This window comes from Mesorhizobium sp. Primo-A (assembly GCF_003997175.1).
GTDB lineage: Bacteria > Pseudomonadota > Alphaproteobacteria > Rhizobiales > Rhizobiaceae > Mesorhizobium > Mesorhizobium ciceri.
In genome coordinates, this window is the sequence record NZ_RZTG01000004.1 from 391739 (window position 1) to 498068 (window position 106330).

Genomic DNA, 106330 nt, shown 5'->3' on the forward strand with positions numbered 1-106330 from the left:
CGTCGCTGCCACGCATGGCCTCGCGCTGAGCCTCGAGCAAGGCGAGGGCCGGCGCATCTAACCCGGCACCCACGAAGGCCATCATCGCGTGGGCGTCGTTGAAGGCATAAAGACCCGCTCCCGCCTTGCCCCAGTTGGCGGCGAGTGCCGCCCAGCGGTCGCCGACATCGACGCCGCCGAGGTGGAGCCGCCACAGGATTGCCGAGGCATCGACCATGTTGAGCGCCATCGTCGATTGCACGCTGTAGATAGGGCCGTCATAGAGGGCCAGCACCGCGTCGGTCTCGCCGAGATCATAGTGGAACAGCGCCAGGTGCCACCAATTGTGGACCTGCAGGAAGCTCTCCCGTGTCCACGCTTCCGGATTGGCGCGCATCCAGGCAATGCCATCCCTTTGCCGGCTTTGCATCTCCATGACATGGGCGACGGCGTGCTGCGCCCAGCCGTCGCGCGGCTCGATGTCGACTGCCTCGCGGCCAAGCTGCTCGGCCCTGACATAGTCACCCATTTCCTCCAGCCCGAAAGCCTGCATGCCGAGCATGGCGTGGTAGCCGGGCATGCCGCTTTGCCACGAAGGCAGGGCACGAGCGATGCGGTCGCGCAGCATGCGGGCATTGCCGGTGAAGAAATCGATCTGGTGGCCGACCTGCAGCGCCAGCCCGTCGCGCGGGGTCTCGATGGTGATGTCCTCGAGAACGCGGCTGGCCTCATGCCAGCGCCCGCTGGCGAGATGGCCAAGGGCCGAGACATGCGCCCGCTCGCGCGTGGTCGCGGCAAGCGGCAGTGCGGCCTCGTGGCAAGCCTTGGCCACGGCCGTCGCCTCCCGCTCGGTGGCGAGGCCGAACAGATATCCCTTGAAGACATGGGCCATGACGAAGCCGGGATCTTCCGCGATGGCGCGGTCGACGGAAGCTACGGGATCGCCGATGAAGCACTGCAGTTCACGCACTGCCTGGCTGTAAGGCGTGAATCCCGCCTCCGTCGCGCCCGAAAGTGCCAGGCCGAATGCGTCCCTGATTGCCATGCGATGTCCTTTATCGACCCGTGACAGGCCCTTGATCCTTCGGCCCAAAGCGATCCTAAAGCATAGGCCACGGACACGCCAACCGTGCGCTACGCCAGACCTTTCAGTAGTCTTTGCAGTTTAGCAACCATGCGGGGCAGATTAGGCTTTGTAAAATTGAATGAATTGTGTCTTCATTGCGGCGGCTGGCGGGGGCTGGAAATCGCGAATCGAGAGGGGACGCGATGCGGCATGTGAAGAACTCGCTTCCGAACAGTCGTTCGGCGGATGCGCAGGTGACAATTGCTTCGCAACGGCGAAAGCCGCATCCGTTACATCCGTGGCTTATTAGCATCCTCTCAACTACAGCTTTTGCGTTGCTGCCCAACTCCGCCGCGTTTGCCGCATGCGTGCTGGCTCCATCCGCCGGAAACACCGTCTACACCTGTGACAGCGGCGACTCAGCCGGCAGCCTCACCGATCTCGACGGCGACAACACGCTGAATTTTCCCGCCGGCGGCACCGGGCAGATATCAGGCAATGTGACCTTTGGCGTCGGCACGGACCGGCATCGACATGCAGTCAGGCACCATAACCGGCACCGTCGATCAGGGTGGCGGCACGGATTTCTTCAAAATTGGCGCGGGCACCGTCACCGGCAATGTCCAGCAGGGCGCCGGCATCGACGACTTCAACATGAGCGGCGGCCAGATCGGCTCGCTCAACCAGGGCGACGGCCTCGACACCTTCACCATGACCGGCGGACGCATCGTCGATTTCTTCGACGATGGCGACCACGCCGTGATGACCGGTGGCCGCATCGGCCGGGTCAACATGAAGCTCGATCAGAACTATTTCAACATGTCAGGCGGCACCATCGACCGCAACCTCGTCACTGGCTTCGACAAGGACACGATCATCCTGTCGGGCGGCACCATCGGCGGCAACATCAGCGTCAGCGGCGGCAATGACAGCGTCACGGTCACCGGCGGCACGGTCGGTGGCGATATACTGATGAGCTTTGGCGCCGACAATTTCGTCTGGAACGGTGGCGGCATCATCTATGGTTCCGTCGATCTCGGCGGCGATAACGACACCGCCAGGCTCAGCAACCTCACCAACGCCAATCTCGGTGCCACGGATGCCATATCAGGTGGTGCCGGCACCGATGCGCTGACCCTGGACAACGTCAAACTGGATGGCGTCAGCCGGCTCCAGAACTGGGAAAGCATCGACGCCACCAATGACACCCAGCTGACGATGGACAGCAATCTGGTGCTCGGCGACAGCGGCACCGGCACGGGTTCGCTCAGTGTCGATGCCGCAAGCACGCTCTACGGCGGCGGCTTCAATGCGGCGATCCAGGCGTTTACGGCAGGCCAGCTGGCGCAGGTCACCAATGCCGGGCGCATCGACCTGACCAATGGCAGCACCGGCGCCACCGACAGCCTGACGATTTCGGGCAATTATGTCGGCCTGGGTGGCCTGCTGCTTATCCAGACCGAGCTCGGTGACGATTCCTCCGCATCCGACAAGTTGGTCCTGTCGAGCGGAACGGCTTCCGGTTCGACCGGCATCTCCGTGGTCAATCTCGGCGGCGCGGGGGCTGCGACCACGCAGGACGGCATCATGGTCATCCAGGCAATCAACGGCGCCACCTCGGGCGCCACGACATTCGCGCTCGACGCCCCGGTCGCCGCCGGGGCCTTTGAATATTATCTGTTCAAGGGCGGCGTCAGCGCCGGCAGCGAGGAGAACTGGTACCTGCGCTCGACGCTGAACACGCCGGCCCCGCCGGCCGCAGCCCCGCCGGCGCTGGAGCCTGCTCCGCCGCCGGCACCTGAGCCGCCGGCGGCCGAACCGCCGCCGCCGCCGCCCATCGACCCTGCGCCGCCGCCTCCGCCGGAATCCACCCCCGGCGATCCCGATCCGGTTGATCCGGCGCCGCCGGTCGTGCCGACCGATCCGCCGCCCGCGACACCACCGGCACCACCACCGGCACCAGTGGCGGATCCGCCCCCGCCACCGCCGGTGGTGCCAACTGAGGTGCCCGACCTGCCGACACCGGCGGCGGGCGAGGAAATCCTGCTCTATCGCATCGAGGTTCCGGTCTATTCGGCCTTGCCGCCGGTCGCCGAACATCTGGCGATGACGACGCTCGGCACATTCCACGAACGGCGCGGCGAGCAGAGCCTGTTGTCGAACACCGAGCTGTCGCCGGTCTGGGGCCGCATCTTCGGTCAGGACAGCAAGATGGCCTATTCAGGAACGGTATCGCCGTCCTTTGACGGCACCCTGTTCGGCCTCCAGGCGGGCTTCGATCTGTTCGGCCGCGAAACCGCGTCGGGCCAGACCGATCGCGCCGGCCTGTTCGTCGCCTATGCCAGCATGAATGGCGACGTGCGCGGCCAGGCGCTGGGCAGGGACAATCTGTCCGTCGGCAGCATGGATATCAACGGCACCAGTATCGGCGGCTACTGGACCCGGATCGGTCAGGGTGGCTGGTACCTGGACGGCGTCCTCATGGCCACCTTCTTCGGCGGCAACGCAACATCGTCGCGCGACATTGGCATCGACGTCGGCGGGACCGGCGTCACCGCTTCGCTGGAAGGCGGCTATCCCATCGCGCTGGCGCAAGGCTGGACGCTTGAACCGCAGGCGCAACTGGTCTGGCAGCAATTGTCGCTCGACGATGCGTCGGACCGCTTTGCTTCGGTTTCCTTCGATACGGACGGCAGCGTGACCGGCCGGCTCGGCGCACGGCTGCAAGGCGAAACAGCGATCAATGGCATGGCGCTGCAGCCGTATCTCAAGGCCAACATCTGGCACGATTTCGGCGGCACCAGCCATGTCAATTTCGACACCACCGACATCTCGACCGAGGGCAGATCGACCTCGTTCGAGTTCGGCGGCGGCGTGATTGCCAAGGTGACGGACAAGGTCAGCATCTTCGCCACCGGCGACTACACCACCAATCTCGGTGGCGACAAGCGTCGGATCCTCGAAGGCAATCTGGGCTTCAGCGTCAAATGGTAAGGCCGGTCAAAAAGACAGCTTAATTGCTGGAACGCATCGCCACCGTGGCGATGCCGGCGCCGACCAGCAGCGTACCGCCGGTGCGGTTGAAGATGCGGATCGCCTTGGGATTGCGCACCACGTTGCGTGCGCGTGCCGCGATCAGCGCATAGCCGAAGGCATTGGCGAAGGCGAGCGCCAGGAAGGTCGTCTCGAAGATCAGCATCTGCGTCCAGAAATCGGCGTGCCGGTCGAGGAACTGCGGCAGGAAGGCAACGAAGAACGTGATGCTTTTCGGGTTGAGCGCGGTGACCAGCCAGGCGTGCGCCATCATCTTGGCCGAGGAGACCGCGTCGGTGCGCGGTTCGGCCTTCAACGCGCCGCCGGCGCGAAACAGTTTCACGCCAAGATAGATCAGATAACCGGCGCCGATCAGCTTCAGGATGGTGAAGACGGTCGCCGAGGCCGCCAGCAGCGCGCCGATACCCAGCATCGACAACGTCATCGCAGTGAAATCCCCCAACGCCACGCCGACGGCCATCGGCAGAGCGGTACGCCAGCCCTGGCCCAGCGCATAGGACACGACCAGCAGGATGGTCGGACCTGGAATGATGAGAAGGATCGTCGATGCGGCAGCGAAGGCGGCCCAGTTTTCGAAGGACATGCTCGTCTCCTTTGAGCTTAAAGAAGAGGATAAATCCTTAGGCCCGGGAGAATGTAAAGAGGCGATTTCCCTAACTGCGCCAGCGGCAGATCGGTGTCAGTTCGCGCCGCTCAGCGTGCTCACTATATCGGCCAGGCTGACATTGGCACCGAGAACGGTTGCCGCCGCGACAATGGCAGCGGCAAAAAGCTTGATGTCGGTTTTTAAGGTCTTGCACATGGAGGCCCCTCGCTGATGGTTCGAGGAGTAGGAGACGCCGGCGCCGGGAATATGACTCGACCGAGGTCTTTTTGTGCAGCAGCCTTCGTTCAAGTTCAGGCAAGAAGGTCGAACATCGCCAAGGCCATGCGCAAATGCAGGCTGTGCAAGGTCTTCACGCTTTATCAACCATGAATGAGGAAAATGCCTGCTATCCGGCCGGACCGTGCTTCCCGCCGACAGCGTAGGGTCTGGGTATATGCGTGAGTTGCCGCAAGGTCTGACGCCGCCGCGAAATGGCGACGCAATCGAAACCGATCATCATCTTTCCCGCCGCGCCATCCTGTCCGGGGCAGGGGCGCTTGCGCTGCTGAGCGCCGCCGGTTGCTCGACCTCGGGCGGCGGCCTGCCGGCGCTCGAGCTCGACGACGTCACCACGGGTTCCGTGCGGCCGATCCGGCCAAGCATCAGCGTCGACAAGAACGTCACCAGTCCCGGGGTCATGTATGCCGGGCTGACCGACGGCGGCTTCAACGTTCCGGAAGTGCCATATCTGAAGGTCAAGCCGGAATTCCGCCGCCAGATCGTCGTCGACACGACAGGCGAGGCGCCCGGCACCATCGTCGTCCATCTCAAGGAGCGCATGCTCTATTTGGTCCAGCCGGGCGGCGATGCCATCCGTTATGGCGTCGGCATCGGCAAGGACGGTTTCCGCTGGTCCGGCCGCGCCAACATCCAGTACGGCAGGGAATGGCCGACCTGGACGCCGCCGCCGGAGATGATCGCCCGCAAGCCTGAACTGGTGAAATGGCAGGCCGGACAGCCCGGCGGCCTCACCAATCCGCTCGGCGCGCGTGCCCTCTACATCTACCAGGACGGCAAGGACACCGGCTATCGCATCCACGGTTCGCCCGAATGGTGGAGCATCGGGCAAGCGATGTCGTCGGGCTGCGTGCGCCTGATCAACCAGGACATCATCGACCTCTACAGCCGCGTCTCCAAGAAAAATCCGGTCGTCGTCGTCTGACGCTTATGCGGCGTGTTGGCGCCGCTCGAAACTCCCGTTGCGCGATGCGACAAGACAGGCCAAGGTGCCTTGAAAACCATCGCGCCGGGAGAAATCAAGCATGGCTGGAACGTTTGTCATCGCGCAGGGCGGCGGCCCAACCGCCGTCATCAACCAGACGGTTGTCGGGGCGACGCTGGAGATCCGCAAGCGGCATCCCGGTGCCAAGGTGCTGGGCTCGATCCATGGCGTGCGCGGCATCCGTGACGGCAATTATGTCGACCTTTCCGCCATTCCGGAAGACCGCCTGCGGCTGATTGCCGGCACGCCGAGCGCCGCCCTCGGCTCGACGCGCGACAAGCCCGACGCCGCCTATTGCGATGTCATCCTCAACGGCCTGAAGAAGGCCGGCGCCGACGCCTTCATCTATATCGGCGGCAACGACACGTCGGGTACCCAGCAGATCCTGACCGACGCCGCCGGCGGCTCAATTGCCTTTGTTCATGCGCCAAAAACCATCGACAATGATCTCGAGGAAAACGACCACACGCCGGGCTTTATTTCGGCGGCCGAGTTCGTCGCCGGCGCCTTCCTGTCCGTCGATCTCGATTTTCGCGCGCTGCCCGGCATCTATGTCGGCATCGTCATGGGCCGGCATGCGGGCTTCCTGACCGCGGCTGCCGCTGCCTGGCAGCTCGACCCCGACAGCGGCCCTCATCTCGTCTACGTGCCCGAGCGGCCGTTCTCGGCCGCTGGCTTCATCGACGACGTGCGTGCCACGCTCGATCGCCACAAGCGCTGCATCGTCGCCGTTTCGGAAGGCGTCAGCACCGCCGACGGCAAGGCATTGGTCGAAAGCCTGGTGCCGCCGGACAAGCTTGAGCGCGACGCGCATGGCAACGTCAAGCTGTCGGGCAGCGACCTGCCGGCCGCACTCGAGCGCGCGTTGGCGGAAGGCCTGCCCGGCAAGCGTGCCCGCGTCGACGCGCTCGGCTACATGCCGCGCGGCTATATCGGCGCCATCAGCGCGGTCGACGCGCAGGAGGCTTTCGATGCCGGCGCTTTCGCGGTCACCGTCGCCGAACAGGGCGGCGGCTCGGTGGCGCTGCAATATGACGGCACCAGAACGGTGCTGAAGAAAGTGCCGCTCAAGAACGTCGCCGGCAAGACCCGCCACATGCCTGACGATTTCATGAAGCCCGACGTCAATCAGCTGTCGGATGCCGGCATGGCCTATCTCAAGCGGCTGGTGCCGGAAAAGTACAAGGTCGGGAAGCCCTTCGTCTGATGCCGGGCTCACACCTGATGCCCGGCTCACTTCGTATGCCGGACTCACACTTGATGCCGAGCTGGTTCAGCAGGAGCGTGGTCGACGGCAAGACGACGATGCTGACCGAGCCCTTCGTGCATGCCTATGTTCGGGCCAATATCTGGCATCTGCGCGGTCGCGATGCCGACCTGCTCGTCGACACCGGTATGGGCATCTGTCCGCTGGCGCCGCAGATCGAGACGCCGCAGGGCAAGCCGTTGCTGGTCGTTGCCACCCACATCCATCTCGACCACGTCGGCTCGCTGCATGAATTCCCGTTGCGGGCCGGGCCAAGAATGAGCGCGGCTCGGTTCGAGACCATGGATGAGGCCGCGACTTACGCCTACATGTTCCACGACCTCGAGGGTGCCGTCTCGAAACTGCCGGCGTCCGGATGGAAGTCGGCCGACTACAGGATCCCGCCCGCGCCGTTGACGCGAACCCTGGACGAGGGCGATGTCGTCGATCTTGGCGACCGGCAATTTCGCGTGCTGCATTTGCCGGGCCATTCACCGGATTCGATCGCGCTGTTCGACGAGGCCGACGGACTGTTCTTCAGCGGCGATGCCATCTACGACGCCATGCTGATAGACGACCTGCCGGATTCCGACCGGGCCGCCTATATCAGTACGATGCGGCGCCTGCTCGACCTGCCGATCCGTATCGGTCATGGAGGACACGGACCGAGCTTCGACGGCAAGCGCATGCGCGAGATTGCTACGGCCTATCTCGGACGAATCGCCGGTGGCTGAGGCTCCAGCGAGGCAGCAAGGCGCGACCCGACGACTTTGTGACCCTGCCGCCGTGCGGATATTAAATCTTCGTAAGGTCGCCCGAAAACCCTAAATCGGGCCAATCCGCGCCCTAGATGCAAGGCCGTCGATCCGGTTGGCTGCCATGTAGGCGAGACGGGCAATTGCAACCTCGACACGCCGATGACCGATTTCCCGCATGGGAGGCCACGGCGCTGGATCAACTCTCGCCCGGACAAACGACCATGTCAGATATCCTTCGTAGGCATCGCGTCGCGGCCTTGCTGGGCGCTGCGCTGATCATATCCCCCTTCGTCATGTCTTTCGCCCAAAGCGCGGGCAACACCGTTCCGACGACCCAGACACCTGTTGCCGGCATCACTGCGCCCAATGGCTCGTTCGCACCCATCGTTGCCGCCGACAAGCCGGCGGTGGTGACGGTCACCACGGTCATGAAGGCACAGCCTGAAACGATGAGCGATGCCTCTCCTTTCGACGGCGGCTCGCCTTTCGACGACTATTTCCGCCAGTTCTTCGGTGACCAGGGCATGCCGACGCCCAAGACGCCGCCGCAACAGCAACCGCAGCGCGCCGAGGCGCTGGGTTCCGGCTTCATCGTCGCCTCCGACGGCACCATCGTCACCAACAATCACGTCATCGATGGGGCCTCTTCGATCAAGGTGACGCTCGACGACGGCACCGAACTTCCGGCCAAGCTCATCGGCCGCGATGCCAAGAACGATCTCGCCGTGCTGAAGATCAAGTCGGACAAACCCCTGCCGACCGTCAAATGGGGCGATTCCGACAAGCTTATGCCAGGCGACCAGGTGCTGGCCTTCGGCAACCCGTTCGGCATCGGCACCACCGTCACGGCAGGTATCGTCTCGGCGCGCGGCCGTGACCTGCATAGCGGGCCGTTCGACGATTTCATCCAGATCGACGCGCCGATCAACCACGGCAATTCCGGCGGCCCGCTGGTGGATGTCGCGGGCAATGTCGTCGGCATCAACACGGCGATCTATTCGCCCAATGGCGGCAGCGTCGGCGTCGGCTTTGCCATTCCGTCGGACCAGGCCCAGAAGGTGGTGGCCAAGCTGATGAAGGGCGGCTCCATCCAGTACGGCTATCTCGGCGTTCAGATCCAGGAGGTGACACCGGATGTCGCGAGCGCCATCGGGCTCGACCATCCCGGCGGCGCGCTGGTTTCAGAGGTCAATGACGGCTCGCCGGCGGCCAAGGCCGGCATCGAGACGGGCGACGTCATCACCAGCTTTGCCGGGCAGGACGTGAAGGACCCCAAGGACCTGTCGCGGGCGGTCGCCGATGTCGCGCCGGGCGCCATGGAAACGGTCGACGTCTGGCGCAAAGGCAAGCCGATGCGGATTTCCGTCGATGTCGGCCAGAACAGCGCCGATGCGAAGACCGCGTCGCTGGATGACGGGTCCGACACGCCCAGCGCCGGGCGCGCTCCGGCGATAGGGCTCGGCTTGATGGATATAACGCCCGACATTCGCCAGCAGATGAACCTAGCCGGCAAGCAGCACGGCGCGGTGGTTGCCAGCGTCAATCCCGACAAAGCCGCCGCCGCTTCCGGAATACAGGCCGGCGACATCATCGTTGCCGTCAATCAGGTGCCGGTTAAGAACGCCAGGCAGGTAACCCAGGCAATCGCGCAAGCCGGCAAGTCTGGCCGCAAGTCGGTGCTGTTGCTGGTCGAGCGTGGCGACGCTCAGATCTACATCGCGGTGCCTTTTGCCAATGGCTGAGTAATGGCCTTGACGTGAACGGGACCGGCAGGGTTCGTCGGCGACGATCCCCTCCGGCCTCCGGCCGTCAAGATTTTGGTTGCCCGCCACGACATCTTCGAGAACATTGCATCAGGCTGATGTCGGCCCGATGCAGGAGATTGCCGCGATGGTCACCCGAGGTTTCTCTTCAGGACGGCGCCCGCCAACCGATGACGATGCCCGCATCCCGCCCGGCCAATATCTGGAACAGGGTTTTCCGGTGCTGTCGGCCGGTCCGACGCCGCGCGTGCGCACCGAGGATTGGTTTTTCACGCTGAAACATGGGCCACGGCCGATCAAGAAATGGAACTGGGCCGAGTTCAACGCGCTGCCGCTGACCAAGATGACGCGCGATATCCATTGCGTGACCGCATGGACCAAGTTCGACACGCCGTGGCAGGGCGTGCTGGTCGACGATATCCTTGCCGACGCGGGTGTGGAGCCGCCGACCGGCTTCACGCTGGCGCACGCGTTCGACGGTTACACCACCAATGTGCCGGTCAAGGATCTCACCGCCGGCAAGGCCATGGTCGCGCTGCTCTACGAAGGCAAGCCGATCACGCCGGATCATGGCGGCCCGGCAAGGCTGCTGGTGCCGCATCTCTATTTCTGGAAGTCGGCCAAATGGCTGAACGGCCTGCAATTCACCTCGCGCGACGAGCCCGGTTTCTGGGAATTGCGCGGCTACCATATCTATGGCGACCCATGGCGCGAGCAACGCTACACGAACGATCCATGAGCGATACGGCGGCAGTGCAGTCGCCCTGGCAAACAGCCGGCATCGTCCGCATCGAAAAGCGCACGCCGCGTGTCACCAGCTTCTTTTTTCAGCCGTCTCGGCCCTTCGCCTATCGCGCCGGGCAGCATGTCGACGTCAGGCTGACGGCGCCGGACGGCTATCAGGCGCGCCGCTCCTATTCCATCGCCTCCGCGCCCGAAACGAATGGCGCAATCGAACTGGCGATCGAAAAACTCGACGATGGCGAGGTTTCGCCCTTCTTCCACGAGGTCGCGGCAATTGGCGACGAAATCGAACTGCGCGGGCCGCTTGGCGGGCATTTCGTCTGGCCGAAGGATGAGAGTGGGCCGCTTGTGATGGTCGGCGGCGGTTCGGGCGTCGTGCCCTTGATGTCGATGATCCGCCACCGCGCCGCACGGAATTCAGCGGTGCCCGTCGTCCTGGTCTTTTCGGTCCGGGTCTGGGACGAAGTGATCTTTCGTGACGAGCTGATCGCCCTCGACGAGCGTCAGGACGGCTTCGAGCTGGTGCTGACACTGACCCGCGAAGCCGCACGCCGCCCGGCCGACTATGCGCGGCGGGTGGACGTCGCGATGATGGCGCAAGCCATGGCGCGGCTGCCCGAGCCGCCCGGTCTCGCCTTCGTCTGCGGCTCCAATGCCTTCGTTTCCGCGGCAGCCCAGGCGCTGATCGATGCCGGCGTTGCAGCCGAAATCATCCGCACCGAACGCTACGGAGTTTGAGCGGACGCCGCCTTGCGAGAAAGGTTCGTCGGATTCGCCTTCAGCCGATCGGCAAGAAACCCGCCGACAGCAACTGGAAAGGCAAGGCGCCATAGGCGGCCACCGTGGCCGCGTCGTTCCACTCGCGAAACTGTCGCGATGGTCGCGCCTCGAGCGTCAAGGCAACTCGCGCGCCGTCGAGCGTCACCTTGCCGCGAAAATGCAGCACGCGTTCCCTGCCGGATCGGCTGATAGCCACGGCACGCAGGCGAGCGATATGCTCGCCACCGTCATTGATCTCCATTTCGATGCGGCGCCGGACCGGCGGAACGCCGATCCTGACGGTGATGTCGAGCATCATGTCGCCGGTCGTTTGCGGACAGGCGATGGCCTGCGAAAACACCAGAGGCTCCGATGCGGCTTGCGGCTTGCCCGCGGCCGGTCTCCCGCGCCAGGGTTTGGCGGGCGGCTCCTGCTGCAACCGGCCCTTCTTCCGCTTCAGGCGCAACTGCTTGGCAAGGCCGCGCGACAGCCAGACCAGGCCGCCGAAATCCGTGCGCGGCTTGGCTTGCAGAACCGACGACCAACGCGACAGGCCAGCCCGGTCGGCCATCTCGAAGATTCTGGCCATTGTCCGTTCCGGCACCGGAATGCCGATCTCGAACGCCAGATAGGATAACGCCACCGCCGCTGGAACCGCCAGGCCGCGTCTTCCGACGATGTCGAGGAACATCCCCCAATCGACGTCTTCGGCATGGATGGCGACCGCGCAGTCGACAAGCCAGTCGCTGTGGGTGTGGGCGTCGAGGCCGCCATGGGCGATGGCCAGTGCCATGCGATCGGCCGGCGATGGCACGAAGACCGCGACGCCGCTGAATTGTGCCGGGACCGCCCGTTGCCAGATCGCCAGGTCGTCTTCCGCGCTCGTCTGCGACCCATCATAGCCGAGCTGGTGCAGGTCGATGTCGCCGAAACGGCCCTTGAAGAAGTTCATCGACCGCAGCGACGCCAACCGGGTTCGCAGATATTGCGCGCTGACGCCCGAGGCGATCTGCCAGTCGCGGTCGCGCAAGATGTCGAAGACGGCAGCCATGTCGCGCGGGCGCACCAGTATGTCGATGTCATGCGCCACCCGACCACGCTGCGCCGACGCGTTCAAGGCAATGCGGCTGGCGCCCTTGATCAGCATGATGTCGGCGCCGCCGTCGGCCATCGCCTTCAGCGTCGGCTCGGCCTCGCGCATCGCCATGCGCGACTTCGTCCACAGCATCTTCTGCAGGCCGACGAGGCGCGGGTGCGCGGTATGCCCGGCCAGTTTTCTGCCGAACCTGTCGGAGATGGCGGCGAGCAGACGATGTTCTCGAAACGAGACGAGGTCGATGTCGTTCTCGTCGAGCCAGCGCGCGGCGCAGGCAGCGGCTGCGTCCTCATCGGAGAGCAGCGCCGCCTTCAGCAACAGGTCCAACTGGCCGGTGGGCCACGACCAGCCATAGTCCGGGAAGCGGCGGCTGATGCGGCGAACAGGCCTGGCGTTCAACTGGAGCCCGCCTTGTTCTGGGCCCGCCGCTGCATGGCGAGCCTTGCGACCTGGATATAGCCCCGGTCGCGTGCCGGATCGCGGCCGTAGGAAAGGCTGCCCGGACGGATGCGGCGCAATGCAAGCACGTCGTCGAGCATGGCAAGTACAAAGCCTGCCTCACGAACCCGGGCGATCCAGTCGATCATCTCGCCGCGACCGCCTGGTGGGTCGATGATGGGACCGACGCTCTGCACCACCTCCTGGCGGATCATCATCGTCGTGCGCGACCAGCCCGCTCCACTGGCCGCATCGGGCAAATCGGGGCTGTCGCCGCGAAACGTCCGCCAGTGCGTAAAGACGCCCGCTGTCCCGGGATGACGGCCGAGATAGGCCAGTTGCTGTTCGATCTTGTCCGGCAGCCACAAATCGTCGGCATCGAGCGTCGCGATGAGCGGCGTCGAGAGTGCCGCAATGCCACGGGTCGTTGCGCTGCCGGGTCCGGCATTGTCCTGTCGCAGCACCGTCACCGGCAGGTTCATCGCATCGATCACCGCGGCCGTATCGTCGGTCGAACCGTCATCGACCACGACGATGGCCTCCGCTTTTGCCGTCTGGGCCAGAACGGAGTTCAGGGCAGCGCCTATGGTGGCGGCCGCGTTGAAAGCCGGAATGACGACGCCGTAGCCTGCCATCAAAGGAACCGCCACTGCGCGAGATCCTTGAAGTCGAAGATCCCCTCCACCCGGCGCAAGCTGGGATCGGCCTTGCGACGCTTCATCGACTTGTGAATGGCGCGCATGAACTCGCGAAAGGGCACATCGGCTTCCTTGGTCATGTTGCCGGGATGACGCCTGTAATAGAGAGCCACCGTATCGGGCATAACGTATTTTGCCTGGCTCTCAAAGATACGCAACAGATAGTCGGTGTCCTCGGCCTGTTTGAAATCCTCGTCGAAACCACCGGTGCGCTCGATGAGGTCTCGCGCGAAGATCCCGGCGGACAGGTGGATCCCTCGCACGGTGATGGAGTGGCTGTCGGCGGCCGGTTCCAGTGTCTCGCCATCTATCTTGTCGACCAGCGTCATGCGCGAATAGGTCAGCTCGAGGCCAGGATCCTCTTCGAAGCAGGCGAGATCCGCCTTGAAGCGGCCTATCGGGGAGATGTCGTCCGAATCGAGAAACGACACCAGACGCGTCTGCGGCAGCAACTGCTTCAGCCCGGCATTGCGCGCCTTGGTGACCCCGCCATTGATCTGCTGGAAAAGACGAATGCATGGGGCCTCGTCGATCAACGACCGTACGACGGCTGCCGAGCCATCGGTCGACCCGTCGTCGATGACGATGATGTCGAGATCGATGTCTTCGCGCTGCCTGAGCAACGAGCGCAGCGCCAGGCCAACGAATTGTTCGCGATTGTAGACCGGCATGATGACGCTCAGCCTCATCGGCGTCTCCAGCAGCGTTGCGGGCTTGGCTGATCCGAGCCGATTGTCTCGAGCATCATGGCATCCGCCAATCGGCGGGACTCTTCAATTCGAAGATGCCCTGGACCTCTCGCCGTGACGGATCGGCCTTGCGCCGCCGCATCGACTTGTGGATTGCACGCAAGTGGTTGCGGACCCTGCCGCTATGTTCCTTGGTGACATTTCCGGCGTGGCGTCGGTAGTAGATCGCGACGGTGTTCGGCAATTCGTAGCGCGGACCGGTTTCGAAGACTCGCAACAGATAATCCGTGTCCTCGGACTGCTCAAAGTCCTCGTCGAAATGGCCGATGCGATCGACAAGCGTTCGACTGAAGAGAGCGGTGCTCAGCGAAATTCCGCGAAGCGTCATGGTACAGCAGTCCGCCTCCGGCTCGAGCTTCTCGTCGTCGATCCGGTCGACCAGCGTCATCAGCGAATAGGTTAGCTCAAGCCCGGAGGTAGCCTCGAAGCGGGCGAGATCGGCCTTGAACCGTCCGGCCAGCGAGATGTCGTCAGAATCCAGGAATGACACGAACTCCGCATCCGGCGGCAGTTGCCGCAGCCCGGCGTTGCGCGCCCTGGCCACGCCCATGTTCGATTGCTGGAAGAGTCGGATGCAGGGGTTTTCGCCCATCATCGAGCGTACGGCCTCAGCAGAGCCGTCGGTCGAACCGTCGTCGATGACGATGATGTCGAGATCGGCGGCGTCCCGCTGCCGCACCAGCGAGCGCAATGCCGAAACGACATAGCGTTCACGGTTATAGACGGGCATTATCACGCTCAGTTTCACGAAGCGCCCCGCACAAGAAAGTCCGCAATCGTGCCGGCTATCTCCTGTGGCTGCGTCCCCAGCGACAGACGATAGCATGGCAGCAGGCGGGTCAGGTCGCTGAAGAAGCGAAAGCCGCTCTCCCGCTCGCCCGGCATCTGCGCTATGCCGGACGGCGCCAAGGCAATCATGGCATCCCTCCGCGACACCGGCACGATCGAACTTGCCCCGCCTCCGCCGATATGTGGCACCAGCAGCGCAACGATGTCCAGGGTTTCAGGCACCGGCCGGGGCGCGATGTCATGAATGTGAAAAGCATATTTGCCTTGCCAGTTGAGCGGGCTATGAGCTGGCAGCCGGTGATCCAGCCCAAGTCGCGCGAATCCCTGGGGATCCTGCTTGAGTGTTGAAAACAACGGGCGGGCAGTCACGCCGTTGGAGAGGTCGACCAGCACATAATCGTCGCCGACGCTGTCCAGCCCGTGGAGGAGGCCGGCGGCGACGGTCCCGGATTTCCCGGCGCCGCCCGCGCCGGCCAGCAGTACGCCCCTGCCTTTGGTGCCGAGCGTCCCCGCATGGGCCAGCCGCATGCCACGTGCCGCATATTCCCAATGGAGGAAGGGGCGCAGCGGCGCTCCCGGCTCCCACGGTGGAAAGGCATCGGCCGAGGCCATCAATTGCACGCCAACGCGACGTTGCGGATCATAGAACTGCCAGAAATCCAGGTCGTGGAAATGGTTGCCGCGCAATCCGGCTTCCGCCAGCCTGGTGGCGAAGCCATGCTGCGTGAAGGGTCCTTGGCCCCATCTGGCCGGTGCCGCGATGCCGTCAATGCCGGGATGTGCGACGAAGATGCGGCAGATGTCGGCAGGCGCTCGGTTGTCCGCAGCCGTGACAAAGCCATGAGCGAAGGCATCCGCCAACGCGCCGGCACTCACATGAGCGGTCAACTCCAGATGCGGCAAACCCACCTTGCAGGTCAGTGGATAATGCGCGGCGCTGCTCTGCGCTTGCGCCAGGACATGACGTGCGTAGTCAGTCAGGTTTTCGAGAGTGACGTTCGGCATGGTCTGCCTGTTCCGGAGCCGTCCGGCAACGAGAGCCTGGCGCGCCTCAGTTGGCCTGCTTCACTGCGGGCCAGCCGAGGGGCTCCTCGACCTCGTGGATGGGATCGACGACAATGAGGTCGGCAAGGTCGTCATGGATGTCGACCTTGAGGGGCTCGCCGGCAGCGGCGAGCTGAGCCAGCAATTCGCTGGGAACCGGTCTTGCCACGCCATCGGTTGCGGCCGCCAGCAAACCGAATTCGAGCAATTGTGAAACAAAGCCGTCAATCGCGGCGGCATCGAGGGCGCCAATCCCGGTCGCGGCGCCGACCAGTTCGGAGGCAGGCACGCCGGACGACAGTGCATCCCAAAGCCTGCTGCCTGAATCAGAGAAGCCGAAATATTTACCGGTGGTCAGGTCGAGAACGACGGCTTCGCCATCGAAGGATTCAAAGACGATATCCTTGCTGGCAATGGCATATACGCCGGATTGTCGCATGTTTGCTCCCCGCCGAAGCAGGCCGCGGAGATGATCTTCGGGCCCTACGGTCAACCCCACCGTTGCAGGCGTCTAACCATTTGCAGGGTTTTTGGCAAGATGGCGTAGGCCCGGCCGAGCGCAGCTGCAGGCCGCGCGGGCATGGACAGCCTCTGACCGTGCCTGCCGGTCACGCCTCGATTTCAAGCGCCGAAAGCGGCTTCGAGCAACAGGCGAGGATAAAGCCGTCTTCGATTTCGTGATCGAGGATGCCGCCATTGTGGCTCATCTCGACGTCGCCCGCGACCTTCCTCACCTTGCAGGTGCCGCACAGGCCGAACTCGCAGGCGGCGGGAATCCGCACCCCCGAGGCGCGTGCCGTCTGCAGCACGGTCTGGCCGGCGACGCATTCGGCATCGACATCGGAATGCGAGAACCGGATCGGTGTCACGGCCTCCACGGTGGCAGCGGCGCCGTCTTCCGCCGGCGGCGAGAACGGCGCCGGGATCTCCTCCACGGCAGGCGCGGCAAAGCTTTCCTGATGGTATTTCGCCATGTCGAAGCCGGCTGCGTCCAGCATGCCGCGCACGGCGCGCATGAAAGGATCGGGGCCGCAGCAGAAAATCTCGCGCTCGCGGAAATCGGGCGCCAGCAATGGCAGCCGGATCGCGTCGATGCGGCCCATATGGCCGAACCAGCCCTCGCGGCTCGACCGCTCCTCGATCATGAAGCCGAGCGACAGCCCAGGCATGCGGCTGCCGAGCAGTTCGAGCTCCTTGCGGAAAATGATCTCTTCCGGGCGGCGCGCGCAGTTGACGAAGCCGACATCGGTCCATGGCGCGCAGTCGTTCAGCCAGCGCAGCATCGACATCATCGGCGTCACGCCGGAACCGGCCGAAATGAACAGGTATTTGGCGGCCGGGTGGCTGTGCAGCGAGAAGTCGCCGGTCGGCCCATAGGCCTTGACGTGCGAACCGGGCGTCAGATGGTCGAACATCCAGCGCGTACCGGTGCTGCCCGCCTGCGCCTTGACCGTCACCGCGATCGAGAACGGCCGCGACGGCGAGGACGACAGCGTGTAGGTGCGCATCAGCGGCCCGTCCGATGTCGGCAGTTCCAGAGTCACGAACTGCCCCGGTTTGTAGCGGAACCAGGTCTGGTTGTCGGAGCGGAAGGTGAAGGTCTTCACGTCAGGCGCTTCGTCGCTGACGCCGATCACTTCCAGCACCTGCAGCCTGTCGTTCCAGGGCGTCATCTGGTCGAGATGGCGATAGAGGCCAAGGTCCGTCATCGCATTCATCCTCTTGTCCCCTGGGCTAGGCGACGCTGCGCAGGGCCGGCCGGCCGCCTTCGGCAAGGCGCGGCCCGATGAACGACGCGTACCACTCGACGAACTGGATCACGCCGCCCTCATGCAGCTCCGAATAGGGGCCTGGTTCATAGGCCGGCGACAGGATGCCGAAGGCGTTTTCCTCGACGATGCGGCGGTCCTGGTCGTTGGTCTCGGTCCAGACATGGGTGAGCTCAGCGAGGTCGTAGTCGACGCCTTCGACCGCATCCTTGTGGACGAGCCATTTCGTTGTCACTGCGGTTTCCGTGGCACTGATCGGCAGCACGCGGAAGGTAACGGCGTGGTCGCCGAGGATATGGTTCCAGGTCGTCGGATAGTGATAGAGCAGCAAGGAGCCGATGCGGTCGGTTGAAACGCTGTCGGACAGGTTCTTCTGGACCGCCCGTTTTCCCGTCATGGTGTAGCTGACGGCATCGCGCAGCAGCGGCGCGCGGGTGGCGCGGTACTGCCCTGCCGGATCGATGCGGAATTTGCTCGGCAAGCCTGATGCCTCGCATCTGGCCCAGTGTGCGACCATTTCAGGGTCGCTGTCGGCGCCATGGACGCCGGTTATGGTTGGAGCCTCGGGGAAGGTCTTGCACAACTCGGGATGATTGGCGGCGCAGTGGTAGCACTCGCGGTTGTTTTCCCAGACCAGCTTCCAGTTGCCCTTCTCGACGATCGTGCTCTCGAAGGCGATCTTTGCTTCACGCAGCCGGTGCGGCAAAAGATAGGGTTCGATCATCGCCCGCATCGGCGCGAAATCTGCCGGTTCCTTGGCCAGGCAGATGAAGATGTAGCCGCCGACGCTCTCGCAGGCGACCGGCTTCAGGCCGAAATCACTCTTGTCGAAACCGTCGGCCATCTGGCGGGCAAACAGCAGGCGGCCGTCCAGCTCGTAGGTCCACTGATGATACGGGCAGACGAGCTTTGCCGCGGTACCCTTCTCCGTGTTGCACACGCGGCTGCCGCGATGGCGGCAGGAATTGTGGAAGGCGTTGATCTTGCCGTGCTGGTCGCGGACAAGGACGACCGGATAATCGCCGACCTGCACGGTGATGTAGCTGCCCGGCTTCGGCAGTTCGCAATCATGGCCGATGAACAGCCAGTCGCGATACCAGATCAGCTCCATGTCGAGCTTGAAGTAGTCCGGATCGGTGTAGAAGGGCTGCTCCAGCGAAAAGCCTTGCCGGCGCCCCTTCAGGAGCCTCAGCATGTCGTTGCGGATATCCATGTCCTGTCCTCGTTCCTAAGGACTGAACTGGTGGTGACGGAGGAAGGATTGAAGCGCAGGCCGGCTGTGTGCCGGACATGCGCTATCCACCTCTTGACCGCCCACCGCGATCAGTCGAGTCTAAAAATCTCGGGCTGGTTTCCGGGCTCTGGAGTTGTCCTTGCGGACCATCGCGACACCTTCCCAGGCGGTTGCCCAGTGGTCTCCCGTTGCGACTTGAACTCCACCACCGTTGCGGGGGCAGCGCCGGATTCTGACCGGCTTCCCAATTCTCCGCCTCGTCGTCACGAAGCGGCACCTGAGATGGTATGATCTAACCACGATCGCGGGCGCGCCGTCGGCATGAAAACGACATCGTATCCATGCGGCGCGACACGGCATGCGAAACGCTACTGCAGCTCGTCGCGGGCCGAGATCCCACCTCCCGGGCGGCCATTTGCCGGCTGCGATCTTCCCGAATCCGACCCTTCGCGGGGGGTCAAAAAAGGTTAATGGTTTCGAAAAATGACTATTAGTTCGCCCTAAAATCGAACCGAACGGTTCGTTTCTGTTGACGGTGCGTGCAGGACGGTGTGAACGCTGGGCCTCTGAAACAGTCAGTGATCCATCAGGTGGCTACACCTAACACACTGATATGAAGAAGAAAAATGCATCCCTAGATTCCGTTGGCACAATTTCAAGGTGTGGATTCATGGTCCACACGGAACAACTTCGTGATTGGAAAAGACGACCTTGCCCTCCCACATCGGGGCTGTCCGAACGACGCGATTTCATTTCCAAGACACGCCGCTAGACGGACGGAAAAAAGACGATACTGGAGTACCAAAAATGAAAAAGATCATTCTCACTGCCGCAGCCCTTCTGGCCATTTCCGGCAGCGCCTTCGCTGGTAGCGACCACTACGGTTCCAACGCCGCGGCAGCCACTGCTGTCGACAGCTCGTACACCGCTTCGACCAAGAAGTCGGAACCGGCTGCTCAGGCGCCTGCCCAGGGTGCTGACCGCAACCTCTTCGGCAACAACTAACAGCCGATTCCCAGTTTCCCGGTCGACGGCGGGCTCGCCCGCCGCCCTGGCGAAATTCAGACATTCAGGAGTATTCAAGATGAACAAGATCCTCATTGCTGCCGCCGCCGTTCTGGCCATCACCGGCAGCGCTTTCGCGGGCAGCGACAACTACGGTTCGAACGGCCCCAACCAGCCTGCCGCCGCTGTGGACCAGTCGTACACGGCTTCCACCAAAACCTCGGAACCGGCTGCCCAGACGCCCGCTCAGGGCAGCGACCGTAACCTCTTCGGTCGCTAACAACCAATTTCGCAACCGACGGCAGCTGTGTCTGCCGTCCTGGCGAAATCCAGAATTCAGGAGACTAAAATGAACAAGATCCTTATTGCTGCCGCCGCCGTTCTGGCCATCACCGGCAGTGCCTTCGCCGGCAGCGACAATTTTGGCTCCAATGGTGCCAATCAGCCTGCCGCCACGACTTCGGTCGACAGCACGCGCACCTCTTCGGTACGCAACACCGGTTCGCCGGTCTACAAGCTGCTGAACTCGTCGGGTGACACCACCCAGAAGTCTGCTCCGCAAGGTGCCGACCGCAACCTCTTCGGCAACAACTAACAACCGAAGTCGATCTCCAAGTCAAAGAGCGGCGGGCCCGGCCCGCCGCTCTTTTTTGTGCCTGACACGGTAATTGCGGTTAAGCCGCCTTTGCTTCCACTTCATGCAACGCGAAAGAACGTCCATCCGCGTCGAAGATATGCAGGTCCTCGCCATTGGCGCTCAGCCGCAATGTCGAGCCGCGCTTGACCTCGACATTGCCGGGCAGCTTGGTCACCAGCGGCAGATCGGCGCGGCCGATGTCGACATAGACAAGCTGCACCTCGCCGAGTTGCTCGACATAGTCGACCGTCCCCTCGAACAGATAGTCCGCGCCGCTGGCGATGATCAGGTCCTCCGGCCGCACGCCAAAGCTCACCGCAGCGCCCTTTGCCGAAGCCGGCGTCGCAATCGGCACGGTCGCCTTGCGTCCGCCGACATGGCTGACGACGGTCGGGTTTCCGGTCTTTTCGATGGTCGCCGGCAGGATGTTCATGGCCGGCGAGCCGATGAACTGGGCAACGAACAGATTGCCGGGCTTCTTGTAGAGGTCCATCGGCGTGCCGACCTGCTCGATATGGCCGTCCTTGAGCACCACGATGCGGTCGGCCAGCGTCATCGCCTCGACCTGGTCGTGGGTAACGTAGATCATGGTCGTGTTGGGCATCGATTCCTTGAGCTTGGCGATCTCGATGCGGGTGGCGACGCGCAGCGCGGCGTCGAGGTTCGAAAGCGGCTCGTCGAACAGGAACACCTTCGGATTGCGCACGATGGCGCGGCCGATGGCGACGCGCTGGCGCTGGCCACCCGACATCGCCTTGGGCAGGCGGTCGAGATATTTGGTCAGCTGCAGGATCTCGGCGGCCTGGCGCACGCGGCGGTCGATCTCGGCCTTGTTCTCTTTGCCGATCTTCATCGAGAACGCCATGTTGTCGTAGACGGTCATGTGCGGGTACAGCGCGTAGGACTGGAACACCATGGCGATGCCCCGCTTCGACGGCGGCACGTCGTTCACCACTTCGCCGGCTATTCTGAGTTCGCCGGAGGTGATTTCCTCGAGCCCGGCGATCGACCTCAGCAATGTCGACTTGCCGCAGCCCGACGGGCCGACGAAGACGATGAACTCGCCCGACCTAATATCGAGGTCGATGCCGTGGAGAATGTTCAGATTGCCGTAGGACTTCTTCACTTGTCTTAGCGTGACATCGGCCATTGGTTTCCTCCAGTGATTGGAAATTCAGTCGAGACGCCCGAACCAGGCGCCGTAGCCGCCAAGCTCGATGGAACCGCTGCTCGCCTGCCCCGAAAATCCGTGCCCGGGCAGAGGTTGCAGCGATCGGCCGCCAAGGTCAACCTTGGCCCGCCCGGCTCCCAGATTGAAGACGCAGACGATCTGCTCGTTGCCTGCGCGGCGCGTGAAGGCCACGGTATCTCCCTCACTTTCGATGAAGGTGATGTCGCCCTTGGCCAGCGCCGGATGGGCACGCCGGAAGCTGAGAAAGCGCCGGTAGTGCTCGAGCAGCGAAGCCTCGTCGCCCTGCTGGACATTGACCGCTTGCGCCAAATGCTTGGCCGGCACCGGCAGCCAGGGTTTTGCCTGGGAGAAGCCGCCATTCTTGGCGCCGCCGTCCCACACCATCGGTGTGCGGCAGCCGTCGCGGCCCTTGAATTCAGGCCAGAAGCGGATGCCGTAGGGATCCTGCAAATCCTCGAACCGAAGGTCGGCCTCGCCGAGCCCAAGTTCCTCACCCTGATAGATGCAGACCGAACCGCGCAAGGACATCAGCAGCGCCGAGATGACCTTGAGGTAGGCGGTCGGGTCGGGCTCATTGGCGGCCCAGCGCGAGGCCGGGCGCATTACATCGTGGTTGGAGAAGGCCCAGCACGACCAGCCATCGCTGGCGACCTTGCCGAAGGATTCCAGCACCGAGCGGACCTTGCCCGCGCTGATCTTTTCCGGCGCCAGGAAATCGAAGGAGTAGCACATGTGCACGCGCTTGCCGCCGGCGGTGTAGGCGGCCACCACTTCAAGCCCACGCTGCGAATCGCCGACCTCGCCGACCGCTGCGGTTGCCGGATATTCATCGAGCAGGGCACGGAACCGTTCGAGGAAGCCGAGATTCTCGGGCCGGCTCTTGTCGTAGAGATGGTCCTGGTAGTTGTAGGGGTTGACCGCCGGCGCGGTCTGGTCGTTGCGCTCTTCCGGCGGCAGCGGCGGGTTGTTTTCCAAGCCCTGGCTGTGGAAGTAGAAATTGATGGTGTCGAGCCGGAAACCATCGACGCCGCGCTCCAGCCAGAAGCGGGTGACGTCGAGCAACGCGTCCTGAACCTCGTGGTTGTGGAAGTTGAGGTCGGGCTGCTCGGCCAGAAAATTGTGCATGTAATATTGCTGGCGGCTGGTGTCCCATTGCCAGGCCGAGCCGCCGAAGATCGACAGCCAGTTGTTGGGCGGCGTGCCGTCCGGCCTGGCGTCTGCCCAGACGTACCAGTCGGCTTTCGGGTTGCTGCGGCTCGACCGGCTTTCCTTGAACCACGGGTGGTTGTCGGCGGTGTGCGACAGCACCTCGTCGATCATCACCTTCAAGCCCAACCTGTGTGCCTCGGCGGTCAGCGCGTCGAAGTCGGCCAACGTGCCGAACATCGGATCGACGTCGCAGTAATCCGACACGTCATAGCCGAAATCCTTCATCGGCGACTTGAAGAATGGCGAAATCCAGATGGCGTCCGCACCGAGTGCCGCGATGTAGGGTAGCCGCCCGATGATGCCCTTAAGGTCACCGATGCCGTCGCCGTTCGAGTCCTGGTAGCTGCGCGGATAAATCTGGTAGATCACCGCGCCCCGCCACCAGTCGCGATCGATGGCGAGGTCAGGCTTCGAGCTGGCCTTCAAAGCGGATTGCATCGTCTCAGCCTCCTTTCACCGAGCCGGCAAGCAGCCCGCGGACAAAATAGCGCTGCAGCGAGAAGAACACGATCAGCGGCACGATGATGGTCACGAAAGCCGATGTCGTCAGAATCTCCCAGTCGCCGCCGCGTGAGCCCAACAGCGCGTTGAGCTTGGCGGTCAGCACGATCTGGTCTGCCTCTGTGCCGAGGAAAACCATCGCCACCAGCAGATCGTTCCATACCCACAGGAACTGGAAGATGGCAAACGAAGCCAGCACCGGAAACGACAGCGGCAAGACGATCTTGACGAAGATCTCGAAATCGCTGGCGCCGTCGATGCGCGCCGATTCCATGATTTCGCGCGGCAGGCCGGCAATGTAGCTGCGCAGCAGGTAGATGGCGAAGGGCAGGCCGAAGCCGGTATGCGCCAGCCAGATGCCGAGATAGGTCTTCGACGGCATGCCGAAGAAAGCGCCGACGCCGTTGTAGAGTTTCAACAGCGGGATCAGCGACATCTGCAATGGCACCACCAGCAAGCCGATGATGACCGCGATCAGCAGCGCCCGGCCGGGAAACCGCATCCAGGCCAGCGCATAGGCGGCAAAGGCGGCGATCAGGATCGGGATGACGGTCGCCGGAATGGTGACGGTCAGGGAATTCATGAAAGACCGTCCGATGCCTTCGGAAAACAGCACGGTTTTGTAATTATCGGTGGTGAATTTCGGCGGCGCCGACGAAGCATAATAGACGCGCTGGCCGCGATCGCCTTCGAACGCTTTCGGGGACTGCATGACGAAGCTGCCGTCGGCATTGAGCTGCAAGGTCACGCCGTCGCCGAGATCGGCTGTGGTGCCGGCGGGATACTGCGTCGGTGCCGCCGATTTGATTCCGAAGGCGCTGATGTCGCGCTTGGTGCCGTCGCCGAAGATATTGCCCTCGAGCACGAACTTGCCGTCCTTCTCGACTTGCGCCGAGGCGGGCGGCAGCCGGCCGGCTTCCGTCTGTGTGGAACTGGCGAACGAGTTCCACCAGCCCGAGGCGATGATCTGGTTCTTGTCGCGCAGCGACGAAACCAGGATGCCAAGGGTCGGTATGGTCCAGATCGCGACGAAGATGAGCACGGCGATGTGGACGCCGAAGCGGCTGGCGAAGGAATTTCCGGTCGCGACGGCCATCTCAATGTCCTCCCGTCTCTTTGTTCGCCTGTCGGATGTTCCAGACCATGATCGGAATGACCGCAATCATGATGATGATGGCGATGGTGGCGCCGCGGCCGAAATCGCCGCCGCCGCGGAACATCCAGTCGAACATCAGATTGGCCAGCACCTGGCTGTTCCACTGGCCGTTGGTCATGGTCAGCACGATGTCGAATACTTTGAGCACCAGAATGGTGATCGTGGTCCAGACCACGGCGATGGTGCCCCAGATCTGCGGCACCATGATCTTCCAGAAGATCTGGAACGGATTGGCGCCGTCGATGACGGCGGCTTCCAGCGTTTCCTCGGGGATGCCGCGCAGGGCGGAAGACAGGATGACCATGGCAAAGCCGGTCTGGATCCAGATCAGGATGATCATCAGGAAGAAATTGTTCCAGAACGGCAGCGATATCCAGACCTGCGGCTGGCCGCCGAAATGCTGGATGATGGCGTTGAGGATGCCGATCTGCGTCTGGCCCTCGCCCCGATACTCGTAGATGAATTTCCAGATCACGCTGGCGCCGACGAAGGAGATCGCCAGCGGCAGGAAGATCAGGCTCTTGGCGATCGTGCCCCACCAGATCTTGTCCGTAAGCACGGCGATGATCAGCCCGAGGAAGGTGCAGGCGGCCGGCACCACCGCCAGCCAGATGATGTTGTTGAGGATCGAGTTGCGGAACTCGCGGTCGCCGAACGCCCATTCATAGTTCGCCAGGCCGACGAAACTGATGCCGCCGCGATCGAGGAACGACAGCCGCAGCGTCTCGACCACCGGATAGATCAGGTAAATGGTGAGGATGATCATCGCCGGGCCGACGAACAGCCATGGGCGGACCAACCCTTGCCGGCGTAGATTGTCGATGGCCGCGGCACCGGCGACGCCGCGTGACGGGAATATCAGGTCGACCAGTTTGTTGGCGCCCCAGAAATAGGCGACGCAACCGCCGACGCCGACGATGATGACGAATATGGCCGAGAAAATCTGAGCCGCCATGGGTCCCTCTCCCCCTGCGCATGACCCGACAAGGAATGACCTTGGTGACGGGGACCAGGCGCCGATTCAGTTGTTTGGAGCGCGTCATCGGCGGCTTGCGCACATTGCCGATCGCGCTTCATGTCAATGCGCTCATGACGAAAGGCTGCGGCACGGGCCGCCGTCGGATCCGGGCCGGTACGGTCCGAATCCAGTGCGAGAATGGTTGGTCGTCTACGTGCCAGCCGTCTACTTGATGGCGTCCCAGCTCTTCTGGATGTCGGTGGCGACGTCCTGTGCCGACTTGCCGCCGACCAGGTCGATCATGCCGGTCCAGAAGGCGCCGGCGCCGATCTTGCCCGGCATCAGGTCGGAACCGTCGAAGCGGAAAGTCGAGGCATTGGCGAGGATTTCGCCCTGTTTCTTCAGCGCGTCGCTGGCATAGGCATCCTTGTTGACCGACTTGAGCGGCGTCACGAAGCCGCCCTCGGCCATCCAGATCTCGTGGGCGAGCGGCATCTTCAGGAATTCGATGAACGCGCGCGCACTCTTGCTGTCCTTGGTGATCATCGCCAGCGTACCGGCGCCGAGCACGGGCGTGCCCAGTTCAGGCTTGGCGGCATAGGGCGGGAAGTAGAAGAAGTCCGCGTCCTGGCCGACCTTGGTGCCTTCCGGGAAGAAGGTCGGAATGAACGATGCCTGGTGGTGCAGGTAGCATTTCGGCGGCACCGAAAAGAGGCCCTTCGGGCTGTCGCGGAAGTCGGTCGCCGCAACCGCCTTGGCGCCGCCGTCGACCATCTTGTCGTCGGTCGCGATCTTGCCGAAAATGTCGATGGCGTTGACCACCGCCGGATCGTTGAACGGGATCTCGTTCTTCACCCATTTGTCGTAGACCTCCGGAGGCTGGGTGCGCAGCATCAGGTCTTCGACCCAGTCGGTTGCCGGCCAGCCGGTGGCACCGCCGGAGCCGAGGCCGATGCACCACGGCTTGCCGCCATCGGCGATGATCTTCTTTTCGAGATCGGCGAGTTCTTCCTGGGTCTTCGGCACCTTGTAGCCGGCTTCCTCGAAATTGTCCGGCGAGTACCAGACCAGCGACTTCACGTCGGCCTTGTAAGGGAAGGCGAAGAAGCCCGGCTTGCCGTCCTTGTCCTTGAAGGTGCCGAGATCGACCCATGACTGGCCGGCGCCGTAATTGTCCTTGACCCATTTGGCGGTGTCGTCACCGAGCGGCGTCAAAAGGCCCTTCGACGCCAGGTCCTGGATGAGGCCCGGCTGCGGCAGCACGGCGATGTTCGGCGGGCTGCCGGCCTGCGTGTCGATGACGATCTGCTGCTCGTAATTCTCCGAGGAGGAGTATTTGATCTCGACGCCGGTGGCTTCCGAGAAATAGTCGAGGACGCCGCGCACCAGGCCTTCGTCCTCGCCGCGCCACGGTCCGAAGATCGACAGCGTTTCACCCTTGAGGTCGACTTTCTTGAGCTCTTCGTAGTTCGCCCAGTTGAAGCGCTTGTCTTCGCCGGGCTTGAACTTCAGTTCGGCCTGCGCGGGCGCGTTCAGGGCGAACGTGGCAAACGCAGCACCCAGCAAAAGCATTTTCTTCATCGGTATTCCTCCCAGTGGGTCTCACACACCGGACGGAACCTCCATTCCGCCCGCCGACGCCGCAGGACTGTGACTCAGTCGGAAAGGAACCGCAACCTTTCGAAGAGTCTTCCAAAGCGCTTTGGCTTTTTCGATCACGCCATTGAATCGCGGGGAAGTCAAGAGGCTGGCGAATCAATCGATTTAGGTTCGCGCATTTTCGCCCTAAAAGTGCGTCGCAGCATGCTATTATGGCAGTGCAGCAGCAATTTTTGTTTCAAACATGCCCAAACCGCGTCTATGGTTGGGCTTCGTATGGCTCGGCCCCGGTGGCACTTGGGTCGATTCAATTTAAAAGCGCTTTGAGGGAATGGAGACTTTCGTGAACCTCAAGCAGCTCGCCCACATGCTGGCACTTTCGCAAACCACGGTAAGCCGCGCGCTGAACGGCTATCCCGAGGTCAACGAGGAGACGCGCAGGCGTGTCATGGATGCCGCCAAGCGCCATGGCTATCGGCCCAACCCGAGCGCGCGCCGGCTGGCGACCGGCAAGACCGGCATGATCGGCTATGTCCTGCCGACCGGTGCGTCCGTCGACATCGATCCGCATTTCGTCGAGTTCCTGTCCGGCCTTGGCGACTATGCCCGCTCGCACGAGCTCGACCTTGTGCTGTCGCCGGCCGACGCCGACGACCAGGAGACGACCTACCGGCGCATCGTCGCCAACCGGCAGGTCGACGCTGTTTATATCTCCTCTCCAAGGCCCGCTGACCGGCGCGTGGCGCTGGTCAACACGCTCGGCATTCCCTTCATCGTCCATGGCCGCAGTGAGGGCTTCGATTTCGACTACGCCTTCACCGACATCGACAATGAGGGCGCCTTCCACGAAGCGGCCAGGCTGCTGATCCAGCTCGGTCATCGGCGGCTGGCGCTGATCAACGGTGACGGCCGCGAGACCTTCGCCATCCATCGCGAACGCGGCGTGCGCCGGGCACTCGCCGCGAGCGGACTGACATTGATCGAACGCCATGTCTGCTCGGTCGATATGACCGAGGAGAACGGCTACCGCGCCACCAGGCGTTTGCTGGAAGGGGACGACGCGCCGACGGCGATCGCCTGCTCCAGCCTGATCATGGCGCTGGGCGTCGTGCGTGCGGTGCGCGACCTCGGCTTGAGCATCCCGGGCGACGTCTCGCTGATCGCCCATGACGATGTCTTCCCCTGGCTGAGGCCGGAGAATTTCTCGGTGCCGCTGTCGACGACGCGTTCATCGATCCGTCTCGCCGGCGCCCGTGTCGCCGAGCGGCTGGCGGCACGGATTTCAGGACTGGAGGAGGGCGCGCGAGGCGAGGTCTGGCCGGTCGACCTGGTGGTGAGAGGGTCAGTCGCCGGTGCGCCGGCGTAGCTGGAGATCAAAGCCATGTGCTCTGCGGGATCGAGTTGAGACGCGACACTCACGCCGCATCAATCTCGCCCGACGCCGGCAGTAGCGAGACCACCGCAAGGGGGCCGGATTCCGACATCTCACGCCGCGGATTTGAGGTGGTCGATGAAGGCGCGCAGCTTCGGCAGGACTTGGCGCTTGCCGGGATGATACAGGAAGACGCCCGGCGTCGTGGCGGCGATGCCGTCCAGCATCGGTTCCAGTTTACCTTCGGCTATCGGAGCTTCAGCGATTGGTCGAGGCGTCTGCGCCAGCCCGACGCCCCGCATCGCGGCCCCGAGCAATGTCGGATAATCGTGCGCTATCAGCGGGCCTGAGAGCATCGCCTCGATCGTCTCGTTGCCGTCGACGAAAGCCCAGGGCGCTATGGCGCCATTCGAACGGCGCAAGCGCAGGCAGGCGTGGTTGCGCAGATCGTCGACGCGTTCGGGGCGGCCGTGGCGTTTGAGATAGTCAGGGCTGCCGACGACCACGAACGAAAACGATGGGGTTAGCCGCACCGCGACCATGTCGACCGCAATGAACTGGCCGAGACGGATGCCGGCATCGAACCCGCCGGCCGCGAGATCGACCATCTCGTCGCTCGCGGCGATCTCCAGCTCGATCTCGGGGTAAGCCCGGCAGAACGACGCGATCATCGGCTCCAGGATCAACGGCACGACAGCGCGGGGCACGGACAGGCGCAGCAGACCGGTCGGCCGTTGGCCGATGTCACGCACGGCCTCGCCGGCCGCGACGAGTTCTTCGAAAGCAGGGCCGGCACGATCGAGGAACCGCTGGCCAGGCTCGGTCAAGCCGACGCTCCGTGTCGTGCGGACGAACAGCGCCGCACCCATGCGTGCCTCCAGCGCGCGCACCGCCTGGCTCACGGCGGACGGTGTCACGCCGAGTTGCGCTGCGGCGCGGCGGAAGTTGCGGTGCCTGGCGACAGCCAGGAACGCCTCGATGCCCTCCAGCGCACCATGTCGGACTGTGTAGTTCTGCTTCATAGGTTGTTGTTATTACGCCGGGTAGTCGAATTATGGAAGTGGGCCTAGGTATGAGCTGAACCTAGGAGACATCATGCGATGACCGATGAACTTGAAGGGGTACGCGACCATTATCGCGCGACGGGCCTGACCGAGCGGCTGAAGACGGTGTTGGCTGCCCTCGGCCCGGAGGACCAGCTCCTCACGCCCCAACAATTGGGCGTTCTCGACCAGTTTCACACCCGTGGGCTAGCTGCCACCGCCGAGCTTGCCCAATTGGCGGGGATCGCTGCCGACATGTCGATACTGGACGTCGGCTCGGGCGTCGGTGGGCCGGCGCGCTTTCTGGCTGCGACCTATGGCTGCCGGGTTACTGGCGTGGATCTCAGCGAGCCTTTCGTGGATGCCGCGCGCTATCTGACCGAGCGCACGGGACAGAGCGGGCAGCTGTCGTTCCAGACCGCCAGCGCATTGGAGCTCCCATTCGACGATGGCCGTTTCGACGCGGTGCTGTTGCAGCACGTGGCGATGAACATCTCTGACCGGACGCTGCTCTACAGCGAGATTCGGCGCGTGCTGAAGCCAGGCGGCAGGTTTGCCACATACGACGTCGTGCTGTCTGGAGGCGAGCCGCACTATCCGCTTCCCTGGGCGAGAACGCCGGCGACGAGCTTTCTCCTAACAGCCGGTGCGACGCGCGAGGCGATCGAACCGGCCAGCTTCCGCATGCTGGCATGGCAAGACGACACCGACGCCGCCAAGGCGTGGTTCGCACAGTTGCGCGCGTCGGGGCCGCCGCCTTCGCCCAATCTCGGCGTGGTGATGGGACCGGACTTCGCTGAGCTTGCGGCCAACCTCGGACGAAATCTTATGCAAGGTCGGCTCGGTATCCTGACCGCAGTGTTCGAGGCCGCATGAACCAATTGTCGAGAGGAGGCCAGATGTCCACCGAAGTCCTATTCCAAATCCATCTTGTTCTGGGCTATGTCGCGTGGCTGCTTTGCTTCGCTACATACGGTTTGCCGTGGCTCAGGTCGATGGACCGGGTCGCGGCGCAGCGCGCTGTTGCCGCTCTGCACAGCTTCCGCTTCTTCGGGCTGGTCTTCCTCGTTCCGGGTGTCGTCAGCCCCGATTTGCCTGCCGGCTTTGCCGTGTTTGCTGCCTACGGCGACCTTGCAACAGGAGTGCTGGCCATGCTGGCGCTGCTCACGGTGAGGATACCTCAGCTCTTCTGGGCGCTCGTCGTCGCCTTCAATCTGGTCGGGACGGTCGACCTCATCGTGGACTATTACCACGCCATCCAGGTCGGCCTCCCCCAGCGTGCGGGCGAACTGGGCGCCACCTACGCGATCCCGATCATCTACGTGCCGCTGCTGATGATCACGCACATCGTCGCGTTCTATTTTCTGGTGCGTCCTCCGCAAGCCGCGGCTTGGACTGTCGCAGACTAGTCCTTTGCCGCCGCCGCCTTGATGTCCAGCAGGCCGTAGCCGAAATCATTGTCGCGTCCCTTGGGGCCGAGATCCCTGGCCGTTGCCGCGAGCGCCTTTTCGATGTCGTCGGCCGAGCGATCGGGCGCGGCATGGATGAGATTGGCGATGGCGCCGCTCACGATCGCCGCGGCAAACGAGGTGCCTGTGACCACATCCGAGCCGGCGCCGCTCGGCGCCACCATCTCGACGCCGGGTGCCGAGATGAAGACATAGGCGCCGCGATTGGCCTGCGGCATCAGCCCGTCCTTGGCATCGGTGGCGGTCACCGCGACGACACCATCGAAGGCGGCCGGATAGCCATAGGGCGCCTTCGGCCCGTTGTTACCGGCTGCGGCGACCAGCACCATGCCGAGCGCGCGGGCATTGCGGCAGGCGACGCCGAGCAAATCGTTCTTCGGCCCGACAAAGCTCATATTGATGATGCGCACGTCCTGTTCCGCCGCCCAGTCGAGCGCCGACAGGATGACGTCCATGGTCGACTTGCCGTCCTCGAAGGCGCGGGCGTGATAGATTTTTGCGCCCGGTGCCATGCCTTCCAGCGCGCCGACGCCGGCGATCAGCCCGTCGATCGACGTGCCGTGATCGCGCTTTTCGATTGGCACGTCGGGCATGGCGTCGAACTGCCCGGCAATGACGCCCGAGAGCGCCGGGTTGGTGTCGTCGATGCCGGTGTCGATCACCGCGATGCGGACGTTTTCTCCGTTGGCCTGCTTGGAATCGAGTGCAATGCGGTCGAACGCATAGTTGACGATGCCGGCGGCCTGCTGCAGCGAATAGACGTGATTGGGCTCGCGCCGCTGGGTGCGGCCGTCGGCGGCCAGTTGCGCCAGCACGACGCCGACGGGCCGGCCGTCGGGAATGCCGAAGCGCACCAGTGTGGTGCCAAGCAGCCGCGACTGGCGCTGCGAGCGCACCTGCAGGCCGAAGGAGGCGGCGATCTGCTGGACAGCGCCGGCATCGCCGTCGACGGTCACCAGCACCTCGTCGGGCACGAAATCGCCAACCACCGCGCGCCGCGGCTGAACGGCAATGAGATCGGTCGGCGAGACGATCGGGCCACCGGGCGGGGGGCCGGCTTGAGTGTCGGCCGGCGGCGTCGCCGGTTCGGGCCGTGGCGTCGGCACAGGGGTCGGGGGCGCCGCCGGGTTGGGAAACAGGTCGACGATCAGTGCCGGCAGGAACACCGCGCCGGATTGCGCCGCATCCGATCCGCCCTCTGTGTCGCTGCCATCCTTGGCGCAGTCGGCGCCTGCCGCATTGGTCCCGTCGCGGCAGTCGATTTTCGTCTGGTCGGGATTGGGATCGTTGGTCTGCGCCGACGCGGGCACGGCGACGATTGTCATCGCCGCCGCAAGCATTGCCGCAAATCGAATGACCGCCTCAGCCGCCATCAACCGGTTTCCTTCCCTCGATCACAGTCTCCGTGAAAGCCTGGGCGGCAACAAGGCCGATTTGCCTGGTGTAGTCGGCTGCGTTGGCAGCCGGGATGCCAAGCCGGAACACGCCGTCGGCGGTCGGTCCGCCGACGATCTTCAGCCCGTTGCTGCCGAGGAAGGCGGAAATGTCCGACATCTTCGCATCCGGCTTGAACTTGACCAGGGCGTACGGCATTTTCGCCAGATCGTCTTGCGCGCCGGCAATCTCGAAATCATTGCCCTTTCCGCCGGGTTCGACAAACGACTGCACCATGACCAGCGCCAGCAGAACCGCGGCTGCCGCCCAGGCGACGCCGACCGGCACCGCCATAAAGCGGCCCCAGGCCTGCGCCAGCCAGGACGATCCTGCCGGCTTGCGCGCAGGCCCGGCCTCGGCGTCGAGTGCCTTGGCAAAGCGGCTGAGCGCATCGGCCGGCGGCCGGATTGCTTCGTTGGCGGCCGTGGCGCCGGAGAATTCGGCTTCAGCTTCGCCAAGGGCGGCAAGTGCGGCCGGATCGCTGGCCAGCCATTCCTCGACCGCTTCCAGGTCGGAACCTTCCAGCGAGCCGTTCAGGTAGAACGGCAGCAGCGTTTCCATTTCGTCGCGGCGCGACATCTTTTCAGCGGCGCTCATGGCCACCCCCTGTCGTAACCGGCGGCCTTGAGAGCCTCGCCGAGTTTCTTGCGGGCGTAGAACATCCGGGTCTTGACGGTGGCGACCGGAATGTCGAGCACCTCGCTGATCTCGCTCACCGACTGCCCGTGATAATAGGCAAGATCGATGACGACGCGATGCTCTTCCGGCAAGGCGTCGACGAAGCGCCGCAGGGCGGCCGCCTTGTCTTCCTTCATGGTGACGACTTCCGGCGTGTCGGCGCCGTCGGGCACCGCGGCGGCGGCCTCGTCGTCGATCCAGTCTTCCTTCTTCTTGCGCAGAAAGGACAGCGCCTTGAAACGGGCAATGCCGAGCAGCCATGTCGAGACTTCGGAACGCCCTTCGAAGCCGGGCGCCTGGCGCCACAACTCGAGGAAGACTTCGTTGGCGATATCGTCGGCCATCATTTCCGATCCCGTCTGGCGCGCCACGAAGCGGTAGACCCGCGCGTGGTGACGCATGAACAGGAGCCGCACGGCGGCTCGGTCGCCCTTCGCGACCCGGTCGACAAGCGCGCGATCGGTCTCCGTCGCTGCCGTCATGGCCGGTCGAGCCGCCTGGCTCCTGTCTGCTCTGTCGCTGATCGGCCCAAAAAGGTTCATCCTCCGCCAAGGAATTTTGCGGAGGCTAACCGAAGAGCGCGGAGGTTGCCAGAGGTGCGCCTCTTCCTTCTCCCACAAGGGCAGAAGGGAAGAGCTTCGCGGACCGCTTCTCACTCCAAGAAAGACTTCGCCTTCATCGTCGCGGGCACGGGAACGCCCAGTCGGCTCAGCACCGTCGGCGCCAGCTGCAGCTGGTCGAGTAGTGTGTCCGCATCCGGCCCTTTGCCTTGTCCAAAATAATACAGCGCGAAATCCTGCATCTCGTCGTCATGGCCGCCGTGATGGCCACGATCGGTCTGGCCGTGATCGGCGGTGACGATCACCTCATAGCCGGCTTCGATCCAGCGTGGCAGGAAGGCGGCCAGCATGCCGTCCATCGCATAGACGGCATGGTCCATCTCGTGGCAGTCGTGGCCGAAGCGGTGTCCCATCGAATCCAGCGTGCAGGTGTGCAGGATGCCGTAGTCGATGCCATGGCGTTTCGTCAGCATGGTCAGCGTCGCGAACAGGTCGACATCGCTCGGCGTCATCTGGTTGCGGAGATTGTAACCGGTCATGGTGTGGAAGCGGCCATGCGTGATCGGCCCGCCTGGCTCGTCGAATTCCATGCCCTCCACCAGGTCGAACGGGTAGGCGCGGAAGAATTCCGACCAGTAGGAATGGGTCACCGCCCCCGTCTTGCCGCCTGCCTTGCTGACCTCGGAGAAGATATCGGGCTGCTCGACGCGGAAACGGTTCTCATTGGAGAGAATCCCGTGCACCTGCGGCGAAACCCCGGTGTGGATCGAGGCATAGCAGCAGGCCGAGGTCGACGGCAGCACCGAGCGCATCTTCCAGACCTGCGCCTCGCCCGATTGCACCCAGCCTTCGAGATTGCCCATCAGCCGGCGCCAGTTCCGGTAAGGCACGCCATCGAGGATGATCAGCAGAAGCTTGGATTTGAGCGCCACGGGCTGCTCCATGCGGTTGGCGGTTGAAACGGGAACGCCGTGTGCCGTCCCGGGCACACGGCGTTCTGATAGATGAAATCGGACGATCAGGGTCCGCTCAAGCGTTGAGCCAGCACTCGGCAAGCGCGTAGCCGTCCATCATTTCGCCGATAGGGCTCTTGGCATAGCCGCCGATCTTGTTGGTGGCGGCCGCGTCGATGAACTGGTTGAAGAAGGGCACGATCAGCCCGCCTTCGTCACGCATCATCACTGCCATATCGTGGTAGATCGCCTGGCGCTTGGCCTGGTCGAGCTCGCCGCGCGCGGTAAACAGCATCTTGTCGAATTCCGGCCGCTTGAAGCGCGTGTCGTTCCAGTCGGCGGTCGAGACATAGCCGGTGGAATACATCTGGTCCTGCGTGGCGCGTCCGCCCCAGTAGGAGAGCGAGAAAGGCTGCTTGTTCCAGACCTCCGACCAGTAGCCGTCGCCGGGTTCGCGCTTGATCTCGATCTTGATGCCGGCTTTGGCGCAGGACTGCTGATAGAGCTGTGCGGCATCGACGGCGCCCGGGAAGGCGACGTCCGAGGTGCGCAGCACGATCGAGCCGCTGTGGCCTGATTTCTTGTAGGCTGCCGCCGCCTTGTCCGGATCGAACTTGCGCTGTTCGATATCGGCGGAAAACAGCGGATAGGCCTCGTTGATCGGGAAGTCGTTACCCACCGAGCCATAGCCGCGCAGGATCTTTTCCAGCATCTCGTCGCGGTCCATGGCTAGCTTCAGCGCCATGCGCAGATCGTTGCTGTCGAAAGGTGCGGTGTCGCAGAACATGTTGAACGGATAGTAGCCCTTGCCCGAGACGTTCTCGATGGAAACGCCCGCGATGCGCTTGACCAGATCGACGACCTTGGGTTCGACGCGGTTGATCATGTGCACCTGGCCGCCTTGCAAGGCTGCAAGCCGTGCGGTCGCATCATTGATGACGATGATCTCGACCTGGTCGGCATGGCCGGCCTTGTCGCCAAGCCAGTAATTGGCGAAACGCTCGCCGCCATGGCGCACGCCTGGCTGGTTGACGCTAACCTTGTAGGGTCCGGCGCTGATGCCGGCATTCGGATCGTCCTTGCCGCCATTCGGCTGGATGACGAGATGGTAGTCGGCCATCAGATAGGGGAAGTCGGCATCGGCGTCGCCGAGCGTGACGATGACTTCCTTGCCGCTCGCCTTGACGCCCTTGATGTTCTTGAGGATGCCGAGTGCTCCGGACTTGGACTTCTCGTCCGCATGGCGCTCGATGGTGGCGGCAACGTCCTCCGCGCCGACCGTCTTGCCATTGTGGAACTCGATGCCATCGCGGATCTTGATCGTCCATGTCTTGGCGTCGGCTGAGGCGCCAATCTCTTCGGCAATCAGGTTGACCAGCTTGTTGTCCGGTGTGAGGCGCACAAGATACTCGCCCCAAAGCTTGCCAAAGCTGAAGGTTACCTGGCTGAGATTCAGCGCCGGATCGAGGCTGTTGGTGGATTCCCCGCCCTGCAGGCCAGCCTTGATGATACCGCCCTTCACCGCCGTCTGGGCAAATGCCTTGCCGGCCAGCGCCGGCATCATGGCCGCCGATACGCCGAGCGCGGCGGCGCGCCCAAGAAAGGCACGGCGCGATATCCGGCCGTGACCGGCGAGTTCGGCGAGATAATCGAGTTCAGTTTTCATGTCCTACCCCTGTTTAAAAGTCGTGCGAGCGGCGCTCGTCCCGAAGGACGTGTGGCGCTCTAGTGTTGCATCCGGATGACGGTCGCTGACGCCCCTATGTGGCAGCTTGGTCTGACACAATTTCCAGGGGAAGCGCCTGCCTTTTTCTTCCGGCAGTATTGGTTCCCAGTTTTCCCGGAATTGCTTTAGTTCCCCGCGCTGGCCATGCGCCGTCCCTTGATTGCCTTTTCCAGCCAGCCGATTTCCATCTCTGGAACCGAGGAGAGCAGCAGGTCGGTGTAGGCGTCGAAGGGCGGGCTCAGCACCTTGCCCTTGGGGCCGTAACGCACCACCTCGCCGCGATACATAACCGCGATTGAATCGGCGATCGACTTCACCGTGGCAAGGTCATGCGTGATGAACAGATAGGCGACGTTCTCTTCCTTCTGCAGCTCCAGCAGCAGCTCGAGGATGCCGTGTGCCACCAGCGGATCGAGCGCCGAGGTCACCTCGTCGCAGATGATCAGCTTCGGCTTGGCGGCAAGCGACCGGGCGATGCAGACACGCTGTTTCTGGCCGCCGGAAAGCTCGGCCGGGTAGCGGTCGGAAAATCCCTTGCCCATCTCGATCTTGTCGAGCAGTTCGGCAACGCGTCTGTCGCGCTCACGGCCGCGCATGCCGAAATAAAACTCCAGCGGCCGGCCGATGATGGTGCCGACGGTCTGACGCGGGTTCATCGCCACATCGGCCATCTGGTAGATCATCTGCAACTGGCGCAGATCCTCCTTCGGCCGGTCGGCCAGCCTGTTGGCCAGCGCGCGTCCGTCGAAGGTGACGGTACCCTGTTCGGGTGGCAAAAGTCCCGTGATGGCGCGCGCCAGCGTCGACTTGCCGGAGCCGGACTCGCCGACCACGGCCAGCGTCTGGCCCGGATAGATGTCGACGGATACGTCCTTCAGCACCTTGATATGGCTGCGGCCATAGGCGGCGGTGACGTTCTTCACCGACAGGAACGGCGACGTGCCGGGCTTCTGCTCCTGGTGTTCGATCTCATGCACCGAGACCAGCGCGTTGGTGTATTCCTGGCGCGGCTCCTTGATGATCTGCCTTGTGCCGCCCCATTCGACCAGCCTTCCATGGCGCAGCACCATGATCTCGTCGGAGACCTGGGCGACGACGGCAAGGTCGTGCGTGATGTAGAGCGCAGCGACATGGGTGTCGCGGATGGCGTCCTTGATCGCCGCCAGCACGTCGATCTGCGTCGTCACGTCGAGCGCCGTGGTCGGCTCGTCGAAGACGATCAGGTCCGGCTCGGAGCACAGGGCCATCGCCGTCATCACACGCTGCAACTGGCCGCCCGAAACCTGGTGCGGAAAACGCTCGCCGATGGTTTCAGGGTTCGGCAGGCTGAGCTTCTTGAACAGCGCAACCGCGCGCTTCTCGGCCTCGGCGCGTGTCGCGGTGCCGTGCAGCAGGGTGGCTTCCACCACCTGGTCCATCAGTCTGTGCGCCGGGTTGAAGGCCGCTGCCGCCGACTGCGCGACATAGCAGACCTCGCGGCCGCGTAATTTGCGGAAGCCGTCCTTGCCGCCCTTGAGGATGTCGCGGCCGTTCAGGATCACCTCGCCGCCTGTGATGCGCACGCCGCCGCGGCCGTAGCCCATAGACGACAGGCCGATAGTCGACTTGCCGGCGCCGGATTCGCCGATCAGGCCGAGCACCTTGCCCTTCTCGAGCGTCAGTGAGACATCGTGCACCAGCACGATGTCCTTCGGCGGTTCGCCGGGCGGGAAGACGGTAGCCTCGATGCGCAGATTGCGGATGTCGAGCAGCAGGCCTGACTTCGGTTGCCCGAGCTTCGCTTTGGTGTCGGCCATCACCCGCGTCCTCCCTTGAGGCTTGTCGTCCGGTTGAGCACCCAGTCGGCAACCAGGTTGACGGAAATCGCCAGCAGCGCGATCGCCCCCGCTGGGATGAGTGCGGCCGCGATGCCGAACACGATGCCGTCTTTGTTTTCCTTGACCATGCCGCCCCAGTCGGCGTCCGGTGGCTGCACGCCAAGGCCGAGGAACGACAGCGTCGACAGGAACAGCACCGCGTAGATGAAGCGCAGACCGAGTTCGGAAACCAGCGGCGACAATGCGTTGGGGAGGATCTCGCGGAAGATGATCCAGCCGCTGCCTTCACCGCGCAGTTTCGCCGCTTCGACATAGTCCATGACGTTGATGTCGACGGCGACCGCGCGCGACAGGCGATAGACGCGGGTCGAATCCAGAATGCCCATCACCAGGATCAGCGTCACCAGATTGGTCGGCAGCACCGACAGCACGACGAGACCCATGATCAGTGTCGGGATCGACATCAAGAGATCGACGAGGCGCGACAGCAGCGTGTCGAACCAGCCGCCGAAGACGGCCGCCGAGAAGCCGAGAATGGCGCCGAGCGAGAACGACAGCGCGGTGGCCAGCACCGCGATGAACAAAGTGATGCGGGCGCCGTAGATCATGCGCGAAAGCAGGTCTCGGCCGAGATTGTCGGTGCCCAGCAAATGGGCAGCCGACATCGGTTCCCAGACGTCGCCGACGATTTCGCCATTGCCGTGCGGCGCGATCCAGGGGGCGAAGACCGCCGCAAGCACGAACAATGCCGTCAGCACGATGCCGATCAGCGCGGGGATGGGGATGCGTTTGATATCGAGCATATCCGCCCCCTATTTCGGATGTCTGAGACGCGGATTGGCGACGATCGCCGCTATGTCCGCAATGATGTTCAGGCTGATATAGACGGCGGCGAAGATCAGGCCGACCGCCTGCACCACCGGCACGTCTCGCTTGGTGACGTGGTCGACCAGATACTGTCCCATGCCCGGATAGACGAAGATCACCTCGACCACGACGACGCCGACGATCAAGTAGGCGAGGTTGAGCATGACGACATTGATGATCGGCGCGATGGCATTGGGGAAGGCGTGCTTGCGGATGACGTTGAAGGCCGACAGGCCCTTCAGTTCCGCCGTCTCGACATAGGCCGACTGCATGACATTGAGGATCGCCGCGCGTGTCATGCGCATCATGTGGGCGAGCACGACCAGCGTCAGCGCCGTCGCCGGCAAGGCGATCGCCTGCATCCGTTCGCCAAAAGGCATGCCGTCATAGACGGTCGAAATGCCGGGGAATATCTGCCATTTCACGGCGAAGAAATAGACCAGCACATAGCCGATGAAGAATTCGGGAAACGAGGTCGAGGCCAGCGCCAGCCCGGAGATCAGCTTGTCGACCCAGCCATTGCGGTAGCGCACCGCGATCAGGCCGAGGATGATCGCCAGCGGCACGGCGACGATCGCCGCCCAGAAGGCGAGGAACAGCGTGTTCCACAGCCGTCCCTTGATCGACGTGGCGATGTCCTGCCCGCTCGACATGGCCGTGCCGAGATCGCCGGTCAGCACGCCGCCCAGCCAATGAAAATACCTGAGATAGGCTGGCTGGTTGAGTCCGAGCTGCTCGCGCAGATTGGCAAGCGACTCCGGCGTCGCCGACTGTCCGAGAATGGCTTGCGCGACGTCGCCGGGCAGGATCTGGGTGCCGGCGAAGATCAGGACCGAAACGGCCAACAAGAGCAGAATGCCCAGCGCAACGCGCTGGGCCACCAGTTTCAAGATGGGTGAGGACATATCCGCAAGGCCAAGCTCAGGCTTCGAGCCAGCACTTCGCCAGCGCGTAGCCGTTCATCAGCTCCTGATGCGGATCGTCGACCCAGCCGCCGACCTTGGCGCCGGTAGCGTCGATGAACTGGTTGAACATCGGCAGGATCAGGCCGCCCTCGTCTCGTACCAGGACAGCCATGTCATGATACATCTGCTTGCGCTTGGTCTCGTCGAGCTCGGCGCGCGCCGCCAGCACCATCTTGTCGAAGTCAGGACGCTTGAAACGCGTGTCGTTCCAGTCGGCGGTCGACAGATAAGCGGTGGAGTACATCTGGTCCTGGGTCGAGCGGCCGCCCCAGTAGGACGCGCAGAAGGGCTGCTTGTTCCAGACCTCGTTCCAATAGCCGTCGCCGGGCTCACGCTTCAGCTCGATCTGAATGCCGGCCTTGGCCGCGCTCTGCTGGAACAACTGCGATGCATCGACGGCGCCCGGGAAAGCGACGTCCGAGGTCCGCAGCAGGACGGCGCCGTCGTGGCCGGACTTCTTGAAGTGGAACTTGGCCTTGTCGGGATCGTACTTGCGCTGCTCGATCTCGGTAAACAGCGGATAGGACGCATTGATCGGGAAGTCGTTGCCGAGCGAACCGTAGCCGCGCAGGATCTTGTCCAGCATTTCCTCGCGGTCGATGGCCAGCTTCAGTGCCATGCGCAAATCGGCGTTGTCGAACGGCGCCGTGTTGCAATGCATGATGAACACGTAGTGGCCAGGACCCGCGTGGTTGCGGATGGTGACGCCCGGCAGGCGCTTGATCAGGTCGACGATCTTCGGCTCGACGCGGTTGATCACGTTGACCTGGCCGCCCTGCAGGGCGGCCGTGCGCGCTGTCGCATCGTTGATGACGATGATCTCGATCTGGTCGGCATGGCCCATCTTGTCGCCCTGCCAGTAATTGGCGAAACGCTCGCCGCCATGGCGCACACCGGGCTCATTGGTCGTGACCTTGTAAGGACCGGCCGAGATGCCTGCGTCAGCCTTGTCCTTGCCGCCATTTGGTTGGACGATCAGGTGATAGTCGCTGAGCAAATAGGGCAGATCGGCATTGGCCTCCTTCAGCGTCAGCACGACTTCCTTGCCGCTGGCCTTGATGGTCTCGATACCTTTCATGTAGCCGAGCGCGCCGGATTTCGACTTCTCGTCGGAATGGCGCTCAAGTGTGGCGGCCACGTCCTCGGCGGTCACTGTCTTGCCGTTGTGGAATTCGACGCCGTCGCGGATCTTCAGCGTCCACACCTTGGCGTCGTCCGACGAGCCGATCTCCTCGGCGATGCGGTTCTCGAGCTTGCCTTCCGGCGAAAGCTCGACAATCAATTCGCCCCACATCTTGCCGAAGGCGAACGGCACCTGAGTCATGAACAGTGCCGGATCAAGGCTGTTGGTGGATTCGCCGCCGACAAGTCCGGCCTTCAGTGTGCCGCCCTTGACCGGGCCTGCCGCGCGTGCAGCGCTTGAAAGCAGCGAGGTGGCGAAGGGCGCGGAGATACCGAGCGCCGCCGCCCGGCCGAGAAAATCACGACGGCTCAGTTTGCCCGACGCGACACGCCGGCTAAGAAATTCCAGTTCGTTCGACATTTTGAGTTCCTCACTCTGTTGGTTCGACTCTGCGGTCGTTTTTCTTGTTTCTTGTGAGGAGAATAATGACCGCAAGGGAAAGCGGTAAGCAAGACCGAATGCGACATGCCGTGGCGTAAATCGTACGTCGCAATTGGACCAATGAAATCGGCATTCAAAGAAACGCGCGCGGCACCTTCTCCTCGAAATTGCGCTCGAAGACGAGGGTTTCGTCCTCATAGGCCTCGATTCTGGCGCTGACGCTGAAGTTTTGCCCGTCCGATCGCATTTCGGCTGTCGTTTCGGTGCGTACTGACCATCCGTTTCGCGACAGGGTCTGCGTCCAGTGCGTCTTCCCCGAGGCCGACAGCGGATCGTCGGGATGGATCGTCCAGGTCTCGCGGGCGATGCTGCCATTGGCGAGGCCATGGGCGAGATCGCGCACCTCGCCGAAATCGTCAACAATGGAAAGCGTCACCATTCCGGTCTTCTCATCACGATCGACATGACGCTCTGAATTGGCGGCGCGGATCGTCTCTGTTGCCCAGGGGGTGGCACCTTCCGGCTCGGCGAACGTTACTTCGTCGCCTGTCGCCAGCGGCCGCAGCGGCAAATTGAGCGTCGCCGTCGACAAGGTGAGCTGGACCGGCTCCGGCGACGGCCAGATGGCAGGCCAATAGGCGTTCGAAACGGCAACACGCAGCCGGTGGCCGGCCGGCACACGATAGGCGCATTGATCGAGCACGACGCGCACCGAGACGGTTTCGCCCGGCACCAGCGCCTCGGGGAATTCGTGCGAATTGCGGTGCGTCAGATTGAGCACGCCATAGGAGATCAACTCCGAGGCGCCGTCGGGATGCACATCGCAAAGCCGGACCGCGATGTTGGCCTGCGGACGATCAGAGGACAGCCGCAGCTCGACCTCCGGCGCTCCGACGATGTCGATCGGCTCGCTGAGTTCCGGCTGGTCGAAACACACCGACAGCGCATCGTCGGGGCGCTGGTCGCCGGGCAGTTCGGGACCGAAGGTGAAGGGAAAATACTCGCCGCCGGCCAGGCCGCAGCTTTGCGGAGAGGCGATGATGGCGGGTTTTTCCGTTGAGGAGATCAGATCGAGCGTTTGCATCTTGATGGTTGGCGAGGGCCATTCCTGCTCCGCCACCCAACGGCCGGGACGCTCGGGGTGCCAGCGCGCCGGACGCACGCTGTCCATGACATAGGCGCGGTAGGCCGGGTCGGCCTCGACGCCGGTGTCGACACCCTTCAGCCAGCGGTCCCACCAGCGCAAGGCCTCCTGCAGGAAGCCGATGGCAGGCTTGGGCCCGGCGTAGTGCGGGTATTTGTGGATCCATGGCCCGACGATGCCCTTGACCGGGGCTTGGATGTTGGTCGCCAGATGCGAGACGGTGTTGCGGTAGCCGTCATGCCAGCCGCCGATCGACAGCACGGCGGCTTTGACGGCGGAAAAATCCTCGCAGATCGAGCCGCGCTTCCAGTAGGCATCACGGTGCTGGTGTTTCAGCCACAGCGGCGCCAGGAAGGATTGGTTCTCCAGCCGGGTCAGCCACAGATCGCGCCACCGGTTGTCGCCGGCCAAAAGCGGATCCGGCGGCCGCGACGAGTAGGACAGCATGGTCGAGGCCCAGCCGAAATTCTCGATCAGCAGGCAGCCGCCCTTGTAGTGGATGTCGTCGGCATAGCGGTCGACGGTCGAGCACAGGCTGATCACCGCTTTCAGCGCCGGCGGCCGCTTGGCCGCCACCTGCAGGCAGTTGAAGCCGCCCCAGGAAATGCCCATCATGCCGACATTGCCGTTGCACCAGGGCTGGCTTGCCGCCCAGGCGATGACGTCGCAGGCGTCCTGCAATTCCTGCTCGGAATATTCGTCGTCCATCAGCCCTTCGGAATCGCCATTGCCGCGCATGTCGACGCGGATCGAGGCATAGCCGTGGCCGGCGAAATAAGGATGCGTCAGCTGATCGCGAAAGATGGTGCCGTCGCGCTTGCGGTAGGGCAGATGCTCTAGGATGACAGGCACCGGATCGTCGCCCGCATCCTCCGGCATCCACACCCGCGCCGACAGGCGGCAGCCATCCGGCATGACGATGCCCATGTCCGGGAATTCGACGATTTTGCGGGCAAATTCGGTGACGGTTTTCATGGCATGCTCCAGGATCGCCAGATGATGGAGCCTGCCGTGCCGCGTCGTGGGCCAGCCAACGAATTCGGCTGGTCAATCCGCGTCAGTTCAGCGGGATATCGTTATCGTCCTTGTTCGCCTGATAGATGTTGGACAATTCATCGTAGCGCGCCGAAATCGCGCCGATACGGGTCTCCAGCCGTCGCCGCTCTGCCTCGGGCAACGCTCGCACCAGCCTGCGGATAGAAAAGCTCTTCCAGTAGGCATTCTCGGCATTGTAGCCGCCGGGATCGAGGGTGAAGACCTCTTTCAGGATCTTCAGGTCGTGCGGGATGGCGAAGCTGTCGCGCGAATCCTCGTGGCTGAACAGATAGTAGAAATTATCGAAGCCGGTCCAGGTGATCGCCGACAGGCACAGCGAGCAGGGTTCGTGCGTGGCGATGAAGATGGCGTCTTTCGTATCGACGCGCTCAGCCCTGGGCATTTCGTAGAAACGCTTCAGGCAGTGGACCTCGCCATGCCAGAGCGGGTTTTCCATCTCGTTGTTGGTTTCAGCCAGCACCAGCGAACGGTCGTCCTTGCGCAGGATCGCCGCGCCGAACAGCTTGTTGCCATAGGTAACGCCGTCGGCCGTCTTCGGCACGATGTCGTGCTCGATCACATCGAGCAGGCGGTCGATCAGTGAAATATCGGTCACAGGAGGCTCTCGTTGGGCAAGTGGATCTCGTAGGCGTGCGAGAAATGGAACTCTTCGAGATTGGAGCCATCGCCGCCACGGTCGACGATCAGGAAGTCCTGAGCCTCGCCGAGCGGCGTCAGCACGCCATGCCAGAGATTGCGCCGGTAATTGATGCCTTGTCCGGGTGCGGTGATGAAGGCATGCGGCTCGCCCGGCCCCTGCTCCCCGTCATGGCAGACGACGACCAGGAAGGGGCGCGGCGAGAGCGGGATGAAGGCCTGGCTGCCGAAGGGATGGCGCTCGACCATGCTCAATTTCAGGGGCAATTCGTAGGGCGTGCCGCGCACCATCGAGATCAGCACGCGGGCGTTCGGACCGGTTGCTTCGGCGGTAGCCAGATCATGATAGCGCTCGGCCCTGCCGCCATTGATCGGGTAGTGGTTGTCGCCGCCCATGTCGATGACATCGCCGAAGGGGGCAAAGCCCTCGCGGGTCAGCGGCCGCGCGACGATACGGGTCACAGCGCGCGCCTTGCGATGCCGGCGCCGCCGAGCTTGGCGTGCCGGTTGACGTCCTTGTAGAGCAGATAGCGGAATTTACCCGGGCCACCGGCATAGCAGGCCTGCGGGCAGAAGGCGCGCAGCCACATATAGTCGCCGGCCTCGACCTCGACCCAGTCCTGGTTGAGGCGGTAGACGGCCTTACCCTCCAGCACATAGAGACCGTGCTCCATGACATGGGTCTCGGCGAAGGGAATGACCGCGCCGGGTTCCAGCGTGACAATGGTCATGTGCATGTCGTGGCGCAAATCTGCCGGATCGACGAACCGCGTCGTCGCCCAGCGGCCTTCGGTGCCGGGCATCGGCGTTGGCGCGATCTCCTGCTCATTGGTGAAGAAGGCTTCCGGCACATCGAGACCGTCGACCACCTCGTAAGCCTTGCGAATCCAGTGGAAGCGCACGGCGGCCCTGCTTTCGTTGCGAACCGTCCAGCCGCTGGCCGGCGGCAGGAAGGCAAAGCCGCCGGGCCGCAACACATGCGTCTTGCCGGCAAGCAGAACCGTCAGTTCGCCTTCGACCACGAACAGAGCGCCTTCGGCGCCGGCATCGGGTTCCGGCCGATCGCTGCCGCCGCCGGGCGCGACCTCGACAATGTATTGCGAGAACGTCTCGGCAAAACCCGATAGCGGTCGCGACAAGATCCAGACGCGGGTTTCGTCCCAGAACGGCAACGCACTGGTGACGATGTCCTGCATCACACCCCGGGGAATGACGGCATAGGCCTCAGTGAAGACGGCGCGGCCGGTCAGAAGCTCGTTCTGGCCGGAATGACCGCCATGTGGCGCGTAATAGGTTCGCTCGGGCATCCTGATCGTATCCATGGTTTCAAACCTATTGCGGAAGCATGTCCTTGAGGCGGAGCAGCGCGATGCGCTCGACCTGTTTGCAGGCGGTCTCGAATTCGACGCCGCGGCTGTTGCCGATGCGCGCCTCGAACTCCGCCAGGATTTCCCCCTTCGTCTTTCCCTTCACCGCGATGATGAAAGGGAAGCCGAAGGTGGTGACGTAGGCGGCGTTGAGCTTGGAAAACAGTTCGCGCTCCTTGTCGGTCAGCGCGTCGAGGCCGGCCGAGGCCTGTTCCCTGGTCGATTCCGCCGTCAGCCGTTTGGCCTTGGCCAGTTTGCCGGCAAGGTCGGGATGGGCGTTGAGCACCGAAAGCCGCTCGGTTTCGCTGGCGGAGCGGAAGATACGGCAAAGCGCATTGTGCAGGCCGCCCGAAGTGTCATGCGCCGGGCCTAGTTCCAGTTCGTAGGCGCGTTCGGCGATCCAGGGCGAATGCTCGAACACGCCGCCGAAAGTGTGGACGAAGGTCTCGAATTCCATCTTCGATGGGCGGAGTGCCGCCGGTTGATAAGGATTGACCTCTTGCCAGTGCTTGGCGATGTCGATGCGCCTCGCCAGCCAGACCTTGTCGTGCGACTTCACATAGTCGACGAAGCGCTTCAGCGCCGCCACCCGGCCCGGCCGCCCGACGAGGCGGCAGTGCAGGCCGATGTTCATCATGCGTGGCCGGCCGGCCTTGCCCTCGGCATAGAGCGTATCGAAGCTGTCCTTCAAATAGGCAAAGAACTGGTCGCCCGAGTTGAAACCTTGCGGCGTGGCGAACCGCATGTCGTTGGCGTCGAGCGTATAGGGGATGATGAGCTGCGCGCCGCCCTCATGCTCGAACCAGTACGGCAGCTCGTCGTCATAGGTGTCCGACACATAGTCGAAGCCGCCTTCTTCCGCCACAATCCGCACCGTGTTGATCGATGTGCGACCCGTATACCAGCCGGTCGGGCGCGCGCCGGTCACTTCGTAGTGCAGCTTGATCGCCGCCTCGAGGTCGCGGCGCTCATCCTCGGCGCTGTGGTCGCGGTAGTCGATCCATCTTAAGCCGTGCGAAGCGATCTCCCAGCCGGCGTCCTGCATGGCCGCTACCTGATCCGGCGAACGGGCGAGCGCTGTGGCGACGCCGTAGCAGGTGATCGGCACTTGCGACTCGGTGAACAGCCGGAGCAGCCGCCAGAAGCCGGCGCGGGCGCCGTATTCGTAGATGGATTCCATGTTCCAGTGGCGTTGACCCACCCAGGGTGCCGCGCCGACGATTTCCGACAGGAAGGCTTCGGACGCCTTGTCGCCATGCAACACGCAGTTTTCGCCGCCTTCCTCGTAATTGACGACGAACTGCACGGCGACATGTGCACCGCCAGGCCATTTCGGGTCCGGCGGATTGGCTCCGTAGCCACGCATGTCTCTGCTGTAACGCATCGTCCCTCCCGCCGGGCACGGCCCGAAGTATGATCAGAATATCGAAAGGGTGCTTCTCGCATTCCCCCGAAAATTTTTGAAAGTGTTTTTGTCGCACTCCGCTCGACCGGGACTTATGCATCGCCTTTAATTGGCGCACAATTCACTGTTGATACTTGACCGTACCGGGCCAATTCGCTCGTACCGGAAATGGGAGGCGGCCAATGGCAGAAACGTCGAAAGCCGACGGCGGGCGTCTGACGACCCATGTCCTCGACACGGCGACCGGCAAGCCGGCGGCGGGACTGTCGATCGCGCTCTATCACCTCGAGGGCAAGGCGCGGACACATCTGAAGACCGTTCTCACCAATGCCGACGGCCGTTGCGACAAGCCGCTGCTCGCCGGCGCGGAATTCCGCACCGGCGAATACGAACTGGTCTTCGCCGCCGGCGACTATTTGCGCCAGCAGGGGTTGAGCCTGCCGAAACCGGCCTTTCTCGATGTGATACCGATCCGCTTCGGCATGGCCGAGCCTGTGCATTATCATGTGCCACTGCTGGTCTCGCCCTACGGTTACTCGACCTACAGGGGGAGCTGAGGCATGACCAAAATTAGCATCCGCAACGAAATCCGCTTCATTCTCAATGGCAGGGATGTGGCGCTTTCGTCGGTGGCACCCGACGCGACCTTGCTCGACTGGCTGCGGCTCGACCGTTCGCTGCGCGGCACCAAGGAAGGGTGTGCCGAGGGAGACTGCGGTGCCTGCACCGTGCTGGTCGGCAAGCTGTCGGAGGGCGGCTTGGTCTATGAAAGCGTCAATGCCTGCATCCGCTTCCTCGGCTCGCTCGACGGCACACACGTCGTAACGGTCGAGCATCTGCGTGGCGGGCCAGGCCAGTTGCATCCGGTGCAGCAGGCGATGGTCGATTTCCACGGCTCGCAATGCGGCTTCTGCACGCCCGGCTTCGTCATGTCGCTCTATGGCTTGTGGATGAAGTCGCCTGATCCCTCGAACGCGGATGTCGAAAAAGCTTTGCAAGGCAATCTCTGCCGCTGCACCGGCTATGAGGCGATCATGCGCGCCGCGCATGCCATCTCCAGCTACGGCAAGGCGGCAAAGGACCCGCTGGCCACGGAACGCAAGGCGATCACCGCGAGGCTCGAGGCCATGCGTGACGGCGCCCGGGTCGAGATCGGAACCGGCAAGGCGCGGCTGGTCGTGCCGGCCGATGTCGACGATTTCGCCGCCGTGCTGGACAAGGAACCCGGCGCTACCATCGTGGCCGGCTCGACCGATGTCGGCCTGTGGGTGACCAAGCACATGCGCGATATTTCACCGGCCATTTTCATCGGCGATCTCGACGGGCTTTGCACCATCTCGGAAGACAAGGGCGTCATTTCGATCGGCGCCGGCGTCACCTACACTGACGCCTTCGCGACATTGGCGAAGCGCATCCCGGCGTTGGGGCCATTGTTCGATCGCATCGGCGGCGAACAGGTGCGCAACATGGGCACCATCGGCGGCAACATCGCCAACGGCTCGCCGATCGGAGATACGCCACCGCCATTGATCGCGCTTGGCGCAAGTCTCACCTTGCGCAAGGGCAAGAAGCAGCGGACGATCCCGTTGGAAACCTTCTTCATCGCCTACGGCAAACAGGATCGGCAGCCGGGTGAATTCGTCGAGGCCGTGCATGTGTCGGTGCCGGCCAAGGAAACGAAGTTTGCCGTCTACAAGATCACCAAGCGTCGCGACGAGGACATTACCGCGGCCCTTGGCGCGTTTTTCCTGAATCTGGCCAAGGACGGCACGGTGGCGGAGGTGCGCATCGCCTATGGCGGCATGGCGGCGACGCCGAAGCGGGCGTCTTCCGTCGAAAAAGCGCTGTTCGGCAAGCCATGGACCGAACAGACGGTTGAAGCGGCGATGGCCGAATATGCCAGGGATTTCACCCCGCTGACCGACATGCGGGCCTCGGCCGAATATCGCGCCCTGGCAGCGAAAAACCTGCTGCTGCGCTTTTTTGCCGAGAGCAGCGGCACCAGAGAGCCGGTCCAGGTTTCAAGGCACGAGGCGGCATGATGAACAAGCACGCTGCCCCCAACCTCAAGGCTGAAAAGATCGCTGGCGGCGTCGCCACCGATCAGCGCCACGATTCCGCGCACAAACATGTCAGCGGTACCGCCGTCTACATCGACGACATGCCGGAACCATCAGGCACGCTGCATGGCTGCCTAGGGCTTTCCGGTGCCACGCATGCCACCATCACCAGCATGGATCTCTCGGCGGTGCGTACAGCGCCCGGCGTTGTCGACGTGCTGACGGCCAGTGACGTGCCGGGCGAAAACGACATTTCGCCGACCGGCCGCCACGACGAGCCGGTGCTTGCCGACGGCAAGGTGCAATTCTACGGCCAGCCTATCTTCTGCGTTATTGCGCAAACTCGCGAGCAGGCGCGCCGCGCCACAAGATTGGCAAAGGTCGAATACAAGGAATTGCCTTTCGTCACCGACATCGGCGCGCTCGATCCGAAGAAGGACAAGCTCGTCACGCCGCCTCTCACTCTGAAGCGCGGCGATGCCGCTACGGCGATCCGTCAGGCGCCGCGCCGGCTAAAGGGAAGAATGCGCATCGGCGGCCAGGAACACTTCTACCTCGAAGGCCATATCGCCATGGCCGTTCCTGGCGAGGATCAGGACGTCACCATCTATTCCTCGACCCAGCATCCAAGCGAAGTCCAGCACATGGTCAGCCATGCGCTCGGCGTGCCGAGCAATGCCGTCACGGTGGAAATCCGCCGCATGGGAGGCGGCTTCGGCGGCAAGGAAACGCAGGGAAATCAGTTTGCCGCATTGGCCGCGATCGCCGCGAAGAAGCACCACCGCGCCGTGAAGATCCGGCCCGACCGCGACGACGACATGATCGCCACCGGAAAGCGTCATGATTTCCTCGTCGATTACGAGGTCGGCTTCGATGACGAGGGCAACATCCTCGGCGTCGATTTCATGTTCGCGGCGCGCTGCGGTTTTTCGTCGGACCTTTCCGGCCCGGTAACCGATCGCGCGCTGTTCCATTGCGACAACACTTATTTCTGGCCGGCTGTGCATGCGCAGTCGGCGCCGCTCTACACCAACACCGTGTCGAACACCGCCTTTCGTGGTTTCGGCGGCCCGCAAGGCATGGTCGGCGCCGAGCGCGTCATCGACGAGGTGGCCTTTGCCGTCGGCAAGGATCCGCTCGAAATCCGCAAGAAGAATTTCTACGGCACCAGTAGCGAGGGGGGCCGCAACATCACGCCCTACCACCAGACGGTCGAGGATAACATCATCCAGCGCATCGTCGCCGAGCTTGAGCAAAGCGCGAGCTATGCGCGGCGGCGGCGTGAAATATCGGCCTTCAATGCCAACAGCCGTTTCATCAAGCGGGGCCTGGCTCTGACGCCGGTCAAGTTCGGCATCTCGTTCACCGCCACGCATTACAATCAGGCCGGCGCGCTGGTGCATGTCTACACCGACGGTTCGGTGCACCTGAACCATGGCGGAACCGAGATGGGGCAGGGCCTCTACGTCAAGGTGGCGCAGGTGGTGGCGGAAGAGTTCCAGATCGATCTCGACCAGGTGAAGATCACCGCGACAACGACTGGCAAGGTGCCGAACACTTCGGCTACGGCAGCGTCGTCCGGCTCCGACCTCAACGGCATGGCGGCGCAGAATGGCGCGCGCCAGATCAAGGATCGGCTGACCGATTTCGCCGCCGAAAAATATCAGGTGCCGCGTGATCAGGTGCTGTTCCTGCCCAACCGGGTGCGTATCGGCAACCAGGAAATCGCCTTCGCCGACCTCGTCAAGCAGGCCTATATGGCCCGCATCCAGCTGTCGGCGGCTGGTTTCTACAAGACGCCGAAAATCCACTGGAACCGCGACAAGGGCGAGGGCCGCCCCTTCTATTATTTCGCCTATGGCGCCTCGTGCTCGGAAGTCTCGGTCGACACGCTGACCGGCGAATACATGGTCGAGCGTACCGATATTCTCCATGACTGTGGCCGCTCGCTGAACCGGGCGATCGATATCGGCCAGATCGAAGGCGGCTTCATCCAGGGCATGGGCTGGCTGACGACGGAAGAACTGTGGTGGGACGCCAAGGGCCGGCTGCGCACGCATGCACCGTCGACCTACAAGATCCCGCTCGCCTCCGACCGGCCGAAGATCTTCAATGTCACCTTGGCCGACTGGCCGGAAGCCGGCGAGCCAACCATCCACCGCTCCAAGGCGGTCGGCGAGCCGCCGTTCCCGCTCGGCATGTCGGTGCTGCATGCGCTATCGGACGCGGTGGCCAGTGTCGCCGACAACAGGATCTGCCCGCGCCTCGATGCTCCGGCGACCCCGGAGCGGGTTCTGATGGCGATCGAGCGGCTGAAGAAAGAGGCCGGCGCCTGAATCCGGCCCCAGGGTCGGCAATGCGTGCAATCCGGGCCGAAAAAACCTATATTTCCCATTCGGGAACGTGAACCATGAACTCGAAAGTGCAAAGCCTGAAAGCCTTTCTCGCCAGCGCCGGTCGGGTTGCCGTGGTCGAAGTGGCCGGAACAAAAGGCTCGACGCCACGCGAGAAGGGCGCCTTCATGCTCGTCTCGCCGACGGCGATCTTTGGCACCATCGGCGGCGGTCAGCTCGAATATATGGCGATCGACAAGGCCAGGCAGATGTTGGGCAAAGAAGCCCGCATCGAGGTTGACGAAGTCTGCGCCACCCTAGACGTCCCGCTGGGTCCCGAGATCGGCCAATGCTGCGGCGGGCGCGTCGAAGTCTTGATCCGGCTCGTCGATGCTGCGCTTGCCGGCGACCTGGTTGCGGCCGCCGAAGCCGAAGAGGCGCACCTGCCGTACGTCTACATCTTCGGTGGCGGCCATGTCGGCCAGGCGCTGGCATCGGCGATCGCACTTCTTCCCGTGCACGGCGTCGTCATCGAGACGCGGGCCGAAGCACTGGAAGGCATGCCCGAAACCATCGAGACACGGCTGACAGCTATGCCGGAAGCGATGGTGCGGAATGCCCCCGCCGGCGCCGCCTTCGCCATCCTGACCCACGATCATGCGCTGGATTTCCTGATCGTCGCGGAAGCGCTGAAACGCGGTGACACCGCCTATGTCGGCATGATCGGCTCGAAGACGAAGAAAGCGACGTTCAGGACCTGGTTCCTGAAATCGGCGGACGGCAGCCAGGCCGAGTTTGCCCGCCTCGTCTCGCCAATTGGCGGCGACACCGTCAAGGACAAGCGCCCTCAGGTCATCGCGGCGCTGGCTGCGGCCGAGATCATGACGGCGTTGGTCAATCACAACGCAGCCTTAAATGCCGACCATCAAATTCCGCATGGCAAGGTGATGGCAAGCTAAGCTGCGCCGCAGCTAAACCGGCCGTTTCAAACCCAGATGGTCGCGCAGCGTGCGGCCCTGGTATTCCGTCCGGAACAGTCCGCGCCGCTGCAACTCCGGCACGACGAGCGTGGCAAAGGCATCGAGTTCCCCGGGGAAATATGAGGGCATGACGTTGAAACCGTCGGCCGCGCTACCCTCGAACCGCGCCTGCAGTTCGTCGGCGACTTGGGCCGCTGTGCCGACGATGCGCCAATGGCCCCGCGCGCCGGCAAAATGCCGGGCGAGCTGGCGGATGGAGAGGCCGTCGCGGCGCGATTGCTCGATGACCAGCGCTTGCCTGCTCTTCATCCCCTCGCTCTCCGGCAGTTCCGGCAGTGGCCCATCGATCGGATAGCGCCACAGATCGGAGATGCTGAGATAGCTGGACAGCAGCGCCACGCCGACATCGTCGGGGATCAGCTCCTGCAATTCCTCGTATTTTTCACGGGCCTCCGCTTCGGTCTCCGCCACCACCGGTGCGACGCCCGGCATGATCTTGATGTCGTCCGGCTCGCGCCCATAGGCCGCCAGACGTCCTTTGAGATCGTCATAGAAGGCCTTGGCTTCCTCGAAGGTCTGCGCCGCCGTGAACACCACATCGGCGGTGCGGGCGGCAAGGTCGCGGCCGACATCCGAGGCGCCGGCCTGAACCATCACCGGCGCGCCCTGCGGCGAGCGCGGCAGGTCGAGCGGATCGCGAACCGAAAAGCTCTGGCCGTTATGGCCGGAAGCCTTGCCGTGCCACAGGCCGGTCACCACCTCGGCGAACTCGCGCGCCCGTTCGTAGCGGTCGGCATGGGGCTTGAGGCCCGTCGCGCCGAAATTGGCTGCTTCGATGGGGCTGGCCGAGGTGACCAGATTCCAGCCGGCCCGGCCGCCGCTCAGATGGTCGATCGACAGGAAGGTTCGTGCCAGCCCATAGGGCTCGTTGTAGCTTGTCGACGCTGTCGAGACGAGGCCGATGCGGCTGGTCTGGACGGCGAGCGCCGAGAGCAGGCTGATCGGCTCGAAACCGATCGAGCGCGACGTCTGGCTGGCAATGCCGATATTGGCTTCACGCAGGCCGGCGGCGTCCTCGCAGAACACCATGTCGAACTTCGCCGCCTCCGCCGTGCGCGCCAGCTGGATGTAATGATCGATGTCTATGCCGGCGGTGACGTGCGCCTTGGGGTGGCGCCAGGCGGCGATGTGATGACCTGTCGCCCACAGAAAGGCGCCGAGCTTCATCTGGCGGGCAGTCATTGGTCACCTCCGCCGGCAAGCCCGAGATGCGAGCGCAACGTTTTTCCGCGATAGTTCTCTCGAAACAAGCCACGCCGCCGCAGCGCCGGCAAGACCAGATCGACGAAATCGTCGAGCGCAGAAAGCTGTGCCGGCATCAGGATGTTGAACCCGTCGCAGCCTCTCGCCCGGAATTCCTTTTCCAGCCTCTCGGCGACGGCAGCCGGCTTACTATCGGCGATAAGCGCGACGTTCGTCAGCACTTTCACAGCATCCGGATCGCGTCCGCACGCCGTGACACGGCGCCTGATATCGTCATAGCGTTCGGTCGCGCCCTCCACCAGTCCGCCGTCCAGCAGGATGACATCGGCGGTGCGAGTGGCAATATCGAAGTCGGATTCCTGCAGGCCCGACAAGACGAGCACTGGCGTATCCTGCGGCGACCGGGCGACGTTCAGCGGTCCGCGCACGGAAAAGAATTCGCCCTTGTGCTCCAGCAGGTGCATCTTTTCGGGGTCGTGGAAGCGGCCGCCGCCCTGGTCGAACAGCAGGGCGTCCGCATCCCAGCCCTGCCACAGACCTTGCACGATGCCGATATATTCCTCACTGCGACGGCGGAAATCGTTAGGCGAAAATCCTTCGGGCCGGCTGAAATTGGCTGCTTCCCGTGGCGCTTGCGTCATGGTTGCGTTCCAGCCACTGCGGCCGTGGCTGATAACGTCGAGCGAAGCGAAACGGCGTGCCAGATTGTAGGGTTGGTGGGCAATTGTCGAGGCAGCGGCAACCAAGCCGATCCTGCTTGTGACAGTCGCCAGAGCGGCCAGCAAGGTCGTCGCTTCGAAGGGCATCCGTTTGTTCGCGGCTTCGCTTTCGGACGCTGGCGCGGCATCGGCAAGCAGCACCATGTCCAGCCCGGCTGCTTCAGCCTTTTGCACGAAACCAGCCAGGCGGCTGAATTCCAACCCAGTCTCGAGTGATGGATCGGCGAGCGAAACGGCAAGATGCATTGTGGCGCCGTTGTCCATCGGGGGTTCCTATGAGATGAAATGCCACCCCGAACTATGTTCGCCACATCCTGGGATGGCAACCGCCGGCGCTGGGCCAAACCGCCGCTCACCTACCGGCCAGTCCCTATTTGCCGGCCAGCCTTTATTTGCCAGCAAGCAGATCGTTGATCAGCCGCTGGCAGCGCTCGGCCATGAAGTCGAGCAGCAGCCGCACTTTTGGATCCTGCAGCTTCTTGTGCGGATAGACGGCGGCGAACTGCACCGGTGTCGGCGGCGTGCTGGGCAGGATCACCTTCAGCCGCCGATCGCGGATGAATGGCTCGACCTCGAAGCGCGGCTTGTTGATGATGCCGCGGCCTGAAAGCGCCCAGCCGGTGAGCACGTCGCCATCGTCGGTGTCGTAGGGCCCGTGTACCTCGAATTTCTGCGGGCCGGTGGGGGTCTGCAGCGTCCACACATATTCGCGCGCGCCCGAATAACGCAGCATCAGGCAGTCGTGCTTCTTGCCGATCAGTTCCTGCGGCTCAATCGGTTCGCCGCGCGCTTCGAGATATTTCGGCGCCGCCACCAGCACGCGCTCGCATTCCATGATGCCGCGCATCCTGAGGCTGGAATCCTCGATGATGCCGAGCCGGAAGGCGACGTCGATGCCTTCCTTCATGATGTCGACATTGTGGTCCGAGAGCCTGAGCCGCACCTCGATATCAGGGTATTTGTCGTGGAAATCGGGGATGCCCGAAGCGACCAGCCGGCGGCCGAGGCCGAGCGGTGCCGTGACGCGGATGGTGCCGCGCGGCTGGCCGGAAAGGGCAGAGACTGCCGCTTCCGCCTCGGTGATTGCCTCCAGCACCTGCTTGGCGCCCCCGTAAAAAACCGTGCCATGCTCGGTCGGCATCAATTGCCGTGTGGTGCGGTTGAACAGCCGCACGCCAAGGTGCTTCTCCAGTTCCTTGATGCGGTTGGAAGCGACCGCCGGCGAAATGCGCATGTCGCGCCCGGCCGCCGACAGATTGCCGAGTTCAACGACGCGAACGAAGACGGCGATGTTGTCGAGATAGGCCATGCGGAGCACCTTCGCCGGTTTGCAGGATCAACCTAGTATTTTCCATTTTTTTTTGAAAGTCCTCGTGCGCCTCGCCTCTTTCCGTTTGCGCTCCAGCCCGTAAAGTCACCCAATCGGCAGGGACGATTTCAATGATGGATTTCGCGATTTTCTGGGATTGGCTGAGTTTTGCCGTGCGCTGGCTGCATGTCGTCACCGGCATCGCCTGGATCGGCTCGTCGTTCTATTTCGTCGCGCTCGATCTCGGCCTGCGCCAGCGTCCCGGCATGCCCGTCGGCGCCTTCGGCGAGGAATGGCAGGTGCATGGCGGCGGCTTTTATCACATCCAGAAATATCTGGTGGCGCCGGCCGAAATGCCGGAACACCTGACCTGGTTCAAATGGGAATCCTACGCCACCTGGCTTTCCGGCTTCGCCATGCTGTGCGTCGTCTATTATGCCGGGGCCGATCTGTTCCTGATCGATCCGAACGTGCTGCCGATGTCGGTGCCGGTCGGCATCCTGCTGTCTCTGGCAACGATCGGCGTCGGCTGGGTGGTCTACGATCTGCTGTGCCGCTCGCCGCTGGGCAAAAGCGACACCGGCCTGATGCTGGTGCTCTATTGCGTGCTGGTGTTCATCGCCTGGGGACTGACCCACCTGTTCACCGGCCGTGCCGCCTTCCTGCATCTGGGCGCCATCACCGCCACGATCATGTCGGCCAATGTCTTCATGGTCATCATCCCCAACCAGAAGATCGTCGTCGCCGACCTCATCGCCGGCCGCAAGCCCGACCCGAAATACGGCAAGATCGCCAAGCAGCGCTCTCTCCATAACAATTACCTGACGCTGCCGGTGCTGTTCCTGATGCTGTCGAACCACTATCCGCTGGCGTTCGGCACTGAGTTCAACTGGGTCATCGCCTCGCTGGTGTTCATCATCGGCGTGCTGATCCGGCACTATTTCAACTCGGTCCATGCGCGCAAGGGCAATCCGACCTGGACCTGGATGGCGGCACTCGTCCTGTTCATCGTCATCATCTGGCTGTCGACCGCGCCGAAAGTGCTGACCGGCGAACCCAAGGAATCCGCGTCGGCGCAAGTCTATGTCGCTTCAGCGCATTTCCCGGCGGTGCGCGACACCGTGCTCGGCCGCTGTTCAATGTGCCACGCGGCGGAGCCGGTCTATGAGGGCATCTATCATGCGCCCAAGGGCGTGATGCTCGACACCGATGCGGATATCGCCAACCACGCCCGCGAAATCTATCTGCAGGCCGGCCGCAGCCACGCCATGCCGCCCGCCAACGTCTCTCAGATCACCGACAAGGAACGGGCGCTGCTGGTGGCCTGGTTCGAAGGCGCAGGGAAATAGCATGAATTCGACACTTCTGCGCGGCCGCACGCTGTCCTTTGTGCGCTGGCCGCAAACTCTCGAAGACCATTCCGCCTGGCGCTACGAGGAGGATGGCGGACTGCTGATCCGTGACGGCAGGATCGTCGCCGCGGGTAGTTATGCCGATGTTGAAAAGCAAGCCGACGAAACGGTGAAAAGGATTGACCACCGGCCGCATCTGCTGCTGCCCGGCTTCATAGATGCCCATGCGCATTTTCCGCAGATGCAGATCATCGCCTCCTACGGCGCCGAACTGCTCGACTGGCTGAACACCTACACTTTTCCGGAAGAAACGAAGTTCGCCAACGCCCAGCACGGCCGCCGCATCGCGCGGCTGTTCCTCGACGAAATGGTGCGCCACGGCACCACGACGGTCGCCGCCTACTGCTCGGTGCACAAGGCCTCGGCCGAAGCCTTCTTCGCAGAATCGCATGACCGCAACATGCTCAACATCGCCGGCAAGGTGATGATGGATCGCAATGCGCCCGACGGCGTGCTCGACACCCCGCAATCCGGCTATGACGACACAAAGGCGCTGATCAAGGAGTGGCACGGCAAGGGCCGCCAGCACTACGCCATCACGCCGCGCTTCGCCATCACCTCGTCGCCGGAGCAGATGGAGATGGCGGGCGTGTTGTGCCGCGAACATCCCGGCCTGCACATGCAGACGCATCTGTCGGAAAACCACGCCGAGATCGCTTTCACGCAGGAACTCTACCCGTGGGCGCGCGACTACACCGACGTCTACGAGCATTACGGGCTGTTAGGCAAAAAGAGCCTGTTCGGCCACTGCATCCATTTGTCGGAGCGCGAAGCGGATGCGCTTTCGGACTCGGGCTCGGTGGCGGTGTTCTGCCCGACCTCGAACCTTTTCCTCGGCTCCGGCCTCTTCGATTATCAGCGCTTTCGCCGACGCGACAAGCCGATCCGCATCGCCGCCGCCACCGATGTCGGCGGCGGCACCAACTACTCCATGCTGCGCACCATGGACGAAGGCTACAAGGTGATCGCGCTGAATGGCGAAAAGCTCAACCCGTTCCAGTCCTTCTGGCAGACGACGCGCGGCAATGCCGAGGCGCTGTCGGTGGTGGAAAAGATAGGCACGCTGGACGCGGGCACCGACGCCGACATCGTCGTGCTGGACGCCAGGGCAACGCCGGGAATGCGACTCAGGATGGAGACGGTCGAGACGCTGGCGCAGGAACTCTTTCTCCTGCAGACGCTGGGCGACGACCGCTCCGTCCGCGAAGTTTATGTGGCGGGGCGGCCAGCCAAGGCTGACATGAGCGCGGGGTAAGGCCCCCTCACCCGGATTGCCAACCGAATTGCGAAGGCAATTCGGGGCAATCCGGCCTCTCCCCGAGGGGAGAGGAGGAAGCCGAGGCCCGTGCTCGTCTCTTCTCCCCTCGGGAGAAGGTGGCCACGCCACGGAAGCTTGACCGAGCGGAGCTTGTCGTACACACGACGTGTGACGATTTCGGAGAAAGAAAATGGCCGTTGCTGACGACATCGCTCTGATCAAGAGACAGGAAGAGACCCTTGTCTTCGCGACCTTTGACGAGGCCGTCGCTTTCAAAATCGGCTCCGCCATTCGCGATCGTGCAATCGCCGAAGATCTACCCATCATAGTCGACATCAGGCTGTGGGACCGGCCGCTGTTCTACGCCGCGCTGCCGGGCTCGAACGCTTCCAATCCCGACTGGGCGCGGCGCAAGATCAATGTGGTCAAACGGTTCCTGAGAAGCACCTATCGCATGGTGTTGGAACAGCAGCGCCCCGACCGCACCTTCAAGATTGGTGAAGGGCTGGATATTGCCGACTACGTGCTGGCCGGCGGTGGCTTTCCGGTGAACGCCAAGGGCACCGGCGTCATTGGCGTCATCGCCGTTTCCGGACTGCCGGAGCGCGAGGATCACGGCGTCGTCGTCGATGCGCTGTGCGATCATTTGGGCGTCGACAAGCGCGGCTTGGCATTGCCTCGGGAAGCCGAATGACCGTGCTCGACCCCAAATCGTTCCTCGTCTCTATCTTCAACGCCGCCGTCGCCGCCGCCGATCCGGAACGAACCATCAGGGATCATCTGCCGGCCAAGCCCAAGGGCCGTACCATCGTCATCGGCGCGGGCAAAGGCTCGGCGCAAATGGCGGCAGCCTTCGAGAAAGTGTGGGACGCCCCCATCGAAGGGCTGGTCGTCACCCGCTATGGCTATGGCGCGACCTGCGAGCGCATCGAGATCATCGAGGCGGCGCACCCGGTGCCGGACGATGCCGGCCTTGAAGCCTCGCGCCGGCTGCTGGCGAAGGTGCAAGGGCTGACGGCGGACGATCTGGTGGTGGCGCTGATTTCCGGCGGCGGCTCGGCGCTGTTGCCGTCGCCGGCCGGCAGCTTGACGCTGGCCGACGAGATCGCCGTCAATGAGGCGCTGCTCGCCTCGGGTGCGCCGATCGCGGCGATGAACACTATCCGCAAGCACCTTTCCACCATCAAGGGCGGCAGGCTGGCGGCGGCCGCATGGCCGGCCAGGGTGGTGTCGCTGATCGTCTCCGATATTCCCGGCGATAATCCGGCAATGGTCGCCTCCGGCCCAACCGTACCGGATACAGGCAGCCGCGCCGACGCGCTGGCCTCGATATCGGCCTATGGCATGAAACTGCCGGCCTCGGTGATGGCGCATATCAATTCGCCGGCCGCCGATGCGCCAAGCCCGGATGACGAGCGCTTTTTGCGCAACGAGGTGCATCTGATCGCTTCGGCCGGGGTATCGCTGGAAGCCGCCGCTACGGAAGCGAAACGGCAAGGCGTCGAGGCGGTTATCCTCTCCGATGCCATCGAAGGCGAAGCGCGCGAGGTTGGCGGTGTCCACGCCGCGATCGCGCGTGAAGTGGCGACGCGCAACAGGCCTTTCTCGAAGCCGGTGCTGATCCTGTCGGGCGGCGAGACAACCGTGACGCTGCGCGCAAAAGGCAAGGGCGGCCGCAATTCGGAATTCCTGCTCGCCTTCGCCATCGGCATCAATGGCGTCGACGGTATCAATGCGCTGGCCGCCGACACTGACGGCATCGACGGTTCGGAAAACAATGCCGGTGCCTTTGCCGATGCTTCGACCGTGTCGCGCATGCGCGCTGCCGGGGTGGACGCCAAGGCTATGCTTGCCGGCAACAATGCCTGGACGGCCTTCAACGCGGTTGACGATCTCTTCGTACCCGGCCCGACCGGTACGAATGTCAACGATCTCAGGGCAATTCTGATCAGGTAGCCGCAGCAATTCCAGGAAGGTTTTCTGTCCGGAATCGCGCAAAACAGACAATCAGGCGGCCATCAGCCGCTTCACCAGCTTCATGTCCTGCAGGAACCGTTCGCGTTCAGCCTCCTTGTCCGCGGGTTCGCGGATGCGCAGGATGAAGGAGGGATGGATGGTGATGAACACGCGCAATCCGTCCTCGCGCTCGATCACTTGTCCGCGCATCTTTGTCACCGGAATCGCCTTGCCGAGCAGCGACATCGCCGCTGTCGCGCCGAGTGCCACGGCGAGGTTCGGCTTGATCAGCTCGAATTCTTGGTCGATCCACCAGCGGCAGGCCTGAATCTCACCGGAATTCGGTTTGGAGTGGATGCGGCGCTTGCCGCGCGGCTCGAACTTGAAGTGCTTGACCGCGTTGGTGACATAGACCTTTTGCCGGTCGACACCGGCATCGTCCAGGATCGCATCGAACACCTTGCCGGCCGGACCCACGAAAGGTTTGCCGGCGAGGTCCTCCTGATCCCCCGGCTGTTCGCCGACGAAGATCACCTTGGCATTGTCAGGGCCTTCACCGAAGACGGTCTGCGTCGCGTCGCGCCACAGCGGGCAGCGGCGGCAGCCTTTCGCTGCCTCGCGCAATTCCGGAATCGTGCTTGCATCATCTTCCGGTGCTTCGACGGGCTGCTTCGGCCAATGCCGTGCCTGCACCTTTGCGTGGTGCGGCGCGGGTGTTGTCGGCATCTTCGCAATCATGTCCTTGGCGGCCTTGTCCGCTCCTGCGATCATGTCTGGAATGAGCGAGGCCTCGGGAAGGTTCCGCCAATATTTCTTCGGCATCTCCTTCTGCATGGTTTTCACCTTCAATCGCGCCGGGTTGAAGATGTTCTCGAAATAGGTGCGCCAGAGCGCCTCGGTATCGTCCTGATCAGGCGCATCGCCCTTGGCCGCGCCCGGCCCGATCGCCAGCCTTTCGCCATCCCAGTCGGCAGAGGCATAAGGGGTCAGGATCGTCCAGCGCATGCCGGTGAAACGTCTGACGAAGAAATCGGCGTTGCGCTCGACGATGAAATGATCCGGCTCGAACCAGGCGACATAGCGCTCATCGGCACCGTCGCCGATTTTCCGGAAACGTACGAAGGCGTGCATCTTGTGGCTGTCGCGCCGCACCGCCTTCTCCATGGCCTCGAGCCGCCTGGTGTCGGAATCCGACGCGATTTCCAGCAGTTTAGCTTCGTCGCGCAATCGCCACAGCATTCGGTAGAGAAAGGCAAACCGGCCGGGATCGGAATGGCAGAACGCCGTTTCGGCATGCCCGAGGAAGTCGCGCGGCACGACGAGTTGCGCGCCCGCAGGCACTTCAGGCAATTGTGCCTGATCAGAGCCTGGCGCGACATGCCAGTCGACGTCCTCGGGCCTGACCTCATTCAAGGCCAGCCGCCGTGCCGCGTCACGCCAGCCGGCAAAATCCGTCTCGCTGTCGAGCCGAACTCTGTATCTGGCGAGATCGAGTTCCGCCGGCCGCATGATCAGAACAACGATAATTGTTCGCAGGAGTGGACGATCCTGTCGCGCAGGCCGGCCTTGTCGGTCAGCGCACCAGGCGACCAGCCTTCGGCGATGATGAAGGGCCTGAGCTTGGCGATCGACTGGCAGAACCGCCCGACATCCTCGAGCCGCATGCGCCGGTGCCGGCGCGTCTCCAAAATCTTCGCCACCACCTTGGTGCCGAGACCCGGCACCCGCAGCAGCGCTTCGCGGTCGGCGCGATTGATGTCGACGGGAAACTGCCCCCGGTTGCGCAGTGCCCAGCCCAGCTTCGGGTCGATGGCGAGATCGAGCATGCCGTCGCTGCTGCCGGCGAGGATTTCCGGTTGCGAAAAGCCGTAAACCGCATCAGCCAGTCGGCCTGATAAAGCCGGTGCTCACGCATCAGCGGCGGCTTCTGCAGGGGCAGCGACGACGACGAATCCGGAATCGGACTGAAGGCCGAGTAATAGACCCGCCGCAGATGGTAGCTGCCATAGAGCCGGGCGCTCGTGTGCAATATGCCGTCGTCGGATGTCTTGTCGGCGCCGATGATCATCTGCGTCGACTGGCCGCCCGGCGCAAAGCGTTCGCGCTTTTTGGTCTTCAAAGTCGGCTCGGCCTTCTCCTCCATCTTCTGGCGCAGCCTGGCCATGGAAAGCCGGATTGTCTCCGGCTTCTTCTCGGGCGCCAGCCGCTTCACACCCTCGTCGGTCGGCAGTTCGACATTGATCGACAGCCGGTCGGCATAGAGACCGGCCTGCTCGACCAGTTCGGCCGAGCTTTCCGGGATGGTCTTCAAATGGATGTAGCCGGAGAATTTCTCCTCCAGGCGCAGCCGGCGCGCCACCTCGACCATCTCGCCCATGGTCTCGTCCGGCGAGCGAACGACACCCGAGGACAGGAACAGGCCTTCTATGTAGTTGCGCCGGTAGAAATCCATGGTCAGCTTCACCACCTCGTCGATGCCAAAGCGGGCGCGCCGCACATTGGACGACGATCGGTTGATGCAGTAGCTGCAATCATAGATGCAGAAATTGGTCAGCAGGATTTTCAGCAGCGAAATGCAGCGGCCGTCCGGCGCGTAGGAATGGCAGATGCCCATGCCCTCGGTGGAGCCGATGCCGCCTGATTCCAGCGAGTCCTTTTTCGCCGCACCCGACGAGGCGCAGGACGCATCGTATTTGGCGGCATCGGAGAGGACAGCCAGTTTTTCACGGACGGTGAGTGCGCTCATCTGTTCATGATATGTTCTTATCCGCCCTTATGCCACCTCATTTGATGGAAACGGCGAAAAAGTGATCGCCCGCCCGGCCCTCAGACTTCGTGCAGATAGAGGTGGTAATCCAGTTCGCTGACCGTGCGTGCCACGCGCAGGTATTCGGACTGTTTGATCGCCACGAAGGTCCGGTGCAGGTCCTCGCCGAGCGCGTTCTTCAGGAAGCTGGACGCCCGGGCCGATTCGATCGCGGCGCGCCAGTCGACAGGCATGGTTGTGCGCGTGACCGCTGCCTCATAGCCGTTGCCGGTCGTTTCGGGCCCCGGATCGAGCCCTTCATCCATGCCCTTGATGATGCCGGCGAGCACGGTTGCGGCGATCAGATAGGGGTTGGCGTCGACGCCCGACGGCCGGTGCTCGATGCGCCGGTTCTTGGCGTCGCCGGCCGGCACACGCAGCGCCACCGATCGGTTGTTGACGCCCCATGTCGGTGCCACCGGCGCATAGGATTGCGAGACGAAGCGCCGCCAGGAATTGGCGTGCGGCGCAAACACCAGCATCGATTCCGCCATGGTCTGGATGAGGCCGCCGAGCCCTTGCAGCAGCGGCAGCGACCAGCTCTCGCCGCCGGCTTCGGCAAAGACGTTTCGGCCGGCTCTGTCCTGCAGCGAAACATGGAAATGCATGCCCGAGCCGGCGTATTTCTCGATCGGCTTGGCCATGAAGCAGGCGGTGACGCCGTGGCGGCGCGCCTGCGCCCGCACCAGCCGCTTCAGCATGACCAGGTCGTCGGCCGCCCGCATCACATCCTTGCGGTAGTTCAGCGTCAATTCGTACTGGCCGGGCGCATATTCGGAAATGACCGTCTCGGCCGGAATGCCTTGCGCCTTGGCTGCGGCATAGATGTCGGAAAACAGCGGCTCCATGCCGTGCAGATGATCAACGGAATAGACTTCCGTCTTGCCCGAGACGCGGCCGTCGAGCACGGCGCGCGCCGGCTGCACCTTGCCGTCGGCGTCGCGCTCATTGGCCAGCAGGAAGAATTCAAGTTCGAAGGCTCCGGCCGGATAGAGGCCCTTGGCCGCCAGGATGTCGACTTGCCGAGCCAACGCCAGCCGCGGATCCGACGACATCGGCCGGCCGTCGAGCATGTACATCGCCATCAGCAGCTGGCCACGTGGCGGGCTCGTGCCGTAGAGCGGCACCAGCGTACCGGGGATCGGCCATGCCCTGAGATCGCCGTCGCCGGTCGTCCAGATCAACCCGGTCTCGTGCACATCCTCGCCGGTGATGTCGAGGCCCAGGATCGAGATCGGCATATGGCGGCCGCCCTCGAAGATGCTCTTCAGCTCATGCCGGCGCACGATCTTGCCGCGGCCGACGCCATTGGCGTCGGTCAGCACGATATCGAAGGCTTCGATCTCGGGATGGGCGTCGAGAAAGGCGTGCGCCTCGGCGGATGTCGAGCCCGAAGGTGAGGTCATTGTGGCATTGGGATGGTCCATCGCCGCTTGTCTCATGCCCCAAGCTTTGCCGCAACCGCGCCGAAGGCGGTGATCAGCCGGTTGACCTGGGTCGCAGTGGTCGCCGGCGAGATCAGCATCATGTTGTGGAAGGGTGCGATCAGCACGCCGCGATTGATCAGCGCGACATGGATGGCGGCCTCCAGTTCCGGCGCATGCGCCACTTCCGCCTCGGCGCCATTGCGCAGCGGACCGGGCGCGCAGATGAACTCGACGCGGGCGCCGACACGGGAAACATGCCAGGGCAGGCGATAGCGATCGATCACGCCGGTCAACCCGGCATCGAGCCGCCGCGCCAGGTGATCCATGCGGTCATAATTTTCCGGCGTCATCACCTCTTCAAGCGCGGCGCGCATCGCTGCGAACTGCAGCGGGTTGGCCGAGAGCGTCGTGCCCATGCCGGAATAGCCCGGCTCCTTGGTCCTGTTGTAGTCCGCGTAGCGCGAGGCGACGTCGTCGCTCATGCCCCAGACACTGGCCGGCACGCCGCCGGCGATCGGCTTGCCCAGGACGAAGAAGTCCGGGTCGAGACCATATTTCCTCGTGTAGCCGCCGGGGCCGGTCGAGATCGTGTGCGTCTCGTCGATCAGAAGCAGTGTGCCGGCTTGGCGTGTCAGTTTGCGCAGGGCGTCATGGTAGCCCGGATCGGCAAGCACCATGCAGGAGTTGGTCAGCACCGGTTCGGCGATGACGCAGGCGACGTCCTTATCCCCAAGCGCGGCTTCGAGTGCTGAGATGTCGTTGAACTCGATGACCTTGGCCGTACGCGTCAGGTCGCGGAACTCGCCCGCCAATCCCGGCCGGTTGACGGGCTTGCCGTCGATCAGCCGCACCATCGTCTCGTCGACCGAGCCATGGTAGCAGCCGTTGAAGACAAGGATCTTCTCCCGGCCGGTGACGGCGCGGGCGACGCGCAATGCAAAACGGTTTGCGTCGGTTGCCGTCGTCGCGATCTGCCAGAATGGCAGGCCGAAGCGCTGCTGCAGCAGCGGCCCGATGGCCAGCGCATCTTCCGAAGGCAGCATATAGGTCAGGCCACGTCCGGCCTGGCGGCGGATGGCGCGCGCCACCGGCGGCGGCGAATGGCCGAACATCGAGCCGGTGTCGCCAAGGCAGAAATCGTCGAGCTTGTTTCCGTCGATGTCGGTGATCGTGGCGCCCTTGGCGCTGTCGACCAGGATCGGAAACGGCGTCGGCCAGTCGTTCATCCAGTGCATCGGCACGCCGCCGAAGAAGCCGGGCAGGCCGTTGCCGACCTTTACCTGAGATTGCGGCCGCGCCTTGCGGAAGGCTGCCCCCTCGGTCTCGCGCAGATCGGCAATGCGGTCGCGGCCGATGCCGCCGATGGACGTCTTGGACATATCGCTGTGCATGAAAACCCCTCTGGTCGATTCCTCTTAGCCAATCCGTGTCTGCATCCGCAATTGGCCGCGCATCTGTCCTGCGTTGGCTCAGCCTTTGGCGGCGGCGCTTGACCGTGCTGCCGAAGTCGGCGCCAATATGAGCGGGAATTGAGGGGGAGGGGTAATGAGGACGGTCATCTGTGTGGCGATGCACCTGTCGTCGGCGAGCGCGGCCTTCGCCTCGGGCGGCATCTGGTGCTCCACCGACGACCCGGCGGCGACATTCGAGGTCGAGGCCGGCGTCACCAGAGGCATGGGCGGGCCGACCTTCAACTTTCGCGGCAACCTCGAAATTCTGAGCCGGCCTGCCAGCGACAGCCTGCGCAAGACCGTGTTCGAGGATTCCAACCTGACGCAGTACTGGCTCGACGGCAAGGAATTGCGGCTGAACATCTATCGTGAGCACGAGGCCGCGCAAAAGATCAACTCGGTCGAACTGACGATCCTGACCAGGACCAGCGACGAAGGCGTCTACGACGGGAGCTATACGCTCTCCATCTACGACGCCGCAGCGGATACGGACCAGGACGGCAAACCGGTCGAAATCAGCGGCAAAGTGTCGTGCGGAGCGGAGTGAGCGGGGTCAGGCCGTGATGTCGATGACGCCGCAGTCGCCTGCCGCGCTGCCGAAGGCGACGCGGCGTTCTTCCTTGTCCCACATCATCGAGGTGATGGCGCCCTTGCCCGGCCGCCGCAACAGCACTTCCTTGGCGTCGGCAAAACGCACCGCCATCACCATGCCGTCATCATAGCCGACGGCGACGACATCCTGGCTCGGGTGACAGGCGACAGCCGTCACCATGGCATTGCCGCGCGTGCCGAGTTCCAGCGGTGCCTTGCCCATCGGCCCGTCCTTGCCGGAAAACGGCCAGACGATCGCCGCCGGCGCGCCGGAACTCGCAAGCCACTTGCCCTTTACGCTCCACGACAGGCTTTTGACCTTGCCGGGATAGCCGGTCATGCGCATGTGCTTGCCGTCGGCGAGCTTCCACCCGTGCAATGCGTTTTCTTGCATGGTGGTGACGAGGAAGGCGCCATCCGGCGAGAAGGTGATGCCGGTATGGGCGCCGGCCCATTCGAGTTCCACCGGCTTGCCCTCGGCGGCCGGGAAATGCAGCGTCGCGCCATTGTAGCGGGCGACGCCGAAGCGCATGCCCTTGGGCGAGAAGGCCAGCCCCTCCACCGAACGCGGATGGACGAATTCCCTGGTCTTGCCGTCGGCGAAGCGCACGAAGGCAGTCTTGCCTGAGGCATAGGCGATGGCGCCTTGCGGCCCGGCGGCAACGCTGGTGATCCACTTCCTGGCCGCGCTTGCCAATTCCGTGGCCTCGCCGCCCGTTTTCACGGCAAACACCTTGCCGTCCTCGCCGCCGGTGATCAGCCGGTCATTGGCCGCATCATGGAAGGCGGCGAGCAGCCCGTCATTGGCCTGAACCGTCTTGTGGCCATGGTCGAGCCGATGGATGGCGCCGTCGGCCATCGCGAAATGCGGCACGTCGCCGAGAAAGGCGGCGGCGATGCAATGGCCTTCGAGGTCTAGGGGGGCGACTGTGGGCATCAGGGAACCATTCCAATGAAGTTTGTTGCCATCCCCGGGAAGTCGCCAGCGCGGCCGGGTGTGGCGCCAACCTTCTCCCCTTGTGGGAGAAGGTGGATCGGCGCGCAGCGCCGAGACGGTTGAGGGGTGTTGGACGGATCGCCGTCGGTGCCCAGCTGGAGCACCCCTCATCCGACCGAGCTTCGCACGGCCACCTTCTCCCACAAGGGGAGAAGGACAGAAGGGGCAGCGCTAGCGTTATAAGGCTTGGAAATCAAGCCGCCTGGCAGGCGTCAAAACTCTTCTTCAGCCGCTCGGCGTCGAGTTCCCTGCCGATGAACACCAGCCGGCTCTCGTGCTTTTCGCCGTCTTTCCAGGCGCGCTGGTGGTCGCCTTCGATGATCATGTGCACGCCCTGGATGACATAGCGCTCGTCGTCGCCCTTGAGCGCGATGATGCCTTTCAGCCGCAGGATGTTGGGGCCTTCCATCTGGGTGATCTTCTCGATCCAGGGGAAGAATTTCTTCGGATCCATCTCGCCGCCGCGCAGCGACACCGATTGCACCGTCACGTCATGAATGTCCGAAGCATGCGCGTGATGGTGGTGGTCGTGCCCGTCATGATCATGGTGGTGGTGATCGTGGCCGTCGTGGTCATGATGATCGTGATCGTCATGCGCCTCGAGGAAGTGCGGATCGTTTTCCAGTGCCCGGGACAGATCGAAAGCGCCGCGGTCGAGTACTTCGGTCAGGTCAACGCCGGCGCGGGTGGTACGATGGATCTTTGCCGCCGGATTGATGGCGCGGATCGTTGCCTCGACCTTGGCGAGTTCTTCTGACGTGACGAGGTCGGTCTTGTTGAGCACGACGACGTCGGCGAAGGCGATCTGGTCCTCGGCTTCCTTGGAATCCTTGAGCCGCAACGGCAGGTGCTTGGCGTCGACCAGCGCCACCACCGCGTCAAGCCTGGTCTTGGAGCGCACATCGTCGTCCATGAAGAAGGTCTGCGCCACCGGCACCGGATCGGCGAGCCCGGTGGTCTCGACGACGATGGCGTCGAAGCGGCCGGGGCGGCGCATCAGGCCCTCGACGACACGGATCAGGTCGCCGCGCACCGTGCAGCAGATGCAGCCATTGTTCATCTCGTAGATTTCCTCGTCGGATTCCACGATCAGATCGTTGTCGATGCCGATTTCACCGAACTCGTTGACGATGACGGCGTAGCGCTTGCCGTGGTTTTCCGACAGGATGCGGTTGAGCAGCGTCGTCTTGCCGGCGCCGAGATAGCCGGTGAGAACGGTTACGGGGATTTGCGTCTGTGCGTCGCTCATGGCTTGCCTCGAAAGTGCTGGGCCGCAAAAGATCCGGCCCTCAAAAGGGATTGTCGGTTCCATATAGGATGTGTGCCGGGCTTTTGCACGGGGCAAACCGATGGGCCAAACCGGCTTGCTACAATACCGGATTTTGACTGGCGAAAGCCGCTGTGATTGCCTAGCTCGGGATGCGGAAGGTCAATTTGAGAGGCAAGATATGTCCGGCAAGCCATCCTCCTTCTCATTGAGCCGGCGCCAGGCGCTCGGGTTGATCGCGGTCACCGCCGGAGGTGGTGCCTTCCTGCCGGCCTCGGCAATGGCCGCTCAATCTTCGGCTGCCCAGGCTTCACCCTATGCCGGACTGGCCTTGTTCGAAAACGGCGCCGGTGTCTGCACCATTACGCCTGAAGTGACCGAGGGACCGTTCTATTTCGACCCGAAACTCGAACGTGCCGATGTCACCGAAGGCAAGAAAGGTATTGCCCTTGACGTCCGGCTGCAGGTTGTCGACGTGGACTGCCGCCCACTTGCCGGCGCCCGCGTCGATATCTGGCATTGCGACGCGCAGGGCGCCTATTCCGGCTATCCCGGACAGGGTGACGGCCGCGACGTCGACACGTCGGGCCAGACCTTCCTGCGTGGTTGGCAGAAAACCGATGCAAGCGGCATCGTCTCCTTCGCCACGATCTATCCCGGCTGGTATCGCGGCCGCACCACCCACATCCATTTCAAGGTCTTCCCCGACGACAGGTCGGTGATGACCGGCCAGTTGTTTTTCCCCGACAGCCTCAGCGAGCAGATCTTCACCTCTGTCGCGCCCTACAATGACCGGCCCGGCAAGCGCGACACTTCAAATGCCGATGACGGCATCGCCAGGCGGGCCGGATCGCAATCGCAGGCTGCGCTGCGCGAGTTGGAGGATGCCTATCAGGCGCTGATGATCGTGGCGGTGAAGTCCGGCTGAGCGTTCCCTCACGCACCTTGTCAGCGGCGAAAACTCCGGTCACGAATTCGTTTGTCATCTAACTGAAATAAACATCTGGCATTAGCCACGGCGGACACCACAATGCTTGCCGGCAAAGCTGTTTGAAGCACCGGAATCTTTTTGATCGTCGATTGCCAACCGGCCGGCTGCCTCTATGCTGCCCGCACCGGTACGGCCGAAGAGGGAAGACCATGGCCAAGGCGGACAAGACTGCGACAATGAGCCGGCTGCATTCCGCGGCAAGGCTGGCAAGGACGGCGCTGGCTGCCCGGCTTCTGGCGCACGGCTTCTATGCCGGCCAGGACCAGATCATGCTGGCGCTCGACCGTGAGGACGGCCAGACGCCGGGCAATCTTGCCGGACGTCTCGGCGTGCGCCCGCCGACGATCACCAAGACCATCAACCGGCTGCAGGCCCAGGGGTTCCTGGAGAAGCGCGCTTCTGAAGCCGATGCCCGCCAGGCCCACATCTTTCTCACCGATACAGGCCGCGACATCATCCACGCCATCGAGAAATCGGTGAAGAAGACCGAAAAGCAGGCGCTGAAGGGCCTCGACAAGAAGGACCAGAAGTCGCTGTTCAAACTGCTTGCCCGCATCGAGGCCAACCTCTCGAACGAGGAATTGGTGCTCATCGACGACGACGCCGAGTCGGACGACTGACCGGCGGATTGTCGCGGCAGGCGATCAAGCCGCCGCGGCAGAGCCCTGGATCAGCGACGACCAGCGTCCCGGTGTCATGCCGAACGCCTTCTTGAACTGCCTGATGAAATGGCTCTGGTCGCTGAAGCCGGCTTCGACCGCGATCTGCGCCAACGGTTCGCCGGCGGCGATCATCCGCCGCGCACGCTGAAGCCGGCGCATCACCAGGAAGCGATGCGGACTGGTCGAGAACGCCGCGCGGAAATGCCGTGACAAGGCATAGCGGTCGAGCCCGGTTATGGCTTCCAGTTCGCCGGAGCGCACCGGCCGGGTCAGGTTTTCCGTGAGATAGTCGCGCGCCAGTGCAGCCGCCCGCCACGCCGTCCTGGTCATCGGCTTTGCCGGCTGGCCACCATGCCGGGTCAGGCTTTGCATCAGTTGGACCAGGAAATCGTCGACGAACAGGTCGTCGAGTTCCTGCTCCAGCGGCCCCAGCGCCGAAAGCAGCGTTGCGCAAAAGGCGGCGTCCGTCACCACGCCATCCCTCACAAAAGGCAGCGAAGCGCCGCCGAGGCAGTCGAGCATCAGCGACGGCTCCAAATAGAGCATTCGGTAGCGCAGGCCGTCCTCGGTGCCGGCGCCGCCGTCATGCAGTTCGTCGGGGTGTAGCACGATGATCTGGCCTGGAAGGCTGTGACGCGCAGCACCAAGATAGCGAAACGTCTGCACACCGTGCAGCGTTACCCCGATCGCATAGGTGTCGTGGCGATGCAGGTCGAACGCGCTGCCATGGAAGCGTGCCTCGATCCGCTCCATGCCTGCGGGATCGGGGGCGGAGATAATACGGTTTTCCGCCGCATCGATGCACAAACGTCCAAGACCCTCGAAGGCCTGGCTGTCTAGATCGTGCGACATCGTCTCCTTAAGCCTCGCATTGGGGCACAAACCGAATGGCCAATGTCTCATGTTCGATACGAAATTTGCAATCGTGCTCAGGGAAGATCTGGCGGTCTGGCAGAAACTCAACGTCACCGCCTTCCTGACCAGCGGCATCGTCGCGCAGTTTTCCGATATCATCGGTGAACCCTATCGCGACCGCGCCGGCAATCTCTATAACCCGCTGTCGATCCAGCCGGTCATCGTTTTGTCCGCCGACCAGGCCACGCTGGGCACGATCCACCGGCGCACATTGGAGCGCGGCGTGACCACCTCGCTCTATGTCGAGGAGATGTTTTCGACCGGCTTTGACGCGGCCAACCGCGCCGTCTTCGCCGAATTTGCGCCTGAAGACGCCAAGGCGGTCGGGATCGCGCTTCGCGCCGACAAGAAGCTGGTCGACAAGATCACCAAGGGCGCCCGTATGCACCCGTAGCTTCAGAGGCATCGACTAAGCCTGCCGCCGACACTTGTTGTGCCAGCCGGCTTTGGCGTGGCGACAGCCGACAATTGGCTTGCCGGGAGCCGGCAATTCCCGCAAAGGTGGGTCCAGCCCAGCTCCCACCCGGCCTGCAAGTGAGTGCTCCCCAAAGACATGTAGAAAGCGCGACGCCCCCGGTGGCGATCCTGTGCATGCTTTCCACTTACGTCTGCTTCACCTTCCTCGACACATCAAGCAAATACCTCGTCCTCGCCGGCATTTCCGTGCTGGTCGTTGCCTGGGTGCGCTTTGCCGTGCATGTCATCCTGGTCGGCACCCTGTTGCGCGGCTGGCGCCAACCCATGCGGTTTCGCCCGATCAACCTGCCTGCGCATATCCTGCGCGGGGCTTTCCTGTTCGGATCGACCATATTCAATGTCCTGGCGCTCAAATCCCTGCAACTGGCCGAGACAACCTCGATCTATTTCTTTGGGCCGATGGTGATCACGGCGCTGGCCGGTCCGCTGCTTGGCGAGTGGGCGGGCTGGCGGCGCTGGCTGGCCATCCTGGCGGCCTTTGCCGGCGTCCTCATCATCACCCGACCGGGCGTCGGCGTGTTCGGCATCGGACATCTCTTCGCGCTCGGCTCGATGCTGTCGAACTGCTTCTACGTCATCATGACGCGCCGCATGTCGGCGACCGAGACATCGGAGAGCCTCATCCTGTTTTCGGCGCTGGCGCCGGCGCTGCTGCTGTTGCCCCTGCTGCCGTTTTCGTTTTCCTTGCCGCATGACGGCTGGCACTGGTTCGTGCTGCTGATGCTCGGCGTGTTCGGCGGCGTCGGTCACTGGCTGCTCGTCCAGGCCTACCGGCTGGCGACGACCACGGCTTTGGCGCCCTATCCCTATTCGCAGATGGTGTGGATGATCATTTCCGGATGGATCGTCTTCAAGCAGTTTCCCGACCGCTGGACGCTGGTCGGCGCCGCCATCATCGTCGCCAGCGGCCTCTACATCGTCCATCGCGAGCATAGGCTTCGGCTGCGGAGCCGCGCGGCCTCGGACGTCGAGGCCGAGGCGTTGGCAAAAAAACTTTGATTTGCCCCCGATCGGTGGCATAACGCCGCCTTTAAACAGTTTAGGTCTGGAAAGTCAGGTCCGGGGAGCACACGTCGCTGGCACAAAAAATCAAGCTTTCGACGATCGCGGATGCGCTCGGCGTGTCCACGGCCACGGTCTCGCTGGCGCTGCGCGACAGCCCTCTTGTTGCCGGGACCACCCGTGACCGCATCAAGGAACATGCCCGCGCCATCGGCTATATCTACAACCGACGCGCCGCCAGCCTGCGCACCTCGCGTTCCGGCATTGTCGGCGTCGTCGTGCACGACATCATGAACCCGTTCTTCGCCGAGATCCTGCGCTCGATCGAAAGCGAGCTCGACCGCAGCCGGCAAACCTTCATCCTGTCCAACCACTATGATCAGCTCGAAAAGCAGCGCACTTTCATCGATACGCTTTTGCAACTCGGCGCCGACGGCGTCATCATGTCGCCGGCGATAGGCACGCCGGCTTCCGACATCGTGATGGCCGAGGAGAACGGCCTGCCGGCTGTGCTGATCGCGCGCACCGTCGAGGGTGCCGACGTGCCGGTCTTTCGCGGCGACGACTCCTATGGAACAGGCCTCGCCACCAATCACCTGATCTCGCTCGGCCACAAGCGCATCGCCATGATCGGCGGCACCGACCAGACCTCGACCGGCCGTGACCGCTACCAAGGCTATGTCAACGCGATGGAGGCGGCCGGGCTGGAAGTCGGGCCGTCCTGGCGCATCGCCGGGCCGCGCACCAAGCAGGCCGGCTTCGAGGCCGCCGGGCAGTTCCTGGCGCTGAAGGACAGGCCGACAGCTGCCTGCTGCTGGAACGACCTCGTCGCCATCGGTCTGATGAACGGCATTGCCCGCGCCGGCCTGGTGCCGGGCGTCGACATCTCGGTCACCGGCTATGACGACCTCGAAGAGGCGGCGATCGCGACGCCGGCGCTGACCACAGTCTGGAACGGCCAGCGCGAGGTTGGCCGCCGCGCCGCCAGCGCGCTGCTCGACAAGCTCAACGGCCAGACGGTGCGACCCTCGCAGGAATTGATCAAGCCGGAACTGCATGTGCGTCAGTCGACCGGCAAGCCGGTGGAGCGTGCATGACCAAGGCCGAACAGTTGCAGACCGTCGCCATCCTGGTGCCGGGCGATTTCAACGACCACGCGGTCGACCGCATCAACCGCACGTTCAGGCGTGTCAGAATTGAACGCGCCGATCCGGCGCTCGTCACCGACGAGATGCGCAGTGATGTGCGCGGCATCGCTTCGTTCGCCGGCATCAACGCGGCGATGATGGACGCATTGCCCAACCTCGAACTCATCGCTTCCTTCGGCGTCGGCTATGATTCGGTCGATGTCGGTCATGCGGCGGCGAAAAACATCATGGTCACCAACACGCCCGACGTGTTGACCGAGGAGGTCGCCGACACCACGATCGGGCTGTTGATCAACACCATCCGCGACCTGCCGCGCGCCGAGACCTGGCTGCGCGACGGCAGCTGGGTGCGCAAGGGCAACTATCCGCTGAGCCGGCTGACCTTGCGCGGGCGCAGTGTGGGTATTTTCGGCATGGGCCGCATCGGGCAGGCCATTGCCCGGCGTCTGGAGGCCTTTGGCTTGCCGGTCGCCTACCACAACCGGCGCCGTGTCGAAGGTCTTTCCTACCACTATCATGCGACCCTGAAAGGGCTTGCCGAAGCCGTGGATACGTTGATTTCGGTCGCGCCGGGCGGCGCCTCGACGGAGAAGGCGGTCAATGCCGAGATACTGTCGGCGCTTGGCGCCAACGGCGTCTTCGTCAACATCGGCCGTGGCAGCACGGTCGATGAGGCAGCGCTTGCGGCAGCCCTTGCCAACGGCACCATCGCCGCTGCCGGCCTCGATGTCTTTGCCGACGAACCGAACGTGCCCAAGGCGCTGCTCGACGCGCCCAACACCTCGCTGCTGCCGCATGTCGGCTCGGCCTCGGACCATACACGCCGCGCCATGGCGGATCTGTGCGTCGACAATCTGGTGTCCTGGTTCACCGAGCGCCGGCCGCTGACGCCGGTGCCCGAGACGGCGCATGTGAAGGCTAGAAACTGATCGGTGGCTGCCACATTTATTAACGTCAGCTTAACCCTTTGGAATCATTGTTCAACCTGTCCGTGTACGTGGATGAAGAATGATGAAAGCACTTTCCGCATTGATCGCTGCCGCAGCGCTGTTTGGTGGCATTCAGCTGTTTCATGGCGGCAGCCGGGAAAGCGTAGCCAACGAGGCCGCCCCGTCCAACAGCTACAGGCTGGTCGCCAATGGCGATGAGGCGGTCTGTGCAGTCAGCCGCGGGGCCGAAATTTCGGACGGTTTGTCGTTGCTCACCGTTGCTCCCAAATGCCGTCGGCTCTTGCCGGGCATAGAACAGGCGAAGTTCTGGCGCGAGCAAAACGATGGCACCGTTGCCTTCAGCGCCAATGGCACCGATCCAATCGTCACCTTCGCGGCTGCCGATGGCGACGGCTACGAATCCTATGCCCCGGCGCTGCCGCTGCTGTCGCTGGCGGCCACCCGTGATAAAAAATCCGGCGACTGATTATTCCGCTGCGGCCCGCGCGCCGGCCTTCGCTGCGGCGTGCAGCCGAACCGCATCGCCGAAGGCACGGAATATTTTCACCGAATTGCTGTCCGACTTGACCCAGTATTCCGGATGCCATTGCACGCCGACGGCGAAGGCGCGGGCGTCCCGCACCGAAACCGCCTCGACCGTGCCGTCGGTGGCGACGGCCTCGACCTGCAGCTTCGAACCGAGCCGGTCGATCGCCTGGCGGTGCAACGAATTGACCTTGATGTCGCCGGCACCGAACACACCGGCCAGGCAACTGTCAGGTTTGATCGAAATGGTCTGGTGGATGGCGAAGCGTTCGTCCTGCTTCTCGCTCACCGGCGCGCGGTGATCGAGCGAACCCTCGCGCTCCTGGATCTCGGTGCCGAGCGTGCCGCCCAACGCCACGTTCAGTTCCTGGATGCCGCGGCAGATGGCGAGCAGCGGCACGCCGCGTTCGATCGCCCGGCGGATCAGCGGCAGCGTCGTGGCGTCGCGCGCCGGATCATAGGGGCCATTGGCTTCACTGGCGTCGCCGCCATAGAGCGAGGGATGCACATTGGATTTCGAGCCGGTGACCATGACGCCGTCGACCGACGACAGGAGTTCGTCGAAATCGAGCCGGTCGCCGAACGATGGCACCAGCACCGGGAACACGCCGGCGCCGGTGATCGCCGCTTCCAGATATTGTTGTGGGGCGGCGTGCCAGGTGTAGTTGTCGAACTGACGGACGTCGGTCGATATGGCGACGAGCGGCTGATGCATTTGGGCTCTGTGTTCCATTTGGGCAAGGGATACCTGCCTTCAAAATAGGCGATCCCACGTTATTTTTCCATGCCAAGTTTCGGCGTGTCGCATGGGCCACGAAACGGCCTGTTAGACTATAGTTGCAGTGCAGCCGGGCTTCGCCGTCAAATGGGGCCGGCCTGCTGGACTCGACTTCTTGCCTGTGTATTGTCTCGAACGAACCGACACGGAAACCGAGGATTTTCTGACGTCGGCCTGTTGATCCAAAAGGGAGGAACTTCATGGATCGTCGTTCATTCATTCGCAAGGCCGGTGTCACCGGCGTCGGTGCCGCGGCGGCGGCGGCCACGCTGGCGGCGCCTGCAATCGCCCAGTCCAATCCCAAGGTGACATGGCGGCTGGCGTCGTCCTTCCCGAAGTCGCTCGACACCATCTATGGCGGCGCCGAGGTGTTCTCGAAGATGCTGTCGGAAGCCACCGACGGCAATTTCCAGATCCAGGTTTTTGCTGCCGGTGAGCTGGTGCCTGGCCTGCAGGCCGCCGACGCCACCACGGCCGGCACGGTCGAGGCCTGCCATACGGTGGCATATTACTACTGGGGCAAGGACCCGACATGGGCGCTCGGTGCGGCGGTTCCCTTTTCGCTCAACGCACGCGGCATGAATGCCTGGCATTACCATGGTGGCGGCATCGACCTGTTCAACGAGTTTCTCGCCACGCAGGGCCTTTTCGGCCTGCCGGGCGGCAACACCGGCGTGCAGATGGGTGGCTGGTTCCGAAAGGAAATCAACACGGTGGCCGACCTTTCCGGCCTCAAGATGCGAATCGGCGGTTTTGCCGGCAAGGTGGTGCAGAAACTCGGCGTCGTGCCGCAGCAGATCGCCGGCGGCGACATCTATCCGGCGTTGGAAAAAGGCACCATCGACGCGGCCGAATGGGTCGGCCCCTATGACGACGAGAAGCTCGGCTTCTACAAGGTGGCGCCCTATTATTACTATCCCGGCTGGTGGGAGGGCGGCCCGACCGTCCACCTGATGTTCAACAAGGCGAAGTACGAAGAGCTTTCGCCAACGTACAAGTCGCTGCTGCACACTGCCGCGCAGGCGGCCGACGCCAACATGCTGCAGAAATACGATTATCTGAACCCTGCGGCGGTGAAGCGGCTGGTGGCCGGCGGCGCGAAACTGCGCCCGTTCAGCCAGGAGATCATGGCCGCCTGCTTCGAAAAGGCCAACGAGGTCTATACCGAAATGGAAGCTTCCAACGCCCCGTTCAAGAAGATCTGGGAATCGATCAAGGGCTTCCGCAAGGAGCATTATCTCTGGGCACAGGTGGCCGAATACAATTACGACACCTTCATGATGGTCCAGCAGCGCAACGGCAAGCTGTAGTCGTTTGTACTTCTGCTCAAAAGCTCTCTGGGCGGACCCCGCTTAGAGAGCTTTTCTGTATATGCCGGGAGGCGAAGCCGGCGGTTCAGCCGCGGCGCGGCACCACCAGAACCTTGACCTCGCCGGGCGCCGGCGGATTGGCGATCACCGCTGGCGCTTCTTCAAGCGACACCTGCCTGGAGATCAGCCTGTCGATCTCGACCGCACCGGAAGCGATGAGTTCGGCGGCGCGGCGATGGGTGTAGGGATTGAGGAAGGAACCGAGCACCTTCAGTTCCCGGAACAACAGGTCGAACGGCTCGAATTCCGCTTTCATGCCTTGCGGCGTCACGCCGACAATGACGACCGTGCCGCCGGCTCGGGCCAGGCGCATGGACTGCTCGACGGTCTCTCGCACGCCGGCGCATTCGAAGACGACGTCGACGCCACCTGGCGCCAGACCGGCCGGTCCGGCGATCGCATCGATGACATCGGTGGCTGTCGGATCGATCGTCGCTGTCGCGCCGAGGTCCTCGGCGAGGGCGCGCCGCGAAGCCTGCCTGGTCGACAGGATGATGGTCGTGGCTCCCGCCAGTCTTGCCAGCTGCACGGTGAGCAGGCCGATCACGCCGCCGCCAAGCACGACCACCGAGCTGCCCGGTTTGATACCGGCAAGGTCGACGCCGTGCAGGCAACAGCCGAGCGGCTCGCAGAAGGCACCGTGCAGGGGGTTCAGGCCTGCAGGCAGGACGAAAGCCTGCTTCTGCGGCAAGGCAAGATATTCGGCAAAGCCGCCGTCGCGATGAATGCCGATCGCGCACAGATTGCTGCAGAGATTGACTTGTCCCGCGTGACAGTGTGCGCAGCGCCCACAGGCTATGTTGGGGTCGCCGGTAACACGATCGCCGATGGCAAAACCCGAGACCGATGTTCCGATCGCCTCGACGATGCCGGAAAACTCATGGCCGGGCGTCACCGGTGGCGTGCAGGGAAATTCACCGTGAAACAGATGCCGGTCCGTGCCGCAGACGCCGCAGGCTTCGATGCGCACCAGTAGCTCATCCGCACCGATGTCAGGCATGTCGACGTCGCGCAGCGTGATGCCGCCCACTGCTTCCAGCCGCACCGCTTTCATGGTCTTGACCATGCCGGTTCAGTTGAAGCTTGGCGGTTGCGACAGGTCGGGCTGTGGCGCTGCCGGCTTTGCCGGTGTCGGATCGCCGAAACTGGGCGGTTGCGAAAGGTCAGGAGCGGCCGGCGCCGTGGCGCCACCAGCGGGCGCCGCTCCATCCGCCGGCGGCGTGCCCAGCGGCGACAGGCCGGGCACCTCCGGTACCTTGTAGTCGATGGTGCCCGGATCGACGGTCGTTCCCTTGTAGTGCATCACCATTTGCGGGAAGGCGATGGTCAGCCCGATCATGATCACCTGGATGCAGACAAAGGGCACCGCGCCCCAATAGATCTGGCCGGTCGTCACCGGCGCGATTTGTTTGCCGGTGAGACGATCGAGATAGGGCACGCGCGCGGCCACCGAACGCAGATAGAACAGCGCGAAGCCGAAGGGCGGGTGCATGAAGCTGGTCTGCATGTTGACGCCCAGGAGCACGCCGAACCAGATCAGGTCGATACCGAGCTTGTCGGCGGCGGGCGCCAGCAGCGGTACGATGATGAACGCCAGTTCGAAGAAATCGAGGAAGAAGGCGAGGAAGAAGACGAGCATGTTGACGCCGATCAGGAAGCCGACCTCGCCGCCCGGCAGCGACGTCAAAAGGTGCTCGACCCAGATGTGGCCGTTGACGCCGTAGAAGGTCAGCGAGAACACCCGTGCGCCGATCAGGATGAACAGCACGAAGGACGACAGCCTTGTCGTCGAGGCCAGTGCCTGCTTAACGACGTCAAGCGACAAGCGCCCCTTGGCCGCCGCCATGAACAAGGCGCCGACCGAGCCCATGGCGCCGCCTTCGGTCGGCGTGGCGATGCCCAGGAAGATGGTGCCCAGCACCAGGAAGATCAGCGCCAGTGGCGGGATCAGCACGATGATCACCTGCTGCGCTAGCCTGGACATCATGTTGAAGTTCAGGCGCTTGTCGGCAATGGCGACGATGTAGATGAACAGCACCCCGGCAGTCGCGCCAAGAATGTCGGCATTGTCGCCATGCGCCGGCGCCAGATAACGATATGCCGCGTAGGAAACCGCCGATGTGACCAGCAAAGCCACCAGCAGCGACATCACGCCATGGCCAAGTGTACGGGCCTCGAGCGGCAGCGCCGGCATCGAGTTCGGCCGGATGATCGACATGATCAGGATATAGGACATATAGAGGCCGGTGAGCACGAGGCCCGGGATCAACGCGCCCGCGTACATATCGCCGACCGAGCGGCCGAGCTGGTCGGCAAGCACGATCAGCACCAGCGACGGCGGGATGATCTGGGCAAGCGTGCCGGAGGCGGCAATGACACCGGATGCGAGCCGGCGGTCATAGCCATAGCGCAGCATGATCGGCAGCGAGATCAGGCCCATGGCGATGACGGAAGCCGCCACCACGCCGGTGGTCGCCGCTAAAAGCGCGCCGACGAAGATCACGGCGTAGGCGAGGCCGCCGCGGATTGGCCCGAACAGCTGGCCGATCGTGTCGAGCAGGTCTTCGGCCATGCCCGACCGCTCGAGCACGATGCCCATGAAGGTGAAGAACGGGATGGCCAGCAGCGTGTCGTTCGACATCACCCGGCTGCCGTAGAAATTATCCGGCAATGCGTGCAGGAGCGGCCAGGCGAGGTTGATCGATCCTCCGGAATAGGGAGACAGCAGCACGCCGATGAAGAAGAACATCAAGCCGTTGGCGGCCAAGGAAAAAGCGACGGGGTAGCCGATCAGCAGGAAGATGATCAGCGAAGCGAACATGATCGGCGCCATGTTCTGCGCGATGAACTCCATCACGAACGCACCTCGTCGGCCAGCGCCTTGGCTTCGAGTTCGGCCTGCTCATGCACCGATATGAAGGGATTGGGGTCGTCCATGTCTCCGCGCATGATGGCGATCTTCTTGATGATCTCGGAGATGCCCTGCAGCGCCAGCAGGAAAAACCCGACGAGCAGGATGGCCTTGGCGGGCCAGATGATCAGGCCGCCGGAATTGTTGGACATCTCGCCGCTGCGAAACGACAGCGACACATAAGGAACGAAATAGATCACCATCAGCGTCACGAACGGCATCAGAAAAAAGACATGCCCGAAAAGGTCGATCCAGTGCTGCACGCGGCGTGGAAACAGGCCGTAGACGACGTCGATGCGGATATGTTCGTTCTGCTTCAGCGTATAGGCGGCGGCCAGCATGAAGGCGGCGCCGAACAGATACCATTGCAGCTCGAGCCAAGCGTTCGAGGATATGTCGAACACCTTGCGGATAATGGCGTTGGCGGCGCTCACCAGGATCGCCAGCAGGATCAGCCACGATATCCATTTGCCGATGAACTCGTTGGCGCGATCAATAGTCCTGGATAGAGCGAGAAGCCCTGCCATGCATTCCTCCCTTGTACCGGAGGCGTGCCGGCTTCCCCCTTTTTGTCCGTCACGCCACGTGGTCCAACGGTATGCCGCGCGTGGACTGACGGGTCAACAAGGATAGAGGCAGCGAATATCATCGCATCGCAGACAGTGCCCAATACCGGCGATCTGCCCTCGCGTCATGCAACCAAAGTCTGACGTTTTCAGGCGATTTTGCCGGTGTCGCGGCCGGCGCCGATCAGGATCAGCGTCGTGACCAGGAACAGGTACATCCACGCGTCGCGCCACTCGACCGGGAAGTAGCCGGCCCACAGCGATTCGGCCATGCCGAAGACGGCCGCGCCGAGCGCCGCGCGCGGTGGCGAGAGATAGCCGCCGACCGCCGTCACGAACAGGATCTTCAGTCCGTAGACGAGGCCCGAGCCGAAGCTGACATTGCCGTAATAGAGCCCGGCCATGACACCGGCCAGCGCGGCGCAGAAGCCGCCGAACAGCACCGCGTGCCGGAACACCGCGCGTACGTCGACGCCGCACATCGCGGCAGCCTTGGGGTCGTCGGAGACGGCGCGCCAGCACCGTCCGAAGCTCGACCGGGCAAAAGCCCAGCTTGCCAGCGCGATTGCCGCCACCACCACGGCGCAGTCGATAAGCTGGATGAGCGTCAGCGTTGCCTTGAAGGTCGCGCCCTGCGCGAAAACGATGGGCTGCGCCAGCATCGGCGGCAGCCACAGATCATGCGTGTCGGCGGCGATGCGGCTCGCTTCGGACAGCAGCAGCAGGATGCCGAGCGTCGTCACCACGATTGCATTGGGCGTGCGGTCGGCCAACGGTTCGAAGACACTGCGCGACAGCACGTGGCTGATCAGCGCGGCATAGAGGAACGCAGCGACGACGCCGAGCGCCACCGCCGCCAGCAGCGTCAGCCACAGCACCTGATAGCCGAAGGCCGCGGTCAGGATCATGGTCTGGCCGCAAAAGGCGAACAACGCGCCATAAGCGAGATTGGTGCGGTGCAGGATGCCGTTGGTCAGCACATAGCCAAAGGCGAGCAACGCATACAGCGCGCCCGAATGCAGCCCGTTCAGCACCTGCTGGAAGAAATAGAGCATGCAAAACCTCGAAGCATGCCGCCCAAAAGTGCGAAGCGGTCCTGGCCAACAGCATGCTCAAAAGGCTGCGGAGACCACCGCATCCCGGAGTGAGGTTGCATCGCTGAATCTAACTTGTCAAATACGATTTATCGGTTAGATTTTCGCCATGACGGTATCATGGACCCCGCACCGCTTCACCGGCGGCCTGCTTGCGCTCGACACGGCGAACACCGTCGTGCTGCGCGGCGATCCGGAGCGGACGTTCGACCGCTTCGAAGATCCGGCCGAGATTGCTCGCTTCGCCGACGCGGCGAGCCGCTTTCGCGCCGCCGAGCTTGGCGAAAGGCCGCTGGCGGTATCCTCAGCGGTGGCGATCGCACCCGTCGTGCTGTCGATCCGCGAGGCGACGGACCGGCTGTTTCGTGGAGCGGTGTCGAAGGGCGCGGTCGCCACCGCTGATCTGCCCGGATTCCTGAGCGCCTGCGCCGAGGGTCTTGCCGGCAGCCGGACCGAGATCGGTGTGCCGGGAAGGCCGTTCGGTGATCCCCTGACGCCGATCGCCTTCGAGGCGGCGCTGGCGGTTTCGGCGCTATCGCTTCTGCGCGACGATACCGTCGCAAGGCTCAGGATCTGTCCCAACTGCACCTGGCTGTTCGTCGACAGAAGCCGCAATTCCAGCCGCCTATGGTGCGACATGGCGGTGTGCGGCAACCGTCAGAAGGCAAGCCGTCACTATCGCCGTCGTCGCATGGCGGAAAATGAGGTCAAGAATGCGTAGCGGCCTTTCCCGTTCGATCCTTGTTGGCGCGGCGCTCATCGTGGCCGTTGCGCTCGGCGCCTGCCGCGACACCGGCGACGCCGAAGGCAAGCTGTTCGAGATTTCCGGCAAGATATTCGTTTTCAACTACCGCCTCGCCAGGGCGACTTATGTGGTGACCCTGCGGCCGCTGAAGCCGATGGGAGAGGGCCAGGTGGCGGTCGCCAGCTTCCAGGATCCCGCCGGCGGCGCACCTCTGGTGGTCGAGCAGAAGGTCTGGCCGAAGCTCGACAAGGTGACGCTGGAGAGCCCGGCACTGACCTGCGTCGTCAAGAACAAGCCCTATGCGATTGCCATCAGCATCAAGGGCGCCGACGGCGCGGTCCTGCAGAAGATCGACACCACGCTGATGTCGACGGAAGACCAGTCGATCCTGCCCGACCGGCCGCTGGTCATCGACCAGCTCTACACCGCCAATCCCGATCTCGTCGGCCATCCCGACGGCAAGCTGCCGGGCGAGCCGAAGCCAGATTGCTCGAAAGGCGGCTGACGCGTCGCGGCCGGCCGCGCCGCAGCTGTAATGTTCATGCGCCGGGCAATGTCCGCGGATCGGTTTCATACCCGATTCAGGATGGCCGCGGACTGTTCGTTGCGCGTTGCCTGGCATCTGCGATTTTGTTTGACCTGCCTTGCAAGGGGAGAAAGGATGCGTCATCCGACCCCGACGTTGGCTGCCTGCCCCGCGTGGCCTCCGCAGAGGAAATGCCTGATGACGCTGCACGACGTCGCGCTCGACGACAAGTTCGATCTCGCAAAGGAGCGCATCTTCCTGTCCGGCGCGCAGGCGGTCATTCGCATGCTCTTGATGCAGCGCGAGCGCGACCGTCGCGCCGGCTTGAACACGGCCGGGTTCGTCTCTGGCTATCGCGGTTCGCCGCTCGGCGGCCTCGACATGCAGCTGTGGAAGGCGAAGAAACAGCTCGCCCAGGCTGACATCGTCTTCCAGCCGGGTCTCAACGAGGAGCTTGCCGCCACCGCCTGCTGGGGGGCGCAGCAGACGGAGCTGCTGGGCGAGGGCACTCATGACGGCGTCTTTTCGGTCTGGTACGGCAAGGGACCGGGCGTCGACCGCTCAGGCGATGTGTTCCGCCACGCCAACCTCGCCGGATCGTCGAAGCATGGCGGCGTGCTTGCGCTGATGGGCGACGACCATATGGCCGAATCCTCGACCAACGCGCACGCCACCGAATTCCTGTTCGTCGACACGATGGTGCCGATCCTCAACCCGGCCGGTGTCCAGGAGATCATCGACTACGGGCTCTACGGCTTCGCCATGTCGCGCTTTGCCGGCACGTGGGCGGCGATCAAATGCGTCAAGGACAACATCGAATCGACCGCCTCGGTCGATGCCGCGCTCGAGCGGCTGAACATCGTCGTGCCGGAGTTCGACATGCCGCCTGGCGGTCTCAACATCCGCCACGAGATCGACATGCTCGGCCAGGAAGAGCGGCTGCATGAACACAAGCGCGCCGCGGCCTCCGCCTTCATCCTTGCCAATGGGCTGAACCGCATCGTCTATTCGGGCGGCCGCAATCCGAAGATCGGCATCATCACGCTCGGCAAGAGCTATCTCGACGTTCGCCAGGCGCTGGAGGATATCGGCATCGACGAAGCGGCCGCCAACCGCATCGGGGTGCGGCTGTTCAAGGTCGGCTGCCCCTGGCCGCTCGACCTGCATCACATCGCCGGTTTCGCCCGCGGCCTCGACACCATCGTCGTCGTCGAGGAGAAGCGCTCGCTGATCGAGGTACAGTTGCGCGAAAGCCTTTATGGCACTGCCACCCAACCGGTCATTATCGGCAAGAAGGACGAGCGCGGCGACTGGCTGTTTCCGGCCAAAGGCGCGCTCGATCCCAACGAGATCGCCATCGCGCTTGGCGAGAGGATCGTCAGGACCATCGGCCCGTCCGAAGAGATTTCGGCGCGGGTGGCAAAACTGCGCCAGTTCCAGGCAATGCTCACCGAGGCCACCGACATCGGCTCGCGCACGCCGTTCTTCTGTTCCGGTTGCCCGCACAATTCGTCCACCAAGGTGCCGGACGGCTCGATCGCCGCGGCCGGCATCGGCTGCCACTTCATGGCGCTGTGGATGGACCGCAACACAGTCGGCTTCACGGCCATGGGCGGCGAGGGCGCGCAATGGGTCGGCCAGGCGCCGTTCTCCAAGCGCGAGCACATCTTCCAGAATCTTGGCGACGGCACCTACAACCATTCCGGTACGCTGGCGATCCGCTTCGCGCTGTCGAGCGATGCCAACATCACCTACAAGATCCTCTACAACGACGCGGTCGCCATGACCGGCGGCCAGCCGCACGAAGGCGGCCTGACCGTCGATATGATTGCCAGGCAGGTGCGGGCAGAGGGTGTCGACCGCATTGCCATCGTCACGGATGAGCCGGACAAATATGCTGGCAAAGCCGAATTCCCGGCCGGTGCCACTATCCATCACCGCGACGACCTCGATCTCGTCCAGCGCGAGCTGCGCGACGTCAAGGGCGTTTCGGTCTTGCTCTACGACCAGACCTGCGCCGCCGAAAAACGCCGCCGCCGCAAGCGCGGCACATTCCCCGATCCCGACAAGCGCGTCTTCATCAACGAACTGGTCTGCGAAGGCTGCGGCGATTGCGGCGTACAGTCGAACTGCGTCTCGATCCAGCCGGTCGAGACCGAATTCGGCCGCAAGCGCAAGATCGACCAGTCGAGCTGCAATAAGGATTTCTCCTGCGTCAACGGCTTCTGCCCGTCCTTCGTCACTGTGCACGGCGCCAAGATCCGCAAGGCCGAGGGCCTGGCCGGCAAGGCCGATCCGCTGGAAGGCGTGCCCGTGCCGGCGCAATTCCCGCTTGGCGAGCAGGGCTGGGCGGCGATCATCGACGGCGTCGGCGGCACCGGCGTCGTCACCGTCGGTGCGGTGCTAGGCATGGCGGCGCATCTTGAGGACAAGGGCTGCGGCATGATCGACATGGCCGGCCTCGCCCAGAAGGGCGGCTCGGTGTTCACCCATGTCCGCATCGCTCGTACCCCGGACGACATCCATGCAATCCGCGTTTCGGCGGGGAAGGCCGATCTCGTGCTTGGCTGCGATCTCGTCGTGTCGGGCGCCAAGAAGGTGCTGACCGCGGTGCGCGAGGGCCACACCATCTTCGTCGCCAACACCGCCGAGATCATGCCCGGCGAATTCGCCCGCTCGGCCGATTTTTCGTTGCCGATAGAGCGGCTGAAAAAGGCGATCCGCGCGGCTGCGGGCGACGACAAGGCACATTTCTTCGATGCCACCCGCACTGCCACGGCACTTTTCGGCAATTCGCTCGGCGCCAACATGTTCATGCTTGGCTTTGCCTTCCAGCACAGCGGCCTGCCGCTGTCCGCCGAGGCGGTCGAGAAGGCGATCGAGCTCAATGGCGAAGCCGTGGCGATGAACATCGCCGCCTTCCGCTGGGGCCGTCGCGCTGCCCATCAGCCGGATTTCGTGCGCGGGCTGGTTGCCCAGCCGGGTCCGACCGCGGCTGGAAAGGCAGGCCAGGCCACGGACACCGCCGAGACGCTGGACGACATCATTGCCCGCCGCGTCGCCTTCCTGACCGCCTATCAGAACGCCGCCTATGGCAGGCGTTATGCCGGAAAACTGGCCGCGTTGCGCGCCGCCGAAGCGAAGGCCGTGCCTGGTTCGACCGCGGTGTCGCAGGCTGCCGCCAGGAACCTGTTCAAGCTGATGGCGATCAAGGACGAATACGAGGTGGCGCGTCTTTACACGGACGGCTCTTTCGCCGCCGAACTGGGCAAGCAGTTCCAGAGCTACGAAAGGCTCGAATTCCACCTCGCTCCGCCGATCATGGGCCGTCGCGGCAATGACGGAAGCCCGCGGAAATCGAGCTTCGGCCCGTGGATGATGAAGGGTTTTCGCGTGCTGGCGGCGATGAAGGGCCTGCGCGGCACTGCCTTCGACCTGTTCGGCTACACCGCCGAACGGCGCATGGAGCGGCAGCTGCTGGCGCGGTACGAGGCGGATCTGGAGCTCATCGCCGGATCGTTGGCCCCAGCCAGGGTCGATGCGGCGGTTGCGCTGGCCTCGGTGCCTGCCCTCATCCGCGGCTATGGCCACGTCCGCCAAGCCAGCGCGCAAAAGGCCGCCGGCGAGCGCCAAAGGCTGCTCGAACGCCTGTCGAGTACGCCGGCGCGGCCCGAACTTCAGGCCGCCGAATGACCGATACGCCTTGTTTACCTGAACGACAGTTTCCTTGCTTTCCGCTGCGTCACCCGGCTTGACGGCAGGAGCGCGAGGGTCTCTCTAAATCTTTCTTAAGGCGGATGTGGCACTGCTTGGCTCCCCAGGGTTGGGATTCAGGCGTTGAATCTGCGAAAAAAGAACGAGATCCCGGTCGACGTCTATATTCCGTTCGTGGAAACCCTGTTTCGCGACGGGCTGACGCTTTCGATCGGCATTCTCGCGCAGACTTTCCTGATCGGCCTGGTCTGGTGGAAGGGCGGCGATCCGCGGTATTTGCTGGTCGCGATCTCGATGGTTCTCATCGGTGTGTTCCGCATGAGAAACTTTCGAAAATACAACAGCATGCCGTCGCCGACGACCTGGGAAGAGGCGCACAAGCGTGAGAATGACTACATTCTCTATGGCTCCCTGCATGGCTTGACGCTTGGCGCTTTCTGCCTGCTCGGCATCTATTTCGCGCGCGATGGTTTCGCCGAAATCGCCTCCGTTTGCCTGACGCTCGCGACGGCGACCTCCATCGCCGGCCGCAACTACGGCTCGCCGCGCATGGTCACCATCCTGACCATTGCCTTGACCTGGCCGATCTCGCTTGGCTTCCTGCTGCGCGGCGACATCTACCATGTCCTCCTCGGGCTGCTGTCGGCGCCGTTCCTGTTCGCCATCCGGAAATTCGCCAACACCGTACGCGATGTGCTTTTTGCGGCCGTCTCGGAAGAGAAGAAGGCCAACCGCATTGCCCAGCGCTTCAACCGGGCGCTCAACACCATGTCGCACGGCCTTGTCATGCTCGGTCCGGACGGCCGCGTCGCGGTGGCCAATGCCGAGGCCGCGCATCTGATGTCGCTCAAGTCGCCCGACGCGCTGCTCGGACGGTCGATCCACGGTCTGTTGATGCGCGGTGTCGCCGGCGGCATGCTGGCGCCCAAGGATTGCCGCTACATCGAGGCGCAGCTGACGCGTGCCCTGCGTGAGGGTCGCGACCGCAAGGTGCTGGTTTCCCTCGCCAACGGCCAGCATTACGAGTTCTCGGCTCGCGAGGGCAGCCAGGAACTGGGCGTCATCACCTTCGAGGACGTCACCGCCCGTGTCGAGGCGGAAGACAAGATCCGCTTCATGGCACGCTACGACAATCTCACCGGCCTGCCCAACCGGGCCTATTTCCATGAATTGGTGGGCGAGGCCATGGCGTCCGGCGATCGCGACCGTCTCTGCGGCCTTGCGGTGCTCGATCTCGACGATTTCAAGAGCGTCAACGACACGCTTGGCCATCCGATCGGCGACGGCTTGATCTATGCCGTTGCCGAGCGGCTTGGCGCCATTGCCAAGCAAGATATCACGGTCAGCCGTTTCGGTGGCGACGAGTTCATGATCTTCTTCGACCGCGTCGAGGATGAGAGCCATCTGACCAGCCAGCTCGACGAGATATTCGCCGGCCTGCAAGGGGAAGTCGACGTCGCCGGTCACGGGCTGCGCATTCAGGCCAGCGGCGGCGCGGTGCTGTCACGGGTCAAGGATACCGATGTCGACGCCATGATCGTGAAGGCGGACCTGGCGCTCTACAAGGCCAAGGAACTCGGCAAGAACAGCTGGCGATTGTTCGAAGCTTCGATGGATGCCGCCTTCCGCAACCGTCAGCTGATGAAGGCGGATCTGCGCACCGCGGTAGAGGGCAAGAGCCTGCGGGTGGTCTATCAGCCGATCGTGGCGATGAGCACCATGCGTATCGCCAGTTGCGAGGCGCTGTGCCGGTGGGATCATCCAGATCTCGGGCCAATCTCGCCCAGCATCTTCATTCCGCTTGCCGAGGAAATGGGCATCATTTCCGAGATCAGCACCTTCGTGCTGCAGGCAGCCTGCGCCGAATGCGCCAAATGGCCCGACCAGACCAGCGTTTCGGTCAATCTCTCGGCCAAGGATTTCCGCAGCCGCGATGTCATCCAGAAGGTTCGCGATGCGTTGGCCGGCACCGGCCTCGCCGCCAGTAGGCTCGAGATCGAGGTCACCGAAACGGCGCTGCTCGACGACAAGTCGCTGACGCGCCAGTATATTGAGGAGCTGAAGCAGCTTGGCGTGCGCATCGCGCTCGACGATTTCGGCACCGGCTATTCGAGCCTGAGCTACCTGCACAAGCTGCCGCTCGACAAGATCAAGATCGACCGCTCTTTCCTGATGGACGTCACCCAGAATCCCCGTTCGCTCGAGCTGCTCAAGGGTATCGTCAACCTGTCGCGGCCGCTGGGGCTTTCGGTGACCGTCGAAGGGGTCGAGACCTTCGAGCAGCTCAAGATCCTGGCGCTGCAGGTCAAGCCTGATCTTGTCCAGGGGTTCCTGTTCGGTTCGGCGCTCAGCGCTTCCGGCATCGAGACGATGTCGAACACGGTATGGCCCTTCGCCAAGGATATCAGGACCGCCAAAAAGGCGGTACGCCGCTGATTTGCGGCGCCTGGCGCATGGTGCCCAGGCACTGAGAGCCCATCCCTGTTTCCATCAGGATTGAACAGGCGCCCAGGCTTTAGGCATTCACTGCATTCGAGGTTTCTTTGCACATCGCGGGCCATGCCAGAATTTCAGCCGCTTCCCGTCATGTTCGAGACACGCTCTTTCCCCGTCGCGACGCAGAAAACGAAGAAAACCACCAATTTTAGTTTTATTTTAGCAATCGTTAACCTTAACGACTGGTAAACGGGCTGCTTCCTGTTTTCATCTTTTACATCCCAAGACCCTGTCGTAGTGTCGGATCGCGGCGGCAATGTACGGGGATTGAGTTGATGATTGTGCAGTTGAGTTCGCTTCGTCCGGTGACGGGCGAGGACGGCAAGGACGCCGCCGACACCATGTCCAGCTTCGCCCGCAACGTTTCGGCGATGCTTGAGCGGACAGAGTACCGCCGCTGCGACAAGGGCGAAGATCTCGAGGACATCTACCGCCTGCGCTACAAGTCATATCGCTCGAACGATATGGTGCCCGACAACGAAAACCATACCATTCACGATGAGCTCGACGAGGCACCGAATGTGTACCGCTTCGGGGTCTATATCGACCAGGAACTCGTCAGCACGCTGCGTATCCATCACGTCACCTTGGCGACGCCGATGTCGCCTTCCACCAAGGCCTTTGGCGACATCGTCATGCCGATGCTTCGTGACGGACTGAGCTTCATCTGTCCCAGCCGGTTTGCGTCCGATCCCGAATGGTCGCGCGTCTACCCGCAGATTCCCTACCTGACGCTGCGGCTGGCCGGCATGGCGTGCTTCCATTTCAACGCGCCCTACTGCCTGTCGACCATTCGTGAGGATCACGCCGGCTTCTACAAGCGTATCTACTACTCGGAGAAGATCAGCGAGTCGCGCGCCTATCCGGGCGTTTTCAACAAGGTCGTGCTCTACCGCGCCGACGTCAACGCAATCCGCGAGCGGTCCTTCTCACGGTTCCCGTTCTTCCGCTCGACGCCAATGGAGCAGCGCATGCTGTTCGATACGCCGCATGTCGGGGAACTCGCGCCGCTGACCATCCTGCCGACGGCAAAATACTATCACGAAGCCGCCTGATACGGCAGGGATCCACACGATTTTGCAGGGCCGACAGGAGCCTTTTGGCGACTTCGGCGTTCTGGGTGAGGCCACGAGCAGCGCTCCGGGTCGATCTGAGGTTTTTGAGGGAACCCGCCATGACCATTTCCACACTTGCGCTAACCCCGCTCATCTCGCTGATCGCCGGCGTGCTGATCCTGGTCATGCCAAGGCTGTTGAACTACATCGTCGCGCTCTATCTGATCGTCGTCGGGTTGCTCGGGCTATTTCCGCATCTAGCCGGCTGAGGCTCCGGCTTAGGCCACGCAAGCGTCCGCCCTTCGGAGTTCCGCATCAAGCATCAGAATCCAGCGATCGGACTCCGTCGCGGCGTCGACTGCTGGCTTCAATCTTTCTTTGAGGCAGTTGTCGGTTGTTGTGCGGCAATAGCGCCATTGCTCTCGGCGCGGCTTTTCGCTATGTGCCTGAAAGATGTCTTCGAAGGGGTATTCCTATGGCTGATCACTCGCCGACTGGTCCTGTCGAACTGGGCGCGAAGATGGACTATGCCGAGCATGACCGCACCTATGCGGGCTTCCTCGCGCTGGCCAAGTACGGCTCGCTGTTTTGTGGCGCCCTGCTCCTGGCGATGGCCTTCGGCTTCTTCGCGGGCGGCTTCTTCTCGGCGACCATTCTGTTCGTGCTGATTCTGGCTGTCGGCGCCTTTATCCTCCGATAGATTTTTCCGACATCTTGTCCACGGCGCCGCCGCGAGGCCGGCCGGCGTCTTGCGGGAAATAGCTTCCGGCCGAAAGGATCATGCGGTGGGACAGACGGTTTTCATCCCTCGTGAGCTCGATGCCAACGAGCCGCGCGTCGCGGCTTCGCCCGATACGGTGAAACGGCTGGCGGCGTTGGGCTTCGACGTCGTCGTCGAGGCCGGTGCCGGTCTGAAATCGCGCATCATCGATGCCGACTATGCGAGCGCCGGCGCTGCTATCGGCAAGGCTTCCGATGTCGCCAAGGCCGATGTGGTGCTGAAGGTGCGCCGGCCTGGTGATGCCGAGCTGAAGAGCTACAAGCCCGGCGCGGCTGTGATCGCCATCATGGACCCCTACGGCAACGATGCCGCCGTGGCAGCTCTTGCCAAGGCCGGCGTCACCGCTTTCTCGATGGAATTCATGCCCCGGATCACCCGCGCGCAGTCGATGGACGTTTTGTCCTCGCAGGCCAATTTGGCCGGCTATCAGGCGGTGATCGACGGGGCTTCGGAATATGACCGCGCCTTGCCGATGATGATGACGGCGGCCGGCACGGTGCCGGCGGCGAAGGTCTTCATCATGGGCGTTGGCGTCGCCGGCCTGCAGGCGATCGCCACCGCGCGCCGGCTTGGTGCGGTTGTCACCGCCACCGACGTTCGCCCCGCCGCCAAGGAACAGGTCGCCTCGCTCGGCGCCAAGTTCCTCGCGGTCGAGGACGAGGAATTCAAGGCGGCCGAAACGGCCGGCGGCTACGCCAAGGAAATGTCGAAGGAATATCAGGCCAAGCAGGCGGCACTCACATCAGAGCACATCGCCAAGCAGGATATCGTCATCACCACGGCGCTCATTCCCGGCCGGCCGGCGCCCAAGCTGGTCTCGGCGGCGATGGTCGCTTCGATGAAGCCGGGCTCGGTGATCGTCGACCTCGCGGTCGAGCGCGGCGGCAATGTCGAGGGCGCCGAAGCCGGCAAGGTGGTCACCACCGCCAACAACGTCAAGATTGTCGGCCATCTCAATGTGCCTGGCCGCATCGCGGCGTCGGCCTCGCTGCTTTATGCCAGGAACCTGTTCGCCTTTCTCGAGACGCTGGTCGATAAGACGGCCAAGACGCTTGCCATCAATCGCGACGACGATCTGGTCAAGGCAACGATGCTGACCGATGGCGGCAAGGTGGTTCATCCGGCTTTCGTGAAAGCCGACCAGCAGCCGGCAAAGGGCCAATATGTCGAGCCGGCCGCGATCCCGGCCAAGACCATGGTCGCCGATGCTTCGCCCAAGAAAGCCGCGCCCAAGAAGGCGGCCGCACCCAAGTCGCCCTCGTCGAAGCCGAAAGGGATCGCGTGATGGACCAGACCCTGCAGAAAGCCCTCGACCAGCTCGACCAGGCCTCCGCCGCCGTCCGGCTGGCGGTGCACAATCTGGCGACCGCGCCCGGCGGCACTGACGCGGCCGGTGATGCCGCGCATGCGCTCTCCGGCGGCGCCATCGATCCCTTCGTCTTCCGCTTCGCCATCTTCGTCCTGGCGATCTTCGTCGGCTACTACGTCGTCTGGTCGGTGACCCCCGCACTGCATACGCCGCTGATGGCCGTCACCAATGCCATCTCCTCGGTCATCGTCGTCGGCGCGCTGCTTGCCGTCGGCATCGCCGCCTCCGGCATTGCCGCGGGCTTCGGCTTCGTCGCGCTGATGCTGGTTTCGGTCAACATCTTCGGCGGCTTCCTCGTCACCCAGCGCATGCTGGCCATGTACAAGAAGAAGGACAAGTAGAGCGCCATGAACGCCAACTTCGCGTCCTTCCTCTACCTCGTCTCCGGTGTCCTGTTCATCATGGCGCTGCGCGGCCTGTCGCATCCGACCACCAGCCGCCAGGGCAATCTCTACGGCATGATCGGCATGGGTATTGCCATCGCCACCACACTGGCTCTGGCGACCCCGTCCGCCGGCCGCTTCGGCCTGATCGTGCTCGGCCTTGCCATTGGCGGCGGCGTCGGCGCCGTTACCGCGCGCCGCATCGCCATGACCTCGATGCCGCAGCTGGTCGCTGCCTTCCACTCGCTGGTCGGCCTCGCCGCCGTCATGGTGGCGGCTGCCGCGATCTATGCCCCGGAAAGCTTCGGCATCGGCACGGATGGCGACATTCATGCCCAGGCCCTGATCGAGATGAGCCTTGGCGTCGCCATCGGCGCCATCACCTTCACCGGCTCGGTCATCGCTTTCCTCAAGCTCGATGGCCGCATGTCCGGCAAGCCGATCATGATCGGCGCACGCCACTTCATCAACGCCGCACTTGCTATCGCGCTCGTCGTGCTGATCGTGTTGCTGGTCACCACCGAGTCCAAGCTGGTCTTCTGGCTGATCGTTGCCGCCTCGCTGGTGCTCGGTATCCTGCTGATCATCCCGATCGGCGGCGCCGACATGCCGGTCGTCGTCTCGATGCTGAATTCCTATTCCGGCTGGGCGGCGGCGGCGCTGGGCTTCACGCTCGGCAATCTGGCGCTGATCATCACCGGCGCGCTGGTCGGCTCATCCGGCGCGATCCTGTCCTACATCATGTGCAAGGGCATGAACCGAAGCTTCATCTCGGTCATTCTCGGCGGCTTCGGTGGGGAGACGGCAGCGGCCGCCGATGACGGCATCGAACGCACGGTCAAGCAGGGTTCTGCCGACGATGCCGCCTACCTCATGATGAACGCCCAGAAAGTCATCATCGTGCCGGGCTACGGCATGGCGGTTGCCCAGGCGCAGCATGCGCTGCGCGAAATGGCCGACAAGCTCAAGGCCAATGGCGTCGACGTGAAGTACGCCATCCACCCGGTCGCCGGCCGCATGCCCGGCCACATGAACGTGCTGCTCGCCGAAGCCAATGTGCCCTACGACGAGGTGTTCGAGCTTGAGGACATCAACTCGGAGTTCGCGCAAGCCGACGTTGCCTATGTCATCGGCGCCAACGACGTCACCAACCCGTCCGCGCGCGACGACAAGTCCTCACCCATCTACGGCATGCCGATCCTCGACGTCGACAAGGCGCGCACCTGCCTGTTCGTCAAGCGCTCGCTCGGTTCCGGCTATGCCGGTATCGACAACACGCTGTTCTACAAGGACGGCACCATGATGCTGCTCGGCGACGCCAAGAAGATGACCGAAGAGATCGTCAAAGCCATGGATCACTGATCCGGGATAAGCGCCGGGACACGCCAAGAATCGCCCGGCTTCGCGCCGGGCTTTTTCTTGGCAGGCTTTCTTGGCTTGACGGCGATTTCGGCGCTACGATGACGAATTCCCGCCTCGACGGCGGGATTGTCGTCGACGGAGACGTTGGTGCCTGACCCGATCGCATCGCCGCCCGCCGGGAAAGCGCCGCGCAAGCCTGGCCAGGCGGTGGTGATCGTGCATGGCATGGGCGAACAGCGGCCGATGGATACGCTGCGAGGCTTTGTCCAGGCTGTCTGGAGCCATGACCCCAACCGCGCGCCGTTTTATGCCCATGTCGCCGATCCGGCCGACCCCGCCGGCGCGAAGATCAACCAGAGCTGGATCACTCCCGACAGCCGGACCAATTCGTACGAACTTCGCCGCATCACCACGCCCTACGATGTCGATGGCCGCCGCACCGACTTCTACGAGCTTTACTGGGCCGACATCACGCAGGGCACGACGCGAGGCCGGCTTGCCGCCTGGGTGACAAATCTGCTGTGGCGCAAGCCCACCGACATACCGCCGGACGCCCGAAAGCTCTATCTGGTCACTCTGGTTGCCGCCATCATCGTCCTGGTCGCGACGCTCGCGCTTGCGACGTCGGTTTGGCAGCAGCAGATTTCGTGGACCGTCGGCGTCCTCGTCACCATCCTGGCCTCGTTCGTCATCTGGTCGGTGGACCGTTTTGGCCTTCCCTATTTCGGCGATGTCGCGGGCTATGTGCGCGCTGAAGCGGCCACGGTAGAGAAGCGGGCGCTGATCCGCGACCGCGGCCTGAAGCTGCTGAAGCGTCTGATGATGGACGATACCTACGATCGCATCGTGCTGGTCTCGCACAGCCTCGGCTCGATGATCGCCTATGACCTGTTGCAGATCTTGTGGTCCGATTTCAGGCCCCGAAAACTCGAGGCCATCCGCGACAAGGCGAAACTGAAGGCTATCCACGCCATCGACAAGGCGACGCTTGTTGCCGACGGCTCGGCATGGCCCGGCAGCCTTGACGATCTTGCCGGGTTCCGGCGCGATCAGTGGGAGCTCTATCGCCAACTGCGCACCAGGGACGACAGCCATCGGCCTTGGAAGATCAGCGATTTCGTCACGCTTGGTAGCCCGCTGACCCACAGCGAATTTCTGGTGACGCACAATCTCGCCGAATTCAGGCGCGGCATCGCCGAGCGCCTGTTCTCGGCATGTCCGCCGATTGCCGAGGGAGCGGCGGCCGGTGGCACCGTGCTTTATCAGGAAGGGCGCAACCGTTCTTCCGGCAAGCCACAGCGGGCGGTGCATCATGGCGCGGTGTTTGCTGCGACGCGCTGGACCAATATCTTCGACCGCGGCAACGGTTGGCTGACGGGCGATCCGATCTCAGGGCCGATGGCGGAGAATTTCGGCCCGGGCGTGGAGAACGTTCAGGTCGAGCTGCGCGGTTCCCTCGGCCGTGTCTTCACCCACACGCTGTACTGGTCGTTGGCGGCGACCGGTATCGAGGTTGCTGCCGGCGATCAGCCGCGCTCGCATCTCGCCGTGCTGCGCGACGCTGTCGACCTCGGTCGCAAACTGGAGCCGAGCCAAGCCGAAGTGCCGGCGATTCCTCCCCGAAAATAAGAACGGATTTCAGCGAACGGGGTCGTGGCAGCGCCGCTCGACAACTTCAAAGCAAAGCCGCTCCGGGCGGGCCAGAGTGGCTTTGTTGCAAGTGCAGTTCAACGGTTGGTGATAAAAACCGCTTCCTCATCGTCGCGCTGCCTGCCGCCAAGGGCCGCGGCAGCACTGGCGATAAAGGCGCCGATGGCCAGCGAGAGCGCACCAAGCAGGGCAAACGTCGCGCTGGCCTTCCTGGCTGTGTCGGCGGCCTGCTGCGCCTTGACCTTGGCGTCCTGGGCCTTGGCGAGGACGGCATCCACCCGGGTCCTGGCATCTGCTTCCGAAAGCCCCGTGCGAACGGCGACCAACTGCGACAGATAGGTTTTGTCGTCTGCGGAAACCTCGCCTGCCGCGGCGCCGGCGATCAGGATGCGCGAAGCCTGCCCAACCGCGGCCGCATCGCTGTCCGGATTGGCGGCCGCGAGCTTGCCCGGATCAGCCGGACGGAACAGTGAATCCACCAGGTAGGATGTCGCATTGTCGGCCGACGCGCTGCCGGCATTGGCCGAAGCCCCCGCCGATGCGCCCATGGCCGCACCAGACGCGATGGTGGACACCGCCTGCACGCCCGAGCCTATGGCAGCGGAAAGCGCGGAGCCAAGCACGCCGACGACGAGCAGTGTGGCCAACGCCCAGGCAAGAAAGCCATGGGCGGTATCACGGAAATACACCTCGTCCGTGTGGATGCCGACCCATTTGGTGCGCAGGCGTCCGGCAAGGTAGCCGCCGACACCCGAGGACAGCCATTGCACGATGATCAGCCAGACGGCGGTGGATGCCGCGAAAGTGGTGACAGATGCGCCGGATCCCGACCAGGGCGACACCATGCTCAATCCAAGCCCGGAGCCCAGCAGCATGAGGATGAAGGTCAGCGTCGAGGCCGCGAAGGCACCGGCGATGATCGGTCCCCAACTGACGGCGGTGGAGGAGGATTCTGTTGAAGTGGAAACGTCGACAGCCGATAGGGTGGACTGCATAAGTGCCCCCTATCGTACGAACAGCATGATCAGAATGATGATCGGGATCGGTATGCCGAGCAACCAGAGCAAAATGCCGCGTCCCATGGAAGCCTCCTGTTAGAAATTGTGATCGATATTGTCACAATGTCTCGCAGGGACTTCCGTTCCGGCGCGTTGCAAATTGATTTTGTTGCCGCCGGTGGAACAATTGGCGCGCCGCAGCGCGCCAATTCAGATTTAACGGCCAGATCAGATATCCAGATTGGCGACCGACAGCGCGTTGTCCTGGATGAACTCGCGCCTGGGCTCGACCTCGTCGCCCATCAGCCGCGAAAACAGCGAATCCGCATCGGTCGCGTCATTGACCTTGACCTGCAGCAGCGAGCGCACGTTCGGATCGAGCGTGGTTTCCCACAGCTGTTCGGCGTTCATCTCGCCGAGACCCTTGTAGCGCTGCATCGTCAGGCCCTTGCGGCCTGTCGCAAAGACCGCATTGAGCATCGCCAGCGGCCCCGAGATGGTTTCGGAGACATCCTTGCGGCGCAGCACCGGCGGCGACCCGTAGACCTCGCTGAGGCGCTGTGCGTAGCGGTCGAGCTGGCGTGCGTCGGCCGAATTGATCAGCGCCAGGTCGAGATGCGCATATTCCTTGACGCTGCGCACCGTGCGCTCGAACACATAGCCGCCAACGCCTTCATTCGAGGTCGACATGCGGCCGGTCCAGCCGCGCTCGGTGTCCTCGGCAATGATGTCGAGGCGTTTTGCAATCCGCTCCGCCATGTCGTTGGCGCGACCGAGATCGGCGAACACGTCCGGGTTGAGCCCACCGGCGATCGCCGCCTGCTCGACGACGCCTCTGTTGTAGCGCGTGTGCAGGCCGTTGATCAGCTGGCGCACCGCCAGCGCGTCATCGATGGCGCCACGCAGGTCCTGCCCGATGCGAACCTCGCCCGAGCCGAGCGTAAGCGATGCTTCCTCCAGTCCCGAGCCGATCAGGAACTCCTCGAACGCGCTTTCGTCCTTGATGTATTGCGAGCTCTTGCCGCGCGTCACCTTGTAGAGCGGCGGCTGGGCGATGTAGAGATGGCCGCGCTCGATCAGCTCCGGCATCTGCCGGAAGAAGAAGGTAAGCAGCAAGGTTCTGATATGGGCGCCGTCGACGTCGGCGTCGGTCATCAGGATGATCTTGTGGTAGCGCAATTTGTCGGCGTTGAACTCGTCCTTGCCGATCGAGGTGCCGAGCGCCGTGATCAACGTGCCGATCATGTCGGAGCCGAGCATGCGGTCGAAGCGCGCCCGCTCGACATTGAGGATCTTGCCGCGCAACGGCAGGATCGCCTGGTTCTGGCGCGAACGCCCACCCTTGGCGGAGCCGCCGGCGGAATCACCCTCGACGATGAAGATTTCGGATTTCGCCGGGTCGCGTTCCTGGCAGTCGGCCAGTTTGCCGGGCAGGGAAGTGACGCCGAGCGAACTCTTGCGGGTGATATCGCGCGCCTTGCGCGCCGCTTCGCGCGCCGCCGCCGCCTGGATCACCTTGTCGACGACCACCTTGCCTTCGCTCGGGTGTTCTTCCAGCCAGGTGCCGAGCGCTTCGTTGACCAGGCCTTCGACGACAGGACGGACTTCCGACGAGACCAGCTTGTCCTTGGTCTGCGAGGAGAATTTCGGGTCGGGAACCTTGACCGACAGCACCGCCGTCAGACCTTCGCGGCAATCGTCGCCGATCAACGAGACCTTTTCCTTCTTGGTCAGCCCAGAGGATTCGCCATAGCCGGTGATCTGACGCGTCAGCGCGCCGCGGAAGCCGGCCAGATGCGTGCCGCCATCGCGCTGCGGGATGTTGTTGGTGAAGGCCAGCACGTTCTCGTGGTAGCTGTCGTTCCACCACATCGCCACTTCGACGGTGATCCCGTCGCGCTCCGCCCGGATGGCGATCGGCTTGTCGATCAGCGGTTTCTTGACGCGATCGAGATATTTGACGAATTCTTCGAGGCCTCCATCGTAGTGCAGTTCATGGCGCACGACATCGGCGTGACGGGCATCGGTCAAAATGATGCGCACGCCGGAATTGAGGAAGGCAAGCTCGCGCAGCCGGTGTTCCAGCGTGCCGAAGTCGAACTCGACCATGGTGAAGGTCTCGGCCGACGGGAAGAAGGTGATCTGGCTGCCGCTGCGGCCCTCATAGGTGCCCGGCTGCTTGTCCTGCTCATAGGTGCCGGTCGCCTTCAGAGGTGCGTCGGCATTGCCATGCGTGAAACTCATCTCGAAGATCTGGCCGTTGCGGCGGATCTTCAGCTTTAGCCACGCCGACAGCGCGTTGACCACCGAGACGCCGACGCCATGCAGGCCGCCCGAGACCTTGTAGGAATTCTGGTCGAACTTGCCGCCGGCATGCAGCTGCGTCATGATCACTTCGGCCGCCGAAATGCCTTCTCCGGTGTGGATATCGGTCGGAATTCCGCGGCCATTGTCGATCACAGTGACCGAACCATCGGGGTTGAGCGTCACGGTGACGAGGTCGGCGTGACCGGCCAGCGCCTCGTCGATGGCGTTGTCGACCACTTCATAGACCATGTGATGCAGGCCCGAGCCGTCGTCTGTATCACCGATATACATTCCGGGGCGTTTGCGGACAGCGTCCAACCCCTTCAAAACCTTGATGGAATCGGCGCCGTATTCGGCTTCAGCGCCGTTGTTGTTGTCGATCTGATCGCTCATGAAAACCTGTTGTCTGGATGCCGCCTGCACAGCGCGAAAAGTCCGCGCCGAATCGCGCCTCTGATATCGACTAGATATAGGCGCAAAAGGCGGTTTTTCCAAGGTTTGCAGGCATTTCACTGGGAATGGCCGGCTGCCAATGGCGGGCCTCCGCCGGCCCCCATTTCACTTCGGCCAGCGGTCCTTGAGAAACCTTGATCATGAACTTGTATCTCGGCGCCAGCCGCCTGCTGCGGTCGCGCCCCGGCGTCATGTCGGGCGGGCGGCCGGATCAGGCGGTGGTCGTCGTTGGCGATGACCAGGGCCAGGCGCCACCACTGCGGTGGCGGTGGTGAGCATAGGCAGCAAGGCAAACAGCAAGCGCAAATCGAACTGCCCCCCAGTTCGTTCCTGTGCACGACCACCTCTCTATGGCAGCAAACCGGGGTTTTTTGCGGAAGACCAGCGTTTTCAGCCTGCCCGCATCGGCTTCAAAGCCTCGCTCCAGCGCAGCAGCCCGTCGAGCATGGTTTTGGCTCCGCCCTGCACCTGTTCGCTGGCGTTGAAAGCGCCATTTTCGTCGAGCAGTTTCTGGTACATCGGCAGCGCGACGCCTTCCGGGATCGGCATGACACCTACCGAGGTCAGCAGCGGCTTCAGCGCTTGCGCCGCGCGCAGGCCGCCGGAGACGCCGCCATAGCTGAAAATGGCGGCTGCCTTGTACTTCCATTCGCGCGAGAGATAGTCGATCGCGTTGACGATCGCCGGCGCCACGAAATAATTGTATTCCGGCGCCACGAAGACGAAGGCATCGGCGGCATCGATCGCCTTGGACCAGGCTTTGGTATGATCGTTCTGGTAGTTGCCAAGCCTTGGATGGTGCGGTTCGTCCAGCACCGGAAGCTTGAACGCATCGATGTCGGTCAGTACAGGCTCGAATTTCCCGTGCTCGCGCGCGAACCTCTCCAGCCACTCGGCAAAAATCGGTCCGGCGCGGCCTGGCCGCGTGCTGCCGATGATGATGTTCAACTGGTGCTTCAAGCTGGGCTCCTGCGGTGGCGGTATCCATTGGTGACTGCCACCTAGGGCATGCCGCTCGGGGCAACAAGAAGGCACCTCGCGGTAACCGGTCACATTCCGGAGAGTAGGGCCTTGCCGTTCGGTCACATGGACGCCTGCTTTGCGGCCCACTACATTGGGTCATCAGCGGAGCACAGCATGGACATCCAGCCCGCCCCCTTCATTCCCCCGGCGCCGAAGCCGCGCACGACGCCGCCCTCGACGCTAGAGATGATCCGCATCGTCTACCGCAACCCGCTCGAATTGTGGGGTGAGCATACCTACAACGAGCCGTGGATCTCGGCGAACGGCGTTGGCGGACATCTGATCGTCGCCAATGATCCCGCCCTGATCCGGCATGTGCTGGTCGACAACGCCAGGAACTACAAGATGGCGACGGTGCGCCAGAAGATCCTGCGGCCGATCCTGCGCGACGGCCTGCTCACCGCCGAGGGCGAGGTCTGGAAGCGGTCGCGCAAGGCGATGGCGCCGGTGTTCACGCCGCGCCACATCTTCGGCTTCGCCCAGCCGATGCTGAGGCGCACGCAGGACTTCGTCACCCGTTACGAAGACGGCGGCACGTCTGACATCGCCCATGACATGACGCTGCTCACTTATGACATCCTGGCCGAGACGCTGTTTTCCGGCGAGATATCAGGCGAGCCCGGCAGTTTCGCCAACGAGATCGACCGCCTGTTCGAGACCATGGGTCGCGTCGATCCGCTCGACCTGTTGCGTGCGCCCGACTGGCTGCCGAGGCTGACCCGCATCCGTGGCCGCAAGACCATGGCCTATTTCCGCAAGATCGTCACCGACACGGTCAAGATGCGCGAAGCGAAATTCAAGCGCGATCCCGATGCCGTGCCGCAGGATTTCCTGACACTGCTGCTCAAGGCCGAGGGACCCGACGGACTGACGCGGGCCGAGGTCGAGGACAATATCATCACCTTCATCGGCGCCGGCCATGAGACGACGGCGCGTGCGCTCGGCTGGACGCTCTATTGCCTGGCTGAATCACCGTGGGAGCGCAACCGGGTCGAGCAGGAGATCGACCAGGTGCTGGCGCGCGAGCCCGATCCGACGAAATGGCTCGATGCCATGCCCTTCACGCGCGCGGCTTTCGACGAAGCGCTCAGGCTCTATCCGCCGGCGCCGTCGATCAACCGCGAGCCGATCGAACCGGAAATGTGGAAGGATCTTCATATCCCCAAGCACGCCGCGGTGCTGGTGATGCCTTGGGTCGTGCATCGCCACAGGAAACTGTGGGACCGGCCGGATGCCTTCCTGCCGGAACGCTTCCACCCGGGAAATCGCGAAAAGATCGACCGCTTCCAGTATCTGCCGTTTGGCGCCGGCCCACGCGTCTGCATCGGCGCCAGCTTCGCCATGCAGGAGGCGATCATCGCGCTGGCGATCATGCTGTCGCGCTTCCGCTTCGACACCACCGCCGAAACGAAACCCTGGCCGGTACAGAAACTGACCACGCAGCCGCAAGGCGGTCTACCGATGCAGGTCACGCCGCGTTAGGCGTGACACCTTCAGGCAGTTGCGCCGAATTAGGCCGCGGGCTTGCGTTGCTGGAACTGGCCGGCGGCGCGGTAGCGCCAGAGATAGCTGGGCAGGATCGTCGCGATCGACTGCGGCTGGATGCCTAGCCCCGCAAGCGTCCTGTTGGTCTGGTTGGCGGCGTCCGAAACGATGTTGTGCTCGCGCAGCTGCATCACCTGGTCCTTGGTCAGCAGCGGGTTGGGCAGGAGACCGAGGATCGAGGCCTGGATGTTGGCCACCCACCACGGAACCGGCACCAGCAGCCGCTTGCGCTCGATCACGTCGAGCAGCTCTTCCATACACTGCTTGAAGGTGAGCACCTTCGGTCCGCCGAGTTCATAGATCTGGCCGCCATCCACCTTGCCGTCGACCGAGCGCGCCACCGCTTCGGCCACGTCGCCGACATAGACCGGCTGAAACTTGGTCTGGCCGCCGCCGATCAGCGGCAGCACCGGCGAATAGCGCGCCATGTTGGCGAAGCGGTTGAAGAAGCCGTCTTCGGGTCCGAAATTGATCGACGGCCGGAAGATCACGGCGTCCTTGATCGTCTCCAGCACAGCCTTTTCGCCAAGCGCCTTGGTGCGCGCGTAGTCTGATTCGGAGTCCAGATCGGCGCCAAGCGCAGAAATGTGGGTCAGGCCGGCGCCGACCGAGCGCGCGGCCTCGGCCACTGCGCGGGCGCCGAACTCGTGCACGGCGGAGAATTTCTGCCGGCCGCTCTCATGCAGGATGGCGACCAGATTGACGACATGGTCGGCGCCTTGCACGGCGCGGTCTACCGACCAGCGCACGCGCACATTGGCCTGGACCGGCTGGATCTGGCCGACATTGCCGAGCGGCTGCAAATGGCCGGCGAGATCGGGCCGCCGGCAGGCGACCCGGATGCGATAGCCGCGCTTGGCCAACGCGCGCACGACATGGCGGCCGACAAAGCCTGACCCGCCAAAGACGACGACGAGCTTTGGGGTCTGCAGGATTTCGGTCATGGCTGGCTCCGGCGCTCGCAGGCTTGGCTGAAGCCGTTTCATAATCCGTTTCGTGCCAAAGGCAAAGGGCGACGCGTCGTCGCTATCAGCCTGTCAGAACGCTTTGCCGATACGGTTGTCGACCGAATGGCGGTTGCCGCCGCGAATGACGAAGAAGAGCAGGATCGCTGCCCACAGCAGCGACTTTTCCGCACCCGAATAGCCTTGGCCCATGGTGACCCAGTGGAACCAGACCGTGACCAGCAGCACGAACAGGCCGGCAAAGGCGGCCGGCCGCGTCAAAAAGCCGATGGCGATGAAGATGCCGCCAAAGAATTCAGTGCAGGCCAGAAGCAACGACCACAACGCGCCCGGATAGAAGCCGAGACCCTCGACCATCTCGGCAGCGCCGAAAGGATTGGTGATCTTCTGCGAACCGTGGATGGCGAGAAACCCGCCGGCGACGACGCGAAGAACGGTTTCGGCACCATCGTGCAGGGCCGCGTAAAACCTGCCAAGGACCGGGATGACAAGGGCGTTGCGGGGATTGTCCGTGCTTGCCGACATTGTAGCTCCTCTGTTTTGCTCAATCAGCGCAAACGGCCGATCAGGTTGGTCGAAGTCAAATAAACAAAAGTTGACCAAAACGAGAATGTTTTACCATCGTGCGATCAAAACGCAGAAAACCCCGCCGAAGCGGGGTTTTCCGGGTGACATCCATGCGAAGCCAGGGGCCGACGGCGCGGCCTGACCTGAGACGGTATCAGGAGGGCGTGAAGCAAGTACGCCCACCCCAGCCCTGAACATCCGACATGGTGCCACCAACCTTCTTGCAGGCGGCGACGAAATCAGCGCTGCAATTGGCGAATTTTGCATGGCCGTTCTTGCAGTAGTGGTCTTCGGTGGCCCCGCCGCTCGGGGCAGCGATGACACCCGGGCTGGACGGCTTGACCGGTGCGGCCTTCAGGGTGGCTGCCTGTGTGGCGCCCATGAACGAGCCGAGCAGAAGGACGGCGGTCAGCATGGTGATCTTGGTGTTGGTCATGGCAATTTCCTTTGATTTGGGTTGAGTTTTCCGAAGCGCGAAGGACCGGCCTTCGCGTGATGCAGGCTTTCGATTTCGGTTTGCTGCTTCCCTCGGTGTGGATCGGGCAAGCTCGCCTTGCCCTGGACAAAGCTGGGTCGCAGCAAGGCGCGGAAAGGTTCAGCGGCGCGCAAAGAAAATCGCACTGCGCCGCGCCTGCGGCGGACGAATTCCAGATAACTAATTGATATTTAATAATATTCAGGAAGAATAGCGTGCAGCGAATTCGGAAATGCGCTGCACCACGGCCTTCGATGCGGTAATGCCGCGCGCTTGCGCCTTCTCGGCGGCCTCTGCGCGGGCACGACCGGGCACATGCACGCCGAAGCGCCGCCGCAGCCGGTCAAGCTGGTCCTTCATTCGTTGCTCGAAATCTGGATCGAGCAGCTTGGGTTCGATAGCAAGCACGAACAGTCCCGTGCCGGGGCTGTCCGGCCCGCCGCTGAACCATGGCGCGTCGAGCGACCAGTTGGCGCCCGACAGGCCCGCCGCCAGCACCTCGACCATCAGCGCGATGTTGGCGCCGCGCTGACCGCCGAAGGCGAGCATTGCACCCTTCATGGCGGCGGCGGGATCGGTGGTCGGATTGCCGCTGGCGTCCAGTGCCCAGCCTTCCGGGATTGTCTTGCCGTCCTCGGCCGCTTTGCGGATGTTGACGAAAGCGGTGGCGCTCGACGACTGGTCGATGACCAGCGGCGCCCCGTCGGCGGCAGGCGCGGCAAACGACATCGGGTTGGTGCAGTAGACCGGCTTGACCGAGCCCGAGCCGGCAAGCACGGCCGGGCCGTTGGTGGCTGCGAACGACACCAGTCCTTGTGCTGCCAGCCTTCCGGTGAAATAGCCGAGCGCGCCGCATGTATAGGCGTTCTTCTGCGAGAAGATGGCGACACCGAACAGCTTTGCCGCCTTGGCGAGGTCGTCGATGTTGCGGTCGAAGCCGGTATGCGCCAGCCCGCCGCGTGCATCGGAGAGATAGACTGCCAGCGCCGGCCGTGTGATCACCGGGTCGGCATTGCCGTCGATGCGTCCGGCTTCCAGCGCCTCGAGATAGTCGATGAAATGCGACAGACCGACCGAGGAAAGCCCTTCGGCCTCGGCTGATATGATCGAAGCAGTGAGCGATTGCGCCGCTTCCTCATTGGCGCCGGCGCCAAGTGCCGCCATCCGGCACAGTCCTTTTGCCTGGTCGAGACTGAGTTGCATCATGGCCGTCCTAGGGGAGTAGGGGAATAGGGGAGTACGGGACAGTGGGCAGTGAATAGCGAATGGGGATGGAAATGTGAATGTGGATAGTGGCCCGATACTCCCCTACTCCCCTACTCCCCTACTCC

Annotated in this window: 94 protein-coding genes, 2 pseudogenes and 1 riboswitch (1 of these 97 only partly in view); of the genes and pseudogenes, 42 read left to right on the forward strand and 54 right to left on the reverse strand. The window is 63.3% G+C overall.

Going from position 1 to position 106330, the window contains the following annotated elements; translation table 11 throughout:
* Positions 1–1024 carry the 5' portion of a tetratricopeptide repeat protein gene (locus tag EOC83_RS10135; RefSeq protein ID WP_063169803.1) on the reverse strand. The gene continues 299 nt to the left of window position 1, outside the view, so the window shows 1024 of its 1323 coding nt (coding positions 1–1024); the start codon lies at positions 1022–1024; the stop codon falls past the left edge of the window.
* A gap of 224 nt (positions 1025–1248) precedes the next feature.
* Between EOC83_RS10135 and EOC83_RS10140 the strand changes: the two are divergent.
* Positions 1249–4039: pseudogene (locus tag EOC83_RS10140) on the forward strand (autotransporter outer membrane beta-barrel domain-containing protein).
* 19 nt (positions 4040–4058) lie between these two features.
* On the opposite strand, the gene EOC83_RS10145 reads toward EOC83_RS10140, so the two are convergent.
* Together EOC83_RS10145 and EOC83_RS33550 are read right to left on the reverse strand one after the other, a co-directional pair.
* Positions 4059–4682, reverse strand: a complete 624-nt coding sequence (locus tag EOC83_RS10145; protein WP_023761181.1) for a LysE family translocator — start codon at positions 4680–4682, stop codon at positions 4059–4061.
* A 96-nt stretch (positions 4683–4778) separates the two neighbouring features.
* Positions 4779–4901, reverse strand: coding sequence for a hypothetical protein (locus EOC83_RS33550; protein WP_013528283.1), 123 nt, complete (start codon positions 4899–4901; stop codon positions 4779–4781).
* 238 nt (positions 4902–5139) lie between these two features.
* Between EOC83_RS33550 and EOC83_RS10155 the strand changes: the two genes are divergently transcribed.
* From EOC83_RS10155 to EOC83_RS10180, 6 genes are all read left to right on the forward strand, one after another.
* Positions 5140–5907, forward strand: coding sequence for a L,D-transpeptidase (locus EOC83_RS10155; RefSeq protein ID WP_024501964.1), 768 nt, complete (start codon positions 5140–5142; stop codon positions 5905–5907).
* Between the two features lie 100 nt (positions 5908–6007).
* Entirely contained in the window at positions 6008–7174 is a 1167-nt protein-coding gene (locus EOC83_RS10160) for a diphosphate--fructose-6-phosphate 1-phosphotransferase (RefSeq protein WP_013528281.1), read from the forward strand.
* Positions 7175–7227: 53 nt separating this feature from the next.
* On the forward strand, positions 7228–7947 hold the full coding sequence (locus EOC83_RS10165) for an MBL fold metallo-hydrolase (RefSeq protein ID WP_063170437.1): 720 nt from the start codon (positions 7228–7230) through the stop codon (positions 7945–7947).
* A gap of 245 nt (positions 7948–8192) precedes the next feature.
* Entirely contained in the window at positions 8193–9713 is a 1521-nt protein-coding gene (locus EOC83_RS10170; protein ID WP_063169804.1) for a DegQ family serine endoprotease, read from the forward strand.
* A gap of 148 nt (positions 9714–9861) precedes the next feature.
* Entirely contained in the window at positions 9862–10473 is a 612-nt protein-coding gene (locus tag EOC83_RS10175) for a molybdopterin-dependent oxidoreductase (protein ID WP_063170438.1), read from the forward strand.
* Positions 10470–11216 (forward strand): FAD-binding oxidoreductase, encoded by a 747-nt coding sequence (locus EOC83_RS10180; protein ID WP_013528277.1) that lies wholly within the window; start codon positions 10470–10472, stop codon positions 11214–11216. The genes EOC83_RS10175 and EOC83_RS10180 overlap by 4 nt, the downstream gene beginning before the upstream one ends.
* A gap of 40 nt (positions 11217–11256) precedes the next feature.
* On the opposite strand, the gene EOC83_RS10185 is transcribed toward EOC83_RS10180, so the two are convergent.
* The 8 genes from EOC83_RS10185 to EOC83_RS10220 all read right to left on the reverse strand — a co-directional run bounded on the left by EOC83_RS10185 (position 11257) and on the right by EOC83_RS10220 (position 19033).
* Entirely contained in the window at positions 11257–12732 is a 1476-nt protein-coding gene (locus tag EOC83_RS10185) for a nucleotidyltransferase family protein (protein WP_063169805.1), read from the reverse strand.
* Positions 12729–13406, reverse strand: coding sequence for a glycosyltransferase family A protein (locus EOC83_RS10190; protein ID WP_063169806.1), 678 nt, complete (start codon positions 13404–13406; stop codon positions 12729–12731). Before EOC83_RS10190 ends, EOC83_RS10185 begins: the two co-directional genes overlap by 4 nt.
* Positions 13406–14158, reverse strand: coding sequence for a glycosyltransferase family A protein (locus EOC83_RS10195; protein WP_063169807.1), 753 nt, complete (start codon positions 14156–14158; stop codon positions 13406–13408). The genes EOC83_RS10190 and EOC83_RS10195 overlap by 1 nt, the downstream gene beginning before the upstream one ends.
* 55 nt (positions 14159–14213) lie before the next feature.
* Positions 14214–14966 carry a glycosyltransferase family A protein gene (locus EOC83_RS10200; RefSeq protein ID WP_063169808.1) on the reverse strand — a complete coding sequence of 251 codons (753 nt, stop codon included), beginning with the start codon at positions 14964–14966 and terminating at the stop codon, positions 14214–14216.
* Positions 14963–16012: a hypothetical protein gene (locus EOC83_RS10205; RefSeq protein WP_063169809.1), complete on the reverse strand. Its 1050-nt coding sequence runs from the start codon at positions 16010–16012 to the stop codon at positions 14963–14965. Before EOC83_RS10205 ends, EOC83_RS10200 begins: the two co-directional genes overlap by 4 nt.
* A gap of 46 nt (positions 16013–16058) precedes the next feature.
* The gene (locus EOC83_RS10210) at positions 16059–16490 is read right to left on the reverse strand and encodes a PqqD family protein (protein WP_013528271.1); all 432 of its coding nucleotides are present in this window, start codon (positions 16488–16490) and stop codon (positions 16059–16061) included.
* 169 nt (positions 16491–16659) lie between these two features.
* Positions 16660–17760: a hybrid-cluster NAD(P)-dependent oxidoreductase gene (locus EOC83_RS10215; RefSeq protein ID WP_013528270.1), complete on the reverse strand. Its 1101-nt coding sequence runs from the start codon at positions 17758–17760 to the stop codon at positions 16660–16662.
* 25 nt (positions 17761–17785) lie between these two features.
* Complete coding sequence (locus tag EOC83_RS10220) at positions 17786–19033, reverse strand: aromatic ring-hydroxylating dioxygenase subunit alpha (protein WP_063169810.1); 1248 nt, start codon at positions 19031–19033, stop codon at positions 17786–17788.
* Positions 19034–19147: 114 nt separating this feature from the next.
* Positions 19148–19350: riboswitch (cobalamin riboswitch) on the reverse strand.
* 511 nt (positions 19351–19861) lie between these two features.
* Between EOC83_RS10220 and EOC83_RS10225 the strand changes: the two genes are divergently transcribed.
* The 3 genes from EOC83_RS10225 to EOC83_RS10235 all read left to right on the forward strand — a co-directional run bounded on the left by EOC83_RS10225 (position 19862) and on the right by EOC83_RS10235 (position 20654).
* Complete coding sequence (locus EOC83_RS10225; RefSeq protein WP_013528268.1) at positions 19862–20059, forward strand: DUF680 domain-containing protein; 198 nt, start codon at positions 19862–19864, stop codon at positions 20057–20059.
* Positions 20060–20138: 79 nt separating this feature from the next.
* A complete protein-coding gene (locus tag EOC83_RS10230; RefSeq protein WP_013528267.1) occupies positions 20139–20339 on the forward strand; it encodes a DUF680 domain-containing protein in 201 nt (66 codons plus the stop codon).
* Between the two features lie 69 nt (positions 20340–20408).
* The gene (locus EOC83_RS10235) at positions 20409–20654 is read left to right on the forward strand and encodes a DUF680 domain-containing protein (RefSeq protein ID WP_013528266.1); all 246 of its coding nucleotides are present in this window, start codon (positions 20409–20411) and stop codon (positions 20652–20654) included.
* Positions 20655–20733: 79 nt separating this feature from the next.
* Here EOC83_RS10235 and ugpC read toward each other — a convergent pair whose 3' ends face one another.
* The 5 genes from ugpC to EOC83_RS10260 form a co-directional block, all read right to left on the reverse strand.
* Positions 20734–21846: a sn-glycerol-3-phosphate ABC transporter ATP-binding protein UgpC gene (gene ugpC / locus EOC83_RS10240; protein ID WP_063169811.1), complete on the reverse strand. Its 1113-nt coding sequence runs from the start codon at positions 21844–21846 to the stop codon at positions 20734–20736.
* Positions 21847–21870: 24 nt separating this feature from the next.
* The gene (locus EOC83_RS10245; protein WP_063169812.1) at positions 21871–23535 is read right to left on the reverse strand and encodes an alpha-glucosidase; all 1665 of its coding nucleotides are present in this window, start codon (positions 23533–23535) and stop codon (positions 21871–21873) included.
* Between the two features lie 4 nt (positions 23536–23539).
* Positions 23540–24694, reverse strand: coding sequence for a carbohydrate ABC transporter permease (locus EOC83_RS10250; protein WP_063169813.1), 1155 nt, complete (start codon positions 24692–24694; stop codon positions 23540–23542).
* Between the two features lies 1 nt (position 24695).
* Positions 24696–25709, reverse strand: coding sequence for a sugar ABC transporter permease (locus EOC83_RS10255; RefSeq protein ID WP_063169814.1), 1014 nt, complete (start codon positions 25707–25709; stop codon positions 24696–24698).
* A gap of 228 nt (positions 25710–25937) precedes the next feature.
* Entirely contained in the window at positions 25938–27293 is a 1356-nt protein-coding gene (locus EOC83_RS10260) for an ABC transporter substrate-binding protein (RefSeq protein ID WP_013528261.1), read from the reverse strand.
* A 361-nt stretch (positions 27294–27654) separates the two neighbouring features.
* Between EOC83_RS10260 and EOC83_RS10265 the strand changes: the two genes are divergently transcribed.
* On the forward strand, positions 27655–28677 hold the full coding sequence (locus EOC83_RS10265; protein WP_013528260.1) for a substrate-binding domain-containing protein: 1023 nt from the start codon (positions 27655–27657) through the stop codon (positions 28675–28677).
* Between the two features lie 119 nt (positions 28678–28796).
* On the opposite strand, the gene EOC83_RS10270 is transcribed toward EOC83_RS10265, so the two are convergent.
* Positions 28797–29705 carry a LysR family transcriptional regulator gene (locus EOC83_RS10270; protein ID WP_063169815.1) on the reverse strand — a complete coding sequence of 303 codons (909 nt, stop codon included), beginning with the start codon at positions 29703–29705 and terminating at the stop codon, positions 28797–28799.
* A gap of 78 nt (positions 29706–29783) precedes the next feature.
* On the opposite strand from EOC83_RS10270, the gene EOC83_RS10275 reads away from it, so the two are divergent.
* Together EOC83_RS10275 and EOC83_RS10280 are read left to right on the forward strand one after the other, a co-directional pair.
* Positions 29784–30602: a class I SAM-dependent methyltransferase gene (locus tag EOC83_RS10275; RefSeq protein WP_063169816.1), complete on the forward strand. Its 819-nt coding sequence runs from the start codon at positions 29784–29786 to the stop codon at positions 30600–30602.
* Between the two features lie 23 nt (positions 30603–30625).
* A complete protein-coding gene (locus EOC83_RS10280) occupies positions 30626–31135 on the forward strand; it encodes a hypothetical protein (protein WP_013528257.1) in 510 nt (169 codons plus the stop codon).
* Here EOC83_RS10280 and EOC83_RS10285 read toward each other — a convergent pair.
* The 14 genes from EOC83_RS10285 to puuE all read right to left on the reverse strand — a co-directional run bounded on the left by EOC83_RS10285 (position 31132) and on the right by puuE (position 47346).
* Positions 31132–32568: a S8 family serine peptidase gene (locus EOC83_RS10285; RefSeq protein WP_063169817.1), complete on the reverse strand. Its 1437-nt coding sequence runs from the start codon at positions 32566–32568 to the stop codon at positions 31132–31134. The genes EOC83_RS10280 and EOC83_RS10285 overlap by 4 nt on opposite strands.
* Positions 32558–33226 carry an anti-sigma factor gene (locus EOC83_RS10290; RefSeq protein WP_082826721.1) on the reverse strand — a complete coding sequence of 223 codons (669 nt, stop codon included), beginning with the start codon at positions 33224–33226 and terminating at the stop codon, positions 32558–32560. The genes EOC83_RS10285 and EOC83_RS10290 overlap by 11 nt, the downstream gene beginning before the upstream one ends.
* Positions 33223–33789 (reverse strand): sigma-70 family RNA polymerase sigma factor, encoded by a 567-nt coding sequence (locus EOC83_RS10295; RefSeq protein ID WP_027163789.1) that lies wholly within the window; start codon positions 33787–33789, stop codon positions 33223–33225. The genes EOC83_RS10290 and EOC83_RS10295 overlap by 4 nt, the downstream gene beginning before the upstream one ends.
* Positions 33790–33959: 170 nt before the next feature.
* Positions 33960–34799 (reverse strand): alkaline phosphatase family protein, encoded by an 840-nt coding sequence (locus EOC83_RS10300; RefSeq protein WP_024501944.1) that lies wholly within the window; start codon positions 34797–34799, stop codon positions 33960–33962.
* A 97-nt stretch (positions 34800–34896) separates the two neighbouring features.
* A complete protein-coding gene (locus tag EOC83_RS10305; protein WP_024501943.1) occupies positions 34897–36486 on the reverse strand; it encodes an ABC transporter substrate-binding protein in 1590 nt (529 codons plus the stop codon).
* 185 nt (positions 36487–36671) lie between these two features.
* Positions 36672–38342: an ABC transporter ATP-binding protein gene (locus EOC83_RS10310; protein ID WP_013528251.1), complete on the reverse strand. Its 1671-nt coding sequence runs from the start codon at positions 38340–38342 to the stop codon at positions 36672–36674.
* Entirely contained in the window at positions 38342–39166 is an 825-nt protein-coding gene (locus EOC83_RS10315; protein ID WP_013528250.1) for an ABC transporter permease, read from the reverse strand. The genes EOC83_RS10310 and EOC83_RS10315 overlap by 1 nt, the downstream gene beginning before the upstream one ends.
* A 9-nt stretch (positions 39167–39175) precedes the next feature.
* Positions 39176–40135 carry an ABC transporter permease gene (locus EOC83_RS10320; RefSeq protein WP_013528249.1) on the reverse strand — a complete coding sequence of 320 codons (960 nt, stop codon included), beginning with the start codon at positions 40133–40135 and terminating at the stop codon, positions 39176–39178.
* 16 nt (positions 40136–40151) lie between these two features.
* Positions 40152–41738 (reverse strand): ABC transporter substrate-binding protein, encoded by a 1587-nt coding sequence (locus EOC83_RS10325; RefSeq protein ID WP_063169819.1) that lies wholly within the window; start codon positions 41736–41738, stop codon positions 40152–40154.
* A gap of 154 nt (positions 41739–41892) precedes the next feature.
* Positions 41893–43878, reverse strand: coding sequence for a CocE/NonD family hydrolase (locus EOC83_RS10330; protein ID WP_063169820.1), 1986 nt, complete (start codon positions 43876–43878; stop codon positions 41893–41895).
* Between the two features lie 82 nt (positions 43879–43960).
* Positions 43961–44554 (reverse strand): nucleoside deaminase, encoded by a 594-nt coding sequence (locus EOC83_RS10335; RefSeq protein ID WP_013528246.1) that lies wholly within the window; start codon positions 44552–44554, stop codon positions 43961–43963.
* The gene (locus EOC83_RS10340) at positions 44551–45057 is read right to left on the reverse strand and encodes an ureidoglycolate lyase (protein ID WP_013528245.1); all 507 of its coding nucleotides are present in this window, start codon (positions 45055–45057) and stop codon (positions 44551–44553) included. Before EOC83_RS10340 ends, EOC83_RS10335 begins: the two co-directional genes overlap by 4 nt.
* The gene (locus EOC83_RS10345; RefSeq protein WP_024501939.1) at positions 45054–45917 is read right to left on the reverse strand and encodes a bifunctional allantoicase/(S)-ureidoglycine aminohydrolase; all 864 of its coding nucleotides are present in this window, start codon (positions 45915–45917) and stop codon (positions 45054–45056) included. The genes EOC83_RS10340 and EOC83_RS10345 overlap by 4 nt, the downstream gene beginning before the upstream one ends.
* 10 nt (positions 45918–45927) lie before the next feature.
* Complete coding sequence (puuE, locus tag EOC83_RS10350; RefSeq protein ID WP_063169821.1) at positions 45928–47346, reverse strand: allantoinase PuuE; 1419 nt, start codon at positions 47344–47346, stop codon at positions 45928–45930.
* A gap of 203 nt (positions 47347–47549) precedes the next feature.
* Between puuE and uraH the strand changes: the two genes are divergently transcribed.
* From uraH to xdhC, 4 genes are all read left to right on the forward strand, one after another.
* Positions 47550–47924: a hydroxyisourate hydrolase gene (uraH, locus tag EOC83_RS10355; RefSeq protein ID WP_013528242.1), complete on the forward strand. Its 375-nt coding sequence runs from the start codon at positions 47550–47552 to the stop codon at positions 47922–47924.
* A gap of 3 nt (positions 47925–47927) precedes the next feature.
* The gene (gene xdhA / locus EOC83_RS10360; RefSeq protein ID WP_063169822.1) at positions 47928–49409 is read left to right on the forward strand and encodes a xanthine dehydrogenase small subunit; all 1482 of its coding nucleotides are present in this window, start codon (positions 47928–47930) and stop codon (positions 49407–49409) included.
* A complete protein-coding gene (xdhB, locus tag EOC83_RS10365; protein ID WP_063169823.1) occupies positions 49409–51763 on the forward strand; it encodes a xanthine dehydrogenase molybdopterin binding subunit in 2355 nt (784 codons plus the stop codon). The genes xdhA and xdhB overlap by 1 nt, the downstream gene beginning before the upstream one ends.
* Positions 51764–51837: 74 nt before the next feature.
* Entirely contained in the window at positions 51838–52719 is an 882-nt protein-coding gene (gene xdhC / locus EOC83_RS10370) for a xanthine dehydrogenase accessory protein XdhC (RefSeq protein WP_063169824.1), read from the forward strand.
* A 12-nt stretch (positions 52720–52731) separates the two neighbouring features.
* On the opposite strand, the gene EOC83_RS10375 is transcribed toward xdhC, so the two are convergent.
* The 3 genes from EOC83_RS10375 to EOC83_RS10385 form a co-directional block, all read right to left on the reverse strand.
* Positions 52732–53982: an LLM class flavin-dependent oxidoreductase gene (locus EOC83_RS10375; protein WP_063169825.1), complete on the reverse strand. Its 1251-nt coding sequence runs from the start codon at positions 53980–53982 to the stop codon at positions 52732–52734.
* Positions 53979–54986 (reverse strand): LLM class flavin-dependent oxidoreductase, encoded by a 1008-nt coding sequence (locus EOC83_RS10380; protein ID WP_082826625.1) that lies wholly within the window; start codon positions 54984–54986, stop codon positions 53979–53981. The genes EOC83_RS10375 and EOC83_RS10380 overlap by 4 nt, the downstream gene beginning before the upstream one ends.
* 124 nt (positions 54987–55110) lie before the next feature.
* Positions 55111–56031 (reverse strand): LysR family transcriptional regulator, encoded by a 921-nt coding sequence (locus tag EOC83_RS10385; protein ID WP_024501932.1) that lies wholly within the window; start codon positions 56029–56031, stop codon positions 55111–55113.
* A gap of 131 nt (positions 56032–56162) precedes the next feature.
* On the opposite strand from EOC83_RS10385, the gene EOC83_RS10390 reads away from it, so the two are divergent.
* The 4 genes from EOC83_RS10390 to EOC83_RS10405 all read left to right on the forward strand — a co-directional run bounded on the left by EOC83_RS10390 (position 56163) and on the right by EOC83_RS10405 (position 60657).
* Positions 56163–57380: a urate hydroxylase PuuD gene (locus EOC83_RS10390; RefSeq protein ID WP_024501931.1), complete on the forward strand. Its 1218-nt coding sequence runs from the start codon at positions 56163–56165 to the stop codon at positions 57378–57380.
* A 1-nt stretch (position 57381) separates the two neighbouring features.
* Complete coding sequence (gene guaD / locus EOC83_RS10395; protein WP_063169826.1) at positions 57382–58698, forward strand: guanine deaminase; 1317 nt, start codon at positions 57382–57384, stop codon at positions 58696–58698.
* 193 nt (positions 58699–58891) lie between these two features.
* Complete coding sequence (locus EOC83_RS10400; RefSeq protein ID WP_063169827.1) at positions 58892–59395, forward strand: heme-degrading domain-containing protein; 504 nt, start codon at positions 58892–58894, stop codon at positions 59393–59395.
* Positions 59392–60657 carry a glycerate kinase gene (locus EOC83_RS10405; protein WP_063169828.1) on the forward strand — a complete coding sequence of 422 codons (1266 nt, stop codon included), beginning with the start codon at positions 59392–59394 and terminating at the stop codon, positions 60655–60657. The genes EOC83_RS10400 and EOC83_RS10405 overlap by 4 nt, the downstream gene beginning before the upstream one ends.
* A gap of 51 nt (positions 60658–60708) precedes the next feature.
* On the opposite strand, the gene EOC83_RS10410 is transcribed toward EOC83_RS10405, so the two are convergent.
* From EOC83_RS10410 to EOC83_RS10425, 4 genes and pseudogenes are all read right to left on the reverse strand, one after another.
* Positions 60709–62166: a UdgX family uracil-DNA binding protein gene (locus EOC83_RS10410; protein WP_063169829.1), complete on the reverse strand. Its 1458-nt coding sequence runs from the start codon at positions 62164–62166 to the stop codon at positions 60709–60711.
* 2 nt (positions 62167–62168) lie between these two features.
* Positions 62169–63403: pseudogene (locus tag EOC83_RS10415) on the reverse strand (putative DNA modification/repair radical SAM protein).
* An 80-nt stretch (positions 63404–63483) separates the two neighbouring features.
* Positions 63484–64890: a glutamine synthetase family protein gene (locus EOC83_RS10420; RefSeq protein WP_082826626.1), complete on the reverse strand. Its 1407-nt coding sequence runs from the start codon at positions 64888–64890 to the stop codon at positions 63484–63486.
* Positions 64891–64901: 11 nt separating this feature from the next.
* Positions 64902–66281: an aspartate aminotransferase family protein gene (locus EOC83_RS10425; protein WP_063169830.1), complete on the reverse strand. Its 1380-nt coding sequence runs from the start codon at positions 66279–66281 to the stop codon at positions 64902–64904.
* 154 nt (positions 66282–66435) lie between these two features.
* On the opposite strand from EOC83_RS10425, the gene EOC83_RS10430 reads away from it, so the two are divergent.
* On the forward strand, positions 66436–66888 hold the full coding sequence (locus EOC83_RS10430; protein WP_063169831.1) for a hypothetical protein: 453 nt from the start codon (positions 66436–66438) through the stop codon (positions 66886–66888).
* A gap of 6 nt (positions 66889–66894) precedes the next feature.
* Here EOC83_RS10430 and EOC83_RS10435 read toward each other — a convergent pair whose 3' ends face one another.
* Together EOC83_RS10435 and EOC83_RS10440 are read right to left on the reverse strand one after the other, a co-directional pair.
* Entirely contained in the window at positions 66895–67869 is a 975-nt protein-coding gene (locus EOC83_RS10435) for a WD40 repeat domain-containing protein (protein ID WP_013528226.1), read from the reverse strand.
* Between the two features lie 253 nt (positions 67870–68122).
* The gene (locus EOC83_RS10440; protein WP_063169832.1) at positions 68123–69178 is read right to left on the reverse strand and encodes a GTP-binding protein; all 1056 of its coding nucleotides are present in this window, start codon (positions 69176–69178) and stop codon (positions 68123–68125) included.
* A 199-nt stretch (positions 69179–69377) separates the two neighbouring features.
* On the opposite strand from EOC83_RS10440, the gene EOC83_RS10445 reads away from it, so the two are divergent.
* Together EOC83_RS10445 and EOC83_RS10450 are read left to right on the forward strand one after the other, a co-directional pair.
* Positions 69378–70124 carry an intradiol ring-cleavage dioxygenase gene (locus tag EOC83_RS10445; protein WP_063169833.1) on the forward strand — a complete coding sequence of 249 codons (747 nt, stop codon included), beginning with the start codon at positions 69378–69380 and terminating at the stop codon, positions 70122–70124.
* A gap of 212 nt (positions 70125–70336) precedes the next feature.
* The gene (locus tag EOC83_RS10450) at positions 70337–70807 is read left to right on the forward strand and encodes a MarR family winged helix-turn-helix transcriptional regulator (protein ID WP_013528223.1); all 471 of its coding nucleotides are present in this window, start codon (positions 70337–70339) and stop codon (positions 70805–70807) included.
* A gap of 24 nt (positions 70808–70831) precedes the next feature.
* Here EOC83_RS10450 and EOC83_RS10455 read toward each other — a convergent pair whose 3' ends face one another.
* Positions 70832–71701 carry an AraC family transcriptional regulator gene (locus EOC83_RS10455; protein ID WP_027164197.1) on the reverse strand — a complete coding sequence of 290 codons (870 nt, stop codon included), beginning with the start codon at positions 71699–71701 and terminating at the stop codon, positions 70832–70834.
* A gap of 49 nt (positions 71702–71750) precedes the next feature.
* On the opposite strand from EOC83_RS10455, the gene EOC83_RS10460 reads away from it, so the two are divergent.
* From EOC83_RS10460 to EOC83_RS10480, 5 genes are all read left to right on the forward strand, one after another.
* A complete protein-coding gene (locus EOC83_RS10460) occupies positions 71751–72158 on the forward strand; it encodes a DUF2000 family protein (RefSeq protein ID WP_013528221.1) in 408 nt (135 codons plus the stop codon).
* A gap of 197 nt (positions 72159–72355) precedes the next feature.
* Entirely contained in the window at positions 72356–73240 is an 885-nt protein-coding gene (locus EOC83_RS10465; RefSeq protein WP_063169834.1) for a DMT family transporter, read from the forward strand.
* 77 nt (positions 73241–73317) lie between these two features.
* Complete coding sequence (locus EOC83_RS10470) at positions 73318–74340, forward strand: LacI family DNA-binding transcriptional regulator (RefSeq protein WP_082826628.1); 1023 nt, start codon at positions 73318–73320, stop codon at positions 74338–74340.
* A complete protein-coding gene (locus EOC83_RS10475; protein WP_013528218.1) occupies positions 74337–75320 on the forward strand; it encodes a 2-hydroxyacid dehydrogenase in 984 nt (327 codons plus the stop codon). Before EOC83_RS10470 ends, EOC83_RS10475 begins: the two co-directional genes overlap by 4 nt.
* Before the next feature lie 82 nt (positions 75321–75402).
* Entirely contained in the window at positions 75403–75807 is a 405-nt protein-coding gene (locus tag EOC83_RS10480; RefSeq protein ID WP_024501916.1) for a hypothetical protein, read from the forward strand.
* Here EOC83_RS10480 and EOC83_RS10485 read toward each other — a convergent pair whose 3' ends face one another.
* On the reverse strand, positions 75808–76581 hold the full coding sequence (locus tag EOC83_RS10485) for a gamma-glutamyl-gamma-aminobutyrate hydrolase family protein (RefSeq protein WP_063169836.1): 774 nt from the start codon (positions 76579–76581) through the stop codon (positions 75808–75810).
* 263 nt (positions 76582–76844) lie between these two features.
* Between EOC83_RS10485 and EOC83_RS10490 the strand changes: the two genes are divergently transcribed.
* Positions 76845–77954, forward strand: a complete 1110-nt coding sequence (locus EOC83_RS10490) for a TRAP transporter substrate-binding protein (RefSeq protein WP_013528215.1) — start codon at positions 76845–76847, stop codon at positions 77952–77954.
* Positions 77955–78039: 85 nt separating this feature from the next.
* Here the strand turns inward: EOC83_RS10490 and EOC83_RS10495 are convergent, their stop codons facing one another.
* From EOC83_RS10495 to EOC83_RS10510, 4 genes are all read right to left on the reverse strand, one after another.
* Complete coding sequence (locus EOC83_RS10495; protein ID WP_063170440.1) at positions 78040–79068, reverse strand: zinc-dependent alcohol dehydrogenase family protein; 1029 nt, start codon at positions 79066–79068, stop codon at positions 78040–78042.
* A gap of 18 nt (positions 79069–79086) precedes the next feature.
* Complete coding sequence (locus EOC83_RS10500; protein WP_174299056.1) at positions 79087–80871, reverse strand: TRAP transporter large permease subunit; 1785 nt, start codon at positions 80869–80871, stop codon at positions 79087–79089.
* Complete coding sequence (locus EOC83_RS10505) at positions 80868–81452, reverse strand: TRAP transporter small permease subunit (protein WP_013528212.1); 585 nt, start codon at positions 81450–81452, stop codon at positions 80868–80870. The genes EOC83_RS10500 and EOC83_RS10505 overlap by 4 nt, the downstream gene beginning before the upstream one ends.
* A gap of 188 nt (positions 81453–81640) precedes the next feature.
* Positions 81641–82546 carry a branched-chain amino acid ABC transporter permease gene (locus EOC83_RS10510; RefSeq protein WP_063169837.1) on the reverse strand — a complete coding sequence of 302 codons (906 nt, stop codon included), beginning with the start codon at positions 82544–82546 and terminating at the stop codon, positions 81641–81643.
* Positions 82547–82694: 148 nt separating this feature from the next.
* Between EOC83_RS10510 and EOC83_RS10515 the strand changes: the two genes are divergently transcribed.
* From EOC83_RS10515 to EOC83_RS10565, 11 genes are all read left to right on the forward strand, one after another.
* Positions 82695–83306, forward strand: a complete 612-nt coding sequence (locus tag EOC83_RS10515; RefSeq protein WP_063169838.1) for a CGNR zinc finger domain-containing protein — start codon at positions 82695–82697, stop codon at positions 83304–83306.
* Positions 83299–83835, forward strand: a complete 537-nt coding sequence (locus EOC83_RS10520; RefSeq protein WP_013528209.1) for a hypothetical protein — start codon at positions 83299–83301, stop codon at positions 83833–83835. Before EOC83_RS10515 ends, EOC83_RS10520 begins: the two co-directional genes overlap by 8 nt.
* A 219-nt stretch (positions 83836–84054) precedes the next feature.
* Entirely contained in the window at positions 84055–87549 is a 3495-nt protein-coding gene (locus EOC83_RS10525) for an indolepyruvate ferredoxin oxidoreductase family protein (protein WP_024501910.1), read from the forward strand.
* 144 nt (positions 87550–87693) lie between these two features.
* On the forward strand, positions 87694–90006 hold the full coding sequence (locus EOC83_RS10530; RefSeq protein ID WP_063169839.1) for an EAL domain-containing protein: 2313 nt from the start codon (positions 87694–87696) through the stop codon (positions 90004–90006).
* A gap of 335 nt (positions 90007–90341) precedes the next feature.
* Complete coding sequence (locus EOC83_RS10535) at positions 90342–91121, forward strand: hypothetical protein (protein ID WP_013528206.1); 780 nt, start codon at positions 90342–90344, stop codon at positions 91119–91121.
* Positions 91122–91240: 119 nt separating this feature from the next.
* Positions 91241–91390, forward strand: a complete 150-nt coding sequence (locus EOC83_RS10540) for a DUF3096 domain-containing protein (protein ID WP_013528205.1) — start codon at positions 91241–91243, stop codon at positions 91388–91390.
* Between the two features lie 206 nt (positions 91391–91596).
* On the forward strand, positions 91597–91821 hold the full coding sequence (locus EOC83_RS10545; RefSeq protein ID WP_013528204.1) for an aa3-type cytochrome c oxidase subunit IV: 225 nt from the start codon (positions 91597–91599) through the stop codon (positions 91819–91821).
* Between the two features lie 85 nt (positions 91822–91906).
* Positions 91907–93187, forward strand: a complete 1281-nt coding sequence (locus EOC83_RS10550) for a Re/Si-specific NAD(P)(+) transhydrogenase subunit alpha (protein WP_063169840.1) — start codon at positions 91907–91909, stop codon at positions 93185–93187.
* Positions 93184–93612, forward strand: a complete 429-nt coding sequence (locus tag EOC83_RS10555) for an NAD(P) transhydrogenase subunit alpha (RefSeq protein ID WP_024501908.1) — start codon at positions 93184–93186, stop codon at positions 93610–93612. Before EOC83_RS10550 ends, EOC83_RS10555 begins: the two co-directional genes overlap by 4 nt.
* Before the next feature lie 6 nt (positions 93613–93618).
* Complete coding sequence (locus EOC83_RS10560; protein ID WP_013528201.1) at positions 93619–95016, forward strand: NAD(P)(+) transhydrogenase (Re/Si-specific) subunit beta; 1398 nt, start codon at positions 93619–93621, stop codon at positions 95014–95016.
* A gap of 147 nt (positions 95017–95163) precedes the next feature.
* Positions 95164–96645 (forward strand): hypothetical protein, encoded by a 1482-nt coding sequence (locus tag EOC83_RS10565; protein ID WP_063170441.1) that lies wholly within the window; start codon positions 95164–95166, stop codon positions 96643–96645.
* A 98-nt stretch (positions 96646–96743) separates the two neighbouring features.
* On the opposite strand, the gene EOC83_RS10570 is transcribed toward EOC83_RS10565, so the two are convergent.
* The 4 genes from EOC83_RS10570 to EOC83_RS10580 form a co-directional block, all read right to left on the reverse strand.
* On the reverse strand, positions 96744–97661 hold the full coding sequence (locus tag EOC83_RS10570) for a hypothetical protein (protein WP_013528199.1): 918 nt from the start codon (positions 97659–97661) through the stop codon (positions 96744–96746).
* A 231-nt stretch (positions 97662–97892) separates the two neighbouring features.
* The gene (gene gyrB, locus EOC83_RS10575; protein WP_013528198.1) at positions 97893–100364 is read right to left on the reverse strand and encodes a DNA topoisomerase (ATP-hydrolyzing) subunit B; all 2472 of its coding nucleotides are present in this window, start codon (positions 100362–100364) and stop codon (positions 97893–97895) included.
* A gap of 70 nt (positions 100365–100434) precedes the next feature.
* Complete coding sequence (locus EOC83_RS33555; RefSeq protein WP_255337201.1) at positions 100435–100566, reverse strand: hypothetical protein; 132 nt, start codon at positions 100564–100566, stop codon at positions 100435–100437.
* Positions 100567–100814: 248 nt separating this feature from the next.
* Positions 100815–101384: an NADPH-dependent FMN reductase gene (locus EOC83_RS10580; protein WP_063169841.1), complete on the reverse strand. Its 570-nt coding sequence runs from the start codon at positions 101382–101384 to the stop codon at positions 100815–100817.
* A gap of 177 nt (positions 101385–101561) precedes the next feature.
* Here EOC83_RS10580 and EOC83_RS10585 point away from each other — a divergent pair, with 177 nt between their 5' ends.
* Positions 101562–102929, forward strand: a complete 1368-nt coding sequence (locus tag EOC83_RS10585; protein ID WP_013528196.1) for a cytochrome P450 — start codon at positions 101562–101564, stop codon at positions 102927–102929.
* 29 nt (positions 102930–102958) lie between these two features.
* On the opposite strand, the gene EOC83_RS10590 is transcribed toward EOC83_RS10585, so the two are convergent.
* The 4 genes from EOC83_RS10590 to EOC83_RS10605 all read right to left on the reverse strand — a co-directional run bounded on the left by EOC83_RS10590 (position 102959) and on the right by EOC83_RS10605 (position 106202).
* Positions 102959–103936 carry a complex I NDUFA9 subunit family protein gene (locus tag EOC83_RS10590; RefSeq protein ID WP_024501904.1) on the reverse strand — a complete coding sequence of 326 codons (978 nt, stop codon included), beginning with the start codon at positions 103934–103936 and terminating at the stop codon, positions 102959–102961.
* A 93-nt stretch (positions 103937–104029) separates the two neighbouring features.
* Entirely contained in the window at positions 104030–104482 is a 453-nt protein-coding gene (locus EOC83_RS10595; protein WP_013528194.1) for a DoxX family protein, read from the reverse strand.
* A gap of 196 nt (positions 104483–104678) precedes the next feature.
* Positions 104679–104960 carry a hypothetical protein gene (locus EOC83_RS10600; RefSeq protein ID WP_013528193.1) on the reverse strand — a complete coding sequence of 94 codons (282 nt, stop codon included), beginning with the start codon at positions 104958–104960 and terminating at the stop codon, positions 104679–104681.
* A gap of 240 nt (positions 104961–105200) precedes the next feature.
* Positions 105201–106202 carry an Ldh family oxidoreductase gene (locus EOC83_RS10605; RefSeq protein ID WP_063170442.1) on the reverse strand — a complete coding sequence of 334 codons (1002 nt, stop codon included), beginning with the start codon at positions 106200–106202 and terminating at the stop codon, positions 105201–105203.
* Between the last annotated feature and the right edge of the window lie 128 nt (positions 106203–106330).

Coding starts and splice junctions, on each gene's coding strand:
- EOC83_RS10270 (WP_063169815.1), bottom strand. CDS start 29,705: ATGAAGCAGAACTACACAGTCCGACATGGTGCGCTGGAGGGCATCGAG.
- EOC83_RS10535 (WP_013528206.1), top strand. CDS start 90,342: ATGATTGTGCAGTTGAGTTCGCTTCGTCCGGTGACGGGCGAGGACGGC.
- EOC83_RS10410 (WP_063169829.1), bottom strand. CDS start 62,166: ATGCGGCCGGCGGAACTCGATCTCGCCAGATACAGAGTTCGGCTCGAC.
- EOC83_RS10430 (WP_063169831.1), top strand. CDS start 66,436: ATGAGGACGGTCATCTGTGTGGCGATGCACCTGTCGTCGGCGAGCGCG.
- EOC83_RS10515 (WP_063169838.1), top strand. CDS start 82,695: ATGACGGTATCATGGACCCCGCACCGCTTCACCGGCGGCCTGCTTGCG.
- EOC83_RS10190 (WP_063169806.1), bottom strand. CDS start 13,406: ATGGCAGGCTACGGCGTCGTCATTCCGGCTTTCAACGCGGCCGCCACC.
- EOC83_RS10225 (WP_013528268.1), top strand. CDS start 19,862: ATGAAAAAGATCATTCTCACTGCCGCAGCCCTTCTGGCCATTTCCGGC.
- EOC83_RS10305 (WP_024501943.1), bottom strand. CDS start 36,486: ATGAAAACTGAACTCGATTATCTCGCCGAACTCGCCGGTCACGGCCGG.
- EOC83_RS10205 (WP_063169809.1), bottom strand. CDS start 16,012: ATGCCGAACGTCACTCTCGAAAACCTGACTGACTACGCACGTCATGTC.
- EOC83_RS10605 (WP_063170442.1), bottom strand. CDS start 106,202: ATGCAACTCAGTCTCGACCAGGCAAAAGGACTGTGCCGGATGGCGGCA.
- EOC83_RS10475 (WP_013528218.1), top strand. CDS start 74,337: ATGACCAAGGCCGAACAGTTGCAGACCGTCGCCATCCTGGTGCCGGGC.
- EOC83_RS10505 (WP_013528212.1), bottom strand. CDS start 81,452: ATGGCAGGGCTTCTCGCTCTATCCAGGACTATTGATCGCGCCAACGAG.
- EOC83_RS10600 (WP_013528193.1), bottom strand. CDS start 104,960: ATGACCAACACCAAGATCACCATGCTGACCGCCGTCCTTCTGCTCGGC.
- EOC83_RS10520 (WP_013528209.1), top strand. CDS start 83,299: ATGCGTAGCGGCCTTTCCCGTTCGATCCTTGTTGGCGCGGCGCTCATC.
- EOC83_RS10165 (WP_063170437.1), top strand. CDS start 7,228: ATGCCGAGCTGGTTCAGCAGGAGCGTGGTCGACGGCAAGACGACGATG.
- EOC83_RS10435 (WP_013528226.1), bottom strand. CDS start 67,869: ATGCCCACAGTCGCCCCCCTAGACCTCGAAGGCCATTGCATCGCCGCC.
- EOC83_RS10310 (WP_013528251.1), bottom strand. CDS start 38,342: ATGGCCGACACCAAAGCGAAGCTCGGGCAACCGAAGTCAGGCCTGCTG.
- EOC83_RS10160 (WP_013528281.1), top strand. CDS start 6,008: ATGGCTGGAACGTTTGTCATCGCGCAGGGCGGCGGCCCAACCGCCGTC.
- EOC83_RS10280 (WP_013528257.1), top strand. CDS start 30,626: ATGTCCACCGAAGTCCTATTCCAAATCCATCTTGTTCTGGGCTATGTC.
- xdhA (WP_063169822.1), top strand. CDS start 47,928: ATGACCAAAATTAGCATCCGCAACGAAATCCGCTTCATTCTCAATGGC.
- EOC83_RS10425 (WP_063169830.1), bottom strand. CDS start 66,281: ATGCACAGCGATATGTCCAAGACGTCCATCGGCGGCATCGGCCGCGAC.
- EOC83_RS10595 (WP_013528194.1), bottom strand. CDS start 104,482: ATGTCGGCAAGCACGGACAATCCCCGCAACGCCCTTGTCATCCCGGTC.
- EOC83_RS10545 (WP_013528204.1), top strand. CDS start 91,597: ATGGCTGATCACTCGCCGACTGGTCCTGTCGAACTGGGCGCGAAGATG.
- EOC83_RS10585 (WP_013528196.1), top strand. CDS start 101,562: ATGGACATCCAGCCCGCCCCCTTCATTCCCCCGGCGCCGAAGCCGCGC.
- EOC83_RS10405 (WP_063169828.1), top strand. CDS start 59,392: ATGACCGTGCTCGACCCCAAATCGTTCCTCGTCTCTATCTTCAACGCC.
- EOC83_RS10235 (WP_013528266.1), top strand. CDS start 20,409: ATGAACAAGATCCTTATTGCTGCCGCCGCCGTTCTGGCCATCACCGGC.
- xdhB (WP_063169823.1), top strand. CDS start 49,409: ATGAACAAGCACGCTGCCCCCAACCTCAAGGCTGAAAAGATCGCTGGC.
- EOC83_RS10570 (WP_013528199.1), bottom strand. CDS start 97,661: ATGCAGTCCACCCTATCGGCTGTCGACGTTTCCACTTCAACAGAATCC.
- EOC83_RS10345 (WP_024501939.1), bottom strand. CDS start 45,917: ATGGATACGATCAGGATGCCCGAGCGAACCTATTACGCGCCACATGGC.
- EOC83_RS10485 (WP_063169836.1), bottom strand. CDS start 76,581: ATGCATCAGCCGCTCGTCGCCATATCGACCGACGTCCGTCAGTTCGAC.
- EOC83_RS10465 (WP_063169834.1), top strand. CDS start 72,356: ATGCTTTCCACTTACGTCTGCTTCACCTTCCTCGACACATCAAGCAAA.
- EOC83_RS10510 (WP_063169837.1), bottom strand. CDS start 82,546: ATGCTCTATTTCTTCCAGCAGGTGCTGAACGGGCTGCATTCGGGCGCG.
- EOC83_RS10400 (WP_063169827.1), top strand. CDS start 58,892: ATGGCCGTTGCTGACGACATCGCTCTGATCAAGAGACAGGAAGAGACC.
- ugpC (WP_063169811.1), bottom strand. CDS start 21,846: ATGGCCGATGTCACGCTAAGACAAGTGAAGAAGTCCTACGGCAATCTG.
- EOC83_RS10295 (WP_027163789.1), bottom strand. CDS start 33,789: ATGACGGCAGCGACGGAGACCGATCGCGCGCTTGTCGACCGGGTCGCG.
- EOC83_RS10220 (WP_063169810.1), bottom strand. CDS start 19,033: ATGGATATCCGCAACGACATGCTGAGGCTCCTGAAGGGGCGCCGGCAA.
- EOC83_RS10325 (WP_063169819.1), bottom strand. CDS start 41,738: ATGTCGAACGAACTGGAATTTCTTAGCCGGCGTGTCGCGTCGGGCAAA.
- EOC83_RS10290 (WP_082826721.1), bottom strand. CDS start 33,226: ATGAGCGCCGCTGAAAAGATGTCGCGCCGCGACGAAATGGAAACGCTG.
- EOC83_RS10215 (WP_013528270.1), bottom strand. CDS start 17,760: ATGACGGACCTTGGCCTCTATCGCCATCTCGACCAGATGACGCCCTGG.
- EOC83_RS10245 (WP_063169812.1), bottom strand. CDS start 23,535: ATGCAATCCGCTTTGAAGGCCAGCTCGAAGCCTGACCTCGCCATCGAT.
- EOC83_RS10330 (WP_063169820.1), bottom strand. CDS start 43,878: ATGAAAACCGTCACCGAATTTGCCCGCAAAATCGTCGAATTCCCGGAC.
- EOC83_RS10230 (WP_013528267.1), top strand. CDS start 20,139: ATGAACAAGATCCTCATTGCTGCCGCCGCCGTTCTGGCCATCACCGGC.
- EOC83_RS10145 (WP_023761181.1), bottom strand. CDS start 4,682: ATGTCCTTCGAAAACTGGGCCGCCTTCGCTGCCGCATCGACGATCCTT.
- EOC83_RS10315 (WP_013528250.1), bottom strand. CDS start 39,166: ATGCTCGATATCAAACGCATCCCCATCCCCGCGCTGATCGGCATCGTG.
- EOC83_RS10250 (WP_063169813.1), bottom strand. CDS start 24,694: ATGGCCGTCGCGACCGGAAATTCCTTCGCCAGCCGCTTCGGCGTCCAC.
- EOC83_RS33555 (WP_255337201.1), bottom strand. CDS start 100,566: ATGATCAAGGTTTCTCAAGGACCGCTGGCCGAAGTGAAATGGGGGCCG.
- EOC83_RS10560 (WP_013528201.1), top strand. CDS start 93,619: ATGAACGCCAACTTCGCGTCCTTCCTCTACCTCGTCTCCGGTGTCCTG.
- EOC83_RS10480 (WP_024501916.1), top strand. CDS start 75,403: ATGAAAGCACTTTCCGCATTGATCGCTGCCGCAGCGCTGTTTGGTGGC.
- uraH (WP_013528242.1), top strand. CDS start 47,550: ATGGCAGAAACGTCGAAAGCCGACGGCGGGCGTCTGACGACCCATGTC.
- EOC83_RS10525 (WP_024501910.1), top strand. CDS start 84,055: ATGACGCTGCACGACGTCGCGCTCGACGACAAGTTCGATCTCGCAAAG.
- EOC83_RS10455 (WP_027164197.1), bottom strand. CDS start 71,701: ATGTCGCACGATCTAGACAGCCAGGCCTTCGAGGGTCTTGGACGTTTG.
- xdhC (WP_063169824.1), top strand. CDS start 51,838: ATGAACTCGAAAGTGCAAAGCCTGAAAGCCTTTCTCGCCAGCGCCGGT.
- EOC83_RS10175 (WP_063170438.1), top strand. CDS start 9,862: ATGGTCACCCGAGGTTTCTCTTCAGGACGGCGCCCGCCAACCGATGAC.
- gyrB (WP_013528198.1), bottom strand. CDS start 100,364: ATGAGCGATCAGATCGACAACAACAACGGCGCTGAAGCCGAATACGGC.
- EOC83_RS10260 (WP_013528261.1), bottom strand. CDS start 27,293: ATGAAGAAAATGCTTTTGCTGGGTGCTGCGTTTGCCACGTTCGCCCTG.
- EOC83_RS10375 (WP_063169825.1), bottom strand. CDS start 53,982: ATGACTGCCCGCCAGATGAAGCTCGGCGCCTTTCTGTGGGCGACAGGT.
- EOC83_RS10170 (WP_063169804.1), top strand. CDS start 8,193: ATGTCAGATATCCTTCGTAGGCATCGCGTCGCGGCCTTGCTGGGCGCT.
- EOC83_RS10450 (WP_013528223.1), top strand. CDS start 70,337: ATGGCCAAGGCGGACAAGACTGCGACAATGAGCCGGCTGCATTCCGCG.
- EOC83_RS10540 (WP_013528205.1), top strand. CDS start 91,241: ATGACCATTTCCACACTTGCGCTAACCCCGCTCATCTCGCTGATCGCC.
- EOC83_RS10590 (WP_024501904.1), bottom strand. CDS start 103,936: ATGACCGAAATCCTGCAGACCCCAAAGCTCGTCGTCGTCTTTGGCGGG.
- EOC83_RS10440 (WP_063169832.1), bottom strand. CDS start 69,178: ATGAGCGACGCACAGACGCAAATCCCCGTAACCGTTCTCACCGGCTAT.
- EOC83_RS10420 (WP_082826626.1), bottom strand. CDS start 64,890: ATGGACCATCCCAATGCCACAATGACCTCACCTTCGGGCTCGACATCC.
- EOC83_RS10460 (WP_013528221.1), top strand. CDS start 71,751: ATGTTCGATACGAAATTTGCAATCGTGCTCAGGGAAGATCTGGCGGTC.
- EOC83_RS10155 (WP_024501964.1), top strand. CDS start 5,140: ATGCGTGAGTTGCCGCAAGGTCTGACGCCGCCGCGAAATGGCGACGCA.
- EOC83_RS10180 (WP_013528277.1), top strand. CDS start 10,470: ATGAGCGATACGGCGGCAGTGCAGTCGCCCTGGCAAACAGCCGGCATC.
- EOC83_RS10285 (WP_063169817.1), bottom strand. CDS start 32,568: ATGGCGGCTGAGGCGGTCATTCGATTTGCGGCAATGCTTGCGGCGGCG.
- EOC83_RS10490 (WP_013528215.1), top strand. CDS start 76,845: ATGGATCGTCGTTCATTCATTCGCAAGGCCGGTGTCACCGGCGTCGGT.
- puuE (WP_063169821.1), bottom strand. CDS start 47,346: ATGCGTTACAGCAGAGACATGCGTGGCTACGGAGCCAATCCGCCGGAC.
- EOC83_RS10390 (WP_024501931.1), top strand. CDS start 56,163: ATGATGGATTTCGCGATTTTCTGGGATTGGCTGAGTTTTGCCGTGCGC.
- EOC83_RS10380 (WP_082826625.1), bottom strand. CDS start 54,986: ATGGACAACGGCGCCACAATGCATCTTGCCGTTTCGCTCGCCGATCCA.
- EOC83_RS10320 (WP_013528249.1), bottom strand. CDS start 40,135: ATGTCCTCACCCATCTTGAAACTGGTGGCCCAGCGCGTTGCGCTGGGC.
- EOC83_RS10445 (WP_063169833.1), top strand. CDS start 69,378: ATGTCCGGCAAGCCATCCTCCTTCTCATTGAGCCGGCGCCAGGCGCTC.
- guaD (WP_063169826.1), top strand. CDS start 57,382: ATGAATTCGACACTTCTGCGCGGCCGCACGCTGTCCTTTGTGCGCTGG.
- EOC83_RS10495 (WP_063170440.1), bottom strand. CDS start 79,068: ATGAAAGCGGTGCGGCTGGAAGCAGTGGGCGGCATCACGCTGCGCGAC.
- EOC83_RS33550 (WP_013528283.1), bottom strand. CDS start 4,901: ATGTGCAAGACCTTAAAAACCGACATCAAGCTTTTTGCCGCTGCCATT.
- EOC83_RS10255 (WP_063169814.1), bottom strand. CDS start 25,709: ATGGCGGCTCAGATTTTCTCGGCCATATTCGTCATCATCGTCGGCGTC.
- EOC83_RS10275 (WP_063169816.1), top strand. CDS start 29,784: ATGACCGATGAACTTGAAGGGGTACGCGACCATTATCGCGCGACGGGC.
- EOC83_RS10385 (WP_024501932.1), bottom strand. CDS start 56,031: ATGGCCTATCTCGACAACATCGCCGTCTTCGTTCGCGTCGTTGAACTC.
- EOC83_RS10195 (WP_063169807.1), bottom strand. CDS start 14,158: ATGAGGCTGAGCGTCATCATGCCGGTCTACAATCGCGAACAATTCGTT.
- EOC83_RS10210 (WP_013528271.1), bottom strand. CDS start 16,490: ATGCGACAATCCGGCGTATATGCCATTGCCAGCAAGGATATCGTCTTT.